The 115343-nt window shown below is 65.5% G+C and carries 100 protein-coding genes and 3 tRNA genes (2 of these 103 cut by a window edge); 53 read left to right on the top strand and 50 right to left on the bottom strand.

Annotation, left to right across the window (positions count from 1 at the left end):
• The 3 genes in view from ACIBW7_RS02125 to ACIBW7_RS02115 are tightly spaced (at most 56 nt apart) and all read left to right on the top strand, a layout consistent with a single transcriptional unit that may run on beyond the window.
• A protein-coding gene (locus tag ACIBW7_RS02125; protein ID WP_397043190.1) for a DUF4407 domain-containing protein crosses the window boundary here: on the top strand, window positions 1–1247 show its 3' portion. Its footprint begins 523 nt before the window's first position; the window shows 1247 of its 1770 coding nt (coding positions 524–1770); its start codon lies beyond the left edge, outside the window; its stop codon occupies window positions 1245–1247.
• 56 nt (window positions 1248–1303) lie between these two features.
• Window positions 1304–1525 carry a hypothetical protein gene (locus ACIBW7_RS02120; protein WP_397043188.1) on the top strand — a complete coding sequence of 74 codons (222 nt, stop codon included), beginning with the start codon at window positions 1304–1306 and terminating at the stop codon, window positions 1523–1525.
• Complete coding sequence (locus ACIBW7_RS02115) at window positions 1507–1701, top strand: hypothetical protein (protein WP_397043186.1); 195 nt, start codon at window positions 1507–1509, stop codon at window positions 1699–1701. Before ACIBW7_RS02120 ends, ACIBW7_RS02115 begins: the two co-directional genes overlap by 19 nt.
• Window positions 1702–2079: 378 nt before the next feature.
• Here the strand turns inward: ACIBW7_RS02115 and ACIBW7_RS02110 are convergent, their stop codons facing one another.
• Entirely contained in the window at window positions 2080–3624 is a 1545-nt protein-coding gene (locus ACIBW7_RS02110) for an MFS transporter (protein WP_397043183.1), read from the bottom strand.
• Window positions 3625–3694: 70 nt separating this feature from the next.
• Here ACIBW7_RS02110 and ACIBW7_RS02105 point away from each other — a divergent pair, with 70 nt between their 5' ends.
• The 5 genes from ACIBW7_RS02105 (at window position 3695) to ACIBW7_RS02085 (ending at window position 8483) form a co-directional block, all read left to right on the top strand.
• Window positions 3695–4240 (top strand): TetR/AcrR family transcriptional regulator, encoded by a 546-nt coding sequence (locus tag ACIBW7_RS02105; RefSeq protein ID WP_397043181.1) that lies wholly within the window; start codon window positions 3695–3697, stop codon window positions 4238–4240.
• A gap of 114 nt (window positions 4241–4354) precedes the next feature.
• Complete coding sequence (locus ACIBW7_RS02100; RefSeq protein WP_397043179.1) at window positions 4355–5176, top strand: hypothetical protein; 822 nt, start codon at window positions 4355–4357, stop codon at window positions 5174–5176.
• The gene (locus tag ACIBW7_RS02095; protein WP_397043177.1) at window positions 5173–6204 is read left to right on the top strand and encodes a DUF4129 domain-containing protein; all 1032 of its coding nucleotides are present in this window, start codon (window positions 5173–5175) and stop codon (window positions 6202–6204) included. The genes ACIBW7_RS02100 and ACIBW7_RS02095 overlap by 4 nt, the downstream gene beginning before the upstream one ends.
• Window positions 6201–7184 carry a MoxR family ATPase gene (locus ACIBW7_RS02090; RefSeq protein ID WP_040685688.1) on the top strand — a complete coding sequence of 328 codons (984 nt, stop codon included), beginning with the start codon at window positions 6201–6203 and terminating at the stop codon, window positions 7182–7184. Before ACIBW7_RS02095 ends, ACIBW7_RS02090 begins: the two co-directional genes overlap by 4 nt.
• Before the next feature lie 3 nt (window positions 7185–7187).
• Complete coding sequence (locus ACIBW7_RS02085; RefSeq protein ID WP_397043175.1) at window positions 7188–8483, top strand: DUF58 domain-containing protein; 1296 nt, start codon at window positions 7188–7190, stop codon at window positions 8481–8483.
• Window positions 8484–8808: 325 nt separating this feature from the next.
• Here the strand turns inward: ACIBW7_RS02085 and ACIBW7_RS02080 are convergent, their stop codons facing one another.
• Window positions 8809–9615, bottom strand: coding sequence for an RDD family protein (locus ACIBW7_RS02080; RefSeq protein ID WP_397043173.1), 807 nt, complete (start codon window positions 9613–9615; stop codon window positions 8809–8811).
• A 41-nt stretch (window positions 9616–9656) separates the two neighbouring features.
• Between ACIBW7_RS02080 and ACIBW7_RS02075 the strand changes: the two genes are divergently transcribed.
• Entirely contained in the window at window positions 9657–10688 is a 1032-nt protein-coding gene (locus ACIBW7_RS02075; RefSeq protein ID WP_397043171.1) for a stage II sporulation protein M, read from the top strand.
• A 694-nt stretch (window positions 10689–11382) separates the two neighbouring features.
• On the opposite strand, the gene ACIBW7_RS02070 is transcribed toward ACIBW7_RS02075, so the two are convergent.
• Window positions 11383–13578: an MMPL family transporter gene (locus ACIBW7_RS02070; protein WP_397043169.1), complete on the bottom strand. Its 2196-nt coding sequence runs from the start codon at window positions 13576–13578 to the stop codon at window positions 11383–11385.
• An 89-nt stretch (window positions 13579–13667) separates the two neighbouring features.
• Between ACIBW7_RS02070 and ACIBW7_RS02065 the strand changes: the two genes are divergently transcribed.
• Window positions 13668–14300: a TetR/AcrR family transcriptional regulator gene (locus ACIBW7_RS02065; RefSeq protein WP_397043167.1), complete on the top strand. Its 633-nt coding sequence runs from the start codon at window positions 13668–13670 to the stop codon at window positions 14298–14300.
• Here the strand turns inward: ACIBW7_RS02065 and ACIBW7_RS02060 are convergent.
• On the bottom strand, window positions 14293–15708 hold the full coding sequence (locus ACIBW7_RS02060; protein WP_397043165.1) for a hypothetical protein: 1416 nt from the start codon (window positions 15706–15708) through the stop codon (window positions 14293–14295). The two genes, ACIBW7_RS02065 and ACIBW7_RS02060, sit on opposite strands and share 8 nt — an antisense overlap.
• Window positions 15709–15750: 42 nt before the next feature.
• Here ACIBW7_RS02060 and ACIBW7_RS02055 point away from each other — a divergent pair, with 42 nt between their 5' ends.
• Window positions 15751–16386 (top strand): class I SAM-dependent methyltransferase, encoded by a 636-nt coding sequence (locus ACIBW7_RS02055; protein WP_397043163.1) that lies wholly within the window; start codon window positions 15751–15753, stop codon window positions 16384–16386.
• On the opposite strand, the gene ACIBW7_RS02050 is transcribed toward ACIBW7_RS02055, so the two are convergent.
• Both ACIBW7_RS02050 and ACIBW7_RS02045 read right to left on the bottom strand, forming a co-directional pair.
• Window positions 16387–17154: an SDR family NAD(P)-dependent oxidoreductase gene (locus ACIBW7_RS02050; RefSeq protein ID WP_397043161.1), complete on the bottom strand. Its 768-nt coding sequence runs from the start codon at window positions 17152–17154 to the stop codon at window positions 16387–16389. It abuts the gene before it with no gap.
• Window positions 17155–17210: 56 nt separating this feature from the next.
• On the bottom strand, window positions 17211–17579 hold the full coding sequence (locus ACIBW7_RS02045) for a MerR family transcriptional regulator (RefSeq protein ID WP_397043159.1): 369 nt from the start codon (window positions 17577–17579) through the stop codon (window positions 17211–17213).
• Window positions 17580–17636: 57 nt separating this feature from the next.
• Between ACIBW7_RS02045 and ACIBW7_RS02040 the strand changes: the two genes are divergently transcribed.
• Window positions 17637–18479 (top strand): polysaccharide deacetylase family protein, encoded by an 843-nt coding sequence (locus tag ACIBW7_RS02040; protein ID WP_397043157.1) that lies wholly within the window; start codon window positions 17637–17639, stop codon window positions 18477–18479.
• Window positions 18480–18520: 41 nt separating this feature from the next.
• Entirely contained in the window at window positions 18521–18997 is a 477-nt protein-coding gene (locus ACIBW7_RS02035; RefSeq protein WP_397043156.1) for a hypothetical protein, read from the top strand.
• A 3-nt stretch (window positions 18998–19000) separates the two neighbouring features.
• Here ACIBW7_RS02035 and ACIBW7_RS02030 read toward each other — a convergent pair whose 3' ends face one another.
• The gene (locus tag ACIBW7_RS02030; RefSeq protein ID WP_397043154.1) at window positions 19001–19903 is read right to left on the bottom strand and encodes a DMT family transporter; all 903 of its coding nucleotides are present in this window, start codon (window positions 19901–19903) and stop codon (window positions 19001–19003) included.
• A gap of 547 nt (window positions 19904–20450) precedes the next feature.
• Between ACIBW7_RS02030 and ACIBW7_RS02025 the strand changes: the two genes are divergently transcribed.
• From ACIBW7_RS02025 to ACIBW7_RS02015, 3 genes are read left to right on the top strand one after another with little or no spacing between them, the layout of a single operon-like run.
• Complete coding sequence (locus tag ACIBW7_RS02025) at window positions 20451–21449, top strand: iron-containing redox enzyme family protein (protein WP_397043152.1); 999 nt, start codon at window positions 20451–20453, stop codon at window positions 21447–21449.
• A gap of 28 nt (window positions 21450–21477) precedes the next feature.
• A complete protein-coding gene (locus tag ACIBW7_RS02020) occupies window positions 21478–22134 on the top strand; it encodes a HemK2/MTQ2 family protein methyltransferase (RefSeq protein ID WP_397043150.1) in 657 nt (218 codons plus the stop codon).
• Window positions 22112–22321: a CDGSH iron-sulfur domain-containing protein gene (locus ACIBW7_RS02015; protein ID WP_327094781.1), complete on the top strand. Its 210-nt coding sequence runs from the start codon at window positions 22112–22114 to the stop codon at window positions 22319–22321. The genes ACIBW7_RS02020 and ACIBW7_RS02015 overlap by 23 nt, the downstream gene beginning before the upstream one ends.
• Window positions 22322–22329: 8 nt before the next feature.
• Here the strand turns inward: ACIBW7_RS02015 and ACIBW7_RS02010 are convergent, their stop codons facing one another.
• Window positions 22330–22842, bottom strand: a complete 513-nt coding sequence (locus ACIBW7_RS02010; protein WP_397043147.1) for a DUF2231 domain-containing protein — start codon at window positions 22840–22842, stop codon at window positions 22330–22332.
• A 233-nt stretch (window positions 22843–23075) separates the two neighbouring features.
• A tRNA-Leu gene (locus ACIBW7_RS02005) sits at window positions 23076–23158 on the bottom strand.
• A 224-nt stretch (window positions 23159–23382) separates the two neighbouring features.
• On the opposite strand from ACIBW7_RS02005, the gene ACIBW7_RS02000 reads away from it, so the two are divergent.
• The 7 genes from ACIBW7_RS02000 (at window position 23383) to pknB (ending at window position 33348) form a co-directional block, all read left to right on the top strand.
• Window positions 23383–24801 (top strand): DUF3662 and FHA domain-containing protein, encoded by a 1419-nt coding sequence (locus ACIBW7_RS02000; RefSeq protein ID WP_397043145.1) that lies wholly within the window; start codon window positions 23383–23385, stop codon window positions 24799–24801.
• A 201-nt stretch (window positions 24802–25002) separates the two neighbouring features.
• Window positions 25003–25470, top strand: coding sequence for an FHA domain-containing protein (locus ACIBW7_RS01995; RefSeq protein WP_014980860.1), 468 nt, complete (start codon window positions 25003–25005; stop codon window positions 25468–25470).
• Window positions 25467–26951, top strand: a complete 1485-nt coding sequence (locus ACIBW7_RS01990) for a protein phosphatase 2C domain-containing protein (protein ID WP_397043143.1) — start codon at window positions 25467–25469, stop codon at window positions 26949–26951. The genes ACIBW7_RS01995 and ACIBW7_RS01990 overlap by 4 nt, the downstream gene beginning before the upstream one ends.
• Window positions 26951–28426, top strand: a complete 1476-nt coding sequence (locus ACIBW7_RS01985) for an FtsW/RodA/SpoVE family cell cycle protein (RefSeq protein ID WP_397043141.1) — start codon at window positions 26951–26953, stop codon at window positions 28424–28426. The genes ACIBW7_RS01990 and ACIBW7_RS01985 overlap by 1 nt, the downstream gene beginning before the upstream one ends.
• Entirely contained in the window at window positions 28423–29889 is a 1467-nt protein-coding gene (locus tag ACIBW7_RS01980) for a peptidoglycan D,D-transpeptidase FtsI family protein (RefSeq protein ID WP_397043139.1), read from the top strand. The genes ACIBW7_RS01985 and ACIBW7_RS01980 overlap by 4 nt, the downstream gene beginning before the upstream one ends.
• Window positions 29890–29926: 37 nt before the next feature.
• Window positions 29927–31447, top strand: coding sequence for a protein kinase (locus tag ACIBW7_RS01975; RefSeq protein ID WP_397043137.1), 1521 nt, complete (start codon window positions 29927–29929; stop codon window positions 31445–31447).
• The gene (pknB, locus tag ACIBW7_RS01970; RefSeq protein WP_397043135.1) at window positions 31444–33348 is read left to right on the top strand and encodes a Stk1 family PASTA domain-containing Ser/Thr kinase; all 1905 of its coding nucleotides are present in this window, start codon (window positions 31444–31446) and stop codon (window positions 33346–33348) included. Before ACIBW7_RS01975 ends, pknB begins: the two co-directional genes overlap by 4 nt.
• A gap of 62 nt (window positions 33349–33410) precedes the next feature.
• Here pknB and ACIBW7_RS01965 read toward each other — a convergent pair whose 3' ends face one another.
• Together ACIBW7_RS01965 and ACIBW7_RS01960 are read right to left on the bottom strand one after the other, a co-directional pair.
• Window positions 33411–34529, bottom strand: a complete 1119-nt coding sequence (locus ACIBW7_RS01965; RefSeq protein ID WP_397043133.1) for a dihydrofolate reductase family protein — start codon at window positions 34527–34529, stop codon at window positions 33411–33413.
• Entirely contained in the window at window positions 34526–35170 is a 645-nt protein-coding gene (locus ACIBW7_RS01960) for an aminodeoxychorismate/anthranilate synthase component II (protein ID WP_397043131.1), read from the bottom strand. The genes ACIBW7_RS01965 and ACIBW7_RS01960 overlap by 4 nt, the downstream gene beginning before the upstream one ends.
• Window positions 35171–35375: 205 nt before the next feature.
• On the opposite strand from ACIBW7_RS01960, the gene crgA reads away from it, so the two are divergent.
• Together crgA and ACIBW7_RS01950 are read left to right on the top strand one after the other, a co-directional pair.
• On the top strand, window positions 35376–35639 hold the full coding sequence (gene crgA / locus ACIBW7_RS01955) for a cell division protein CrgA (protein WP_040697865.1): 264 nt from the start codon (window positions 35376–35378) through the stop codon (window positions 35637–35639).
• A gap of 195 nt (window positions 35640–35834) precedes the next feature.
• Window positions 35835–36236 carry a PH domain-containing protein gene (locus tag ACIBW7_RS01950; RefSeq protein WP_397044143.1) on the top strand — a complete coding sequence of 134 codons (402 nt, stop codon included), beginning with the start codon at window positions 35835–35837 and terminating at the stop codon, window positions 36234–36236.
• 41 nt (window positions 36237–36277) lie between these two features.
• Here the strand turns inward: ACIBW7_RS01950 and ACIBW7_RS01945 are convergent, their stop codons facing one another.
• Entirely contained in the window at window positions 36278–37147 is an 870-nt protein-coding gene (locus ACIBW7_RS01945; protein ID WP_397043129.1) for a rhomboid family intramembrane serine protease, read from the bottom strand.
• A 4-nt stretch (window positions 37148–37151) separates the two neighbouring features.
• Window positions 37152–37679: a peptidylprolyl isomerase gene (locus ACIBW7_RS01940; RefSeq protein ID WP_397043128.1), complete on the bottom strand. Its 528-nt coding sequence runs from the start codon at window positions 37677–37679 to the stop codon at window positions 37152–37154.
• Between the two features lie 105 nt (window positions 37680–37784).
• On the opposite strand from ACIBW7_RS01940, the gene ACIBW7_RS01935 reads away from it, so the two are divergent.
• The gene (locus tag ACIBW7_RS01935; RefSeq protein ID WP_397043126.1) at window positions 37785–37997 is read left to right on the top strand and encodes a hypothetical protein; all 213 of its coding nucleotides are present in this window, start codon (window positions 37785–37787) and stop codon (window positions 37995–37997) included.
• Window positions 37998–38016: 19 nt separating this feature from the next.
• Here ACIBW7_RS01935 and ACIBW7_RS01930 read toward each other — a convergent pair whose 3' ends face one another.
• The 3 genes from ACIBW7_RS01930 to ACIBW7_RS01920 form a co-directional block, all read right to left on the bottom strand.
• On the bottom strand, window positions 38017–38835 hold the full coding sequence (locus ACIBW7_RS01930) for an ABC transporter permease (RefSeq protein ID WP_040697862.1): 819 nt from the start codon (window positions 38833–38835) through the stop codon (window positions 38017–38019).
• Window positions 38836–38864: 29 nt separating this feature from the next.
• Window positions 38865–39872: an ATP-binding cassette domain-containing protein gene (locus ACIBW7_RS01925; protein WP_397043124.1), complete on the bottom strand. Its 1008-nt coding sequence runs from the start codon at window positions 39870–39872 to the stop codon at window positions 38865–38867.
• A 714-nt stretch (window positions 39873–40586) separates the two neighbouring features.
• Window positions 40587–41528 carry an acyl-CoA dehydrogenase family protein gene (locus ACIBW7_RS01920; protein WP_397043122.1) on the bottom strand — a complete coding sequence of 314 codons (942 nt, stop codon included), beginning with the start codon at window positions 41526–41528 and terminating at the stop codon, window positions 40587–40589.
• Between the two features lie 154 nt (window positions 41529–41682).
• Here ACIBW7_RS01920 and ACIBW7_RS01915 point away from each other — a divergent pair, with 154 nt between their 5' ends.
• The 3 genes from ACIBW7_RS01915 (at window position 41683) to ACIBW7_RS01905 (ending at window position 45083) form a co-directional block, all read left to right on the top strand.
• Window positions 41683–42393 carry a YoaK family protein gene (locus tag ACIBW7_RS01915; RefSeq protein ID WP_397043120.1) on the top strand — a complete coding sequence of 237 codons (711 nt, stop codon included), beginning with the start codon at window positions 41683–41685 and terminating at the stop codon, window positions 42391–42393.
• A gap of 40 nt (window positions 42394–42433) precedes the next feature.
• Window positions 42434–43489, top strand: coding sequence for a hypothetical protein (locus ACIBW7_RS01910; RefSeq protein WP_397043118.1), 1056 nt, complete (start codon window positions 42434–42436; stop codon window positions 43487–43489).
• Between the two features lie 280 nt (window positions 43490–43769).
• Window positions 43770–45083, top strand: a complete 1314-nt coding sequence (locus tag ACIBW7_RS01905) for a cytochrome P450 (protein ID WP_397043116.1) — start codon at window positions 43770–43772, stop codon at window positions 45081–45083.
• 707 nt (window positions 45084–45790) lie between these two features.
• On the opposite strand, the gene ACIBW7_RS01900 is transcribed toward ACIBW7_RS01905, so the two are convergent.
• From ACIBW7_RS01900 to dnaA, 10 genes are all read right to left on the bottom strand, one after another.
• A tRNA-Ala gene (locus ACIBW7_RS01900) sits at window positions 45791–45863 on the bottom strand.
• A gap of 24 nt (window positions 45864–45887) precedes the next feature.
• Entirely contained in the window at window positions 45888–45995 is a 108-nt protein-coding gene (locus ACIBW7_RS01895; RefSeq protein WP_397043114.1) for a DLW-39 family protein, read from the bottom strand.
• A gap of 29 nt (window positions 45996–46024) precedes the next feature.
• A tRNA-Ile gene (locus ACIBW7_RS01890) sits at window positions 46025–46098 on the bottom strand.
• 135 nt (window positions 46099–46233) lie between these two features.
• On the bottom strand, window positions 46234–47175 hold the full coding sequence (locus tag ACIBW7_RS01885; RefSeq protein WP_397044140.1) for a DUF3566 domain-containing protein: 942 nt from the start codon (window positions 47173–47175) through the stop codon (window positions 46234–46236).
• A 198-nt stretch (window positions 47176–47373) separates the two neighbouring features.
• A complete protein-coding gene (gyrA, locus tag ACIBW7_RS01880; protein ID WP_397043112.1) occupies window positions 47374–49896 on the bottom strand; it encodes a DNA gyrase subunit A in 2523 nt (840 codons plus the stop codon).
• Between the two features lie 47 nt (window positions 49897–49943).
• Window positions 49944–51983 (bottom strand): DNA topoisomerase (ATP-hydrolyzing) subunit B, encoded by a 2040-nt coding sequence (gene gyrB, locus ACIBW7_RS01875; protein WP_397044138.1) that lies wholly within the window; start codon window positions 51981–51983, stop codon window positions 49944–49946.
• Window positions 51984–52401: 418 nt separating this feature from the next.
• Window positions 52402–52962, bottom strand: coding sequence for a DUF721 family protein (locus ACIBW7_RS01870; RefSeq protein ID WP_397043111.1), 561 nt, complete (start codon window positions 52960–52962; stop codon window positions 52402–52404).
• 265 nt (window positions 52963–53227) lie between these two features.
• Window positions 53228–54415, bottom strand: coding sequence for a DNA replication/repair protein RecF (gene recF / locus ACIBW7_RS01865; protein ID WP_397043109.1), 1188 nt, complete (start codon window positions 54413–54415; stop codon window positions 53228–53230).
• Between the two features lie 136 nt (window positions 54416–54551).
• A complete protein-coding gene (gene dnaN / locus ACIBW7_RS01860) occupies window positions 54552–55727 on the bottom strand; it encodes a DNA polymerase III subunit beta (RefSeq protein WP_397043107.1) in 1176 nt (391 codons plus the stop codon).
• 840 nt (window positions 55728–56567) lie between these two features.
• Window positions 56568–58547 carry a chromosomal replication initiator protein DnaA gene (dnaA, locus tag ACIBW7_RS01855; RefSeq protein ID WP_397043105.1) on the bottom strand — a complete coding sequence of 660 codons (1980 nt, stop codon included), beginning with the start codon at window positions 58545–58547 and terminating at the stop codon, window positions 56568–56570.
• Between the two features lie 607 nt (window positions 58548–59154).
• Between dnaA and rpmH the strand changes: the two genes are divergently transcribed.
• The 9 genes from rpmH (at window position 59155) to ACIBW7_RS01810 (ending at window position 66283) form a co-directional block, all read left to right on the top strand.
• Window positions 59155–59298: a 50S ribosomal protein L34 gene (rpmH, locus tag ACIBW7_RS01850; RefSeq protein ID WP_083898281.1), complete on the top strand. Its 144-nt coding sequence runs from the start codon at window positions 59155–59157 to the stop codon at window positions 59296–59298.
• A gap of 21 nt (window positions 59299–59319) precedes the next feature.
• Window positions 59320–59751 carry a ribonuclease P protein component gene (rnpA, locus tag ACIBW7_RS01845; RefSeq protein WP_397043103.1) on the top strand — a complete coding sequence of 144 codons (432 nt, stop codon included), beginning with the start codon at window positions 59320–59322 and terminating at the stop codon, window positions 59749–59751.
• The gene (gene yidD, locus ACIBW7_RS01840) at window positions 59748–60101 is read left to right on the top strand and encodes a membrane protein insertion efficiency factor YidD (protein ID WP_397043101.1); all 354 of its coding nucleotides are present in this window, start codon (window positions 59748–59750) and stop codon (window positions 60099–60101) included. Before rnpA ends, yidD begins: the two co-directional genes overlap by 4 nt.
• A 4-nt stretch (window positions 60102–60105) precedes the next feature.
• A complete protein-coding gene (gene yidC, locus ACIBW7_RS01835) occupies window positions 60106–61203 on the top strand; it encodes a membrane protein insertase YidC (protein ID WP_397043099.1) in 1098 nt (365 codons plus the stop codon).
• 146 nt (window positions 61204–61349) lie between these two features.
• On the top strand, window positions 61350–61868 hold the full coding sequence (locus ACIBW7_RS01830; RefSeq protein WP_357476048.1) for a protein jag: 519 nt from the start codon (window positions 61350–61352) through the stop codon (window positions 61866–61868).
• A gap of 117 nt (window positions 61869–61985) precedes the next feature.
• A complete protein-coding gene (rsmG, locus tag ACIBW7_RS01825; protein WP_397043097.1) occupies window positions 61986–62714 on the top strand; it encodes a 16S rRNA (guanine(527)-N(7))-methyltransferase RsmG in 729 nt (242 codons plus the stop codon).
• A 616-nt stretch (window positions 62715–63330) separates the two neighbouring features.
• Window positions 63331–64284, top strand: a complete 954-nt coding sequence (locus ACIBW7_RS01820) for a ParA family protein (protein WP_397044135.1) — start codon at window positions 63331–63333, stop codon at window positions 64282–64284.
• Between the two features lie 25 nt (window positions 64285–64309).
• Window positions 64310–65338 carry a ParB/RepB/Spo0J family partition protein gene (locus ACIBW7_RS01815; protein WP_397043095.1) on the top strand — a complete coding sequence of 343 codons (1029 nt, stop codon included), beginning with the start codon at window positions 64310–64312 and terminating at the stop codon, window positions 65336–65338.
• A gap of 213 nt (window positions 65339–65551) precedes the next feature.
• Entirely contained in the window at window positions 65552–66283 is a 732-nt protein-coding gene (locus ACIBW7_RS01810; RefSeq protein ID WP_397043093.1) for a GNAT family N-acetyltransferase, read from the top strand.
• 104 nt (window positions 66284–66387) lie between these two features.
• Here the strand turns inward: ACIBW7_RS01810 and ACIBW7_RS01805 are convergent, their stop codons facing one another.
• The 8 genes from ACIBW7_RS01805 to ACIBW7_RS01770 all read right to left on the bottom strand — a co-directional run bounded on the left by ACIBW7_RS01805 (window position 66388) and on the right by ACIBW7_RS01770 (window position 78953).
• Window positions 66388–67584: an N-acetylmuramoyl-L-alanine amidase gene (locus tag ACIBW7_RS01805; RefSeq protein ID WP_063042437.1), complete on the bottom strand. Its 1197-nt coding sequence runs from the start codon at window positions 67582–67584 to the stop codon at window positions 66388–66390.
• Window positions 67585–67757: 173 nt separating this feature from the next.
• A complete protein-coding gene (gene trxA / locus ACIBW7_RS01800; RefSeq protein ID WP_397043092.1) occupies window positions 67758–68084 on the bottom strand; it encodes a thioredoxin in 327 nt (108 codons plus the stop codon).
• Between the two features lie 33 nt (window positions 68085–68117).
• Window positions 68118–69104 (bottom strand): thioredoxin-disulfide reductase, encoded by a 987-nt coding sequence (gene trxB / locus ACIBW7_RS01795; RefSeq protein ID WP_397043090.1) that lies wholly within the window; start codon window positions 69102–69104, stop codon window positions 68118–68120.
• 108 nt (window positions 69105–69212) lie between these two features.
• On the bottom strand, window positions 69213–70034 hold the full coding sequence (locus ACIBW7_RS01790; RefSeq protein WP_397043088.1) for a hypothetical protein: 822 nt from the start codon (window positions 70032–70034) through the stop codon (window positions 69213–69215).
• A 99-nt stretch (window positions 70035–70133) separates the two neighbouring features.
• On the bottom strand, window positions 70134–70667 hold the full coding sequence (gene sigM, locus ACIBW7_RS01785) for an RNA polymerase sigma factor SigM (protein ID WP_397044133.1): 534 nt from the start codon (window positions 70665–70667) through the stop codon (window positions 70134–70136).
• 474 nt (window positions 70668–71141) lie between these two features.
• Window positions 71142–75449 carry a lipid II flippase MurJ gene (locus tag ACIBW7_RS01780; RefSeq protein ID WP_397043086.1) on the bottom strand — a complete coding sequence of 1436 codons (4308 nt, stop codon included), beginning with the start codon at window positions 75447–75449 and terminating at the stop codon, window positions 71142–71144.
• 286 nt (window positions 75450–75735) lie between these two features.
• A complete protein-coding gene (locus tag ACIBW7_RS01775; protein WP_397043084.1) occupies window positions 75736–78420 on the bottom strand; it encodes a DUF6049 family protein in 2685 nt (894 codons plus the stop codon).
• The gene (locus tag ACIBW7_RS01770) at window positions 78417–78953 is read right to left on the bottom strand and encodes an NUDIX hydrolase (RefSeq protein ID WP_062981726.1); all 537 of its coding nucleotides are present in this window, start codon (window positions 78951–78953) and stop codon (window positions 78417–78419) included. The genes ACIBW7_RS01775 and ACIBW7_RS01770 overlap by 4 nt, the downstream gene beginning before the upstream one ends.
• A 367-nt stretch (window positions 78954–79320) precedes the next feature.
• Between ACIBW7_RS01770 and ACIBW7_RS01765 the strand changes: the two genes are divergently transcribed.
• Window positions 79321–80751 carry a CCA tRNA nucleotidyltransferase gene (locus tag ACIBW7_RS01765; protein ID WP_397043082.1) on the top strand — a complete coding sequence of 477 codons (1431 nt, stop codon included), beginning with the start codon at window positions 79321–79323 and terminating at the stop codon, window positions 80749–80751.
• A gap of 19 nt (window positions 80752–80770) precedes the next feature.
• On the opposite strand, the gene ACIBW7_RS01760 is transcribed toward ACIBW7_RS01765, so the two are convergent.
• The 4 genes from ACIBW7_RS01760 to ACIBW7_RS01745 all read right to left on the bottom strand — a co-directional run bounded on the left by ACIBW7_RS01760 (window position 80771) and on the right by ACIBW7_RS01745 (window position 87980).
• Window positions 80771–81586, bottom strand: a complete 816-nt coding sequence (locus ACIBW7_RS01760) for a hypothetical protein (RefSeq protein WP_397043080.1) — start codon at window positions 81584–81586, stop codon at window positions 80771–80773.
• Window positions 81587–81675: 89 nt separating this feature from the next.
• Entirely contained in the window at window positions 81676–82596 is a 921-nt protein-coding gene (locus ACIBW7_RS01755; RefSeq protein ID WP_397043078.1) for an NAD-dependent epimerase/dehydratase family protein, read from the bottom strand.
• 88 nt (window positions 82597–82684) lie between these two features.
• Window positions 82685–86269: a hydantoinase B/oxoprolinase family protein gene (locus ACIBW7_RS01750; RefSeq protein WP_397043076.1), complete on the bottom strand. Its 3585-nt coding sequence runs from the start codon at window positions 86267–86269 to the stop codon at window positions 82685–82687.
• Between the two features lie 85 nt (window positions 86270–86354).
• Entirely contained in the window at window positions 86355–87980 is a 1626-nt protein-coding gene (locus ACIBW7_RS01745; protein WP_397043074.1) for a DUF4185 domain-containing protein, read from the bottom strand.
• A gap of 77 nt (window positions 87981–88057) precedes the next feature.
• Between ACIBW7_RS01745 and ACIBW7_RS01740 the strand changes: the two genes are divergently transcribed.
• Complete coding sequence (locus tag ACIBW7_RS01740; RefSeq protein ID WP_397043072.1) at window positions 88058–88588, top strand: hypothetical protein; 531 nt, start codon at window positions 88058–88060, stop codon at window positions 88586–88588.
• On the opposite strand, the gene ACIBW7_RS01735 is transcribed toward ACIBW7_RS01740, so the two are convergent.
• Both ACIBW7_RS01735 and ACIBW7_RS01730 read right to left on the bottom strand, forming a co-directional pair.
• Window positions 88578–89930: an MFS transporter gene (locus ACIBW7_RS01735; RefSeq protein WP_397043070.1), complete on the bottom strand. Its 1353-nt coding sequence runs from the start codon at window positions 89928–89930 to the stop codon at window positions 88578–88580. The two genes, ACIBW7_RS01740 and ACIBW7_RS01735, sit on opposite strands and share 11 nt — an antisense overlap.
• Before the next feature lie 179 nt (window positions 89931–90109).
• Window positions 90110–90571 carry an NUDIX domain-containing protein gene (locus tag ACIBW7_RS01730; RefSeq protein ID WP_397043069.1) on the bottom strand — a complete coding sequence of 154 codons (462 nt, stop codon included), beginning with the start codon at window positions 90569–90571 and terminating at the stop codon, window positions 90110–90112.
• A gap of 296 nt (window positions 90572–90867) precedes the next feature.
• Here ACIBW7_RS01730 and ACIBW7_RS01725 point away from each other — a divergent pair, with 296 nt between their 5' ends.
• Both ACIBW7_RS01725 and ACIBW7_RS01720 read left to right on the top strand, forming a co-directional pair.
• On the top strand, window positions 90868–91650 hold the full coding sequence (locus ACIBW7_RS01725; RefSeq protein ID WP_397043067.1) for a pirin family protein: 783 nt from the start codon (window positions 90868–90870) through the stop codon (window positions 91648–91650).
• Window positions 91651–91728: 78 nt separating this feature from the next.
• Complete coding sequence (locus ACIBW7_RS01720; protein WP_397043065.1) at window positions 91729–92208, top strand: DUF4190 domain-containing protein; 480 nt, start codon at window positions 91729–91731, stop codon at window positions 92206–92208.
• Here the strand turns inward: ACIBW7_RS01720 and ACIBW7_RS01715 are convergent.
• Entirely contained in the window at window positions 92186–92737 is a 552-nt protein-coding gene (locus tag ACIBW7_RS01715) for a hypothetical protein (RefSeq protein WP_397043064.1), read from the bottom strand. The two genes, ACIBW7_RS01720 and ACIBW7_RS01715, sit on opposite strands and share 23 nt — an antisense overlap.
• A gap of 132 nt (window positions 92738–92869) precedes the next feature.
• Here ACIBW7_RS01715 and ACIBW7_RS01710 point away from each other — a divergent pair, with 132 nt between their 5' ends.
• The 3 genes from ACIBW7_RS01710 (at window position 92870) to ACIBW7_RS01700 (ending at window position 96207) form a co-directional block, all read left to right on the top strand.
• Window positions 92870–93721 (top strand): Scr1 family TA system antitoxin-like transcriptional regulator, encoded by an 852-nt coding sequence (locus tag ACIBW7_RS01710; protein WP_387287026.1) that lies wholly within the window; start codon window positions 92870–92872, stop codon window positions 93719–93721.
• Window positions 93722–93731: 10 nt separating this feature from the next.
• On the top strand, window positions 93732–94109 hold the full coding sequence (locus tag ACIBW7_RS01705) for a DUF397 domain-containing protein (RefSeq protein ID WP_040697841.1): 378 nt from the start codon (window positions 93732–93734) through the stop codon (window positions 94107–94109).
• A gap of 79 nt (window positions 94110–94188) precedes the next feature.
• Window positions 94189–96207 carry a M13 family metallopeptidase gene (locus ACIBW7_RS01700; RefSeq protein ID WP_397043061.1) on the top strand — a complete coding sequence of 673 codons (2019 nt, stop codon included), beginning with the start codon at window positions 94189–94191 and terminating at the stop codon, window positions 96205–96207.
• 30 nt (window positions 96208–96237) lie between these two features.
• Here ACIBW7_RS01700 and ACIBW7_RS01695 read toward each other — a convergent pair whose 3' ends face one another.
• The 8 genes from ACIBW7_RS01695 to ACIBW7_RS01660 all read right to left on the bottom strand — a co-directional run bounded on the left by ACIBW7_RS01695 (window position 96238) and on the right by ACIBW7_RS01660 (window position 105507).
• Window positions 96238–97317, bottom strand: coding sequence for an ABC transporter ATP-binding protein (locus ACIBW7_RS01695; RefSeq protein ID WP_397043059.1), 1080 nt, complete (start codon window positions 97315–97317; stop codon window positions 96238–96240).
• A 26-nt stretch (window positions 97318–97343) separates the two neighbouring features.
• On the bottom strand, window positions 97344–98672 hold the full coding sequence (locus ACIBW7_RS01690) for an ABC transporter substrate-binding protein (RefSeq protein ID WP_397043057.1): 1329 nt from the start codon (window positions 98670–98672) through the stop codon (window positions 97344–97346).
• 52 nt (window positions 98673–98724) lie between these two features.
• Window positions 98725–99516, bottom strand: a complete 792-nt coding sequence (locus ACIBW7_RS01685) for a carbohydrate ABC transporter permease (RefSeq protein ID WP_397044131.1) — start codon at window positions 99514–99516, stop codon at window positions 98725–98727.
• A 144-nt stretch (window positions 99517–99660) separates the two neighbouring features.
• Window positions 99661–100590 (bottom strand): carbohydrate ABC transporter permease, encoded by a 930-nt coding sequence (locus ACIBW7_RS01680; RefSeq protein WP_397043056.1) that lies wholly within the window; start codon window positions 100588–100590, stop codon window positions 99661–99663.
• A gap of 319 nt (window positions 100591–100909) precedes the next feature.
• The gene (locus tag ACIBW7_RS01675) at window positions 100910–101815 is read right to left on the bottom strand and encodes a L,D-transpeptidase (protein WP_397043054.1); all 906 of its coding nucleotides are present in this window, start codon (window positions 101813–101815) and stop codon (window positions 100910–100912) included.
• A gap of 385 nt (window positions 101816–102200) precedes the next feature.
• A complete protein-coding gene (locus ACIBW7_RS01670; RefSeq protein ID WP_397043053.1) occupies window positions 102201–103559 on the bottom strand; it encodes a cytochrome P450 in 1359 nt (452 codons plus the stop codon).
• An 85-nt stretch (window positions 103560–103644) separates the two neighbouring features.
• Window positions 103645–104919: a serine hydrolase domain-containing protein gene (locus tag ACIBW7_RS01665; protein WP_397043052.1), complete on the bottom strand. Its 1275-nt coding sequence runs from the start codon at window positions 104917–104919 to the stop codon at window positions 103645–103647.
• Window positions 104920–104952: 33 nt separating this feature from the next.
• Window positions 104953–105507 (bottom strand): DUF6764 family protein, encoded by a 555-nt coding sequence (locus tag ACIBW7_RS01660; protein WP_397043050.1) that lies wholly within the window; start codon window positions 105505–105507, stop codon window positions 104953–104955.
• 258 nt (window positions 105508–105765) lie between these two features.
• Here ACIBW7_RS01660 and ACIBW7_RS01655 point away from each other — a divergent pair, with 258 nt between their 5' ends.
• Together ACIBW7_RS01655 and ACIBW7_RS01650 are read left to right on the top strand one after the other, a co-directional pair.
• Window positions 105766–106416 (top strand): hypothetical protein, encoded by a 651-nt coding sequence (locus ACIBW7_RS01655; protein WP_397043048.1) that lies wholly within the window; start codon window positions 105766–105768, stop codon window positions 106414–106416.
• A 39-nt stretch (window positions 106417–106455) separates the two neighbouring features.
• A complete protein-coding gene (locus ACIBW7_RS01650; protein ID WP_397043046.1) occupies window positions 106456–107976 on the top strand; it encodes an MFS transporter in 1521 nt (506 codons plus the stop codon).
• A gap of 43 nt (window positions 107977–108019) precedes the next feature.
• On the opposite strand, the gene ACIBW7_RS01645 is transcribed toward ACIBW7_RS01650, so the two are convergent.
• Window positions 108020–108694 carry a S1 family peptidase gene (locus ACIBW7_RS01645; RefSeq protein ID WP_397043044.1) on the bottom strand — a complete coding sequence of 225 codons (675 nt, stop codon included), beginning with the start codon at window positions 108692–108694 and terminating at the stop codon, window positions 108020–108022.
• Window positions 108695–109284: 590 nt separating this feature from the next.
• Here ACIBW7_RS01645 and ACIBW7_RS01640 point away from each other — a divergent pair.
• The 6 genes in view from ACIBW7_RS01640 to ACIBW7_RS01615 are tightly spaced (at most 6 nt apart) and all read left to right on the top strand, a layout consistent with a single transcriptional unit that may run on beyond the window.
• Window positions 109285–110103, top strand: coding sequence for an MlaE family ABC transporter permease (locus ACIBW7_RS01640; protein WP_397043042.1), 819 nt, complete (start codon window positions 109285–109287; stop codon window positions 110101–110103).
• 4 nt (window positions 110104–110107) lie between these two features.
• Window positions 110108–110971, top strand: coding sequence for an ABC transporter permease (locus ACIBW7_RS01635; protein ID WP_397043040.1), 864 nt, complete (start codon window positions 110108–110110; stop codon window positions 110969–110971).
• A 6-nt stretch (window positions 110972–110977) separates the two neighbouring features.
• On the top strand, window positions 110978–112471 hold the full coding sequence (locus tag ACIBW7_RS01630) for an MCE family protein (RefSeq protein WP_397043038.1): 1494 nt from the start codon (window positions 110978–110980) through the stop codon (window positions 112469–112471).
• Window positions 112468–113511 carry an MCE family protein gene (locus tag ACIBW7_RS01625; protein WP_397043036.1) on the top strand — a complete coding sequence of 348 codons (1044 nt, stop codon included), beginning with the start codon at window positions 112468–112470 and terminating at the stop codon, window positions 113509–113511. Before ACIBW7_RS01630 ends, ACIBW7_RS01625 begins: the two co-directional genes overlap by 4 nt.
• On the top strand, window positions 113511–114506 hold the full coding sequence (locus tag ACIBW7_RS01620) for an MCE family protein (RefSeq protein WP_397044129.1): 996 nt from the start codon (window positions 113511–113513) through the stop codon (window positions 114504–114506). Before ACIBW7_RS01625 ends, ACIBW7_RS01620 begins: the two co-directional genes overlap by 1 nt.
• A 5-nt stretch (window positions 114507–114511) precedes the next feature.
• Window positions 114512–115343 carry the 5' portion of an MlaD family protein gene (locus ACIBW7_RS01615; protein WP_397044127.1) on the top strand. The gene runs 281 nt beyond the window's last position, so 832 of the gene's 1113 nt are visible here — the first part of the coding sequence; it begins with the start codon at window positions 114512–114514; the stop codon falls past the right edge of the window.

Here is a 115343-nt window from a genome sequence, read left to right as displayed (position 1 = left end):
TGATCGCGCGCTGCGAATACAACCCGACGCCGGAATGCCCGCAGACCAGGATCACCGGCGTGCCTGGTCGCGGCCCCGAATCGCAGACCGCCAACGCGATGCTCGACGACGCGCGCAAGCAGTTGGCCGCGGCGCAGGATCGGGTGGGCGGACTGGATCCGCGGATCACCGAGGACCAGAAGGCCCTCGACACCGCCGGTTCCGCCGCCTTCGCCGATGCCGATCGCGGCCTCGGCGCGCGCTGGCTGGCCATGAACGACTACACCACCGGTACGGCGGGCGCATTCCTGCTGCGGGTGCTGACCATTCTCACCTTCGTCCTGCTCGCACTGCTGCCGCTGATCATGCGGTGGTGGCGCGGGGAGACCTCACTCGATCGGCGCCTGGCCTTCCGCACCGTGCAGGACCGCGCCGAACGCAGCGCCGACGCGGCCATCGCGGTGAAACGCGCCGAGGTGCGGGCCGAGGCCGAAAACCTGCGCACCGAACAACAATTGACCGCCGCCCGACTGGCCGTCGAGGCCGATACCGCCATCGATCGGGAGCGTCAGCGCACCCGGATCATCGCCGCCATCGGCGGACTGGAAATCGGCATCACAGACCCGGGGCGCGGTGAACTTCCAGCCGGAACGGCTGGCGACCGAGAGGACAGCTCCGTGTCTCATGAGGTGACCCCCAATCTTCCGGCCACCGTGAATGCGGGCGCGCTCGCACCGACCGGCGGTGCAGGCGCGGTGGCGCCGCATACCGCCTCGGCCGCACCCGCCGCACCCAAGAGCGGCGGCCTGGAACTTCCGCTGATCGGCACCGTGCCGTTCTCCGATACCGCGGCCCGCTTTATCCGACCGCTGGTGCCCGCGTTCGTCGCCAATGCGATCGACACCGCCACCCACCCGCTGCGCACCGCACGCCAGGCATTCGAAGAGGTCGAGGAGATCACCTTCACCCTGCGCCGCACCCGCAAGGTGACCGTCGACTCCCAGGATTCGCACGCCCCAGCCATGACCCAGCCCCCGCACCCCGGCTACCAATTGCCGGCCTCCCCCGAGTCCTGGCACGCGCAACGCGTCGCAGCCACCGTCGTCGACGCGGACTACACCCAGAACCCCCACTACTCCGCCCTCCCCCAGGCCGCCCACCAGGGCTACGGCCTCCCCCAAGCCGACCGCCACGACGAACTCTCGACCCGCACTCGCAACGAACTCCCCGGCCACCGCGGCCCGCGCGAACTGCCACCCGCCAACTGACCAGTCACCGCCTCCGACTGACCTGTCACCGCCACTATCCAGCCGATTCGCGCGGCATGAAGCGCCGGCCACAGTCGCGGTCACGGTGTACGACGGCACCGAATCCGTTCCGCCACCGAAATCGTCGCATCCTGAACGGCTTTTTCGAGATCGTGGTCGAACGGTGCGGCGGCCTGCTCGACAAGTTCGAGGGCAACGCCGCACTCGCCGTGTTCGGCACGCCGGCACCGCTCGACGACGCGGCGGGCACTGCCTTGTCGTGTGCCCGCGCCATCTGAAACCGCCGACCGCCAAGGCCTCCGATTTCACCGCCGCCATCGGCGTTGCCGCGGGCCGCGTCGTCGCGGGCAATGTCGGCGCCCACCAACGCTACGAATTCACCGTCATCGGCGATGCGGTCAACGAGGCCGCCCACTCTGCAGACTCGCCAAAACCGACCCCAACCGCTTGCTGACCTCGTCGTCCACCATCGCCGCCGCCGATCCGTCCGGAGCAATGCACTGGCAGCTCGGCGAATCCGTCACTCTCCGCGGCCGCCTCACACCGACCGGATCGGGACGGCCGCAACCCGAATAGCCGGTCGGCACAACACACCCGTATCCGCACCAATTACCCGGTACTGGGCATATGCCCGGAACCGTACAACTGTTCCGAACCGGACAGATATCCCGGTGACTTGCTGAAGTAGCAGGTCAGCACGGTAACTCCGAGACAGCACGATACGAGCGCGCAGACCGGTTCGCACACGTCAATACAGACCGGTTGGCTTTAATACGACTTCGCCCCCACTCCGGATACGGAGCAGGGGCGAAATCTTCACCGAGATATGCCGTTATGTACGAGCCGTCCGCAGCCGGAAGGCGACCACAGCGGCGATCAGTAGCACCACGGCAGTACCAATGGCGGCCATATGAACGCCCGAGACGAACGCCTCGTGCACCGAGGTCAGAAATCCATCGGCCACCGATTCCGGCAGCTGCCGAGCGAATTCGGTAGCGCCACCGAGGGATTCCGACGCCGAACCGACCTGCGCGCTCGGTACCTGGGACAGGTCGAGCCCACCCCGGAACACCGCCATTGTCACGCTGCCGAGGACCGCGACCCCGAGTGCGATACCGCTCTCGTAGGCGGTCTCCGAAACCGCCGCGGCCGCACCGGCCCGCTCGACCGGAGCCGAACCAACAACCAGATCCGACGAAACCGTCAGTGCCACACCGACACCCGCCCCGATGAACAGGAACCCGAGGATGAACGGCACCGTACTGGCCGCCGCATCCGGGCTCAGCCACAGGAACAGCGTCGCACCCACCGCGGCGAGCACCAGCGCACCACCGAGCACCAGTCCGGGACGCAGCACCCGAACCAACCACGCCGCCGCCAGCGAAGCGAATACGCTCGCCGCGAGGCCGGGCAGCAGGAGCAGTCCGGCCTGCATCGGCGAATGCCCGAGCACCAACTGCAGATACTGCGAACCGGAGAACAGCACACCGGCCAGCGCGAACACCGCGAGCAGATTGGTGAGCACCGCGATGCGGAACCTGGGCAGTGCGAACAGCTTCAGGTCGAGCATCGGATGCGCGAGACCACGCTGCCTGCGCACGAACAGCACACCCGCGATCACGCCGATCGCACCGATTGCCAAGAGGCGCAGGCTCATACCGTGCGCCGCGGACTCCTTTACCGCATACACCACCGGCACCATGGCCAGCATGGACAGCACTGCGCTCGCCAGATCGAAGCGACCGGGCTTCGGGTCGCGGGATTCCGGAACGAGCACCGGGCCAACCGCGAGCAGCACCAGCATGACCGGCAGATTCACCAGGAATACCGAACCCCACCAGTAATGCTCGAGCAGCCAGCCGCCGAGCAGCGGACCGGCCGCCGCACCGCCACCGGCCATCGCGGCCCAGACCGAAATGGCGACGGTGCGCTGTCGCGGATCCAGGAACATCGACCGGATCAGACCCAGCGTCGCGGGCATCAGGGTGGCACCGGCGACACCTTGCAGCACACGTGCGGCGATGAGCATCTCCGGATTGACCGACCAGGCGGCGAGGACCGAGGCGAGACCGAATCCGACGGCGCCGATCAGCAGTAACCTGCGCCGCCCGATCCGGTCACCCAGATTGCCCATTACGGCGAGCAGCCCGGCCAGCACGAACGAGTACACGTCGATGATCCACAGCAGCTGCGGCGTGGTCGGCGCCAGCTCCGCGCTGATCGCAGGCACTGCGAGGTCGAGCACGGTCGCGTCGACGGCGAGCAGCAGCAGGGCCAATGCCAGCACCACCAGACCGGCCCAATCACGCGCCGTGGCACGCGGCACCAACCCGGTGTCCTTCTCGATCTGTGTGGTCATCGCCTTCTCGACTTCCATTGTCCGGTCTTCTTACCGTCCAGACGGTACAGTAAATCGACCTTACCGTCCAGCCGGTATAGTGACCGGAGTGACCGCGAACACCCGCGACCGGATCCTGGACGCGCTCGAGACCCTGCTGCTGGAAAAGGGCATGTCCCAGGTGACCCTGGAGAACGTCGCCGGGACCGCCGGGATCTCCAAGGGCGGCCTGCTGTACCACTTCAAAAGCAAGGACGCCCTGATCGCGGGCCTGGTGCGCCGACTGCGCGAACGTGCCGAACAACAGCTCGGCGCCGCCGTCGCCAAGGGCACATCCGTGGCCGAGTGGTATCTGCAGACCCCGAATCCGAACAATGCCTCGGACGCGCTCGAATTGACGCTCTACCGTTCGATGGTCGCGGCCATGCGCACCATCGACGCCAACTCCGGCCCGGAAACCGACGAGGTGCAGCAAGCGCTGTCGGACATGATGGACAGCTGGTCGGACGGCCTGGACAACGACATCGACGATCCGGTGCGGGCCGACATCATCCGTTTGGTCGGCGACGGTGTCTATCTGCGTGCGCTGCTCGGCCTCCCGCCGGTCGACCCGACGCGCTACCGGAAAGTCGTGGAACGGCTGCTCGCGCGCTGACCGGGCGCACCATCCGTATGTTGCGCCCCGCCTGGCGGGTCGCCGACGGCTAGACTCGGCCGCGTGTTACCAGCCGCCGAGCCGGCCGGTGCCGTCGGGGCGGGGAACGATCCGGTGCCAACCTCCCCTGGAACGACGGTGCCGATCCGCCCACTGAGCTTTCGCGAACTGCTCGACGAGCCGTTCGCGCTGATCCAGGCGAATGTCGTCGTGCTGGCGGGCACGACCGCGATCGGACTCCTGCTCGCCGAACTGCTGGTCGTCGCGATCACCGGCGGTATCTCCTATCTGACCGACGGCTCCGACGCGGGCACCGCGTGGGCGGCGATCCTCTCGACGGCGGCCGCCGCCTGGTTGCTGCGGTTCCTGCTGCGCGGAATGACGGTCGCCCTCGGACTCGCGACGGTGGCCGGATCGCCGATCGGCTGGCGCACGGCGCTGGGCCGGGTGAGTGCGGTCGGCGGTCCGCTGTTGGCCTTCCACGTGCTGTTCACGCTGGTCGGCATCGGCGTGCTGATCATCGGCAGCCTGCTGATCATCACGTATCCGTTCGCGCTGATCTGGCTCGGTTATCTGCGGGCCGGACGGTTTGTCGCGGTGCCGGTGATCTTCGTCGAACGGACCACGCACGCCGGAGCGGTCGCGCGCTCGAAACTGCTCGTCCAGGGAGCGCAGTCGTCGATAGCCGGATTGTGGATCGCCTGCCGTGCCCTGGTCGTCCTTGTTGCCGTGCCGCTGCTCGGCATTCCGTGGTACCTCTCGGATTTCACCGGCACTCATCGTTGGCAGGTCATCGTCTTGTTGTCGACGTCCGCGGTGTTGATCATCGCCTTCGGTGAGGTGGTCGAGTCGGCGACGCGGGTGGTCTCGTATGTGGATCGCCGGTGCCGCCGCGAAGGGCTCGATATCCGGGTCCCCGGGGCGGATAAACGATGACAGAACCCACGCCCCCGCCACCACCACGACTCGGACCCGCGGACGCCCACCGCGACGCCGCCGAAAACGCCGCACTGCACCGGGATTTCGATACCGCGCTACGCGAGCGGTTCCGCGCGGTACTACGCGGCCTGGAACAGCGCGGCATGCTGGAGGTCCGCCGCTCGCGGACCGCGCGGGAAACCGCCGACGACGCGACCACCGCGCTGTCGCTCGAGGCTGCGAGCGAATTACACCCGGCCGCACACAGTTTCGACGAGGTCGTGTACGGCGGCCGCCGCGCTACCGAGGACGAATACCGCCGCCTCGAATACGCCGACCGCTACTCGCGCAGCGCCCCACCGCCCGCACCGGAACCGGTCGAAGCGACGATCACCGAGAAGACCAAGACCCGCAGACAACTTCCGCCGCTACCGGACCTGCTGCGCAACCCGAAATTCTGGGCCGCGCTGCTCGCCGCCATCGCGCTGGTCGTGCTGCTGTATGCGGTGCTGAATTCGTGTGCCGCCCCCGCGCCGCATAAGCCGACACCGCCGGATATTCCGCCGCCCAAACCGCCCGAGCACCATCCGGACGACAACCGCGACGACTCCGGCTTCGGCGCGGGCCAGGACTCCATCTTCGGCAGGCTGCCCGCGCCGGTCGCCTTCGGCGGCCTGCAATTCCTTATCGCCGCGGCGGTGCTGGTGTGGTGGCGGGCGCGCCGTCGCGGGGCGCTGGTCGGCGAACCGCGCCCCGTGGAAGTGGCCGCGAACGAGCTGCTCGGCGGCCAGGCGGCACTCTATCTCCGGTCGAAGGACCACGAGCATGTCGCAGCCCGGCTGCGCGCCGCCACCCTGCGCCGCATCCGCCCGATGCTCGGCGTCGGCACCGATGTCACGCCGGACCGGCTCGTCGCGACAGTCGCCGCGCGTACCAGGGCCGATCCGGCCATGGTCGGCGCCGCGCTGTACGGACCGGTGCCGGATGCGAGCACCCTGCAACTCGTTGCCACACAACTCGAATGGATAGAGGCGGAGGTCGGATGACCAGCACGGACACCAACCACACCCCGACCGCCGAAGAGGCGGGCGCCGCATTCGCCGCGCTGCGTGCCGAGATCGGCAAGGCGGTGATCGGCAACGACACCGCGATCATGTACCTGGTGCTCGCCCTGCTCTGCCGCGGCCATGTACTGCTGGAAGGCGTGCCCGGCGTGGCGAAGACGCTGCTGGTCCGTGCGCTCGCAACGGCCCTGGATCTGGAACACGCCAGGGTCCAGTTCACCCCGGACCTGATGCCGGGCGATGTGACCGGTTCGCAGATCTACGATCCGCACACCACCGAATTCACCTTCCGGCACGGCCCGGTCTTCACCAATCTGCTGCTCGCCGACGAGATCAACCGGACACCACCGAAAACCCAATCGGCGCTGCTGGAATCGATGGAGGAGCGTCAGGTTTCGGTGGACGGCAAGCCGCAGCCGCTGCCGGATCCCTTTGTGGTCGTCGCCACCCAGAACCCGATCGAACAGGAGGGCACCTATCCGCTGCCGGAGGCGCAGCTGGACCGGTTCCTGTTCAAGGTCGATATCCAATTACCCGGCCGCGACGACGAATTCCGCATTCTGCAGCGGCATGCCGGCGGCTTCGATCCGCGCGATCTGACCGCCGCCGGTCTGCGTCCGGTCGCGGGTCCGGCACATATCGCCGCGGCGCGGGCGGCGATCACCCGGGTCACCATCAGCCCGGAGGTGCTCGCCTACACGGTGGATATCTGCCGGGCCACCCGCAACTCCCCGGCAGTCCAGCACGGTGCGTCCACCCGCGGCGCGACCGCGTTGATGGCGGCTTCGCGCGCGTTCGCCTGGCTGAACGGGCGCGGGTTCGTGACGCCGGACGATGTGAAATCGGTTGCGGTAGCGGTACTTCGGCATCGGCTGCATCTGCGGCCCGAGGCGGAGTTGGACGGTGTGACGACCGAGGGCGTCATGTCGTCACTGCTGCTTTCGGTTCCGGTTCCGGTGTAGCTCGTGGTCGTTACCGGTCGGCTCGCCCTGACGGCGGCGGTGCTCGCACTGTTCGTCTGCTTCGTCATGCCGTCGTGGCTCGGTGTCGTCCTCATGACGAGTGTGCTTGCCGCCCTGGTACTTTTCGATCTCGGCACGGTCGCGCGAGCCCGCGACCTCACACTGACCAGGGAATCGTTGACCGTGATCCGGCTCGGGCGCAGCGCCGAGGTGGAACTCGGCGTGGTGAACAACGGAACCAGGACCGTGCGCGGACGGCTGTGGGACGACTGGCCCGGCAGCGCTCGCGCCGAAACCCGCACGCACCGACTGGATCTGCCGCCCAACACCCGCATACGAGTACAAACCGCATTGACACCGACCTACCGCGGCGATCGGGTCGCCGGACCGGTGACGGTGCGGTTGTTCGGCCTGCTCGGTATGGCCGGATGGCAGAGTCGCCACACCGTGCCCGCGCGGGTCCGGGCGCTGCCGGAATTCCGCAGTGAACGGCTGCTGCGCTCGAAAGTCAAACGGCTGCAGCATCTCGAGGGCCGCAATGTCGCGAATATGCGCGGTCAGGGCACCGAATTCGATTCCTTCCGCGAGTATGTCGCCGGTGACGACGTGCGGGCCATCGATTGGCGCGCGACCGCCCGCGCCACCGATGTGCTGGTGCGCACCTGGCGTCCGGAACGCAACCGGCACATGCTGATGGTGCTCGACACCGGCCGCATCAGCGCGGGCCGCGTCGGCACGGGCACCCGGCTGGACGCGAGCATCGAGGCCGCCCTCCTGCTCGGCGGATTGGCCGCGGCCGCAGGCGATTCGGTGGATCTGCTCGCCTACGACCGGCAGGTCCGCACCGAGGTCCGCGGTGTGGGCGGCCGCCGCCTGCAACTCAAACTCATGCACGCCATGGCGGGCGTCACCCCCGCACTTGTCGATACCGACAGCGCGGGCCTGGTCCGCGCTGCCATCCAACGCGCCCGCCGTCGCAGCCTGGTCGTCTGGTTCACCGGTCTGGACGGGGCGGCCGTCGAAGAGAACCTGCTACCGATCCTGCCGACCCTCGCCCAACGCCACCGCGTCCTGATCGTCTCGGTCACCGATCCCGACGTCGCCGCGGCCGCCACCAAACGCGACACCCTCGCCGACCTCTACCCCGCGGCGGCCGCCGAATCCCTGATCGCCGAACGTGCCCTGGTCCAGGAATCCTTGCGCCGCATGGGCATTGATGTGGTCGCGGCCTCCCCGGAGCGCCTCCCCGAAGCCTTGGCCGACGAATACCTGGAGCTGAAGCAGTCCGGCACTATGTGACTCCATGATCGCCCGGCGGCGGGTGCGATGCCGCCTTCGCATCGATGTCGATCCGAGGCGACGGCATCATCCGAATCCGGATCGCGATCTCCCGATCTCGGGCGGATAAGACCTTGGCGAGCAGCACAATCGGCACCAATCCCGGCCACAGGAGGGCAGGCAGAACCAGCACGACGACAAGCCAGGGTGCAGCACCAACCAAAAGAAGCTTTTTCGCTATTCGACCGCCAGCCAGTCGACATCCCCCGGTGCGGCAGTCCTGGGCCGACCCATCTAGCTCGACTCACGGCCGAATGACCGTGTTGCCGAGGGAGATCGACGAAACTCAGCTTGCCCGAGCGACCGGCATCGGCCGGGGGCCCGCCATCACCATCGGGGTGATGATCGGGGCGAGGGTGCGGCGTTGGCGTTCAGCGATGACCGCGCCGAGGATCTGTACGGGCGGATACCCGGCCGGTACCGGGATCTGCAGGCGGTCACAGACGGCGAGGAGCAGGGTGTGACCGAGGTTCGCTTGGGCGGCGGGGCTGAGGGTGTTGATGCGGGACAGGTACTGGCGTACCGCGAGTGCGAGATCCTCGGTGATGCCGGACAGGTCCAACTGTCCGGACCAGGCAACCAGCCACGGCGGTGCGACGGCCAGGAGCGGGAAGGGCACCCGGCGCTGGCTGTGCACGACAACAGTGCCCGCGAGCACATCGCCGACCCGGCGCGCATTCGGCGAGCACATCGAGGTGATCACCCCGACCGCACCGAATGCGCCCAACATCCAGAAGTCGACGATCACACCCGCCAGACCGCGCGTCAGGGCATGGCGGAAATCGATCGGCCCGCCGTCACCGCGCACCACCCGGAGCCCGAGCGCCAGCTTGCCGACGGTTCGGCCGCGCATGAGGGTTTCGCAGACCACCGGATAGCCGACCAGCGTCCCGACGATCGTGGTGATCGCCGCCGCGCTGTACCACGCGGAGTCGGCGCCGAAGTAGAGCAGCGCCACGCTGAGGCCGAGCATCAGCATGCTGCCCAGCATGAGTTGCACCAGCACGTCCAGGAGGAACGCGGTGGCCCTGGTCGGGATCCGGGCGATCGGCAGCTCGAGTGCGACCGCTTCGCCGGTGGTGAATTCAGCCATGTCGATAGCATTCTTGCGACCGGCGGTATGGGAGGCAACCAATGGACGTAGATGCCTACAGCTACGCACAACGGGGGGCATGGGATCGACTGGCCTATCTGTCCGGTCGGCGCAAGCTCAGCGGCGCGGAGGCCGACGAACTCGTCGCGCTGTACCGGCGCACCTCACAGCAGTTGGCGCGGCTGCAATCGCACAGTCCGGATCCGGAACTCATCGCCGGGCTCAGCGCACTGCTGACCAAGGCGCGCGGCCGGGTGCTCGGCACCAAGGGCGATGCGTGGAGCCAGGTCGGCCGGTTCTTCACGCACCGCTTCCCCGCGACGCTGTATCGGGCGTGGCCGTGGTGGGTCGCGGTCGCGGCGGTCTTCATCATCGTCTCCACCGGTCTGGCCGTCTGGATCGCCGGTTCCGGTTCGGCGCGCGATCTGTTCGGCATCTCCGATCACAACGATTGGCTCACCGCACCCGGCGGCGAATTCGAGACCTACTACTCCGAACATCCGCATGACGCGTTCGCCGCGCAGGTGTGGACCAATAACGCCTGGGTGACCGCGATGGTGCTGTTCACCGGGGTGCTGATCCTGCCCGCGGTGTACCTGTTGTTCGGAAACGCGCTCAATACGGCGGTGACCGGCGGGTTGATGGCCGATGCCGGTCGGCTCGATTCGTTCTTCGGATTCATACTCCCGCACGGCACGCTCGAGCTGACCGCGGCCTTCGTGGCCGGCGGGGTGGGCCTGAAGCTGGGCTGGACGCTGATCGATCCTGGACGTTCGAGTCGGCTGGAGGCGGTCGCGCGTCAGGGCCGGGCCACCGCGACGGTCGCGCTCGGTCTGGTCGCGGTGCTGCTGGTCTGCGGGCTGCTGGAGGGTTTCGTGACGCCGAGTTCGCTGCCCGTGCCGGTGAAGGTCGGCATCGGATTCATCGCGGAGGCATTGTTTCTCGGCTACGTCTTCGTGGTTGGTCGCCGGGCCGCACTCGAACAGGACGCACGAGCCGCGGCGGCACTGGGATTCGGTGGCGCTGAAGAGGATTCCGCGAAGCGCTGGCAGACAACGCCGAGCACACAGTGACCGAAATGGGTCCGGGCAATCGGTAGCAACGCTACGTAACGAATGAGATTGGAAGGCCCCCAATTGAGTTCCGCTGGCCGCAGCGAGTCCAGCTCAGCTGCGGCCAGCGTTACCGTCAACTCTACACAATCGTTATCCCGGCGCAACCCTCCTCGCCGAGGTCAGGCGTATAAAGCAGCGTCCCAGCAAACCCATGTGGGCGCATCGTTTTGCAGTCGTCCAGCAAACTTTCGGCGGTCATTCGACAGCCGAAACCAGACCTCGGAACCGACCTTCGGCATGCGATCCCAGATCACGATCCAGAAACCACGGGGCGCCGACTAACATTCTTCGTACGATTAGCTGCATTGTTAACATAGAGTCCTCAATGGTTACCAAATGCCACTCGGACCTGCGCATTCACCGTACGACAATTGGTGTTGCCGATAGTTGGATGGGGTAAAAGAAACTTCAGGTTGGTTTACTGCGTTATAAACGTGATCTACACCTAGCCGTAACCCATCGAGATGGACTTACATTCGGTCAAGATCATGATTAACCAGTTGCGCAAACGCGGTCACCGGAGTAGCGAATCGGACCGCGGTCAGCACCGCGGCCGCAACCATAACCGACTCTGTGATCTCTGCCACCTTCCTCGCTCGACCTAGCCGGATCGGGCGAAAACGACAGTGCGACAGCCGAACGCGGCCCCGCACTACGCATGCGGGACCGCGTGACGTACGTCTCGAGCTTCGGCCAGACCGAGCCGCCCGTACGCCGATCGCAACGGCTTCGGCGCGTACCAAGCCGCCCGACCGAGCAGTCGCATCACGACCGGCACCAGCACGCCACGCACCAGCGTCGCGTCGATCAGAATCGCCAACCCCGCGCCGAGTCCGAAGAACTGGATGAACCGGACGTCGCTGCTGGTGAAGGCCAGGAAGCTGATCGAAATCAGCGCCGCCGCGGTGGTCACCAAGCGGCCGGTGCGGGCCAGTCCCTCGATGACGGCTTCCTTCGTGGACGCACCGCGATCGTGCAGTTCCTTGATGCGGCTGATCACGAAGACCTCGTAGTCCATCGACAGTCCGAAGGTGATGCAGAACAGCAGCAGCAACATCGAGACATCCAGCGGCGCAGGGGTGAATCCGATCAGTCCGGACAGGTGCCCCTGCTGGAAGACGAACACCATCAGCCCGAGCGTGGCGGCCAGACTCAGCACATTCGACAGCAGTGCGCGCAGCGGCTGCACGATGCTACCGGTGAACAGGAACAGCAGCACGAAGGTCGTCACGACGATCCACCCGATGGCGATCGGCAGTTTCGCGCCGATCGATGCGAGGCTGTCGCGTAGTTCGGCCACCTGCCCGCCGACCAGTGCATTGGCACCGGCCGGACCGGGTACGTCACGTACGCGATCGACCAGATCACGGGCGGCGGACGAATTGCGGTCCAGATCGGTGAGTACGGTCAGGCGCTGCGCGTCCGGTCGGGCGAACCGGGCATCGGCGAGTGAACTCGCGATCAGCTCCCCGTGGACGAAGGTGCCCGCACTCGAATCGACCTGGGTGACGTGCTCGACCCGGGACAGGATGCGCGCGTAGTCCGCGAGCGGCGCTGCGGCAACACCGGTTTCGGTGATCACCGACAGCGCGTTGACATCGCCGCCGCCGAAATCGTCCCGCATCGCGTCACCGACCTGACGCACCTCGGTACTCGTCGGCAGCACCCGATCGTCGGGGGTACCGAACTGGACGTGCAACAGCGGCGCGGCGGCGAGCAGCAGCACAGCCACCACCGGCACACCCGCAAGCAGCGGCCGACGCATCGCGAATCCGGCCACTCCGGCCCAGAACGGCGTTGCGTCACCGCGAATCCCGCGGACACCGGGCACCCGCCACGCATCGGTCCGCCCGCCGAGCACCGCGAGCAGCGCGGGCAATACGACCACCGCGGCAATGGCGGAGATGGCGACGACGCCGATGCCGCCGTAGGCGAAGGACCGCAGGAAGTACTGCGGGAAGATCACCAGCGCGGACAGGGCCGCCACGACGGTGGCCGCACTGAAGGCGATGGTGCGTCCGGCCGTCGATACGGCAGCGATCACCGCATCGTCGGGTGCGGCTCCGGCCTCGCGGCGTTCACGGAAGCGACTGACCATCAGCAGCCCGTAATCCACCGCGAGCCCGAGCCCGAGTCCGGTGGTCAGATTCACCGCGTAGATCGACACATCGGTGACGGACCCGAGGATCGAGAGTTCGGCAAAGGTGCCGAGGATGGCGATGCCGCCGACCACCAGGGTGAGCAGCGCGGCGACCACATTGCCGAAGGCAAGCACTAGCAGCGCCAGAATCAGCGGCACCGCAACGGCTTCCGCGAGGCCGAGGTCCTTGCCGATCTGCTTGGTGATCGAGTGGAAGATCGCGGTGCTGCCACCGACCTCGATCTGCGCGACCGGACCGTCTGCGCGGTAGGTCTCGACGATCGAGGCGGCGGACTTCTCCTTATCGGTGGCGTCCTTATCGACATTGCCCGCCAGGACGACGGCCGCGGTCTCGTCCGCTGAGCGCATGGCCGATGATCCGGTATCCCAATACGAGACGACATTGGTCAGGCGCTGGTCGGCCGCGAGCCGCCGAGCCAGATCGCGGCCGATGGTGGCGACCGCGGTGCCGTCGACCGTCCCCTGTTTCGCCTCGATCAGGAAGACGTAGTCGGTATCGGCGCCGAACTTATCGGCCAATTGGGTCAGCGCGGCACTGGATTGGGCATTGGGATCCTGCTGGCCGCCGGGCTGCATCTTGCTGAAGGCCGTAGCGCCGACCACACCGCCCGCGATGAGGGCGAGCACGCCGACGACCAGGATCCAGCGGGCGCGGTGGACAACGAATCTGCCGAGTGTTCCGAACATATCGGGTCTCCGATCGGGCATGTTGTCATGCGTAAACTTTATGGGTGTTAACTTGCCACGCCATGTGTGCGGGTGTCAACATCGATGCGATGACAGATTCGGAATCCGCAGCGAAGCGCGCCACCCGCGACAGCCCGTATCACCACGGCGACCTGCGCAATGCCCTGGTGCGCGCCGCCGCCGAACTCGCCGAAACCGGCGGGCCGGAGGCGGTGACCGTGCGCGCGGCCGCCCGGCATGTCGGCGTCACTCCGACCGCGGCCTATCGGCACTTCACCAATCACGAGGAGTTGCTGAACGCGGCACAGGAACAGGCTCAGCACACCCTGTTCGGCGCGATGGCCGAGACGATGGCGAGCTCGGCGCCGCAAGCGGATGCGATCACTCGACTGGGCGCGGTGGGTCGGGGCTACATCACCTTCGCGCTGCGCGAACCCGGCCTGTTCCGCACCGCGTTCTGCGGCGACCGAATGCCGTCGCCCGCCTTCGATCTGCTGGCGGGCCTTCTGGACGAACTCGTCGACGTCGGCTTCCTCGACCCGGCGGACCGACCGGACGCCGAATACGCCGCCTGGTCAACGGTGCACGGTATGGCCTCGCTGATCATCGACGGCGTACTCGACGACCTCGACGACGCGGCCAGGGATAGCGCGATTCACCGGGCCCTCACGGTGGTCGAACGGGGTTTGGCCACCGGGCCGAATGCTCCCGACTTCAGCTGACGCGCAGGATTCCGGTGATCGTGCCCTGCAGAATCTTGCGGTCGTGCGTGATCAGCGGTGAGGTCTGCAGCGGGTCGTCGACGATGGTTCCGGCCAGCGGCCTATGCGAAATCACCGCGCCGGTATCGGGATTCACGACAGTGAACGCGTAACCGTCGAGCGGGGTGGTGATGTCGAGTCCGACGCGCGTCACGGTGTAGATGGCGCCGTCGGCGGTGGACAGATGCGGAACGGCCGCGCTGCGAACGGTGTTCTCCCACACCGTATGGCAGCCGGTGTCGTCGACATCGACCCTGGTCATCCCGCCGACGAACGGTGCGGAGGCCGGAACGGCCTGGCCTGCGCCCTCGGGGACCGCGGGGTACGGGTAGCCGTAGGTGCTGGCGACGAACAGGGACCGGCCGATGCCGATCGGCGAGTTCTCGCTGCCCGCACCGCCACGGGTGAGCACCGGTTGCGAGCACACCAACTGTCCAGTACCGGAACGGAAGACCAGCGCGTTGACCTGTCCGTCGGCATTGTCGACGATGGTCAGATATTCCGCGCCGGAGCTCGGCCCGAAGTAGGTCGGAGTGGAGCCGGTGCCCCAGCTGAGTTGGCCGGGCTTGCGCGCCGATCCGCGGTCGTAGGCCGCGCGCCACAGCACCTCCGGTCGCCCGGCGGCGTCGGCGCGCAACTCGTACAGCGCGTGCGTGGTGGCCACCGCGACCCGACCGCTCGGTGCCGAGGAAATGCTATTGGCCACCGACTCACCCGCGGGCAGCGCAACGGTGGCCGCCGCACCGGCACGCGTCACCAGACCGACGAGGCTCTTGCCGGTGGCGAACCAGACATTGCCGGACCAGTCCGGCACCAGCCCGGTCACGTTGTCGCCCACCGGAATTACGGAGCCGAGATCGGTGGACGAATCGATCGCCAGCCGCCATTTGCCCGCCGCGTCACGCGAGTGGCCGACGCGGAGCAGAGTGCGGTTGCCGTCCACGATGACCAGGCGGTCGGCATTGTCGAGATAGGCATAGACACCGCCGAGCAGACTTCCCTTCGCGATCTCCAGCGAAGCCAGCGCAGTGCCCACCGGACCGATGAAGGACGCATCGAGCAGATGGATCGTCGGAGTCTGGCCGATCACGGGTGTGCACAGCGCGACGACCAGATTGTCCGACCCTTGCAGCAGCGTTGGACATGCCGAAGCCAATGGATACCCGGCCACCGAAATCCCGCCGGTGCCAGGCCCGGCCAGCGGCGTCGCATCCGACGATCCGGCATCACCGTGCATGGTCGCGGTGCCGAGCGGCCCGAGGTAGGGATTCGGCGGTGCCAGCGGACCCCACGATCCCGCCGCCTCGGCAGTACCGATCGGCGCGAGCGCCAGGACGGCGGCGGCAAGGAGTACCAGCGGTGATCGCATCGGGTCAGCTTTCGGTTATCGGACAGTGGCTAGCATGACGGCATGAGTATCCGGACCCGCGTGCTGTCCACGATTGCCGGTCAACTCGGCAATCCGCACGGAACGCTCGGCAAGGGCTTCGCCTTCATGCTCAATCGCGGTAATAAGCGCGCCATCGCGGGCGCGGTCGATGCGGCCGGGATCGTGGCGAACGCAACGGTCGCAGATATCGGATTCGGCGGTGGCGCAGGGCTTTCGATACTGCTCGAGCGGGTCGGCACGAACGGGACAGTGCACGGTTTCGAGATCTCGCCGGACATGTTGACCAGGGCGAAGTCGAAGTTCGCCGAGGAAATCGGTACGGGCCGAATGCAACTCGCGCCGGGCTCGATGACCGATCTGCCGCTGGCCGATGACGCACTCGATGCCGCCATCACCGTCAACACCGTCTACTTCGTGCCGGATCTGGCGGCCGCGTTTGCCGAACTCGTGCGCGTCGTGCGTCCCGGCGGCAGCCTCGTCGTCGGTATCGGCGATCCGGACGCGATGGCGAAAATGCCGTTCACCGCATACGGTTTCACGCTGCGGCCGGTGGCCGAGGTGATCGCCGCACTGGAAGGCGCCGGCTGCACCGTCGACCATGAGCAACTGGCCAATCCGCCGATTCCGCATCACCTGCTCGTCGCCCGACCCGCCTGACTACATCAGTGCGCCGCCGTCGACGCGGATCTCCGTGCCGGTCATATAGCGGCCGTCATCGGAGGCGACCATGGCGACCACGCCGGCGATATCCTCCGGACTGCCGAGCGCGCCGCCGTTGAGCCAGCCGGTCAGGCGCGAGAACAGCTTCGGATCGAAGCCCTCCGGCTGATCGAGGATGGACTTGGTGGTGATCCCACTGGTGATGCCCGCGGGCACGATGTTCACCGCGCGCAGCCCCTGCTTGGCGTATTCCAGCGCGATCGCGTGCGTGAAGGCATTGACACCGCCCTTCGACGCCGCATACGACGCCAGATAGGGCGCGGCGCTGAAGGCCGCGGTCGAGGACAGGTTCACCACGACGCCGTGGCCGGACTCCAACAGCGCGGGCAGCGCACTCTGGGTCATCAGGAAGGTCCCGGTGAGGTTGACCCCGATCACCTGGTTCCACACCTCGAGCGGCATTTCCTCGGTGCGCGCGGGCCGCAGAATGCCCGCCGCGTTCACCAGCACATCCAGGCCGCCGAGGAACTCGACCGCCTCGCCCGTCGCGGCGCGCACCGACTCGATATCGGCGATATTCACCTGCACGGTGCGCACCCGCTCGGCCGCATCACCCGCCTTCGCCGCGGTGTTCTCCAGACCCGCCGCATCGATATCGGCGGCGACCAACGTCGCCCCCTCATCGAGCAGCCGCAGGGCGATCCCCTGTCCGATACCCGATCCTGCTCCGGTGACCAACACGCGGCGGCCGTCAAATCTACGCATGCCAAAAATTAGAACAGGTTCTCATAGGGAGTCAACAGGTTCTGACGGAACCGGGGTCAGGAGGCGGCGTTCGTGCGGACCGCCTCGAGGTATTCGGCGATGGCGTCGCGGTTGCGGGACAGACAGCGGATCCGGTCGGACATACGCTCGCGCTCGCGTTCCAGGGTGGCCAGCATTTCCGGGGTCGCGTCCGGGAAGTAGATGGTGCGCGGCTTGTCCAGGCAGGGCAGGATCTGTTTGATGATGCGGGTCGGCAAGCCCGAGTCGAGCAGGCCACGGATCTGCAGGACCCGGTCGACGAAGCGGTCGTCGTAACTGCGATAGCCATTGGCGCAGCGGTCGGCGACGATGAGGCCCTGCTCCTCGTAGTAGCGCAGCAGCCGCCGCGAGGTGCCGGTGCGCTCCGAAAGTTCTCCGATCCGCATTGGATTCCACCTCTGGTTTGACCTTCACATGTATGTGATGGTTCAAGCATAGGCCGCATGCACAACACACTCTTCGACTACAGCCCGATCGTCGACCGCGCACCGATTCGGTGGCCCGACGATGCCCGCGTCGCGTTCTACGTCGGGCTCAATATCGAGCACTACCAGGTGGACCGACCCTCGACCAGCATCTTCCCCGGCACCGCCGCCCTCACCCCGGATCCGCTGAACTACGGCTGGCGTGATTACGGTCCCCGGGTCGGCATCTGGCGGGTGATGCAGGCGCTGGACAAGTACGGTATCCGCGCCAGCGCCCTGCTCAACTCCGATGTCGCACACCATAATCCGCAGATCATCGCGGCCGGGCGGGAGCGGAACTGGACCTGGTTGGCGCACGGCAAGAACAACTCGATCTTCCAGGCCGATATGTCGATCGACGACGAGCGCGCCTACCTCACCGATATCGTCGAAACCATCGAGCGCGCGACCGGCCGCCGCCCGCGCGGCTGGATGGGACCTGCACTCACCGAGACCTTCCACACCCCGGAACTGCTCGCCGAACTCGGCCTCGACTACGTCCTGGACTGGACCAATGACGATCAGCCGTATCGGCTCAATGTGCCCGGGGTGCTGAGCGTTCCGTACTCGGTCGAACTCAACGACAACAGCCTGTTCCTCGGAACCGGTTTGCGCGGCGCGGATTTCGTGCAGATCGTCAAGGACCAGTTGGACCGGCTCCATGCGGAGTCCGGTCGTGTCATGGCTCTTGCATTGCACCCCTTTGTCATCGGCCAGGCCTTCCGCATCAAATATCTGGAGCAGGCCTTGGATTATGTGGCGAACCATCCAGGCGTATGGCTCGCCACCAGCGACGAGATCGCCGATGCCGCGGCTGTGTGAAAGCTATTGCGAGCAGCGCCGCCGAGGACCATCATTCAGCTATGAGTAAGGTAACCCTAACTACAGAGCTGCCGATCGGCGCAGAAGTGGCATGCGCACTGGCACGGACACCAGAGTTGTTCGCCTACGTTGTGGCACCGATCCTTTCGGTGCCACAACTGCAGATCCCGGACCACATCGAACCGGACGCCGAGGGTTCCGCCCGTCTCTGGTGGTTCGGCATCATCCCCTCCTGGCGCCATCACCTGCGTCTGGTGCGACTCGATGCCCGCGAGATCTACACCAACGAATGGGGCGGCCCCGTCCGCACCTGGAACCACCGCCTCACCTTCGAGCCGATCACCGAATCCAGCTGCCGCTACACCGACGAAATCGAAATCGAGTCCGGCCTGCGCGGCGCCCCGGCCCGCATCTTCGTCCACCTGATGTTCCGCCACCGCCACCGCCGCTGGCAGCAACTCGCCACCGTCCTCGCCAACAGCGCCGTCGAGCTCCGCGCGCCGACCGGCGACCACTGAGCGCTACAACCTGTCGCTGGACTGCAGGCTGGTGTGGACGAGCGCGGCGATCAGCAAGGCCGCGCCCACCAGACCGGCTGGCGTCAGCCGTTCACCGAGGATTGCGGCGGCCAGGATCGCGCTGGTCAGCGGTTCGAGGAGGGCGAGCACGGCGGCTGTGCCCGCACCGACTTCGGAGAGACCGCGCAGGTACAGCGTGTACGCCACTGCGGTGGATATCAGCCCGAACACGATTACCAGGACAACGGTGTGTGGCGTCGGGTGGAAGGTGAGGCCGGATATCGCCGCGAGCGGCATCAGCAGCACGGCACCGCCGGTGACGGCGAAACCTGTTGTGGTGATCGCGTCGAGGCCGGGCACCGGACGGGCGCTGATCAGGGTGAGGGTCGCGAAGGCGCAGGCGGATACCAATGCCATTGCGGCACCGGCGAGTATCCCGCCGGATGCCCCGTCATCGGCGGGCGCGCCGACCAAGAGGATCACCCCGAACACCGCGACTCCGATCGTCGCCGCGCGCCGACGATCAAGGATCCGCCTGCCGGTCAGATGTTCCAGCAGCGAGACGACCACCGGTGACATTCCGAGGGTGACCAGCGTCGCCAGGCTCACCGACGAGGCCGCGACCGCACCGAAGTAGCTCGCCTGAATGATCGCGACAAGGACCGCGACCACACCGATCCTGCGCCAGGCCGAGGTATTCCGCGGCAACGTCCGCCGTGTGAGGATCAGCAGAGCGATCAGCAGCAGGCCGCCGACGGCGAGCCGACAGGCGGCGACGGATACCGGCGAAAGACCGGTCGCACGAAGCAGCAGGATGCCGAGTAGACCGCCGGTGCCCGCGGAAAGTCCGGCGCCGACAAGGCAGACCAATCCGAATCGGCTGGCCGTGGATATAGCAGTGGACATTCGCGCTCCTGCGACAGGAATGGATTGGGGGTCGCGGAAGCGAGGTGCACAACCGAACTCACCTGCCAGATAGGACGCGCGGTCCTACACCTCGCTCAGGAGGCCGGCGGCGGGACAATCAGGAAAAATCGGTGCACCCGACCGATACTAAAGACCGCCCGAACAAGCTGTCATTCGATTTTCCGCCGCATTCACAGCGGGCTTCGAGTCATCGCCGGTTCCGCAACCGCGACCGAGTGGCGGGCGAGAATCGGACCGATGACGGCGGGTTGGTCAGTTGCGCATGGGCGTCGACTTCATGCTCGATCAGCTCGCCGGTCACATGGGGCGGCCACATCTCGACCACGAACAACCGTGGCGTCCGGCCATACCGTCCATGCGCCTACTCGGAAAAAGTCCACGGCTGAAAGATCCCCGGCAAACCTTCGGCATTTTCCTACACGGGATCGGCTATTGCCGCGGGTAACGGCGTGGCGGTTCGCCGAGCACTGTCGTCACCCCGGCTATTGCTGGATATCGCATCAGGTCACGGGGAGTATGAGGAGGTATGACGGTCACCACGGATATCCGATCTCGCCCCCTGCCACGCCCACGCGGCGCCCTGTCCGAGGCGGTGGTAGGGCTGTTGCGCGGAATACCTGGCAAACCGGTGCCGAAGACCCGATCACTCGACCCGTACAGCGAGGATCTGCAGCTTGCTCTGCACACCTGCTATGAGCTGCACTATCACGGATTCGCGGCGGTGGACCCGGAATGGGAATGGGATCCCGGATTGCTGACCCTGCGAGCTGCCATGGAGACCGCATTCCTGGACGCAATGCGCGCGGAAGTATCCGGAGGCGATGATCTCGAATCGGAACTCGATGAACTCCTGGTGACACCGATCGAATCCACCGGTCCGTCCCGGTTCCTTCGAGACGAGGGCCAATGGTGGCATATGCGCGAGTATTTCGTGCACAGGTCGATCTATCACCATAAAGAGGCCGACCCCTACGCCTGGGTGATCCCGCGCCTGCGCGGACAGGCCAAAGCTGCTTTCGTCGCGGTGGAATTCGACGAATTCGGTGGCGGTCGCGGTGACCGCATCCACGCGCGACTTTTTGCCGAGCTGATGGCGGGCGCGGGTCTCGACGCCGAATATCTGCATTACCTCGATGCCGTCCCGGAACCGATGCTTTCCCTGGTGAACATGATGTCGCTGTTCGGCTTGCACCGGTCGCTGCGCGGTGCGCTGGTCGGACATTTCGCGACTGTCGAGATCAGCTCGTCACCGGCGTCGGCACGCCTGGTCGACGCCCTGCGGCGACTCGACGCAGACCCGGCCTGCGTGCGGTTCTACCAGGAACACGTGGAAGCCGACGCGGTACACGAACAGTTGATGCGCACCGATGTAATCGGTGATCTGATCGCACATGAGCCTGCGCTGACGGAGTCCATGGTCCTCGGCATTCAGGCCACAAATCTGCTGGAGGACCGCTTCGCCGACCACATATTCGACGCCTGGCGTGCCAGAAACAGCTCACTGCTGCCCGATGCCGATGTTTAGGGCGATCCGAACGGATAACTCGGAGAACATGATGTTGGTCCGCGCTCCCGGCGTCTACCGACCCCAGCACGACACGCGGCTGCTCATGCAGGCACTGTCGCAGGTGAGCATCCCGCGCGGCGGTCGCGTACTGGACATCTGCACCGGCACCGGGGCGCTCGCCGTCGCCGCTGCCCACCATGGTGCCCGCACCGTCACCGCGGTCGACGTTTCCCGCCGCGCGGTGGCCACCGCCTGGTTGAACTGTCGGCTTCGCGGCCTGACCGTGCGAGCCCTACACGGCGACTTCGAGGCGATACTCGGAACCGATCGCTTCGATCTCGTCCTCGCCAACCCGCCCTACGTTCCCGCGCCTCGAAGCGCACCCGACCGCGGCGAAGCCAGGGCCTGGAACGCGGGAGAAAAGGGCCGGGCCATCTTGGATCGCCTGTGCGCGATGATGCCGCGCCTACTCGAATCCGGCGGCGTCGCGCTGACCGTGCATTCTTGCCTGTGCCATCCCGATACGACCGTTGCCCAGCTCCGGGAAGGCGGACTCGAGGCCGCCATCGTGGCGCGCTCGTCGGTGCCCTTCGGTCCCATCATGCGCGAGTTGACCCCGTGGCTGATCTCGACCGGGCTGATCGAGCCCGGCCAGAACCGAGAAGATCTGGTGGTGATCCGTGCCGACAAACCCCGACCGTGAACCCCGGCGGATCCGGCTCACGACCGATGGCCCGGCCCTCATCGAAGGGCCGGTCGAACTGGTGACCCCGGACGGGCGAACGATCCACTCCGACCGAGTCGTCGTCGCGCTGTGTCTGTGCCGCCGTTCGTCGAACTACCCGTTGTGCGATACGAGCCATCGCAAGCACCGACGACGCGAACCCTGAGACACGATTCAGTGTCGGTACCCGGAGGCCTGAGTGCTCTCGTCGGCCACCCGGACGCCGTAGTGGTAGGCGAGCTTGCCGCCGAGATAACCCGAGACGCCCAGCACGGCGAGGGCGACGATCGACAACACCAGCCGGCCGATCGGGACGGCGCCATCCGGTCCGCTCCCGGACTGCCGCCACCAGAAGTCGATCGCGAAGGCGACCGTCACGATCAGATTCAGGCTCATGTGGACAAGGCCGGTGCGAAACGCCGAGGTGCCGGTCGGAATCGCGAGCAGATCCAGCAGACCGACCACGGCCGCGACCAGCGCGCCGAGCACACCGACCGCGATGAGCCATGCCGAGCCACGGGCGAGGGACTGCGGGTCGCCCGCAATGTGCGAAGCGATATCGAATACCACGCTTGCCACCCATGCCCCGATCGGCACCGTTACCAGGATCGGGTGGAACGGATGTCCGTACGGACCGGCCAGCATCGCGCTGACCGGGCGCTTGGCCTGTTGCATGTCACCGGTCACGACAACCTCCTAGCGCCGCTCGGCCGAGTGGGACCACTCGGCCACACCGATCGCATACCCACTCGGTTTCGACCAACACGCCGACACGGAGGTACGGTTCGGCGTCCGGCGCACCACACCGACCCGATCCACCAAAACCGCTGACACACAAGGGAAACGCACACAAACCCCGCAGAAAACAAAAGCCGCAGACCGGGGAAGAATCCTCTGATCTGCGGCTTTCCGCGTATCTGTGGGCGAAGGGGGACTTGAACCCCCACGTCCCGAAGGACACTGGCACCTGAAGCCAGCGCGTCTGCCATTCCGCCACTCGCCCGAGCGACTGGGAGACAGTATCACGCGGGTCGGCGAGACACGAAATCGCCTGTTGACGGCACTCGAGTGCCGTCCGGACAGGCGCGGGAACCCGGGCTGGCTTCCGGGAGTTACAGGTGTGGACGATCGTGGATATCATGCAATGAACGTGGTCGATACGCGACACGCCATATCCGCGTGTCGTTGTTATGAATCAAGACAGACGCGCACCGAAGGGAGGCCGAGATGGGCATCGTTTCTCGATTCGAGCGTCGCCTGCAAGGCGCCGTCGGTGACGTGTTCGCCAGAGCCTTCGGGGGCAGTGTCGTTCCCCAGGAGGTGGAAGCGGCACTCAAGCAGGAAGCCGCCGACAATATCCAGGATCTGGGTGGCGGACATCTGTTGGCGCCCAACAGTTATGTGATCACCATCAACACCTCTGATCACCAACAACTCGACGCCGACCACGACCTCACCACCCGCGCGTTCGCCAAACACCTTCAGGACTACATCCGCGAGCAAGGCTGGCAGACCTACGGCGAAGTACACGTGGCATTCGAGGCATCACCTACGCTGCACACCGGACAGTTCAGGACGAGCGGTCGGGTCGATCCCGACATCGGCCGCCGAGCCACCCAGGCTCGCAGCCCCGAACCCACGCCACAACGACCTGCACACCCGCAACCAGGAGCTGGCCCCATGACGCAGAACTCAGGCTACGACCCAAGCCGTGAGCCCGCGGAGTCCGATCCACGCAACCGCGGGTACGCACCGCCGCCTGCGGGGCGGCCCGGGCCGCCGAACGGTGCGTACCGCGACGACTACGGCCGGGGCGGCGCGCCCTACGGCGGTGGCTCCGACTACCAGGCGCCGGACGCGCAGCAGGGTTACGGCGACTATCAGAACGGCTACGACTACCAGCAGGGTGGCCAGGGCTACGGACAGCAGGCCTACCAGGAGCCCGGTTACGGACAGCAGGGCTACGGCGAGCGCGGCGGCTACGGCCAGCAGCAGGGTGGCTACGCCGACCAGGACTACGGCCAGCAGGGCTACCAGGAGCCCGGTTACGGGCAGCAGGGCTACGGCGAACAGAGCTACGGACAGCAGGGCTACGGACAGTCCGGCTACGGCGAACAGGGCTACGCCGAACAGGGCGGTTACGGTCAGCAGCCGGGCTACGGCCAGCAGGGCTACGCGCAGTCCGGCTACGGCGAACAGGGGTACGCGGAACCGGGTTACGGTGAACAGGGCTACGCCGCGCCCGAGGAGCAGGGCGGCTACGGCCAGGCCTACTCGCAACAGCCCGGCTACGGCGCCCAGGGCGGCGGCTACCAGGCCCCCGCACCCGCGTATGGCGGTGGCGCACAAGCCGGTTCGGGCTACTCCGCGACGCTGCAGCTCGACGACGGCAGCGGCCGCACCTACCAGCTCCGCGAGGGCAGCAACATCATCGGCCGCGGTCAGGATGCGCACTTCCGGCTGCCGGATACCGGAGTCTCCCGCAGGCACATCGAAGTTCGCTGGGACGGGCAGACCGCGATGCTCTCGGATCTGGGTTCGACCAACGGCACGCTCGTCAACGGCTCCCCGGTTCAGGACTGGCAGCTGGCCGACGGAGACGTTATCCGCGCCGGGCACTCCGAGATCCTGATCCGTATCGTCTGATCCCGTAAGCTCGCGGTGCAGGTCACGACATGGCGTACAGGGATTCTGCGGCCGTATCGTGATCGAACTCGACCCACGGCCCTATGATGCTGCCTACACACGCGCGTCGCCAGGACCGGGGCTCGCGAAACCAGCAGGCCGGTGGGGGCGAACTCGCACCTACGGCACCGACGTACACGGTCGAACAGGAGGTGGAGCGCCGTGCAGGGACTGATCCTGCAATTGACCCGTGCGGGGTTCCTGCTGCTGTTGTGGTTATTCGTGTGGGCGGTATTGCGCACCCTGCGCAGCGACATCTACGCGGCATCCGGCATCCGGATCCAGCCCAGGGCCGCACGCGGTTCCGCGGTGCTGCCGTCTTTCAGCCGAGGCCAGAAGGGCGCCAAATTTCTTGTGGTGACTCAAGGTTCACTTGCCGGCACCCGCATCTCGCTCGGCACCCAACCGGTGCTGATCGGACGTGCGGACGACTCAACGCTGGTACTCACCGATGATTACGCCTCGACCAGACATGCGCGGCTCTCACCGCGCGGTGACGACTGGTACGTCGAAGACCTCGGGTCGACGAACGGCACCTACCTCGACCGCGCGAAAGTCACCACCGCAGTCCGAGTTCCACTCGGAACCCCCGTCCGTGTCGGCAAAACAGTGATCGAGCTGCGATCGTGACACTTGTTCTCCGCTACGCAGCGCGCAGCGACCGCGGTCTTGTCCGAGGCAACAACGAGGACTCCGTCTATGCGGGCGCACGGCTGCTCGCACTAGCCGACGGTATGGGCGGCCACGCCGCAGGCGAGGTGGCATCGCAGTTGATGATCGCCGCGCTAGCCCATCTCGACGACGACGAGCCCGGCGATGATCTGCTCGGCAAGCTCAATACCGCCGTCCACGAGGGCAATGGCGCCATTGCCGATCACGTCGAGGAAGAGCCCGAACTCGACGGCATGGGCACCACGCTCACCGCAATCCTGTTCGCGGGCAAGAAACTCGGTCTGGTCCACATCGGCGACTCGCGCGCATATCTGCTGCGCGGCGGCGAGCTGGCCCAGATCACCCGCGACGACACCTTCGTCCAGTCGCTGGTCGACGAGGGCCGGATCACGCCCGAGCAGGCGCATACCCACCCGCAGCGCTCGCTGATCATGCGCGCCCTCACCGGCAACGAGATCGAGCCGACGCTGATCATGCGCGAGGCCCGTGCCGGCGATCGCTATCTGCTGTGCTCCGACGGACTCTCCGATGTGGTCAGCGATGAGACGATCGCCAACACCATGCGCGAGGGCAGCACCGACGAATGTGCCGATCGTCTCATCGAACTCGCCTTGCGCAGCGGCGGCCCGGACAACGTCACCGTGGTCGTCGCCGATGTCATCGATCTGGACTACGGGCAGAGCCATCCGATCGTCGCGGGCGCGGCCTCGGGTCAGGACGAGGACACCCCGCCGCCGAATACCGCCGCGGGCCGGGCCGCCGCGATGCGGCCCCCGCGGGCCGAACCACGCCGAGCCGCCGCCACACCGGAGACGCCGCCGCAGAGCAAGTCGCACAAGTTGCGCTGGATCCTGCTCGCGGTCGCCTTGGTGCTGGCCGCGGCTGTCGGATTGCTGGTCGGCTACAACATGATTCGCAGCAACTACTATGTCGGGGCGGATAACGACCAGGTCGTCATCATGCGCGGGCTGCCGGGTTCGGTGCTGGGTTATTCGATCCACGAGGTCGAGACGATCGGCTGTGTCGACCCGACCGGCGCCCTCACCCTGAAGCAGCCGGACGAGACGCTGCCGCCGAAGTGCAAGGCGCTCAAAGTGTCCGATCTCAAGCAGACCGGACACGACCAGGTGGACAAGGGACTGCCGCCGGGTTCGCTGGACGAGGCGCGCAAGCAGATGCAGATGCTGGCGCGCAACGAGCTGCTGCCCGTCTGCGCGACCAAGGAGTCGGTGCCGCAGCCCGGCGTCGTGCCGCCGAGCGAGCCGCCCACGCAGCCCGGGGTCCCCGCGCCGACGACGGTCGCGCCGACCACCGAGAACCGGCCGCCTGCGCCCGAACCGCAGCCGAGTGAGACCAAGAGCCCGGACGCCAAGACCCCGACGGCGACGACGTCGCCGAACCCCCAGACGGCGGGGGAGCCTTGCCGGGTGACGGACTGATGTCCGCTCCGGCACCGCCGTCCGCTGGGGCCTTTCCCAGTCCACCCGGCGGATTCGCGCCAGCGCCGCCACCGTCGACCAAGCGCAATGCCGAACTCGTATTGCTCGCCGGTGCGACGGGCATCGTCACCATTTCGCTTTTTCTGGTCGAGGCGAGTCAGGAACAATCGGTCACCTGGGATATCGCCAAGTACGGTCTCGCCTATCTGGCCCTTTTCGCGATAGCGCATCTCGCGGTGCGACGCTTCGCACCGTTCGCCGATCCACTGCTGTTACCGATCGCCGCGCTACTCAACGGACTCGGTTTGGTGCTGATCCATCGGCTCGATCTCGCCGATGCGCAGACCGCCGCTTACAACTCGTGGCCGATCCCCTCCCCCGACGCCAATCAACAGATCCTGTGGACGGGTCTGGGGATGATCATCTTCATCGCGATCCTTGTCGTGCTGAGCGATTACCGCACGCTGGCCAAATACAGCTACACCCTAGGCCTGATAGGCCTTGTCGCACTGGCGATTCCGGCACTGCTGCCCGGGGCGTATTCGGAGACCAACGGCTCCAAGATCTGGATCAGGCTGCCCGGGTTGAGCGTGCAGCCGGGTGAATTCGCGAAGATCCTGCTGATCATCTTCTTCGCCTCGGTGCTGGTCGCCAAGCGCGATCTGTTCACCGCGGCCGGTCGGCATTTCCTCGGCATGGAGTTCCCGCGCGCCCGCGACCTCGGACCGATTCTGGTGGTCTGGATCGTCTGCATCGGCGTACTGGTCTTCGAAAAGGACCTCGGCACCTCGCTGTTGATCTTCAGCACGGTGCTGGTGATGCTCTACATCGCGACCGAGCGGGTCGGCTGGCTCGTCATCGGCGGCGCGCTGCTGACCGTCGGATTCTTCTTCGCCTACCAGGCCTTCAGCCATGTCCGGGTGCGTACCCAGACCTGGCTGCACCCGTTCGCGGACTACAACAACACCGGCTATCAGATCTCGCAGTCGCTGTTCGGTCTGGCCACCGGCGGATTGGCGGGCACCGGTCTCGGCAGCGGACGGCCCTCGCAGGTGCCCTTCGCCAAGACCGACTTCATCATCACCACCATCGGCGAGGAACTCGGCCTGTTCGGGCTGGCCGCAGTGCTGCTGCTGTTCCTGGTGTTCGTGGTCCGGGGTCTGCGGACCGCGCTCGCCGTGCGCGACAGCTTCGGCAAGCTGCTCGCCGCCGGGTTGTCGTTCACCATCGCGATCCAGCTGTTCGTGGTGGTCGGCGGTGTCACCAAACTGATTCCGCTGACCGGTCTCACCACCCCGTTCATGTCCTACGGCGGTTCGTCGCTGCTTGCCAACTACGCGCTGCTGGCATTGCTGATCAAGGTCTCCGACGCGGCACGTGCCCCGGCGCCGGTGCGCAAGAAGGATCCGGTGGCCCCGATCGCGGATGCGACCACCGAGCTTCTGCGCAAACCGGAAGCGAGGCCGCAGGAATGAACACGCCGCTACGACGGGTCGCGGTCGCGGTGATGCTCATGATCGTCGCCCTGCTGCTCAACGCCACCTATGTGCAGGTGATCAAGGCCGACGACTACCGCACCGATCCACGCAACTCACGCGTGCTGCTCGACGAATACGCCCGCCAGCGTGGACAGATCTCCGCGGGCGGCACTGTGCTGGCCAGTTCGGTCGCCACCGACGACCGCTACAAGTACCTGCGCACCTACCCCACCGATCCGGAGGCATACGCACCGGCCACGGGCTTCTACTCGATGCAGTACGGCAGCACGGGGCTCGAGCGCGCCGAGGATACGGTGCTCAACGGTTCGGACAATTCGCTGTTCGGACGCCGCCTGATCGATATGATCTCCGGTCGTGATCCGCGCGGCGGCAATGTGCTCACCACGCTGGATCCGATGATGCAGCAGGTCGCCTACGAACAGCTGACCGCGAAGGGCTACACCGGTTCCGTAGTGGCGATCGAGCCGAGTACGGGCAAGATTCTCACCATGGTGTCCACCCCCAGCTACGACCCGAACCTGTTGTCCGGGCACGACGGCGCCCAGGGCACCAAGTCTTGGGAAGAGCTGAGTGCGGACCAGCGCCAACCCATGTTGAATCGTGCTGTGTCGCAGACCTATCCGCCGGGCTCCACCTTCAAGGTGGTCGTCACCGCCGCCGCGTTGGCCAACGGCACCGCAACCCCGGACGACCAGTTCACCGCCGCGCCGACCATCACATTGCCGGGGACCACCACGACGCTGGAGAACTACAACGGCACCACCTGCGGCAGCGGCCCCACCGCGACGCTCACCGAGGCGTTCCGCAGATCCTGCAATACCGCCTTCGTCGAACTCGGCCTCAAGGTCGGCTCCTCCAACCTCAAGGACGAGGCCGCCGCATTCGGCATCGGCCAGCACCGCGGCATCCCGATTCCGGTGGCGGAGAGCACCGTCGGCACGATTCCGGACAATGCCGCACTGGCCCAGAGCAGCATCGGCCAGCGCGATGTCGCGCTCACCCCACTGGACAACGCGGTCATCGCCGCGACCGTCGCCAACGGCGGCGTTCGCATGGAGCCGTACCTGGTCGATCAACTGCAGGGACCCGATCTGAGCGAGCTCTCGAAAAATAAACCGGTCTCGGTCGGCCAAGCTGTCAGCGCCCAGGTAGCGTCGACGCTGACCAACCTGATGATCGCGTCGGAGGACAACACCGTCGGACACGGCCAGACCCGGTATCAAATCGCCTCTAAGACCGGAACCGCCGAACACGGAAGCAATCCGCGCAATACGCCACCACACGCCTGGTACATCGCCTTCGCGCCCGCGCAGAACCCCAAGATCGCCATCGCGGTGATCGTGGAGAACGGCGGCGACCGGGCGTTGGCAGCCACAGGTGGCTCGGTAGCCGCGCCGATTGCCCGCGCGGTGTTGGACGCCGGTTTGCGAGGGCGCTGAGAGATATGAACGTGCGAGTGGATGTACGGGGGCCGGGATGCTGAACAACGGTGCGATGATCGCCGACCGATATCGGCTGCAACGCCTCATCGCCACGGGCGGTATGGGGCAGGTCTGGGAGGCGCTCGACACCCGACTGGACCGCCGGGTCGCGGTGAAGGTGCTCAAGTCGGAGTTCTCGGCCGACCCGACCTTTCGGCACCGGTTCCGCAGTGAGGCCAAGACGACGGCCCAGCTGAATCACCCGGGTATCGCCGGAATCTACGACTACGGCGAGACCATGGATCCCAGCGGCGGGGAAACCGCCTATCTGGTCATGGAATTGGTGCAGGGCGAACCGCTCAATACGGTGCTGAACCGGCTCGGGCGGCTTTCGGTGGCGCAGGGTCTGGACATGCTGGAGCAGACCGGCCGCGCACTCGAGGTCGCGCACGCTGCCGGCGTCGTGCACCGTGACGTGAAGCCGGGCAATATCCTCGTCACGCCGACCGGTCAGGTGAAGATCACCGACTTCGGCATCGCCAAGGCCGTCGACGCCTCCCCGGTCACCAAGACCGGCATGGTGATGGGTACCGCGCAGTACATCGCGCCCGAGCAGGCGGTCGGCGAGGATGCGACCGCGGCAAGTGATGTGTACGCACTCGGTGTGGTCGGCTACGAGGCACTGGCCGGGCAGCGACCGTTCAGTGGCGACGGCGCGATCACCGTCGCGATGAAACATGTGCGCGAGGCCCCGCCGCCGATGCCGTCCGATCTGCCGCCCAATGTGCGCGAGCTGATCGAGATCACCATGGGCAAGGATCCGGCTCTGCGGTACGCCAGCGGCGGCGAATTCGCCGACGCCGTCGCCGCCGTGCGTGCCGGACGGCGCCCACCACCGCCGATCACCACCGCAGGACCGACGGCGACCGGTGCGACCCGGGTGCTGCCGCCCGGCCCGACCGTGATTCTGCCGTCGCATGACCACGATGGCCCGACGGTCCGGTACAACACCCCGGCCACCCCCATGGGGGTCGGGGGCGCTGCTTCGACCAGACAAACCCCCGCAGGCGCGCCCAGGACCGTGATGAGTTCCGGCGCCGCCCGCGCCAACCCCGGGCCCGGCCCGGAGACCTCGAAGTTCACCACCGGCCAGAAGGTCGGCGCGGCCGTGGCCGTCGGCGCGGTGCTGCTCGTCGGACTCGTTTTGTGGCTGCTGTTCGGCGGCGATACCAATCCGGATACCGTGCGCCCGGTCACCACCACCACGAAGGTCGCGCCGCCGCCGGTCACCACGCCGCCGCCGACGACAACCGAGGAGCCGACGACCGTCGTCACCACGACCAGAGCGGCCCCGCCACCGCCACCGACCGCAGAACCGACGACGACAACGCAACCACCGACCACAACGCCGAGTACCACAGCGCCGAGTACGACGAAGCCGTCGAAGACGACGAGTCCGTCCACCACCACAAGAGGCTCGTGGTTCCCTACGCTCGATTTACCATTTCCGGATAGTCCCGGTGCCCGAGGACCCTCGGCCACTCCAGGCGCTGCTACTCCGCAAGGACAACCATGACGACCCCGAAGAATCTCTCCTCCCGCTACGAGCTGGGTGAGATCATCGGGTTCGGCGGCATGTCCGAAGTCCACAAGGCGCGCGATCTACGGCTCAGCCGGGACGTCGCGATCAAGGTGTTGCGTGCCGACCTGGCCCGCGACCCGACGTTCTACCTGCGCTTCAAGCGCGAGGCGCAGAACGCCGCCGCACTGAACCATCCGGCCATCGTCGCGGTGTACGACACCGGCGAGGCGGAGGTGGACGGCGGCCCGCTGCCGTACATCGTGATGGAGTACGTCGACGGTGACACGCTGCGTGACATCGTGCGCGGTAGTGGTCCGATACCGCCGCGCCGGGCCATGGAGGTCGTCGCCGACGTCTGCGCCGCACTGGATTTCAGCCATAAGGCCGGAATCGTGCACCGCGACATGAAGCCGGCGAACATCATGATCAACCGGGCCGGTGCGGTGAAGGTGATGGACTTCGGCATCGCGCGGGCGATCGCCGACAGCTCCAACCCGATGACCCAGACTGCGGCCGTTATCGGTACCGCGCAATATCTTTCGCCTGAGCAGGCGCGCGGTGAGACCGTCGACGCCCGCTCGGATGTCTATTCCGTCGGCTGTGTGCTGTTCGAAATCCTCACCGGCGAGCCGCCTTTCACCGGTGACTCGCCGATCGCCGTTGCCTACCAGCACGTCCGGGAGGATCCACGGCTGCCATCGCATGTCCACAACGGAGTACCGCGCGAGCTGGATTCCGTCGTACTCAAGGCGATGAGCAAGAATCCGGCCAACCGATACCAGTCTGCCGCCGAGATGCGTGCCGATCTGATCCGGGTGCTCGGCGGCCAGAAGCCGAGCGCGCCGATGGTGATGACCGACGAGGACCGCACCACCATCCTCGGCTCGAACGAACCGGCGCCGCGCAGCTTCCGCACCGTCGAACGCAATGACGACACCGCCGAGCAGGAACCCGCCGAACCGGCGAGTCCGCGCCGCAATCTCTATATCGCGCTCGGCGCCGCAGCGGCGGTCATCGTCGCGTTCGCCCTGTTCTGGGTATTGATCGGACCGGGCGCGCGCCCGGATCAGGTCGCCATACCTGACCTTTCGAACAAATCCGCGCAACAGGCCCAGGACTCGCTGCAGAAGCTCGGCTTCACGGTGGCCATCCAGCAGAAGCCGGATAACAAGGTCGCCACCGGCAATGTCATCTCCACCCAGCCGCTCGGCGGCTCTCGGGTCGACAAGGGCAGCACGATCACCGTGCAGGTCTCCTCCGGACCGGCGCAGGTGCAGATTCCTCGGCTCGACGGCATGACCCAGGAGCAGGCGGAGCAGCAGCTGAACGCCAGTGGCTTGCGGATGGATCCGAACGTGCAGCGCAAGCCGTCGAGTGCGCAAGAGACGGACAAGGTGATCGGCACCGATCCCTCGGCGGGCTCGCGCGTCGATGTCGACCGGGCCATCGTTGTGATCCTCGGCTCCGGACCGGAGCAGATCCGGGTGCCGAATGTGGTCGGTCAGGACATCAGCGTCGCGCAGCCGAATCTGGTGGACAGTGCCGGTTTCAAGATCAGCATTCAGGAAGTGCCGTCTTCGAAGCCCAAGGGCGAGGTGATCTCGACCAACCCGGCAGGCGGCGCCAGCGCGGACAAAGGGTCGACGGTCACCGTGCAGGTCTCCAGCGGTGACGTCGTCATGCCGAGCCTGGTCGGCCTGACCACGGCGCAGGCGGTGGACAAGCTGCGGCAGGCAGGTTGGACCGGCACATCGGCACAGATCAGCCAGACCACCCAGGGCACCTTCGATACCAACAGCGTCGGCCGGATCGTCAGCCAGCAGCCCGCGGCAGGATCGGCGATCGGGAAGAACGGAACGGTATCGATAACCACCTACGTCCTCGGTCCGCCGTGATGCCGCCCAGGTCAACGGCCATGATCGACGGAGGGGCGGGCTACCGCAGGCCCTGATTCCGATCAGGAAAGATCCAGGTGGCGATTCATCGACATCGCCTCTTGGGCCAGCTCTGGCAATTCGACCACCTCCACGCCGTGCTGCCGCAATTGCTCCACCCCGACGCAATTGGTCACGAAGGTCGTCGGTTCCCGCCAGGCGATGACGACGCGCGGAATCCCGGCCCGCAGAATCCGGTCGGTGCACGGCAGCCGGGTCGCGGTGGCGCGCTGGGAACACGGTTCCAGGGTGCTGTAGATCGTCGCCCGCGCCAGCCGAGGATCGTCCGCATCGAGCTTGTCGAGCGCGGACTCCTCGGCATGGACCTTTTCATCGGTCTCACGCGAGTAACCGGTCGAGATCTCGAGGCCGTCTGCCACGATGACCGCGCCGACGGAGAATGCGGTCGGGCTGGGCGGGCACAGCCGCGCCAGTTCGATTGCCCGGCGCATGAATTGGATATCGGTCTGTTCCTCGGACTTGCGCGGCAGGTAGCGCAGCAATGCGATATCGCCGATCCGAGTGACATCGGCCAGGTGCATTCGGCGGGCCGGGTAGCTCGCGGGGCCGAGAAAGCGCGGCGCCGCGGCATGTCCGACGACGATCGGCGCGACCGCCATCTGTAATTCGTCGGCCAGGTCCGCCGCGAGAAACTGCGTGTGGATGCGGGTACCGCCCTCGACCATGAGCCGGGCGATGCCGCGGCGGCCGAGATCGTCGAGCAATGCTCCGAGGTCGATATCGGCACCGAGCGGGACCACCTGCGCCAAACCCGCCAACCGATCGCCGAGCTTCGCCGCACCGGCGTGTGTGGTGTAGACGAGTTTGTCACCGCCGTGGTGCCAGAACCGCAGCTCGGGATCCAGATCACCGCGTGCGCTCACGGCGATCTTCAATGGGTACTCCGGTTTTCCGGCCGCGATACGCGCGGCCCGCCGGTCCGCACTGTCGACCAGCAACCGCGGATTGTCGCGTCGCAGAGTCTGCGCACCGATCAGGATCGCGTCGGACTCGGCACGCACCTGGTCCACCCGATCGAAATCCGCGGCATTGGACAGCTTCAGTCGCTCCGGACTCGCATCGTCGATATATCCGTCGACACTGACCGCGACGGACAGCAGGACATAGGGCCGATGCGTCACTGGGTCACCAGTGCCGCGACCTCCGCCTCCAGCATCTCCACCAGCACCTCGGACGGACGCTCGCCGCATACCTCCAGCCAGTTCGCCAACATCCGGTGCCCGCCCTGGGTCAGCACCGATTCGGGATGGAACTGCACGCCGTGAATCGGCAGCGTCCGGTGCCGCATGGCCATCACGATCCCGGACTCGGTGCGCCCGATCACCTCGATATCCTCGGGCAGGGTGTCTTCGAGGACGGTGAGCGAGTGGTATCGGGTCGCGGTGAACGGGTCGGGCAGACCGGCCAGCACGCCCGCGTCGAGATGGAAGACCGAGCTGGTCTTGCCGTGCAGCAGCTCCGGCGCGCGAGTCACGGTGCCGCCGAACGCCTCTCCGATGGCCTGATGGCCCAGACACACCCCGAGCAGCGGAATGCTGTGCCGGGTGCACGCATGCACCAGATCAATGCTCGCGCCCGCTCGATCCGGAGTGCCAGGTCCGGGGCTGATCAGAATGCCGTCGTATTCGGTGACGACCGAGTCCAGATCGACCAGCTTCGGGTCGTCATTGCGCCAGACCACGGCCTCGGCACCCAACTGGCCGAGGTACTGCACCAGGTTGAACACAAAGCTGTCGTAGTTGTCGACGACCAGTACACGCATGCTGACGAGATTACGTGGCGACCCGGCGGACCGTCGCCCGCATTACCAGTTGGGATAGCCTAGAGGCAGACCGGAGGGGACCTGAGCCCTCACCCGGACCGTCTCGGCCCCCGCCGGGTCGGGTTCTGTGGTGCGCGAGCTCGGCCATAATTCAACCGAATCCCGCCCGCCGGTACCCGACCTGAACGCCGAACACGAGGACGACATGCCGAAGTCGAAGGTCCGTAAGAAGACCGACTACACGATCAATCCCGCCAGCCGCACGCCGGTGAAGGTGAAGGCGGGGCCGTCCCCGGTCTGGTACGTCGTGATCATGCTCGGCTTCATGCTGGCCGGGCTGGTCTGGCTGCTGGTCTACTACCTGGCCAACGACCGCATCACCTGGATGGCGGATCTCGGGGCGTGGAACTTCCTGATCGGCTTCGGTCTGATGGTCGTCGGCCTGATCATGACCATGCGGTGGCGGTGACCTGGCGCGATAGCCGGCCCTGTCGAGCGACCTGCAAGCAGTCGCTGACGGCAAGGATTACAGACGTGTCATTCATGCACACCTGTGGATAACCATGTGGACAACTCGAGGAACGATTGGGGAAAGTGACACGTGGATCCCGAATCCGATTCGCCTGATCCGCTTCCCGAACCACGCACCACCTGGACCACGCCGATGGCCGCTCTCGTTGCGGTCACCATCGGCGGTGTGGTGCTGGCCGGTGCCGCCATCCTCGCCGAGGATGGCCCGAGTCGGCTGCTGATCGGATTGGCGGCGATCGGCCTGCTGGCCTTGGCCGGACTCGGATTCCGACAGCGCCCGCGCCTGAGCATCACCGCCGATCCACCGCCGCGACTGGTGGTCCGCACGCTCACCGGACCGACCGAATACACCCGCGATCAGATAATGCGAGCCCGTGTCGTCGGCTATCGCCGCCTCGGCCGCAAGAATCCCATGCTCGAAATCGATGTCGAGCACCACGGCGACGAACGGCTGCTGATCTTCGGCCGCTGGGATCTCGGCACCAGCCCGGACGAGGTCTTCGAAACCCTTGTCGCACACGGACTGGCGCAGTAGCCGCGCGCCGAATGCGCGCGGCGACGTTTCACGTGAAGCATCTACCGCAGTGATATCGCCGCGGCGACGATGACGGCGAGTGCCGCCACGGCGACGGCGGCAACCGCGGCCCAGCCGATCAGCCGTGCGTTCTCTTGGGTTTTCGCGCGCAACCATTCGGGCAGGAAAAGAATGCCGAGTGCGGCGAGGGTGCCCGCGGCGAGGCCACCGAGGTGTCCGGCCAATGAGATACCGGGCAGCGAGAAGCTGATGAAGACATTGATGCCGATGAGGATCAACATCTGATTCGGATTCTGCCGCACCCGGATCAGGATCACGGTGATCGCGCCGAACAGCCCGTAGACCGCACACGATGCGCCCGCGGTGAGGCTGTCCCTGGCGAAAACCATCACGGCGGCCGCACCACCGAGCAGTGACACCAGGTAGACCATCAGATAGCGCACCCGCCCGAGCACCGGCTCGATACTGCGGCCGACCACATACAGCGCGAACATATTGAGCAGCAGGTGGATCGGACCGTAGTGCAGGAAGCCGGAGCCGATCAGTCGCACGTACTGACCATGTGCGACCGCGGGCGGATAGAGCACCCAATCGATGTACAGCGCGGAATGCCCGGTGTTCTCCACCAGACTCTTCGATTGGCCCGCGGTGACCCCGAAGACGATCGTGTTCAGCGCGATGAGCGCATAGGTGACATACGGAATCGGGGTCCGCGCGGTCTGCGCACCGGCGACGGTTCGCACCGGCCGGACCTCACTCTGCCCCTGACGGACACAGTCGACACAGTGCTGTCCGACCGCCGCGGGTCGCAGACATTCCGGACAGGCCGGCCGCCCGCACCGAGTGCAGGCCAGGCCCGTAGGACGATTGGGGTGGCGGACACACGTCGGTGCGGGCGGTTGAGCGTTCATCGGATTATTCGATAGTGATCTTGGCGATGGTGACGGCTTCCTTGGGACGGTCGTTGCGATCGGTCGGCGTGGTCGCGATGGCGTCGACGACCTTGCGCGAATCGGGGTCGACGACCTCCCCGAAGATGGTGTGCTTGCGGTTCAGATGCGGCTGCGAACCGACGGTGATGAAGAACTGCGAACCATTGGTGCCCGGTCCCGCATTCGCCATCGCCAGCAGGTAGCCGCGATCGAAGCGCAGCTCCGGGTGGAATTCGTCGCCGAATTCGTAGCCGGGTCCACCGCGTCCGGTGCCAGTCGGGTCACCACCTTGAATCATGAACCCGTCGATCACCCGGTGGAAGCTCACGCCGTCGTAGAACGGGCCGGAGGTGCCGCCGCTGGCGTTCTCCGTCTTGTACGGTGCCGATCCGTCGGCCAGGCCGATGAAGTTCCGCACCGTCTTCGGGGCGTGGTTACCGAAGAGCGAGATCTTGATATCGCCGTGGTTGGTGTGCAACGTGGCCACGGCGGTCTGATTCGGTGAGGTCACGCCGCCCATCGTGCCACGATCCTCGCAATCTTCGCTGCACCGGGCCGGGTGCGGCTGTGATCTGGGACTACTGCGCGATGCGCAGGTATGTGCCACAGTTGTCGAATGACCTTGGGGCGCCTACTCACCTCCGCACGTTTTCGTAACCGTCTGATCGCCGCGGTCGTCGTCGCGCTGGCCGGTGGCGTGGCCTGGTTGGTCCGCAGCAAGCGTCCACAACCGCCGAAACCGGCGCCGGCGCCGCCGCGAATCGGCTACTCCCGCAACGGTTCCGCGCCGACCCCCTTGGCAGGCGCCGGCGCGGACAACGGTCGCTGACGCCCCGCTCCGATGCCGGTCAGCGGCTGACGGTGCGCTTGTACTGCCGCAGCGCGAGCGGGATGAACACCAGCAGGATGATCACCACCCACGCCAGCGTGGTCGCCACCGGATGCTGCATGGACCACGCGTCCGATTTCGGCGCCATCGGACTGGTATTGCCGAACAGATCGCGGGTCGCCTGGGTGACCGCCGAGACCGGATTCCATTCGGCGAATACCCGCAGCGCCGTCGGCAGATTCTCGAGCGGCACAAAGGTATTGGCCAGGAATGTCAGCGGGAAGATCACCATGAAGCTGGCATTGTTGAACACCTCGGGCGCGCGGACCAGCAGGCCGACCACGGCCATGATCCAGGAGATCGCGTACGCGAACAGCAGCAACAGCACATAGGCCAGCACCGCGTCGAGCAGTGATCCGCGAATCCGCCAGCCGACGACATAACCGGTCAGCGACATCACCACCAGACTGACCACATTGATCACCACATCGCTGATGGTGCGCCCGACCAGCACAGCCGACGGCGCCATCGGCAGCGAGCGGAACCGGTCGATAATGCCCTTCTGCATATCCTCGGCCAGGCCCAATCCGGTGAACGTCGCGCCGAACACCACCGACTGCGCGAAGATGCCCGCGATCAGGAACTCCCGGTAGCCGCCCGACATGCCGGGCACCTCGATCGCCGAGCCGAAGATATATGCGAACAGCAGCACGAACATGATCGGCGACAGCGTCGAGAAGATCAGCACGTCGGGTACGCGCTTGATCTTGATGACATTGCGCTTGGCAATGGTGACGCTGTCGGTGCAGACGATGGTCAGACGTTCGCCGAGCGGCATGCGGATTCTGGTATCCACGGTCGCCGCGGTCATCGCTTGCGTCCTTCCGTTGCTTCGAGCCGATCCGCGGGCTTGTCGCCATTGCCGTTGATCAACTCCTCGGCCTCGTGACCGGTGAGCGTGAGGAAGACATCGTCCAGCGACGGACGACGCAGCCCGACATCGTGAATCTGCACATTGTGGGTGCTCAGCCTGCCGATGGCATCGACGAGCGCCTGCGATCCGTCACTGACCGGAACGGTGATCCGGCGCAGTCCGGGTTCGAGATGGATCTCCCCGTCCGCCAAGCCCTTCAGCGCCTCCTGGGCGGTCGCGAGATTGTCGGCGTGGTCGACGGTGAGTTCGATGCGGTCGCCGCCGACCAGGGTCTTGAGTTCATCCGCGGTGCCGCGGGCGATCACTTTGCCGTGGTCGATCACCGCGATGGCATCGGCCAGCCGGTCGGCCTCCTCCATGTACTGCGTGGTGAGCAAGAGGGTGGTGCCACCGGCGACCAGTTCCTCGATGACATCCCAGAGGTCGAGGCGCGCACGCGGATCGAGTCCGGTGGTCGGCTCGTCCAGGAACAGCACCGGTGGATTGGCCACCAGCGCGCCGGCCAGGTCGAGCCGTCGGCGCATGCCGCCCGAATAGCCCTTGACCGGTCGATCGGCGGCATCGCTCAGGCGGAAGCGCTCCAGCAATTCCCGCGCGCGCTCCTTACTGCGCTGCACGCCCATGTGATAGAGCCGACCGACCATCTCCAGATTTTCGAATCCGGTGAGATATTCGTCGACGGCGGCGTATTGCCCGGACGCGCCGATTCGTGAGCGCAGAGCCTGTGGATTGCGGAGCACGTCGATACCCGCGACGGTCGCGCGGCCGGCATCCGGAATGAGCAGGGTGGTGAGCACCCGGACCGTGGTGGTCTTGCCCGCACCGTTCGGTCCGAGCAATGCGGTGACGGTGCCCTCGGGCACCGCCAGGTCGAGTCCATCGAGGGCGACCAACTGGCCGTATCGTTTGACCAGACCCTCGGCGACGATTGCGTCGGGCATGATTCTCCTGAGGTTCGCTCGCTCCGAGCGAGGTGACCATTACCCGAGTCAGTATTGCCCTGTGCACCGACAATTTCCGGTGATTTTTCGTCGACCTGGGCTTTACCAGCGATCGATGGTCGCGAATTGCCACCGAACACAAAACGGTCGCATCCCGTCCCGGGCGGTGCTCGGGGGTGCCGGATCGGGATGCGACCGGTTTCGATCCTGCCGCCCGATCCCCGTCCGATCGCGCGTAGCGCACTACCCGATTCGGGCCCGGCCGGTACTCGGGTTCCGCGGGCCCGACATGCCCGTGCCCGAACGACACGCGACAAATCCGACCGAATCTGCCGTCCGGTCGATGAACCCCAGCAGCGATTCCGGACGCACAGCAACCGGTCGGCATGGTTTTCACATTCACCCGGACCGCTCGGTGAGCTCATGCTCCGGCCGTAAATCCCTGCGCGACAACATTTTTGACAACAGTCACCGAATCGGCGAGCCGGCCGACAACCGACCGGTCCGGCTACCTGGGCGGCGTCCGCGCCCGTCGCAGGTGAGCCGTCCCGAAAAATCTTGGAAAGTGGCGATCCCCACGCACACACAATCCCGGAACATCGCGTAGGATCATTCACGTCGGCCCCTCCCCCCCGGGCCGACCTTACGCGGGCCTCGGCTAACTCCCCCCCTTCGCCGAGGCCCGCTCCCCATTTCCGGGCAGGTCAGCCCCACTCAGCTATCTGTCGGCACCGCCGGATTCTCCGCCATGCCCACCGATAGCCAGGCCGCCGTCAACCGTTGCGCCCGTACCTTTCCGGCGGTCGCCAGCAACCGACGATCCCGCTCCCACCGCTCGCGAACGACCGGATCGGCCCGTGCCCACAGCGGCTCCAGTTCCGTAAGTACCTGTTCGAAATACGCGTACGCGCCACCCAGTGCGATATGCCCGCCCGGTGAGGTCGGCCGATCCAGATCGAGACCACGCACGAACGCCACCGCGGCGAGTAATCGCTGCAGCGTCGCCTGCGACCAACCGGACTCGCGCCCGACCCGCACCAGCCAGCCGAGGGTAGCCGCGAGCACATGGACGTCCTCGATGGTGCGGAACGGTTTGAGGTAATCCGAGTACCCGTCGCCGGCCAGCGGCTCGGCCACGGCATCGGTGAATGTCACCGAGGCGTGTGGGATTTCGGGTGCGAAAGGCACCGCGGGCAGATTCGTCACATCGACGCCGGGCTGTGCCGCATCGACGAGCACCGCGCGCAGCCGGTTGCGGCCGTCGGCCGCCGTGCCCGCGCTGGCGATCACCAACATCCGCCGCGCGAGTTCGCCCAATGTGGTGAAGGTCTTGGTGCCGTTCACCCGCCAGCCGCCGTCGGTCTCGGTCACCTCGGTCGCGATCGCGGACGGATGCGCGCCGCCTGCCTCGGTCGCGGAAACCGCGACCAGCTCATCGGCCGGGAGTCCGGGCAGCAACGCACGCAGCGCCTGCTGATATCCGGACAGGAATGCGAAACCCAGTCGGTCCGCACCGAATCCACCGGCGATCGCGATATCGAGCGTGGTGTCGAACCGCTCGGCGGCGTCCCGATGCCGCGCCCACGCGTCGGTGATCGACTCGAGCGGTGTCGGATCGAGCGCCTCGGTCAGCAGATAGTCGAACACAGAGTCCACTCGTGCACGCTAACCGAGAATCGTCGCCCGGCTCGCACCCAGGAAGACGGCGACTACCCAGCAATCCTTATCCGGAACGCGGCGATGCGACAGCAGAATCTCAGGATCACCAGGTATCACTGACTCGTCATCCCCCTTGTGAGGAGCCTGACCAGTGACGAAGCCAGATCTCGCGCGCCGAAGGGCGCTGTACGACGCCGAGGCACGACTGTCGTGGGTGCTCGCCGCACTGGCCGGTCTCATCGGAGCCGCGGCCTTCACGCATACCGAGGGCTACTTCGTCACGTTCATGACCGGCAATACCGAGCGCGCCGTTCTCGGCTACTTCCACGACGAACCCGATATCGCCGTCGCCGCGGCCCTGCTCATGCTCTCGTTCCTCGCCGGTGTCGTGGTGGCCTCCTGGTGTCGCACGCACTACTGGTCCGGTCATCCGCACGGCCCGACCCTGCTCACCACGCTCAGCCTCGCCGTGGCATCCCTGCTGGACGGCATCTTCTACTGGGCGACGAGCGCGACCAATATCGACCTCATCCCGATCCTGTTCGTCGCCTTCGGTGTGGGCGCGCTCAACACCTCGTTCGTCAAAAACGGCGAGGTCTCGATACCCCTCAGCTACGTCACCGGCACCCTCGTCAAAATGGGCCAGGGCATCGAACGCCATATCAGCGGCGGCGATTACGCCGACTGGCTCGGCTACCTCCTGCTCTATGCCGCCTTCTGCGCGGGCGCGCTGCTCGGCGGATTGCTGAGCCTGATCGTCGCGGGTTGGGCCATGCTCATCACCGCCACCGTGGTGTGCCTGATCACTACCTGCTTCACCTACCTGCACCTGGACCGCCACGGCCCGCCCACGACGAGCTGACCCACGTGCGCGCCGTCGAGGCGACGGATACGGTTGTCCGGTGGGGAGTTTCGAGGATCCAACGCCGGATCACCTTGCGGCACTTGCACAACACAGCACCTGGTCCGAAATCCGACCGCTATTGCGGCCGATTCTGCGTCCGACGACCTACAAACAGGCCGCACTCGACAACCTGCTGCACCGCTGGCCCGAGGCCGCCGAGATCGACACCCGGTTCGTCAGCCGCCCGGCCTTCCCGTTCGTCGACGAATTGGTCGCGATCGACCTGCCGAACACGCGAACGGTCATCACCTACTCGACCATGGCGCGCTGGCCGGTTTCGGCCGACGAGGTCTTCGCTGCGGCCCGCGAAAATCTGGAAGCCATTGCGCAGCCCCATGATCCGCGCGGCAATGCCATCCTCACCCGCACCGATCGCGACGGCAGCGCATACCTCACCTCCTGGCCGCTCGCCCAGGGTTGGTTGGCGAGCTTCAGTCAGCGCTACGCCGGCCGCCGCCCCGTCGTCTTCATGCCCGACATCGACACACTGATCGTGGTTCCCGATATCCCACACCTGCTCGGCCGCATCTACCGCCAGGTCGAGCAACAGTATGTGGATGCACGCCAACGCCTCTCGCCCCAGGGCTACACCCTCGACCAGGACGAGACCGTCGTCCCCTTCGATCGCGCAGGCCGACACCAACAACACCAGGCTGCCGTCCGCGCCGGATACCGTCTTGCCATGTGGGAGTATGCCGTCCAAGCCCACTGGCTCAACCAGGCGCTCGAACGCGACCTCGAATTCACCCGCTACGACCTGAAGATGGCCATCGTCGGCGACATAAAGCCGGCAGGCACCGACACCCATCCCTACACCTACACCGTCTGGGGCCAAGGCGTCGACTACCTGCTCCCCGCCGCCGACTACATCATGTTCGCCGGTACCGACGCCGATAACAACGCCGTTCCCGTCTGCACCGTTCCGTTCACCGCAGCCCTCGAAATAACCGGCCTCACACCGATTCCCGGCATGTCGCCCATCCGCTTCGAAGCCCGCTTCTGGCCCGATGAAACGATGCTCAGCCAGTTGAAGCGGGCCTCGGTCGCCCTGTGAATCAGGCCGGGACTCGGTCCGCATATCCGGCCGACCACGGCGAACCTGTGCAAAGATGGCACATCGCTCGAACCGCACGACCTTGCACGATGCAGGCCTAGTCGATTACGCGCAGAGCTTCACGCGCCGGCCGTCCGCCCACTTGGCGCGACGCCCGGCCCTATGGACGCAGCGACCACCGCATTTCGCGTCACTCAAAGCTGTTGACGAGCAAGAGATTTCGCTATGTCCAAGGGACGAAGGCCGAAACCGTTCGAACCCGGAGAGGATGTATCAATCAGTGAAACCCGCGGATGAGATCCTCGAGCTGACCGATGAGTTCTACCAACATCCGCACGAGGTCTACGAGGCTCTGCGTAAGCGCGGTCCGATCCATCGCGTGCGCTTGGACGGGGTGCTCGGCTGGATGATCGTCGATCACGATGTGGCGAAGCAGGCCTTCGTCGAGCCGACCATCAGCAAGAAGATCGGATCGCCGCGGGGCCAGGCCGTCATGGCCGAGCACGGCGCCGACGGTCAGTACAACGGCGCCATCAACGACAACATGCTTTTCGCCGACCCGCCGCAGCACACCCGCCTGCGCAGGCTCGTCGCGAGGGCGTTCGCGAGCCGCGCCATCCGGGATCTCGGACCGCGAATCGAGCAGATCGCCGACACCCTGCTGGATGATCTGACCACCCGCGAATCCGCCGATCTGATCGACAGCTATGCCTTCCCGGTACCGATCTCGGTGATCTGCGAATTGCTCGGTGTCCCGGACGCGGACAAGGACGAATTCCGAGCCTGGACGGCCGTCCTCGTCGACGACTCGGCCGACATCGAGAAGCGCACCAGCGCCGGCCTGAGCTTCTTCACCTACCTGACGGACCTGATCGCCGAGCGCAGCGAACACCCCCTCGACGACCTGCTATCGGAGCTCATCGTCGCGAAAGACGACGATGACCGACTCGACCAGCAAGAACTCATCTCCATGCTGTTCCTGCTGCTGACCGCCGGCCACGAGACCTCTGTCAACCTGATCGGCAACGCACTGCTCGAGCTGCTGATCGACCCCCGAGCGGCCGACCGCCTGCGCGCGGACCCGAGCAAGATCCCCGACTTCATCCAGGAAACCCTCCGCTACCAGGGCCCCGTCCACTTCGGCACGGCTCGCTACACCACCGCCCCGATCACCTTGGGAAACCAAGACATCGAAGCGGACGAATTCATCATCATCTCCATCGCCGCAGCCAACCGCGACCCGAACCGATTCACCGATCCGAGCCGATTCGACCCCAACAGCAGCGACGCCCGGAATATCGCATTCGGCCACGGCATCCACTACTGCATCGGCGCCGCCCTGGCCCGCATGGAAGCAACCATCGCCCTCACCCGCTTACTGGCCCGCATCCCAGCAATGTCACTCGACGTACCGGCCATCGACCTGAGGTGGCGCAAGAGCCTGCTCATCCGAGGCCTGACCACCCTCCCCGTCCACCTCTCGACCGCCACCGAGATCGATACCGAAGCCGCAAAGATTCCCGACACAGCGGATCCAATCGCCCCCTGGATCGAACCCGACAACCTGGGTGAGCCACAGTTTTCAACGGTCTAGCCAGGCCCCAGTCGGCCCTTGGTGGCACCCCTGAAGTGGCCACCCCACGCAACCACAACCGACGGGCTGGGGCCGGGCAGGCGAGCCGGATGTGACCATCGATGACAATGCCGCCTCGAACAGTGCGGGCCAGTGAGAACATCGTGGAGGCTAAATTTCGTCGAAGTGGAGGACCTCTTGAACCGTGCCATGCTCAGTGTGTTTGCCGCCGGGGCGATTTCGCTGACGATCGGTCTGCCGTCGGCAATAGCGGCAGCGTCTCCGGACGGGCTTGTGCCGGAATCCACACCGACAACCCACACCGAGGTGACAGCTCCTTTCGATCCCATTTGTCCCCTCTGTTTCCTGCGCGAACTGCTTGAAAGCGGCTCCAGCCACCCGTAACGATCTTGTCCGCGGTCGTCAGTGACACACTCCGGACGTCCACCGGTTACGGCATCTGGAAGGCGAGCGAGGTGCAGAGGCTGGGGGCAGTACTGGGCAAGCGAGCCAAGTGAGAGAACCCGGAGTTGGGCACGCCCATCTGGACAGGCGAACCAGAAGTGGGGATCCAGAGGACTCGGCGCGGCATCCGGGCAAGCGCGCCAGGTATGGGGTCCGGGGGGCGACGCCCTTCCGGTCAGGGGCTTAGGGGGCTTCGTCCCCAAAAAAAACACGCAAAACGAGACAAGGCTCACGCTCTGCGTGAGCGTGAGCCTGGCACCGAGTGGAGCCTAGGGGAATCGAACCCCTAACCCCTGCCTTGCAAAGGCAGTGCTCTGCCAATTGAGCTAAGGCCCCGAATCCCTACCGTCCGAAGACAGTTCAGCGGGTGGTGACTTCGTGCCACAGGTCCGCATCGTCACGCTTGCGCAGCCTGGTGATTCCGATGAGAACTGCGACCACGACACCGACCGTGAGAAGAATTTTCATGATTCCCACCCTACTGTGATGTTCGGGAGTGGGCCTAGGAGGACTTGAACCTCCGACCTCTTCGTTATCAGCGAAGCGCTCTAACCGCCTGAGCTATAGGCCCTTACTCTCGTTCGGATTACCCGCCGGAGCTGCTAACCGAACCGAGGCACGAGATTACCTTACCCGCCCGCCGATGACCAAAACGGCCGGTCACCGCCCTGCGCGAGGACAGTGACCGGCCGCGTGGACACCGTTTCTAGTCGGGGTCGGCCAGGGTCACCTGGATGCCGCCGACGAGGTCACAGCACTGGTTGTAGATGAAGACGCCGACGGTCGCCAATGCGGTGAAAAGCACCACATTGATCAGCCCGATGACACCCGCGTAGCCGAATACCGAACCGGCATCGACCAATCCGACCGAGCCGCTGTCGGAAGAGACCATATCGGTGAAGGTGCTGTTGAGCCGCTCCCACACACCCATGCCCTCGAGCACGATGTAGAGCAGACCGACCGCGAGCATCCACACGAAGAACATGGCCACGCTGATCACCAGCGAGATCTTCAGGGTCGACCACGGGTCGATCCGGCGGATCTGCACCGTGGCCCGCAATGGCTCACCGGAGGCGACGGCCGCCGCGACGGCGACCGGCACCGCGGGCGAGACCGGTACAGACTGCGGGCCCGGGGTGTCGACGGGCAGCGGGTGCCGGATGTCGGACAGGTCCGGCATGTCCTTGATCAATTCCGGGCGGGCGATGCTGCGGGTCGGTCCATCGATGCCGACGGACTTAACCATCGCCGCTTCCTTGCGTGCCGCCTTGGCCGCGAGATCCGCGGTGGTGCGGGCATTACCGCCACCGAGACCGCCGCCGCCACCGAGGCCACCGCCGCCACCAGCACCGCTGAGCCCACCGCCGCCGCCGAGCCCACCGCCGGTGGAATTCGGGCGACCGGTCACCGGTGACTGTCCGGGCCGATACAGGTTCGACTGCGGCTCCCGCTGCGGCAGCTGCGACCAGCCCTCCTGGAAGGGCGACTGGCCGCCGCCGTTCGATGCCGAGCGGTCGCCTGCTTCCGGCGCGGCCGACTCGCCGGATTTACCCGGCCGAGCCGCCCGCTGATCGAATGCCTCGTGCCCGTCCGCACCCGAGCTCGGCTCCGGCGCTTTGAACGCGACTTCGCCTTGCTGGCTGTGCATTTCGTGCGGCTGAGCCCCTCCCTGCGGGCCACTCGGCTGGCCGTTCTCGGCCGATGCGACCGGCCGTGGGATCGGCCGCGGCGGAATCGGTGACGGTGCGATCCGTTCGGTTACACCGTTCGTCTGGTGCCGCTCGTCGTTCGGCTGATTCGTGGTCAATGGGAATCCTTAGATCCGTTCGTTGCCGCCGCTGTGGGGTTATTGCTCAGAGGAACCGGTGTCGCCGTCTCCGCCGACGATCGAATCAGGATCGGGTTCGTCGGCATTGCGCGCGATAGCAAGCAACGTATCGCCATCGGCGAGGTTCATCAATCGCACGCCCTTGGTCTGTCGTCCAGCCTTACGAACCTGCTTCGCCGCCGTCCGGATAACACCACCGCCGGACGTGATCGCATACAACTCATCCTCGTCGTCGACGATGAGCGCACCGACCAGGGTGCCACGCTTGGTGTCGTATTGGATAGTCAATACGCCTTTACCGCCACGCCCCTGCGGGGTGTACTCCTCGATCGCGGTCCGCTTGGCATAACCGCCGGAGGTCGCGACGAGCAGATAGGTCTCGGCGCGAACCACATTGAGCGACAACAGTTCATCGTCGGCATTGAACCGCATGCCCTGCACACCGGAGGTGGCGCGGCCCATCGGACGCAGTGCCTCATCGGTGGCGGAGAAGCGGATCGACTGGCCACGTGCCGAAACCAGCAGCAGATCGTCATCGGCCGAGCACAGCACGGCGCCGACCAATTCGTCGTCGTCGCGCAGGTTCACCGCGACGATGCCGCCGCTGCGGTTGGAGTCGAAGTCGGACAGCTTCGACTTCTTGACCAGGCCGTTCTTGGTGGCGAGCACCAGATAGGGCGCATCTTCGTAGCCCTTGATCTGGATGATCTGGGCGATCTTCTCATCCGGCTGGAAGGCCAGCAGATTCGCGACATGTTGACCGCGCGCGGTCCGGCTGGCCTCGGGCAGTTCATAGGCCTTGGCCCGGTACACCCGGCCCTTATTGGTGAAGAACAGCAGCCAGTCGTGCGTGGAGCTGATGAAGAAGTGCTTGACGATGTCGTCCTGCTTGAGGCCGGCGCCCTGGACGCCCTTGCCGCCCCGCTTCTGGCTGCGGTAGAGGTCGGTCTTGGTGCGCTTGGCGTAGCCGGTCTCGGTGACGGTGACGACCACATCTTCGCGGGCGATGAGATCCTCATCGGCCATATCGCCGTCATTGGCGACGATCTTGGTGCGCCGCTCGTCGCCGTACTTCTCGACGATTTCGACCAGCTCGTCGCGCACGATCGCGCGCTGGCGCTCCGGCTTTTCGAGAATGTCCTTGAGGTCGGCGATTTCGGCCTCGATCTTGGCCAATTCGTCGACGATCTTCTGCCGCTCCAGGGCGGACAGCCTGCGCAACTGCATGTCGAGAATGGCGGTGGCCTGGATCTCGTCGATATCCAGCAACTGCATCAGGCCGGTGCGCGCGGTATCGGTATTGGCCGAACGCCGGATCAGCGCGATGACCTCGTCCAGCGCGTCCAGCGCCTTGACCAGACCGCGCAGGATGTGGGCGCGTTCCTCGGCCTTGCGCAGCAAGTACCTGGTACGCCGGACGATGACTTCCAACTGATGCTCGACGTAGAGCCGGATCATCTGATCCAGGCGCAGCGTGCGCGGCACGCCGTCGACGATCGAGAGCATATTGGCGCCGAAGCTGGTCTGCAGCTGGGTGTGCTTGTAGAGGTTGTTCAGCACCACCTTGGCAACGGCGTCGCGCTTGATGGTGACCACGATCCGCATACCCGCGCGGTCCGAGGACTCGTCGTGGATGTCGGAGATGCCGGCGATCTTGCCGTCCTTCACCTGCTCCGCGATGGAGTTGATGAAGTTGTCGGTGTTGACCTGGTACGGCAGTTCGGTGATGACGATCGTGGTGCGGCCGCGGTTGTCTTCTTCGATCTCGACAACACCGCGCATCCGGATCGAACCGCGACCGGTGGTGTAGGCATCCTGGATGCCCTGACCACCGACGATGAGGCCGTAGGTCGGGAAGTCCGGACCCTTGACCCGCTCCATACAGGCGGCCAGCGTCGCCTCTTCATCGGCGTCGTAGTTCTCCAGCGCCCAGTAGATCGCCTCGGCCAACTCGTTGAGGTTGTGCGGCGGAATATTGGTCGCCATACCGACCGCGATGCCATTGCTGCCGTTCATCAACAGGTTGGGCACGCGGCTGGGAAGAACGGTCGGCTCCTGTGAGCGACCGTCGTAGTTCGGCGTGAAATCGACCGTCTCGTGGTCGATTTCGCGCAGCAGCTCCATGGCCAGCGGGGTCAGGCGGCATTCGGTGTACCGCATGGCGGCCGCGCCGTCATTGCCGCGGGAGCCGAAGTTGCCCTGACCGTCGACCAGCGGATAGCGCAATGACCACGGCTGGGCCATGCGGACCAGGGTGTCGTAGATCGACGCGTCACCGTGCGGGTGGTAGTTACCCATGGTCTCGGCGACCGGGCGGGCGGACTTCACATAGCCGCGATCGGGCCGGTAGCCGTTGTCGTACATCGCGTAGAGCACGCGGCGATGCACCGGCTTGAGGCCGTCGCGGACGTCGGGCAGAGCGCGGCCCACGATGACGCTCATCGCGTAATCGATATAGCTGCTCTGCATTTCGTTCTGGATATCGACCGGCTCGATCCGGTCACCCGCTCCGCCGTTGGGTGGCAGCGTGGTTTCAGTCATCTAAAAGTCTCCTTTGGCACCGGACGTGGAATTTCGCGTCACGCCGGTTACACGTCGAGGAAGCGAACGTCCTTGGCATTGCGGGTGATAAAGCTGCGACGTGCCTCGACGTCCTCACCCATCAGGATGGAGAACAGCTCGTCGGCCGCGGCGGCATCGTCCAGGGTGACCTGACGCAGTACCCGCACCGAGGGATCCATGGTGGTCTCCCAGAGTTCCTTGGCGTTCATTTCGCCGAGACCCTTGTAGCGCTGGACACCGTCGTCCTTGTTGATCTTCTTGCCCGCGGCCAGACCCGCCTCGAGCAGGCCGTCGCGCTCGCGATCGGAGTAGGCGAACTCCGGATCGGACCGCTGCCACTTGAGCTTGTAGAGCGGCGGCTGCGCGAGGTACACGTGCCCGTGCTCGACCAGCGGCCGCATGAAGCGGAACAGCAGTGTCAGCAGCAGGGTCGAGATGTGCTGGCCGTCCACGTCGGCGTCGGCCATCAGCACGATCTTGTGATAGCGCAGCTTGGCGATATCGAATTCGTCGTGGATGCCGGTGCCGAAGGCGGTGATGATCGACTGGACCTCGTTGTTCTTGAGGACGCGGTCGATGCGGGCCTTCTCGACATTGATGATCTTGCCGCGCAGCGGCAGGATCGCCTGGTACATCGAGTCGCGGCCGGATTTGGCCGAGCCACCGGCGGAGTCGCCCTCCACGATGTAGATCTCGGACTTGCTCGGATCCTTGGAACGGCAGTCAGCCAGCTTACCGGGCAGCCCGCCGAGGTCGGTGGCGCTCTTACGACGCACCAGTTCGCGCGCCTTACGCGCGGCGACGCGGGCCTGTGCGGAGGAAACCGCCTTGTTCACAATGGTCTTCGCATCGGCCGGATTGGCCTCGAACCAGTGCGAGAGGTGCTCGTTGCAGGTGCGCTGCACGAACGACTTCACCTCGGTGTTACCGAGCTTGGTCTTGGTCTGGCCCTCGAACTGCGGCTCGCCGACCTTCACGCTGACGATCGCGGCCAAGCCCTCGCGGATGTCGTCACCGGTGAGGTTGCCGTCCTTGTCCTTGAGCAGCTTCTTGTCTTTGGCGTACTTGTTGACCACCGTGGTGAGCGCCGCGCGGAAGCCCTCCTCGTGGGTGCCGCCCTCGTGCGTGTTGATGGTATTCGCGAAGGTGTGCACCGACTCGGAGTAACCCGAGTTCCACTGCATGGCGACCTCGAGCTCGTGGCCGGTGCCCTTGCCGGTGAAGCTCACCACCGAGTTGTGGATGGGCTGCTTGGTCCGGTTGATGTGCTTGACGAAGTCTTCGAGCCCACCGGGGTAGTGGTAGGTGCGGGTCTTCACCTTGTGGGCGGGCGCGGGCGCTTCCTCGTCGGCATGCTTCGGCGCCTCGGCGGTCTCGCTGACCACTTCGTCGGTGACGTCGGTATCGCTCACCCGCTCATCGGTGAGGACGATGGTGAGGCCCTTGTTCAGGAACGCCATCTCCTGCAGCCGACGGGCCACCGTCTCGAAGTTGTAGGTCGTGGTCTCGAAGATTTCCGGGTCCGCCCAGAAGCGGATGGTCGTGCCGGTCCGCTTGGTCGGCTCACCCTGCACGAGCTTGCCGGGCTTGGCGTCCTTGTAGGTCTGGCTCCAGTGGTAACCGTCATGGTCGATCTCGGCTTCGAGCCGGTGCGACAGCGCGTTGACCACGGAAATGCCGACGCCGTGCAGACCACCGGACACCGCGTAGGAATCGGAGTCGAACTTGCCACCCGCGTGCAGCTGGGTCATGACCACCTCGACGGTGGGAATGCCCTGGGCGTGCATGCCGGTCGGGATGCCACGGCCGTCGTCGACGACCTCGACGCCCCCGTCGGCGAGCAGCGTGACCTCGACCTTCGTGGCGTAGCCCGCCATCGCCTCGTCGACAGAGTTGTCGACGACTTCCCAGATCAGGTGGTGCAGGCCGCGCTCGCCGGTGGAGCCGATGTACATGCCCGGACGTTTGCGGACCGCCTCCAGGCCTTCCAGAACCGTGATGGAGGAGGCACCGTAGTCCTGCTTGCCCGATGTCGCGTTGGTCGAGCCCGATGCGTTGGAGTCCATGGCAGCCACTGGTCGGTAGCTCTCCTTACTTGCTGATCCTTGGCGCAGCGGTCGGACAGCACGCGTTGGCCCCGGTCTGATTCTGGTCGTGAAGTACGGGGTCCGCGCGCGGGCTGTACGGAACGCGCCGAAGGTTCGCCGCTAGTTACCCCACCATCCTACTGGTAGACCCAAGCCACAATGCACCTACGACACCCCTGACGGCTCCGTGGATGCGAGAAATCGGTCGAGCATGGGTCGGTTCCGCCTTCAACCCCTTTGAGTCCATCAGATTCGGCCTGAGAGTTGCCTGTGTGGCGGAGTCGCAATCGCGGCCTCGTGAGCAGGTGGCCGGCCCATAGTTCAGCCTATGTGGGCGGACTCGCGCATGACGGCCGCGGCGTTCCACGTGAAACTGAGCGATCGGTCGGACTGCCGCTTATCCGTAGGTGTCCCGTGGACCTCGGCCTTTTATGTGCCGCTCCCCCTTGCGCCAGCTCGGCGCGGCCGGACCGGTGATCTTCAACGAGGTGACCACGCCCTGTCCCACCGCCGCATTGATCTTCGCCAGGATCTGGCCCTGCAGCATGCGCAGCTGGGTGGCCCACGCCGTGGATTCTGCGGCAATGCTCAGCACGCCGTCCTTCAATGTCATCGGGGTCGCGTGCGAGGCGATGTCCTCACCGACCACACCGGCCCAGCGGCCGAAGACCATGCCCTCGGCGACCTTGGCCGACCAGCCCCGATTCTTCGCGATGGCGCCGGTCAGGCTCGAAAGCAGTTGCGGGTCACGGTCATCGGGCCGCGCGCCGGACCAGCCGGTGCGGCGGCGGGCTCCGGTGCGCAGCCGACGCGGCGATGCCCGGCCCTGCCCCACCGATTTACCGCTCGCCTTGGCGGCAGCCCGCGCCTCCTCCAGCGCACGCCGCGCCAGATCTATACCGCGCAGCTCCGGTTCCGGCTCGGACGCGGAAGCATTCGACGCTGCCGAATCGCTCACGACTGCGCCTCGCTGACGCTCGGCTTCGTCGTGCGCGATTGCGCGCTGTGTTGATGGTTCACTCGCTGACGCTCGCTCACGACTGCGCCTCGCTGACGCTCGGCTTCGTCGTGCGCGATTGCGCGCTGTGTTGATGGTTCACTCGCTGACGCTCGCTCACGAGGTCTGCCTCTCTCCCCGCCGCCGTTCGCGCGCTGGTTGCCGACGCGTCGTACTGCAATCGGCGCTGATCTTACCGACGCGACAGGGATCCGACGGAGCCCGATCAACCGGTGGCGGCGTCGGATTCCCGGTCGGTGATTCGGGAGATGCGGCCGTCCGCACCGCCGTTCGTTTCAACCCGCAGCGGAACCGCGGAAAGTTCCACGGGCACATCCTCGGGGACCGCGGCGGTGATCAGCACCTGTTCGGCACCGGCCGCGACCTCGGCGAGTGCCGTGCGTCGGCGGCGATCGAGTTCGGCGAATACGTCATCGAGCAGTAGGACCGGTTCGGCACCGGTGGCGCGCAGCAGTTCGAAGGCCGCGAGCCGCAGCGCCAGCGCGAACGACCATGACTCACCGTGGCTGGCAAAGCCTTTCGCGGGAGCAGTGCCGAGCATCAGATCCAGATCGTCGCGGTGTGGGCCGACCAGGCAGACCCCCCGCTCCAATTCCTTCGGCCGCGCCGCCGCCAGTTCGCGCAGCATATTCGCCTCCAGCACCTCGACGTCGTCGGGCTGTGGTGTGCGCGCCGGATCCAGGAACTCCGGCGGCAGGCTCGCGCTGCGGTAGCCGATTGCGGCGGGGCGTGATTCGGGCGCGATCGACGAGTACGCCTGTGCGAGATAGGGATACAGATCGTGTACCAGGCGCAGTCGCTGTGCGAGCAGCACCGAGGCGTGCGTCGCCAAATGCCCGTCCCATACGTCCAGGGTGCTGAGTTCCGCCTTCGAGCGGGCTTGGCGCCCAGCGGATTTCAACAGTGCCGAGCGCTGTCGCAGCACCCGGTCGTAGTCGGCGCGCACGGCGGCCAGCCGCGGCAACCTGGCTGTGCACAACTCGTCGAGGAAGCGCCGCCGTTCACCCGGATCGCCGCGGACCAGGGCGAGGTCCTCCGGTGCGAAGAGCACGGTCTGCAGAATGCCGAGGATTTCTCGCGGCCTGCGCACCGGAGATCGGTTGATCTGCGCGCGATTGGCAGCGCCCTGGTTCAATTCGAGATCGATGCGCAGTTCGCGACCCGTGTTCACGACGGTCGCGCCGATCCTGGCGCGTTCGGTGCCGATACGGATCAGCGGTGCGTCGGCGGCGACCCGATGTGAGCCCAAGGTGGCGAGGTAGCCGACCGCCTCGAGCAGGTTTGTTTTGCCGTTGCCATTGGCCCCCAGGAAAACCGTTCGGCCTGGGGATAATTCCAGCTCGGCGTGCTCCCAGGAGCGGAAATCGCGCAGTGACAGCGTTCGGATGAACACCCGCCTACTCCGCTCCGGCCGTCGTCATCGCCGTTTTCTGCCGCTGCCGACGACAAATCGGGCGTAAACCACAACATCTTGTGGTCCATCCACTGTCTGTGGACGAACTGTGGATAAATCCCATCGCCGCCGATGCTCAGCCCGGCAACCGAACCGGCATCAACAGGTAGATGTACGGGCTCTCGAGTGCGATGAACGCACCCGACTCCGTCACCTTGGGTTCCTCGTCGCTCGCGGGCAGCAGCACCGCGGGACGGCTCGGCGTGGTGAAGCCGAAGGTAACCCGATCGGCGTGCAGCGCGGAGAGTCCGTCGATGAGGTAGCCGGGATTGAACGCGATTGTCAGTGACTCACCGTGGAATTCGGCCTCCAGCCACTCCTCGGCGCGACCCGCGTCATCGCCGCCGGCCGAGAGCAGCAGTCCCTCGTCGGTGAACTCCAGCCGCACCTGTGCACCGCGCTCGGCGACCAGCGCAACGCGCTTGATGGCGTCGGTCAGTGTGGCGACCGGGAGGGTGGCGATCGAGGTGTGCTCCTTGGGGAGCAATTGGCGGAACTTGGGGAATTCCGCATCGAGCAGCCGGGTAGTGGTCCGGCGGCCCGCATTCACGATGCCGAGCAGACCGTCCGCGCCACTACCGGTGCCGAGCGAAAGCTGTACGGGAGCATCGGAGGGACCCAGCGTCTTCGCGGCCTCCGACAGTGTCCGGGCCGGAATCAGCACCGAGGTCTCGATATCGGTGCGCGCGGGCTGCCATTCGATGTGCCGGACCGCCAACCGGAATCGGTCGGTGGCCGCGAGCACGACCTGCGGTCCCTCGATCTCGACCCGGATACCGGTGAGCATCGGCAGCGTGTCGTCACGTCCCGCGGCGACCGCGACCTGGCCGACCGCCTCGGCGAAGACATCGACGCTCAGCTCGCCGGTCTGCTGCGGCACCTCGGGCAGCTGGGGATAGTCCTCGACCGGCATGGTCGGCAGCGAGAACTTCGCACTGCCACAGGTGATGAGCACGCGGGTGCCGTCGATAGCGACATCGACGGGCTTATTGGACAGCGCCTTGGTGATATCCGCGAGCAGTCGGCCGGAGACGAGCACCTCGCCGGGTCCGGCGACCTCGGCCGCGACGCGCATCTGCGCGGAGACCTCGTAGTCGAAGCCGGAGACGGTCAGTCCGTCCTCGCCCGCCACGAGTAGTACGCCGCCGAGTACCGGGACGGGAGGCCGCGACGGGAGGCTGCGTGCCACCCATGCAACGGACTCGGCGAAATCCTCTCGGGCGACCCGAAATTTCATACTCGCCAGCTCCATCGCCCGATCTGTCCTCTCCCGGTTCCGTGATCCCTGTCGGCTTCGTCAGCGTTGATTCTCGAAAAGGGGGTGCTGTGCCTGCCGCCTTGCAGTCTGGCATAGGCGACCGACATTGAACCGTACTCGTCCGGACCAGCTGAACCTAGCCCGACCCTCCGGTTGTTCTGTGTAGCGAACACGATCCGTGCTGCGAAATATCGAGCAAGGAGAACAGGTGCGGGTGAATCGCGCGGATGTGTCGCGCCTCCTCTCCTTGCTTGTCTCGGCGAGTGGCTCGGGTGCCGATGCTTACTGATCGACTTTCCACACATCCTGTTTTGAAGAGAGATCTTCAAGGAGAAGAACTGAAGTAGTAGTAGGCACTGTGGAATCTGTGGACTGCCGCCGAATCCGCAGGTCCGGGGGCGTGGTGCGGTGGGGATGACCGTTGGGTGACTCGAGGATGAACAGATGGGGGTTGTGGACGTTGCGAGTTTGTCCCCCATCCATCCTCGAGTGCTCCTCGAGTTGTTCCACCTGATTCACCAGGTTGTTCACACATGTGCACCAAATCGTGGACAGCTCGAGGAATCCTCGAGGACTCCACACGGAATCCTCGAGGATTCCCCAAGCCACTGACCGAGCCCGTCGCTGGTCAGGGCCTGTGTGTGGATACAGCTGTGGACTCTGTTGATTCCACCCCTGTTAGCAACGGATCCACGATCATCCGCACAGCCTGTGGACGAACCGGTGCACAACTCGGAGTTTCCTCGAGGACTCCACAAGAATTCCTCGAGGAGTCCACAGGGCATAAAAAGGCACCGCCCCAGGTCAGGGGCGGTGCCGAGGTGTTAGTGCCGGTCAGCGCGAACGCTGTTTAATTCGGGCTGTTAGTTCTTGTACTTGGTCGTACACGCGGCGCCGCTCGGTCATCTCCTTGCGCACTTTTTTCTCCGCGTACATGACCGTGGTGTGGTCGCGACCGAAGGCCTGGCCGATCTTGGGTAGCGATAGATCCGTGAGTTCCCGGCATAGATACATGGCGATCTGCCGGGCCTGGGCCAGCGGCCGGGCCTTACCCGGCCCGGTCAGCTCCTCGAGCGTGGTGTTGAAGTATTCGGCGGTGACGGCCATGATCGTCGCCGCGTTGATTTCCAGCGTCGCGGTATCCGGCATGAGATCGCGCAGTACGACCTCGGCCAACGGCAGGTCCAGCGGTTGGCCGTTCAGTGAGGCGAAGGCCGTCACCCGGATCAGCGCACCCTCCAGCTCGCGGATATTGCGCTCGACCCGACTCGCGATCAGCTCCAATACATCGTGCGGCACGTCGAGCCGGTCCATCCGCGCCTTCTTGCGCAGAATCGCGATGCGTGTCTCCAACTCCGGCGGCTGCACATCGGTGATCAGGCCCCATTCGAACCGGGTCCGCAGCCGCTCCTCCAACGTGGCCAGCTGCTTGGGCGGCCGGTCGGAGGACACCACGATCTGCTTATTGGCGTTGTGCAGGGTGTTGAAGGTGTGGAAGAACTCCTCCTGGATACCTTCCTTGCCCTCGATGAACTGGATGTCGTCGACCAGCAGAATGTCGGTCTCGCGGTAGCGGCGCTTGAATGCCACCTTCCGGTCGTCCCGCAGACTGTTGATGAAGTCGTTGGTGAATTCCTCGGTCGATACGTACTTCACCCGCATGCCGGGGAACAGCCGCTGGGCATAGTGTCCGGCCGCGTGCAGCAGATGGGTCTTGCCGAGACCTGAGGCGCCCCAGACGAACAGCGGGTTGTATGCGCGCGCGGGCGCCTCTGCGATCGCGACCGCCGCGGCGTGCGCGAAGCGATTGGACGCGCCGATGACGAAGGTCTCGAAGGTGTACTTGGCATTCAGGCTCGCCGAGGAATTCGACGGCGCCGGATTCTCCTGCGACTTGGTGAAGTAGGTCGGCCACGAATTGCGGACATTGACGACGGGTTCGTCGTCATGCGAGTTGTCCGAGATCGGCTCGCGGACCGATTCGTGCGCGGCGGCGATGGCCGGATCGCTGCCCGGCCGGGATTCCCGTGCGGATGCCGTCTCCCGCATCGGCGCGCGGCCCTGTGCCCGCACCGGTTCCGGTGTCGGCTCCGGATTGAACAGTGACTCCTGTCCGGGTGGCACCGAATCGCGTCGCGGCGGGAGTCCGGATTCGCGGCGGGGCGCGGTCGGCTCCTGCCGTTCGCCATTGGTATGGCCCGGATAGTCGCCGCGGCTCGGATATTCGTCGGTCGGATACTCCCCCGCCACTTCGTATCCGGGCACCGGCAGGTACTCCGGTGCGCCCGCGTATTCGGGCGCGGGCTCGTAGTCCGGTGCCGCCGAGTAATCCGGTCCGGCCGCGTATTCGGGCGTCACCGGGTAATCGTTGGGCTGTGCATAACGCGGCGGGGCGTAGTCGTTGCGTCCGGGATAGTCCGGGGCGGGATAGCCCGCCGGACCGCGACCGCTGTCGCGGCCGCGCTCGGGTCGGCTCGTCATGCGCGCGTGACGCGGATTATTGCCGGGGCGTTCGGTCGGCTGCGTCGCCGGCGCCGCGATCCGGACGCCGAGACCCTCGACCTGCGGACCGAGACGACGGCCGAGTGAGCGCAGAATGGGTTCGCGCAGATCGCGTTCGATGGCCTCTTGGGCCAACGACGATGGCACCGAGAGCAAGGCGAATCCCTGGGCCACGGTCAGCGGCTTGACCAGTTTGAGCCAGGCCTGCTGTGCCCGGGATACCGGCGGGATGGCACCATCGGCCGAGCCGGTGGTGAGTTCGGCGACCACCTCCGGCCACACGGTGGCCAACACGTTCTGCTCGTCGTCCATGCAGTTTCCTCCCCGGAAGTAGGCGATAGGAGCAGACGGTCGGAGCCTGCGGAGTATCGGCCGTGACTGAGTCGATGTTGTGATTCCGCGTACGTCCGTAACCGGTTCGGACGCTGCCCGGGTCCCCCATCCGGGCGGCGGCGTGGCACCGTCGGCCCTACGAATATGCCACTCCAGGGGTCTTTCCACACAATTATCCACAGATGTGGAGAACCCTGGGGAAATGTGAAACAAGGTTGCGCTCCGCCGCTATACGGCCTGGACCTGCGGTTCTGCAGCAATCTTCTGGCTACGTACCTTAGCCGGTGCGCCTACCGACGGCTAGGGGTGTGGACGAACTCACGGTTATACCCAGGATGCGTGACTCCGGTGCAGGCCGCGGGGTCGAGTGGGCCGAGTTTGACCCGCACTTTGCCGATCAGTACCCTCGTACAGTCACCCCTTGGTGCGGTGGCGGTCCTGTGCTGACCGTGTCGGGTCGTATCGACCTCGTGCGCCAGGACCGACGCGCATCGATGATGACCACCTCGCGATTCATCGCGCAAAGACGTATCACTGACAAGCTTTGGGCGCCGAACGGCGCCCACCTACTCGAGGAGTGTTGACCGTGGCCAAGGGCAAGCGGACGTTCCAGCCGAACAACCGTCGTCGGGCGCGGGTCCACGGCTTCCGTCTCCGGATGCGTACCCGCGCTGGTCGCGCCATCGTTTCCGCGCGTCGCGGCAAGGGCCGCAAGTCCCTCACTGCTTGATCCTCGCTCTCGGACGCTCGGGTGTTGCCTGAGCCGTATCGGTTGCATCATCGTGCCGACTTCTCCCGGACGGTGCGCCGCGGCCAGCGAATCGGGAGGCGAGATCTGGTCGTACACGCGCTCGTGCACGGGTATGACGGAACTGTGGGCGCGAGTGGACGACGAAGCGATGCGGCTGAGGCCGGATCGTTGGTCCGCGTGGGCGGTCCGCGGTTCGGATTGATTGTCAGCAAGGCGGTGGGCAACGCGGTGATTCGACACCGCGTCGCCCGCCGCCTGCGTCATATGTGCGGCCAGGTGATCGCCGAACTGCCCGCCGATGCCGACATCGTGATCCGCGCATTGCCCGGCGCCGCGACCGCCGACGCGACGGAGTTGCTCCGCCAGCTGCGTGGCGCGCTGCGAAAGCTCGATATCGTCCGCCCATCGGCTACCGTGGCCGGTGTGGGATGAGTGCGCGCTCCACTGTTGCTCGGCTACCCGCGAACACGGTGATCTTCCTGATCGAGCTCTACCGGACGTATGTCTCCCCCATGCGCCTGCCGGTGTGCCGTTTCACCCCGACCTGTAGCGAATATGCGGTGACCGCGTTACGCACCCGTGGCCTGTTCGTCGGCCTCGGATTGACGGTCGTGCGATTGGCGAAATGCGCACCCTGGCACCCTGGTGGGTGGGATCCCGTTCCGGAGCGAAAAACACGCGAACGGAACGAGTCAGCCGCCGACCCGCAGGCGTCGGCGCCACACGCTTGTAAAGGATCACCGCGTGCGGTGATCGGCGATACGAACGACGGGAGTGCATAGAGCCGTGCTCGACTTCATTTATTATCCGGTGTCCTGGATCCTCTGGTTCTGGCATCGGGTCTTCGGGTTCGCGTTCGGCGCGGACAACGGACTCACCTGGGCACTGGCCGTGGTGTTCCTGGTATTCACGTTGCGCCTGGTGCTCTACAAGCCGTTCGTCAAGCAGGTGCGCACCACCAAGCAGATGCAGGAATTGCAGCCCCAGATCAAGGAGCTGCAGAAGAAGTACAAGAACGATCGTCAGAAGATGGCGACCGAGATGCAGAAGTTGCAGAAGGATCATGGCTTCAACCCATTGATGGGCTGCCTGCCGATCCTGGCGCAGGTGCCGGTCTTCCTCGGTCTGTTCCATGTGTTGCGCTCGTTCAACCGCACCGGCACCGGCATCGGCCAGCTCGGCATGTCGGCCTACGACAATGCGCACACGCCGAACTACGTCTTCAGCGCCGCCGACGTCCAGTCCTTCCTGAGCGCCCGCATTTTCGGCGCCCCCATCTCCGCCTTCATCACCAGCCCGCCGAGCCAGCTCCAGGCCTTCGCCGATTACGGCGGCGTGCCGACCAAGCTGAGCATCGCGCTGGTCTCCATCCCGCTGATGGTGATCGCCGGTCTGGCGACACATTTCAACGCGCGCGCCTCGGTTGCCCGGCAGAGCCCGGAGGCCGCGGCCAACCCGCAGTCGGCCATGATGAACAAGCTCGCGCTGTGGGTGTTCCCGCTCGGCGTGCTGGTCGGTGGCCCCTTCCTGCCGATCGCCATCCTGCTCTACTGGGTGTCCAATAACATCTGGACCTACGGACAGCAGCACCTCGTCTTCGGCCGCATGGCGAAGGAAGAGGAAGTCAAGAAGCAGCAGAAGCTGGAGCAGCGCGCACAGAACGCGCCGAAGCCTGGTGCTAAGCCGGTCAATGTGAAGAAGAAACAGTCGCCTTCCGACGCGACGCCCGTCGATGCGGATGCCGATGCCGCCGTGGACGCGGTTGACGCCCCGCCGTCGACGAACGGTACCGCGAAGTCCCCGACCAAGGCGGGACAGCGGCGCTCGGGCGGGCAGAAGCGACCGGGCAACCGCGGGCGGCCCAACCAGAAGCGACGGCGCTGACACATCGCGCGCCTGCGGGATCTCTGAGCAACCCTGTTCGCGTTCTCCGATCGGCGCCGGTCGCCGGTCGCGCGCGATGAGCAGATGAAGGAAATCAAATGACTGTTGAAACCGACGGAGGGGACGCCACTGTGGCGACGACGACGATGGTGAACGGCGAAGCCGAAGCGGGGGCCGAATCCACCGAGGCGGCGAACGATGCCGAGGAAGCTCTCATCGAAGAGGGCGAAATCGCGGGCGACTACCTCGAGCAGTTGCTCGATGTGCTCGACTTCGACGGCGATATCGATCTCGATGTCGAGGGTGACCGCGCCATCGTGAGCATCGACGGCGGCCGTGATCTCTCGAAGCTGGTCGGCCGCAATGGCGAGGTGCTCGATGCACTGCAGGAGCTGACCCGCCTGGCCGTGCAGCAGGCAACCGGAGTGCGCAGTCGGCTCATGCTCGATGTAGCCGGCTGGCGCGCCAAGCGTCGCTCGGAGTTGAGTGCACTCGGCACCGCCGCCGCGCAGCGGGTGCTGGAATCCGGTAAGCCGGAGCCGCTGGCGCCGATGACTCCGTTCGAGCGGAAGATCGTGCACGACGCCGTCGCGGCTGTCGACGGTGTCAGCAGCGAGAGCGAGGGCGTGGAGCCCAATCGGCACGTTGTTGTGGTGCCTGCCTGAATCGCGCGCTGTGATTGGATTAGGGCCTCCGGTCTTCGGACCGGAGGCCCTCTTCATGTCTTGGATGCGTCCCCTGCCCCGGCCCTATCGCCGCACGATCGACTCGAGTTCGGAAGGATGTTTCACGTGGAACGAGATCTCGGTGGCATCACCGCGTTGCCGAATGAGCTGGAGCCCCCGGCCGCTGCTGCGGTGGTTTTCGGAGACCGGCTGGATCTCGCGCGTCGGTACTGTGCCGCCCTCGCCGCCGCCGGTGTCGAGCGCGGACTGATCGGTCCCCGCGAGGTGCCGCGGCTATGGGACCGACACATTCTCAACTGTGCGGTGGTCGGTGAGTTGATGGCGGAGGGCACCACCGTGGTCGATATCGGCAGCGGCGCCGGACTACCCGGAATCCCATTGGCGATCGCGCGCCCGGATCTCCGGATCACTTTGGTCGAGCCGCTGTTGCGTCGCACCATCTTTCTGAGTGAATTCATCGAGGCGGCCGGACTCGATGTGACCGTGGTGCGCGGTCGGGCCGAGCAGTCGGGCGTGATGAAGGAAGCGGGTGGCGCGGATGTGGTGACCTCTCGCGCTGTCGCCCCCCTGGCGAAGCTGGCGCAGTGGTCTCTCCCCCTATTGCGCGATCGCGGACGGATGCTCGCACTGAAGGGAGTCAGCGCGGCCGAGGAACTCGAGCGCGACAGTGAGGCTTTGGCGAAGGCGGGCGCGGGAAATGCGACCGTTCTGGAATGCGGCGCCGGACTCGTGTCCACCCCCACTCTGGTGATCAGCGCCGAGCGGCTGCCGCGTGCTGAGCGCCCCTCGCGTCGGGCCGGCAGGTCGGCGCGGAAATCGAAGTAGCAGTTCTCGATTCGCGACAATGTTTCATGTGAAACAAGCCGCCTAGGCGTTCGCAGCGCAGCAGACTTCGACCGAAACTTCACGTGACGTTTTGAATCCGGTGTCACCGGATGGGGAAATCGATGACCCCCATTGCGTGAGGCTCATTGGCCGCGAGAGGGCCTGGCGTGAGATGCCCGCGGCGCGGAGGCGTATCCGATGTTTCATGTGAAACAGAACTTCGGTGTCGGTCCGAGACTTCATGTTTCATGTGAAACGGCGAATCAGGTGCGTCAATCTTGTTCGCGGCGATGTGATTCGGTGCAGATTCGCGTGTCCTTTGCGTGATGCCGCGATTCAGCTTTCTAATCGCGCTGAGTGCTGGCAAGCTAGTGAGCGTCGGGCGTGAGCGTTGGTGCCACGGACGGATGTGGGTTTGTCGCAGCGACGAGAGCTCCGCTCGGTCGATCGGGCGCCGCGGTCCCGATTGAGCATCAAGTTCGATCCGACACAGCTAGTGATGACACGGCGTCGAATTCGGTCGGGCGCACGTGATCTGAGGTTCTCGCGTTAGGAGCTGTCTATGTCGAGCGGTCCGGCGAATGTTTCACGGGAAACAACGTCGCGCGTGCCGGGGATGCTGGACTCCAGCACCTTGGATGCGGAGGCATTCGGAAGCACACCGTTCGGGCACATCTCCCCCAGTGAGACCCCGATAGCGGCCGAAGCCCAACGTGCAAGCCAGATATTGCATCCAGGAAAGGTGACAGTGCCGAAACCGCACGAGCAACGGATCATCACCATCGCCAATCAGAAGGGTGGCGTCGGTAAGACGACAACCGCCGTGAATCTCGCGGCCGCCCTGGCGCACACCGGGATGACGGTTCTCGTGATCGACCTCGATCCCCAGGGCAATGCCAGCACCGCCCTGGGCATCGAACATCACTCGGGTGTCCCGTCGAGCTACGAACTCCTCATCGGCGAGGTGTCGGTGAAGGATGCGATTCAGCAGAGTCCGCACAGCGAGCGCCTGCTGTGCATTCCGGCGACCATCGATCTGGCCGGTGCCGAGATCGAATTGGTTTCCATGGTGGCGAGGGAGGGGCGGCTCAAGGCCGCCATCCAGGAAGCCAATATCGCCGGGTACGACATCGATTACGTGATGATCGATTGCCCGCCGTCGCTCGGCCTGCTCACTGTCAACGCGCTCGTCGCGGCCAAGGAGGTGCTGATCCCGATCCAGTGCGAGTACTACGCGCTGGAGGGTGTCGGGCAGTTGCTCCGCAATATCGGTCTGGTGCAGGCACATCTGAATCCCGAACTACATGTGTCGACGGTGATCCTCACGATGTACGACGGCCGGACCAAGTTGGCCGACCAGGTCGCCGAGGAGGTGCGCGGGCACTTCGGCGATGTGGTGCTGAAGTCGGTCATCCCCCGCAGCGTGAAGGTCTCCGAGGCGCCGGGCTACGGCATGACAGTGCTCGATTATGATCCAGGCTCCCGGGGTGCGATGAGTTATCTGGACGCCGGTCGCGAGATGGCCTCCCGGTCGGTGATTCGGCCGGGTGCGGCAGAGCGCGCGCAATGACGAACGAGGAAAGGGTCGGTAACCGATGACTCAGGCGAAGAAGGGCGGGCTAGGCCGCGGACTTGCCGCGTTGATTCCGACGGGGCCGGCGGCCACACCGGGACTCGGTGCCGCACCCGGACTCGGTAGCGCCGCAGCCAATGTCGTCATCGGCATCGATCCGATCGGACCGCAACCGGCTTCCGCCTTCCTGCACCGGGTCCCCGACCCCAGCGATGAACAGCTGTCGGATGGCGGTGCGTCCTATCGTGAGATTCCGCCGGAGCAGATAGAACCGAATCCCAAGCAGCCGCGCCACGTCTTCGAGGAAGAGGCGCTCGCCGAGCTCGTGCATTCCATCAAGGAATTCGGCCTGATGCAGCCCATCGTGGTGCGTCGGCTGGAGCCGGGGGTGGACAAGTATCAGATCGTCATGGGTGAGCGTCGTTGGCGCGCTTGCCAAGAGGCGGGGCTCGCGGCGATTCCGGCCATTGTCCGCGAGACCGCGGACGACGCGATGCTGCGGGATGCCCTCTTGGAGAACATCCATCGGGTACAGCTGAACCCGCTCGAAGAGGCGGCGGCCTATCAGCAGCTGCTCGAGGAATTCGATGTCACCCATGAGGAATTGGCCACCCGAATCGGTCGATCCCGACCAGTGGTGACGAATATGATTCGTCTGTTGAAACTGCCGATCCCGGTGCAGCGCCGGGTCGCGGCCGGCGTACTGTCCGCCGGACACGCTCGGGCGCTGCTCGGTCTCGAGGCAGGCGCCGACGCCCAAGAGGTACTCGCCGCTCGCATCGTTGCCGAGGGATTGTCGGTCCGGGCCACCGAGGAAGCCGTCACCCTGGCGAACCGGGATCCGGATACGGCCGCTCCCCCTGCCTCCCGGCGCAAGCCGATTCATATGCCGGGTCTGCAGGATGTGGCCGAGCGGCTGTCGGAATCCTTCGACACTCGCGTCACCGTGAGCCTCGGCAAGCGGAAGGGCAAGATCGTCGTCGAATTCGGTTCGGTCGAAGATCTCGAACGCATCGTAGGCATGATGGAGCAGCAGCAGCTCGGCAAGTGAGAAGTGGCAAAAATAGCCGTGTGTTTCCGATAGGCACGTGTTCGGCGTCGAAACGTCACTGTGACGGCGCAGAAAGTCGGCCTACGGAGGGGCTCCTTATCAACAGCACAGCGACGTGGAATGAGGCGGGTTCGCTTTGATCGCATATTCTTGCTGGCGAGTGAATGCAGCGTGAGTGTGGATGAATCGGATAGCTGGAGGCTGAGCAGAGCGGTGTCGACCAGCGTCACAGCACTAACCCTCGGCGGACTCGACAGACTACCCGCCCATGCGCGGCGTTGCGTGTTCTGGGAGATCGATCCGGCGGTGGCCGCGACCTCCCGTGAGTTCAGTGATCCGGTCTTCGAGAAGGAGGCCTGGCTGTCCACGGTCATGCTGGAGTGGGGTTCGTGCGGTCAGGTCGCGAATGTGGACGGCAACATAGCGGGGTGTGCGCTGTATTCGCCACCGAGCACCGTACCGCGTGCCGGCCTGTTCCCCACATCGCCGGTTAGCCCGGATGCGGTCCTGCTGACCACGCTGCGGGCCGAATTCCCGTATCAGGATGCCGACATAGCCCACCGCCTCATAACAGCCGTGGTGGCCGATTTGGTGCGTCGTGGCGTACGTGCATTGGAGGCCTTCGGGATTCGCACCGATCCCCCGGCGACCGCGATGTCGGATCGTTCGCTCGGCTCGATGCGGCTGATGGAGCGAATCGGTTCACCGGTCCGGGACGCGGCCTCGGCCGGTAAGGCGACCGGATGTTCGCCGGAGACCTGCATGATCGAGGCGGATTTCCTGGAGGACGTCGGTTTCGAAGTGGTGGCACCGCACCACCGCTTCCCCCGGCTGCGCTTGGAACTCGACTCCGATCACGGCTGGAAGGAAGATGTGGAGCGCGCGCTCGATCAGCTGCTCGCCGCCGCCTCCTTGACAGTCCCCTTCCGTGTCGGAGCACCCTGAGACTCCGCATACAGCAACAGTGCGCCCCTGCCGACGATCGGCAGGGGCGCACTCGTATCGGAAGTATTTGTTGTTCGTAATCTAGTGAGCCAGAAGGTAATTCACTACATCCGGTCGGCTGCGGCCAATTCCTCCGCCAGCAGTTCGGCGAAAGTGTATGTGCCCGTTGGCTGATCGTCCTGGCCGAGCAGATACAGCCGCTTCACCGAGATGAGGATGGCCTCGGCGATCACATCGCGCATGCGCGGGTTGGTGAGTACCGACGCATCGTATTCGTTTGTGAGATAGCCGATATCGACCTGTACCGTCGGCATCTTGGTGAGCCGCAATAGATCCCAGGTGCGCGCGTGAGTTCGGCAGTCTTGCAACGAGGTTCGCGCGACCACTTCACGCTGGATGAAGCCGGCGAGCACCTGGCCGATCATCGATACCGAACCGTGCGAATTGCCGAAGTGGAAGCCCGCGACGCCGTTGGCGGACGGGCTCGGATTGGTCGCGCAGCGCAGCGAGATCATCAGATCGGCGTCGAAGGCATTGGAGGTATCCGCGCGCTCGGCGTCGGTCGGATTGGCGCCCCACGGCCGCGACAGGAAGGTTTCCATGCCGGTGGCGGCCATCCGGCCCTCCAGCCTGCTGGCCAGATCCCAGAGGATCTCCGACTCGTAGACATCGCCGTATTCGGTCGGCACCGCGAAGCCCTTGTCCGGGCCGCCTAGACCCGGATCGATGACGATCCGCTTTCCGGTCAACTGCGGCCCGGCCCGGTGCACGACCTCTTCCTCGGCGATCCGATGCGGATTGCCGCCGGTGACGCGCGCGCCGAGCAGTTCCAGCGAGCGCAGCGTGTCCGGACCGCAGATGCCGTCCGCCGCCAAGCCGATCTCCCGCTGGAATGCGGTGAGCGCCTCATGGGTGTGCGGACCGAAGTAGCCATCGACGCGGTGCACATAGAAACCGAGATCCTGTAGCCGGCGCTGCAGGGTTGCCACATCGTCGCCGTAGAGCGGTGCGGAGAGCTGGTAGATCAACGTGCGGGCACCGAGGCGATAGGAGGCTTCCTTGAGCGCACGGTAGGTAGCCGGTCCGACGACCCCGTCGACCAGCAGTCCGCGGTGCTGTTGGAAGGCGCGAACCGCCGAGTCGAGCTGGCGATCGAAGGAAGCGTCGGTGTCCATCCAGTACTCTCGCGCATCAGCGTGATCTGTTGCGGCGGAGTGCGTATGCAGAAACCCGAGACTTGCCAGGGTGCTCCGAACCTCGGCGACGGCTGGACCGGTATCGCCGTGACGAAGTCGGTGCATGCGTGAGAGCCCTTTCCTTCCGTCAACCCGGGTACCCACTCGTGCGATGGCTCACACCCTCGCACGACCGGAGGTCGGTCGATTGTCTCAGACCCGGACCGGAATACGACAATTCCCGGCGTCCAGGCATCCTACGGCGCGTCGTCGATTGACGGCGTTCTTTGACGAATACGTCAGATGATGCCGTCGAGTTCACGCAGCAGGGCGGCTTTGCCCTTCGCTCCGACGATTTGCTTGACCGGTTTGCCACCGGAGAACAGCATCATAGTTGGCAGCGAGAGGATCTGATAATCGCGGGCGACGCCCGGATTGGCATCCACATCCAGCTTGGCCACGGTCAGCTTATCCCCGTGCGTGCCCGCGATCTCCTCCAGCACCGGGGCGACCATCTTGCACGGACCGCACCAGTCGGCCCAGAAGTCGACGAGCACCGGCTTCTCACTGAGCAGCACATCGTCGGCGAAGGACGCGTCGGTCACGGTGACCGTGTTTTCGGACATGGGTATCTCCTTGTAGTGCAAAAAGTGATGAGATCAGTTGGCGGGCACGGCAACCGAGTTGCCGGCGTGATCCAGGGTGTTCGAGGTGATGTCACCCTGTTCGGCCAGCCAGCGCTCGGCGTCGATCGCGGCCCGGCAGCCGGTGCCCGCGGCCGTGATGGCCTGGCGGTAGGTGTGGTCGACCAGATCGCCCGCGGCGAAGACACCGGGCACCTTGGTAGCGGTCGACGGATGCAGCACCTGCACGTAGCCCTCGTCGTCCAGCTCCACCTGATCCTTGACCAGCTCGCTGCGCGGATCGTGCCCGATCGCCACGAACAAACCGGTCGCGGCCAGCTCGGAGGTCTCGCCGGTGCGGGTATCGCGCAGTGTCAGGCTGGTCACGCTGGTATCGCCGTTGACCGCGGCGACCTCGGCGTTGAGCACGAACTTGATCTTCTCGTTGGCCTTGGCCCGCTCCAGCATGATGCGCGAGGCGCGGAACTCTTCGCGGCGGTGCACGATGGTCACGGTGCTGGCGAACTTCGTGAGGAAGGTCGCCTCCTCCATCGCGGAGTCGCCACCGCCGACCACGACTATGTCCTGGCCCTTGAAGAAAAAGCCGTCGCAGGTGGCGCAGGCGCTGACACCGCGGCCGAGCAACTTCTGCTCACCGGGGACGTTCAGATAGCGCGCGGCCGAGCCCATGGCGAGGATTACGGCGTAGGCCTGGTAGGTCTCATCGCCGACGGTGACCGTCTTGATCGGGCCGTTCAGATCGATGGCGTCCACATCCTCGGTCCGGATATCGGCGCCGAACCGCTTGGCCTGTTCGCGCATCTCCTCCATCAGATCCGGGCCCATGATGCCGGCGCGGAAACCGGGGAAATTTTCGACCTCGGTGGTGGTCATCAGTGCGCCGCCGAACTGGGTACCCTCGAACAGCAGGGGCTGGAGTTCGGCGCGGGCTGCGTAGACGGCGGCGGTATAGCCGGCGGGTCCGGAGCCGACGATGATCAAGTCGCGAACTGCGTTGCTCATGTGACCCTTCCGAGGGAGATTCGTTAGACGTGTCGGTCAACAACAGGGTAAACGGTGTTGTTCCCGACGTGATGTGGGACAACCGCACGACGTGACGTCGCCCACTCGTCAACCGATGTCGGTGAGTGCCAACTGTTGCGGATCGTCGGCGCCGCAACCGATTCCGACGACCAGTGCGGTGATCTTGTGCGGACGCGGCCCTGTGAGCAGGATCAGCACGGCGTCCCTGCCCTGGAAGGTGGTGTCGGTCGAACCGAGGACGGTGCGGTCCAGGCCGTTGGCATGTACGCAGCGGTTCAGAGCCGCCGGGGTGCCGAGTGTGCCGGTGACGTCGTTGCGACCGAGGGCGCTCAATGCGACGGTGGCGTCGAGTTCGTCACCGAGTTGGACATTGCTGCTGCTGGTGGTCGGTTGGGCGCTCGGGGCAACCTCGTGCCCGCGCAGTGCGTCGACCGCGACCGCCACGCAGGCCACGACCGCGATCACGGCGGCCGCGGCGGCGAGCCAGCGGAGTCTGCGTGTGCCGCGTCGCGTCAGCGGGATGGCAGCCTCGTGCCCGGAATGCTTTGCGTCATCGGTGGATTCGGGCCACACCGCAACCGACGATTCCGGCGGTGTGGTGGCCGAGGGCAGCCGATGGACGGTTCCGACCTGCTCGGTGGGCTCCTCCGTCCCATCGAGGCCTTCGACGAACTCCTCCAGCCGGGCCGCGATATCGGCGGGCATGGTGTGGATGACATGCTCGTCCCGGCCGAGTGCGCGCAATTCAGCGCTGACATCGTCGAGCGAGTTCAGGAACCGCAGGGCGTCCGGATCATTGCGGACCATCGGCCACAGCTGCTCGCTCAGCTCCGGCGCCACATTGTCGGCGTGTAGATCGGCGAGCAGTTCGGGTGAGAACGGAGGCTGCGGATCGGATCGGGTCGCCATCGCACCTCCGGATTCTCGAGTAGATGCCCGCCCGCATGTCGCGGGCGGCGCTGCCTGTACATCGTCTGGTTGTCCGTCACTATTAATGACGCATCTCGACTACTTCCGGTTCCCCGGATCACGCAGAAATTCCAAACGTTCTTGGAGCCGCTGTCGGCCGCGCGCACATCGGCTCTTGATGGTGCCCTCCGGAACGCCGAGCAGTGCCGCTGTTTCCGCGACACTACGCCCCTCCAGTTCCACCGCGACAAGCGCCGCCCGCTGCTCCTCAGGCAGTGTGAACAGCGCACGGTCGATGACAAGTGACATTTCCATTTCGGCGATATCGTCGCGGGTGTCCTTGGGTTCCGGCATGGTCTCCGGCGACAGCGATACCGCGCGGCGGGTCTTGTTGCGCCGGATCCGGTCCAGGCAGGCGTTCACCACGATGGCGTGCAGCCAGCTGCGCACCTCGGCCTCGGCGCGGAAGGTGGCGGCGGTGCGGTGTGCCGAGAGCAGGGCATCCTGCAGCGAATCAGCCGCGTCCTCGCGGGTATAGGAGGTGCGCAGGGCGGTCTGCCAGAGGTGGTCGTTATGGCGGCGCAGAAGCTCGGCGAAGGCATGCCGCTGACCGCGCACATGGGCTTGCAGCAGTTCGACATCGGTGAGCTCGGCGGGGACGAACGAACGCTCGCGGAACGCAACAGGCCGCGACTTCCCCCCGTGGGAATCCTCGTTCAGTTCGGACGGCAAAACCAACCCCTTGGACAGCTCTCACGGCGATGACGGACACGAGCGACCACCATCGAAATTTCGCAGCATCCAGGATCGAACAACCAGAACCCGGGGAGCTCCCCCTGAGTGAGAGCGCGGCTAGATCATATCGTCAGTAAAGAATTGGCAGCAACCAGACCAGTTGGAGCACAGAGGGATCCGAAACTGCGGGAAGGTGCCAACTGATTTCGCGAGTACATGGGTAACTCGCTGGGAACGCCCAAGACCGAGCCAGGCAGGCGACGCTGGACCTGAACGCAGCTGTCGCGGCACTTACTTGTATGGCCTGAAGATTCGGGGAGGCGGATGAGCACGGGGCGGACACGTGCGGCGAGAGGCAGAGCTGAGCGGCGCTTACGGCGCGGCGTCGAAACGCAGGTCGGCGATCGAGGTCTGGAACTGGCCACCGGAATTGCCGAGTCCGGTGATCCATACGAGCACGTAGCGGGCCGCCTGATCACCGCGGACCGGGATTTCGGTGATGCCGTTCTCTAGTCGCGCCGAGCCGATCAGCTGGGTCTGGTCCAGCGTGGGCGAGGCCGTCGGGGAGGTGCGGATCTCGACCGAGGTGCCCGCACTCGGCGATTCGATCGAGACGCTCGTCAGTTTGGCCGGACTCGGCAGGGTGGCCAGCAGCCCGACGCCCTTCTTGAGCGCCGGGAACTGCTGGAAGTACTGATCGGTGCGCCATACGGTGCCCGGATCGTGATCGAGCACCGCACCGGTACCGCTGACATTGTCCGGTGTGCCCTCCGGCGAGAACACCGACACACTCGTCACCGGAACCGGCACCCCGCCCGCGGCCGTCCCCGTCGTACCACCGAAGGTGGGCGCGGGCGCGGGTGAGCTGTTCGTGGTGAGGCCGATATTGCGCTGCTCGTTGAGCGGTGCGTCCGAGGCGCTCGGCGCGAAAACGCTGACCATCCACCAGATGATGATGCCGACCACGAGCGCGGCCAGAATGCCGAGCCCGACCATGATCCACATCATCCGCTGCGAGCGTTCCCGTTCCGCCGCAAGCAATTCCGGATCGGCGAGCGATTCCTCGGCACCGCTCGACGGACGCTGACCGAGGCGGAGCACCGGGATGAAATCGGTCTTCTGATCGACCACCGACGCCTGTTCGAGCACATGCTGCACGGTCGCAGCGGTGCGCACGCCCTTATTCGATTCCAGCGAACGGACCGCGACCGCCGAGATCTCGAACGGCACCTCGGGCCGGATCTGCCGCGGCTCGACGGGGGTGCCGTCGGAACCGAAATCGGCCAGCCGCAAACCGCCCACTGTCGCTGCCGTGCCGGTCATGCCACCGGCACGGATCGGCCAGCGAGCGGTGATCAGCGCGTAGAGCATGGCGCCGAGGCCGCGCACATCGGATTGCGCGTCGGAATCGGACAGCGTGCCCGGGAACGCGAGCACCGCATCACCGGTGGCACTGATCCGGACCCGGTCCGGATGGTCGATGGACAGCGAACCGCCGCCGCGATGGGCCAGTTCGGCGGCCGAGGCCAAAGCCCGGATGGCACGCGCGGCACCGATCGGCGACGGTACCGTCTCGGCCATTTCGCGCAGCGAGCGTCCCGGCGTCCATTCGGCCACCACGATGCCGCCGGAGCTGCCACGCACTACATCGAGTACGCGAGCCAGGCCCGGCGAGTTGATCCGGCCCAAGCGCAGCGTGCGCGACAGGATGGCCTGCGGACCGTCGTGACCGGAGTTGTCGGTCGCCTTCTGATCGGCGTCGACGAAGGTGAGCGCGACCTCGCGGTCGAGCTTGATATCGAGCGCCTGCCAGAACTTGAGTCCGCGGGATCCACCGTGACTCGCGAGCAGCCGGTAGCGGCCGCCCGCTACGGAAGCGCCCGGAATCAGCTTGGGGCCGCGCGGCGTTCTTCGACCCGCGTCGTCCATCGGCGGTAGCTGCGGCGGGATCGGGATCATCCCGGTGTCGTACATCGGATCGCGCTGCGGGGCCTCCCGCGGTTGCTCACCGGATCCGGACGCCGAATCGTGCTCCGGCGGACCGCTATCGGCATCCTGATTCGCGTATGCGGGATCGGAGGCCTCCGGAACATCTGTGGAGAGCCCGCCTGCCTTGGTCGCAGCAGATTCGGCGGCTGGGACGCCGCCCAGCGCCGCGTCGTCGCTCACCCTCGTTCCTCCTTCGCCCTGATATGTCGAAGTTCCGGCGAACTCGCCACTTGTGCTTCTCTGCCGAACAGGGTACGGGAACTCACCCATACCGGTGCTGTCAACGGTATGAGCTCGGATCACGGGTAGCACCATGGTTTGGGCATCCATGTACGGGTCGAAACCAGGGTATGCCACATACGGCTCGGGCCGCCGGAATACCTGTGTCGCGTACTCGTCCTCGACCGGCCCCTCGAGATCGAGATCGGGGGCGGGCGGGGTGAAGCCGAGGCGCCGAGAGACGGCGACGGTGATCGCGACGATCTCCGGGATACCGGCCAGGCGCATCAGCCCGAAGGCGACCGCGAACATCACGATTGCCGATACGATCACCCGGATCAGCGAGCCGGGTCCGCCGGAGAGGCGGTCGAGTCCGAGCACCTTGTCGACGATGAGCATGACCGCGCCACCCGCGATCGAAGACAGCAGGACGCGGGTAACCGTGCGTCCGACGTTGACCATGCGCAGATCGCCGAGGCTCTGGTGCAGCAGATAGCCGCCGATGACGGCACCGGCCAGGAAGCCGAGTCCGGTAGCGACACCGAGGATTTTCACGACCTGACCGCTGTCGCTCGCCAGCGCAGGCGCCAGTGCCGAGAACAGGATCTTGATCGTCGTGATGGCGAGGATGATCCAGGTCGGCGTCCATGCCTGCTCCCTCGCGTAGAAAACGCGCAGATGGATGAGCACCAGGGAGTACGGAATCAGCGTGAAGGCCGACCAGCTCACCGCCTCGCCCAGGCGCGCGGCGTCGCCGGTGAACCGCGCATAGCCGAACAGCGCCTCGCCGACCTGCGGTCCGGCCAGCGTGAGGAAGGTGACTACCGGAACGAGGGCGATCATCGTCAAACGGGTCGCGACGGACAGATCGTCCACGACGGCGGGGGTGTCATCGGCGGCCGCGTTGCGGCTCAGCCGCGGCATGATCGCGGTGAGCAGCGTGACACCGAGCACGCCGTAGGGCAGCTGGAGCAGCAGCCAGGCATTGGTATAGATCGCCGGGCCTGCCTCATCGGCCGTTGACGCGATGTGGTTCGAGACGATCAGACCGATCTGGCTGATCACCACGTACAGGATGATGGCCGAACCCATCTTGCCGAACTGCTTGAGTCGCGCGTCGACACCCCACAGCGGCCGCAGATCGATCTGGTTGCGCTTGATCGCGGGCAGCAGGCTCAGCGCCTGGGTGGCCACACCGAGGGTGATGCCGCCGCCGAGGACCAGCAGTTTCGGATCGCTCATCCGGACCGGATCCAGGGTGATCTCGCCCGGCGTCAGGGCGTAGAGACCGAGCACGACCAGCACGACGAGGTTGTTCAACACCGGCGCCCAGGCCCCGGGTTTGAAGTTCTGGCGGGTATTCAGGATCGCCGTGAGCAGCGCCGACATGCCATAGAACAAGATGGCGGGCACCAATAGATAGGTCAGCGCCGTGGTCAGTTCGGTATTGACCTTGCCGTCCGAGGAGACGAAGACCCGGGTCGCCAGCAACGGCGTCGCCGCCGCGGCGAAGAGCGTGGCCGCGGCGAGCACGGCGAAGGCGGCGGTGACCAGCCTGCGGACGAATGCGACGCCCCCGTCGTCGTCCTCCTGTTCGGCACGCACCAGCGTCGGCACCACCATCGCGGTCAAGACCGCGCCGAGGACGAGCTCGGTGATCATATTCGGGATCAGGTTGGCCGAGGTGTAGGCACTCGCGACGGCCGGGCCGAGCGCTGTCAGCAGCAACAGCTGTTTGCCGAAGCCGGTGACGCGGCTGATCAGGGTGGCGATCGCGATCGATCCGGAGTCGCGCAGCAGACGCGAGCTCGCGTTCTGTTTGGTTTCGGTGGCGACCGGCCCCGATGCGGGTGCGGCGGGCCATTCCTGGGTCCGTGGCCTGGCCGCTTCCCGGGGAGCGGGACGTTGCGGCTGTTCCACCGGTTGCCGCCGTTCGACCGGTTGCCGCCGTTCGACCGGTTGCTGGCGATCGACCGGTCGCTGTTGTTCGACCGGCGGCTGCCGCGTCGCCGGGGGCTGTGGTGGTGGTGTCTGATAGCTCGGTCGCGGCGCCTGGTAGTTCGGCGGCGGCGCGAAACGCTGGGGCGGGACCCGAGGCGGCGCGCCCGGCGGTCCCGGTACCGGTTGACCGGGCGGCATCTGCTGACCGGGCGGCATCGGACGGGGCCGGGCCGGGCCGGGCTGCTGTGGCGGCACCGGGTATTGGCGCTGACCCGGATGCGACGGCTGACCCGGATGCGGCCGCGGTTCGGGATATTGCTGCGGTTCCGGATATTGCGGAGGACGGGGTACCGGCCGCTGCTGTGGCCGGGGTTGCCTGGGCAATGCGCCGGAGGGCGGTGCCATCGGTCCGGTCGACGGCTGCGAGACGCGGGGTGTCGGGCGCGGCGGCGGCACCGGTCGCTGCGGCTGACCCGGACGACTCACCTGCGGTACGCGCGGCGAATCGCCGAAACGTTCATCGGGAGTCATCCCCGCGTCCTCCGGTTCTGCCGGCGGCTGCGCCAGTTGCCGTTCCCAGGGTGCCGAAGGCGCCCGGCGGGCCTGGGGTCCGTCGGGCCGATCAACAGGTGGTTGCCGATGAGCGGATAGATCATCGTCGCTCATCGTGCCTCCTGCGCCATGCCATCCCCCGCCGCCGGGCCGATGACGCCCAGGGTGTTACGCGATTGTCCTCCACGATGCCATGAGTGGTGCGGGGGTCGGTACCGATCAGAGGTTTCGATGACAGCCGAGCACGAGCGAGGTGTCCTCGTCCTCATCCCGCCTCCTGCTGCTCCTGCTGCTGTAATACGCGCCTGCGCGCCCGTCGGTACCTGTTCACCCGGCGTCGGGTGCCCGGATCGAAACCCTCGTCGGCCGGATCCGGCTGTCCGCGGAACCGACGCAACAACCGGCGCCCGGCCAACAGGAACAGCAGTATTCCGGCACACGCCGTAATTATTGCCAAGGTCTGACCGTAAGCGTTCGAACGCACCGAGACCGAGGTGGGATTGCCGAGTGGGACGCCGTCGGACGTGGTAAGAGAGATCGGAATGACCAGGTTACGGCTATCGGTGACCTCGGTCGGGATCTGGAACGACCGGCTTCCGGTGGGCGGCAGCGTCTCCTCGCCGGGATCGGTGATCTTCGTCTCCGTCGGTGCCTCGATCCGGAACCGGACCCGGATGGCGACCGGCAGATCATTGCGTGCGACCAATAGCAATGGGCTCTGTTCGGAGGCCAAGGTGTACACCCCACCGGGCGGCAGCACGGTGACCGAACCGTAGAGCCGGTCCAGTGTGCGTGTCGTCTGGTCGAGTCGGCGCTGGGCATAGGTGTCCGGCTGTGCGGAATCGCCGGAGCGCCGGTCCGAGAGGGTCAGTACGCGCAGCAGATCGTCGCGCAGCGGGGTCAGATATTGGTTCGGCGTCGGCTCGGTCTCGGGCACCTCGACCAGCGAACGCATGAGATCGGTGATCCGGCGGCCCTGGTCGCGGAGCGGGAGTACGAAGCGGTCCGGAACCGCGTCATGGGCGGCCTGCGGCAGATAGTCGGGTTCGTGGGGCTGCGCGTCGGGCGATTCGGCGACCAGCTCGGCGAGCGTGCGCGGGGTCGCGAGGTTGTTGTGCAGCAGCAGCTCGACCTGCTTCAGGATCGCGGTGGCCTCTTCCCGGTTCGCGCTCCACTGTTGCGGCGGCACCAGCAGCAGTGAGCGCGGGCGGCTCGGGTCCGGGTTCAGCGCGGACCAGGTGATGGCGCCGAGCGCGTCCTGCAGGCGGGCCATCCGGGAGTCGTTGGTGACGTCGTAACGGACGCGTGCGGGGGTGAACGACGGGGTGGGCGGGTTGGAGCCGACGGCGGCGAGGGCGGTCGCGGACCAGATATCGAAGGTCGCCGCGTGCAATGCCGGATCGGCGGGCGGGATCTGGGTGCCGGAGGGTGCCGCACCGGTGGTCGGGGCGGGCGTGCTCGGGGCGGATGTGCTCGGTGTCGCGCTGGTCTGTGGTTCCGGTGTCGGCTCCGGTGTGACGGACACCGGGGCGATCTCGGCGAGCCGGACCACATCCGGCGTGCTCGTCTCCGGCAGCGGCTGACTCGAGGTCGTCTGGTTGGTGGTGCTCTGATTGCCGGTGCCGCCGCGTCCGGTGGTGATCGGCTGCGAATCCGTCGAGGTACCGGCGGTGCCGAGCGGGACGGCGGCCGTATCGGCCAGTACGGCAGTCCCGAAACCGTGGCCGCGCAACAACATTCCCGCGCTCTCATCGATACTGCCGGAATCCGGCACGCTGACCCCGCGCACCGATTTGGTGGCCAGGATCGAATCGACGATATCGGCGGGGTCGTTCAACGCTCGCGTGGACAGTTCGGGATCGTCGACCGCGGCCAGTGCTGTTATATCGACCTGCGCGAACGGCAGCGCGACCGTACAGGTCGATGTGGCGACCGCGCGCAGCCGGTCCAGCCAGGTCTGGGCCTGATCGGCGCCGGTGCCCGCCCTGGTCGCACCGTCCGGATCGGACGGACTGGCCAGTACGCGATAACCCTTGGTCATCACCTGCGCGGTGATCAGCAGATCGGGATCGACGGCGATGCAGACCGCCGAGTTCAGCGTGTGATCGCGACTGGCCGGGTTGGTGCCCAGCACCGATTCCAAGGCGCCGAGCAATTGGTCCAGCCGCCCGCCCTTGCCCAGCGCTGCGGCCAGTTCGTCATCGGTGAGCTCGGCCTTCCCATTGAGCGGGCCGGTGACACCGGCGACCAGCCGAGGGCGGTCGGCCAGCGGCCACAGCAGTGTCGTCGCCACCGGGGTATCGGGCGCGGCGGGCACCGGCGAGCTGATATCGACCGCGGGCGGCACGCCGAGCACCGGCAGCAGGAACCGCGCGTCGTCGAGGCGGGCCTGGGTGCCGTAGGCCGGTTCCCCGTTGACATTCAGCAGCAGTGGATAAACGCCGGGTTTGGTGATATCGAGCGCGGCCGTACCGCCGCTGGAGCGCAACGCGATGCTGATCGTGAACTGTTTGCGCTGGCCGGGACTCAAGCGATCGGCAACATCTTCGAACGGACCGGTCACGTCGTAGTTGACCTGGTCCAAGCGCAGAGTCGAGCGCAGCGCGCTCGGTGCCGACACCGCGGCGGCGCGTTGGATGCGGACACTGATGTCCTCCACCGCCCGATCGCCGATATTGGTGACGGTGCCGGCGACCGTCAGTGTCGGATCGCTGGTGGTGGTCACCGCGGACGGATTCACCGAATCCAGGGTCAGCTTCAGGAATTTCGGCGACGACGAACTATTCGGCGTCGTCGGCTGGGCGGCGGCGGGCTGGGCGAGCAATACCGGAACTGCCGTCGCCGAGCCGAGAAAGGTCAGGACCGCCGCGATGATCCGGAACAGGCCCTCCCGTCGCCCGACCACCACCCCCCACGGAATCGCTGCGCGATGCCGGAAAGTCTGGGTCATCTCTTGCCGGTCTCCATCCGGTCGATCATCCGGTTCGCCACTTCGGCGAGGCGCCGCTCATCGGCATAGGCGAGCCGAGAATCCAATTCGCTCAACGGAACCCACGCCACCTGCGTGACCTCGACGTCGGCATCGGAAAGCTCACCACCGATGGAGCGCAGCAGATAATGATGCACGGTCTTGTGTACCCGGCGACCCTCGGTGACGAACCAGTAATCGATGCTGCCGAGTTCGGCGACCACTATCCCATTGATTCCGGTCTCCTCGGCGACCTCCCGGATCGCGGTCTGCTCGGGCGTCTCCCCCTCTTCGATATGTCCCTTGGGTAGCGACCACAGCAGTCTGCCACGCCGATCGGTCCGCCCGATCAGCGCCGCACTGCGTTTATCGCTCGGGCCGTCCAACCCGTCGACGACGAGTCCACCCGCCGAGGTTTCCCGTACCGTGCGCATGCGCGGTTTCGCCGCGTTGGCGGCCGAACCGCGGCGCCGGGGCTGGCGGCGTCGACTGTTCGCGCGATCGGCCGGAGACACCACGCAATCCTACTGTGTTGGATTTGCAGCGCCTGCGGCGCTGCGTGTTCGCGGCCCCCTTCTGTCTCGCGTCCGAGCGGCCGAGACTCGCGCCTGCGGCGCATGCGCTTCGGCCGCTCGGACGCGAGACGGGCCGCGAACGTCGCTCGTAAGACTCGCTCCGTGGTGGTCGGGTGGGTGCCGAGGTTGCGACCTGAGTGTTCGTGTCCGAGGGGGTGCTGGATGGCCGGCGCTCGGTACCTCCAGCTCGCCTCATGCGCTAGGCCTTATATATCTGTGGTGGCTGCGCGGGTTGCGCTGGAATATCGGTTGTGCGGGCTCGGTAAGCTGCTACTTCGTGGTTTCGCCCAAGTCCGAGGATGCAGCATTGGATCGACGTACCCGATTGCTGGCCGCGGCCGCGGTCACGCTGGGACGGTTGTCCGATGTGTTGACGCCGCTGGGCGAGTTGTTCACCGCGCGGGGGTATGAGTTGTACCTGGTCGGGGGCAGTGTGCGCGATGCGGTGCTCGGGCGGTTGGGGACGGATCTGGATTTCACCACCGATGCCAGGCCCGAGCAGGTACAGGAGTTGTTGCGCGGGTGGGCCGATCATCTGTGGGATACCGGGGGGTTGGCATTCGGCACGGTTAGTGCGTCGAAGGCCGATCAGCAATTGGAGATCACCACCTTCCGCAGCGATACCTATGACCGGGTGTCGCGCAATCCCGAGGTCACCTTCGGTGATTCGCTCGAGGGCGACTTGGTGCGACGCGATTTCACGGTCAATGCGATGGCGGTGAAGATCGGGGCCGACGGGTCGCTGGAATTCGTCGATCCGCTCGGCGGGATGGACGCGCTGCTTGCCGGAGTGCTGGATACGCCTGCGGCGCCGGAGGATTCATTCAACGACGATCCGCTGCGCATGCTGCGGGCGGCGCGTTTCGTCGCGCAACTCGGCTTCGAACTGGAGCCACGGGTGCGGGTCGCGATCGTCGCGATGGCCGGTGAGATCGAGCGGATCACCGCGGAGCGGGTGCGCAACGAACTGGATAAGCTCATCGCCTCCGCGCATCCGATCGACGGCATCAACGTCATGTGTGAGACGGGCCTGGCCCAGCTGGTGCTGCCCGAGGTGCCCGCGATGAAGCTGGAGATCGATGAGCACCACCAGCACAAAGATGTCTACTGGCATTCGCTGACTGTGTTGCAGCAGGCAATCGATCTGGAAGAGGGCGATCCAGATCTGGTGCTGCGCTGGGCCGCGCTGCTGCACGACATCGGCAAGCCCGATACCAAGCGCAATGAAGCAGGCGGCGGCGTCAGCTTCCATCACCATGAGGTGGTCGGCGCGAAGATGGTGCGCAAGCGGATGCGCGCGCTCAAGTACCCCAAGCAGTTCACCGAGGACGTGGCGCGACTGGTGTTTCTGCACTTGCGTTTTCACGGCTACGGCAAGGGACAGTGGACCGATTCGGCGGTGCGCCGCTACGTCACCGACGCCGATGACCTGCTACCTCGGCTGCACAAACTGGTCCGCGCCGACTGCACCACTCGGAATAAGCGTCGCGCCGCCGCGCTGCGCGCCACCTATGACGAGTTGGAGACGCGGATCGCCAAACTGCAGGAGCAGGAGGATCTGGATCGGGTGCGTCCGGACCTGGACGGTAACGCGATCATGGAACTGCTCGGCATTTCCGCGGGTCCGGAGGTCGGCAAGGCCTGGCGATACCTGAAGGAGTTGCGCCTGGATCGCGGACCGCTCAGCAGGGACGAGGCCGAGGCCGCGCTGCTGGAATGGTGGAAAGCCCAGGTCTGAGGGGGAATTCGCGGGTCGATCAGAAGATGATCAGCGTGGTGCCCGCCACGATGGCCGAGCGGATCTGTGCCAGATCGAACGATCCGGTGATCCCCGGCAGCTCCACCCGGAACCGGACCAGATCGCCGTCGCGGGTGGCGTGCACGATGCGTGCGTCGTTCGGTAGCCGATCCAGCAGGATCGCAGGCGCGGTGACCAGCTTGCGGGGGATCCGGATGCCCAACCAGTTCGCCCGGTGGATATCGACGGTCAGCAGGTTGTCGCGCACCTGCGCCTCCACCAGCGCGCTGATCCGGCGTTTTCGATGCTTCGCCCGGATCAATCCGCTCACGTCGACGTCGAGTTTCCAATCGCGCTGGTGGGTATCGAGCCAGCCGACGAGCGCCTCGGTGGTGACGGTTCCGTTCAGGTCCAGCTGCTGCACCCGCGCCTTCGTGGGCACACCGGGCACCAGCCGGACGCCGTGCGCGATCACGGTGACCTGTTCGATCGGGTGATCGTCCCAGCGCAGCCGGGACAGCACAGTCTTGGTCTGGAAATGCGCACCGCGCCTGCGCACCTTCAGCACCTGCAGGGTCGCGTGCAGATCGTGGCCGAGCAGGGTGGCGCTGACCTCCTGGCCGCCGAACCGGCTGAGAATGCCCTCGCTGAGCACGGTCATCAGCACATCCGGCATGAGCGCGGTCACCGTGCCCGCGCCGAAGTCGGCCAATGGATCCACCCAGGCGGTGGTGTAGGCGAGCCATTGCTCGAGCAATGATTGATCGAAGAGGCGTTTACCCATGTCGACGGCCCGCATCGGTGACCATGACGTCGGATCGAAGTACGTGGCCATGATTGCTCCGAGCGTACTTGGCGTCGGTGCACCCGACCACGTTCGCGGCTGTGACGAAGTGGGCAATTGTGCGCATTCAGATGAGGCGTCTATACCTGCTGGTCGGCGGCCAAGGCGCGCAGGCCGTCCGCGCAGGATGGGTAGCGGGGCTGCCAACCTAGTTCCGCCTTCGCCTTGGCGTTGGACACTCGCATATCGGCCTGTGTCATGCGGTAGGCATACGACATGGGCCGCATCATCCAGGCGGGTAGCGTGAACGGCTTTGGTGTGCCGAAGGTTTCGGCGACAAGCCGGACGTGTCCACTGAAGCTGAGCGGGGCGTCATCCACGATGTTGTATGCGGCACCGGGCTTTCCGCCTTCGACGGCCAGGGCCACCGCCGCACCCGCATCGGCAAGATTGATCCACGGCAGCACACGTCCGTGATCGTTCACCACGGGCAGCTGTCGTTTGCGCAGCATCCCGACAATGGCCTCGGTGCCGCCCGCGCCGTAGAACAGGCCGTAACGCAATGAGATGCCTTCGATCCCATCGGCATTCAGCACCAGCTCTTCCTTGACCCGCATGCCTTCGAGGTGCGGTTCCACCGCCTTGTCGCCGGTCGGCGCGAAGGCGTCGTCCTCGGTGAGTACGTGACCGTCGAAATCGCCGTAGCCGTAACCGAAGACCATGGATTCGGCGATGACCCGCCGGGCACCGACGGCGTGCGCGGCCTCCAGCAGGTTGGCGGTGCCGGTGATCCGCAGCGCATTGGTCGCGTACATATCCTTGTGCCGCATGGGCGCCTTGCGCAGTGCCGTCGCCGCGTGCACCACGGTGTCGACGGTGCGGCCCTCGACCGCGCGCAGCAGCTGGTCGCGATTCATCAGATCAGCCCGGACATCGGCCCCGGCGCCGCGGGACAGCGAAATCACGGTGTAGCCGGACTGCCGGAGAGCGGTGGTGATGTGGCCGCCCAGCACACCGCTCGCCCCGGCCAGCAATACGTTCTTGGTGTCGTTCATAGCCATCGGACAGCTGACCTCCTTCCGACGTGACACAGTCGAATGTGAGCTACCTCACTCTCGTGAGCTTGCCGGGGCGCCGCCTCGAACGTGATCAGTTCCCGTATCCGCCGCCGCCGGGCGTCTCGATGACCAGCACATCCCCGGGTTCGAGATGCGCCGAATCCGCCCCGCTCAGGTCCTGCACCGTGCCATCGGCACGTTCGATCCGGTTTCGGCCGAGGGCGCCGGGCCCGCCGCCCGCCATGCCGTACGGCGGCACCCGGCGGTGACTCGACAGCGTCGACACCGTCACCGCTTCGGTGAACCGCAGCCGACGCACCGCACCGTCACCACCGCGCCATCGACCGGTGCCCCCGCTCCCCGCGCGTACCGAGAACTCCTCGAGCAGTACCGGCAGCCGCCACTCCAGCACCTCCGGATCGGTGAGCCGGGAGTTGGTCATATGGGTCTGGACCACCGGTGCGCCGTCGAAGCCGTCGCCCGCACCGGATCCGGATCCGATCGTCTCGTAGTACTGGCTGCGTTCATTGCCGAAGGTGATGTTGTTCATCGTGCCCGACCCCTCGGCCTGTACCCCGAGCGCCGCGTACAGCGCGCCGGTAATCGCCTGGGAGGTCTCGACATTGCCCGCGACGACCGCGGCGGGCGGTTCGGGCGCGAGCATCGAACCGGGCGGGACGATGATCTGCAACGGTCGCAGGCAGCCGTCGTTGAGCGGGATATCGTCGGCGACCAGCGTGCGGAAGACATACAGGACCGCCGCGTTCGCAACGGCATAGGGCGCGTTGAAGTTACCGTCGAGCTGTGCCGAGGTGCCGCTGAAATCGATGGTGGCACTGCGGTTTTCCCGATCCACCGTGACCCGGACGCGAATGGTCGCACCCAGATCGGTCTGATAGGCGTACTCGCCGTCGTCGAGCGCATCGATGACGCGCCGCACCGATTCCTCCGCATTGTCCTGCACATGCCGCATATACGCCTCGACGACATCGAGCCCGAAATGCTCGATCATCTTCCGGACTTCCTCGACGCCCTTGGCATTGGCGGCGATCTGGGCGCGCAGATCGGCGAGATTGGTGGCCGGATTGCGGGACGGGTACGGCGCTTCGGTGAGCAAGCGCAGCGTCTCGTCCTCGCGGAACCGGCCGTCCTCGACGAGCAGCCAGTTGTCGAAGATGACGCCCTCTTCCTCGATGCGACGGCTGTTCGCCGGCATCGAACCGGGTGCGATACCGCCGATTTCGGCGTGATGGCCGCGCGCGGCGACATAGAAGAGGATCTCGGCGCCCGCGGTGTCGAATACCGGCGTGATCACCGTGACATCGGGCAGATGGGTGCCGCCGTGGTAGGGATCGTTGACGGCATAGGTGTCGCCGGGGCGCATTCCCCCGGCCTGCCTGCGCCGGATGACCTCCTTGACGCTGGTGCCCATCGATCCGAGATGGACCGGAATATGCGGTGCGTTGGCGACGAGGTTGCCGTCGGGATCGAAGAGCGCGCAGGAGAAGTCCAGGCGCTCTTTGATATTGACCGACTGCGCGGTCGACTCCAGCCGCGCGCCCATCTGCTCGGCGATGGACATGAACAGATTGTTGAAGACCTCCAGCAGCACCGGATCCGCTTCGGTGCCCGCCTCTGGTCCGGCCGCCGCCGCGACCCGTTCCATGATCAGATGCCCGAGGTCGTTCACCACGGCCTGCCAGCCGTCGTCGACGACCGTGGTGGAGTTGGCCTCGGTAATGATCGCGGGCCCGCGTATTGCTTTCTTCGGCACCAATTCCGCACGCCGATAAAGGAATACCGCACGCCGAGCGCCACCGGTGTGCAGTTGTACCGACTCCGGCTCGCTGGTGGCTAGGCGCGGACCGGCCAGGTCGGCGAGATCGGGTGGTTCGGTGAGCCCGGTCGCCTCGACCGAAAGCGCCTCGATCACGATCGGGCGATCCAGTACGAAGGAGTAGGTGCCGCGATGGCGTTCGACGAAATCCGTTGCCATCTGCGCCGGCTCGGTGAGCTCGACGGTGAGCGTGGTGTCGGTGCCGTCGTAGCGCAGCTGGGCGCGCCGCACGATACGCACCCGGTGCACGGGCACGTCCTCACCGAGAAGTTCGGCGCGAGCGATGGCCTCCAGATCGTCGGCGATCTCACCGACACGGTCCATCGACTCCTCGTGCAGCGGCAACTCCACCGAACGTTCGCGCATGGCGGTGGTATCGGCGAGACCGATACCGAGGGCCGAGAGCACACCGGCCATGGGCGGCACCACAACGGTGCGAATGCCGAGGGAATCGGCCACCTTGCAGGCGAGTTGGCCGCCCGCGCCGCCGAAGGTGGTCAGCGCGTACCGGGTCACATCGTGGCCCTTCTGCACCGAGATCCGCTTGATGGCGGCGGCGATATTGGCGACCGCGATTTCGAGATAGCCCTCGGCGACTTGTTCCGGTGTGCGATCGTCACCGGTGCTCGACGCGATTTCGGCGGCCAGTTCCGCGAATCGGCTGCGCACCAGCGCATCATCGAGCGGTTCGTTGCCATCCGGCCCGAAAACCCTTGGAAAATACTCGGATTGGATGCGGCCGAGCATCACATTGGCATCGGTGACCGTCAGCGGTCCGCCGCCGCGGTAACAGGCCGGCCCGGGTGCCGCGCCCGCGGAATCGGGTCCGACGCGGTAGCGGCTGCCGTCGAAATGCAGGATCGAACCGCCACCCGCCGCGACAGTATGGATATCGAGCATCGGCGCCCGCAACCTGACACCGGCGATCTGCGTAATGAACACCCGCTCGTACTCGCCCGCGAAATGCGATACATCCGTGGAGGTTCCACCCATATCGAAGCCGATGACGCGGTCGAATCCGGCGAGTTCGGACATTCGCACCATGCCGACGATGCCGCCCGCCGGACCGGACAGAATTGCGTCCTTACCGCGGAACTGTCCGGCCTCGGTGAGTCCGCCATTGGACTGCATGAACATCAGCCGCACACCGGTGAGCTGGTCGGCGACCTGTTGGACGTAGCGGCGCAGCACCGGTGAGAGATAGGCGTCCACCACCGTGGTGTCCCCGCGCGGCACCAGCTTCATCAGCGGGCTCACCTCGCTGGACAGCGAGATCTGTGGAAATCCGATCTCGCGGGCAACCCGGCCGATCGCCTTTTCGTGTTCGGGATACAGATGCGAATGCATGCAGACGACGGCGACGGCGCGAATACCGCTGTCGTACAACGGCTTCAGTTCGGCCGCCAGTGCGTCGAGATCCGGTGGGGTCAGCACCGTCCCATCCGCCGTGACGCGCTCGTCCACCTCGATCACGTGCTCGTGCAACAACTCCGGCAGCACGATCTCGCGCGCGAAGATCTGCGGCCGATTCTGGTAGGCGATGCGCAGTGCGTCGCGGAAGCCGCGGGTGATGACCAGCACAGTCCGTTCGCCCTTGCGCTCGAGCAGTGCGTTGGTCGCGACCGTTGTGCCCATCCGGACGGCATCGATATCGGCGGGGGCGCCCGCGTCGGCGAGGATTTCGCGAATGCCTGCCACCGCGGAGTCTGCATAGCGCGCCGGATTCTCCGAGAGCAGCTTGTGCGTGACGAGTTTGCCGTCGGGTCGACGGGCCACCACATCGGTAAATGTGCCGCCCCGATCGATCCAGAACTGCCAGCCCGGTGTCTCGCGCGTCACCGGAGCCGCCCGTGCGAAGTACGTATGCGCTGGTCGATCACATGCGCACCATACCGAATCACCGTCGGCGCGGATCCGAGCGCGATCAGTGCGGCGGATCGAGCTTCGCGTGCATGAGATACACGTTGTAGCTATCCCACGCCGAGATGGTGAAGTACAGATCCTCGCTAGTCGACCACGGATGGATGAAGCCGCCGTAGGCCTTCGGATAGTCGTCGGTGGAGACCAGCTGGACACCATCGGTCCAGGCGCCCTGCGGGCTCGCCGCGGTGCGCATCACGATCGCACCGCGCGCCGAATCCAGATAGACCATCTGCCACTGTTCAGCGTCCTTGTCGAAGCGCACCGACAGCTCGCTTGCCATACCGAGAACCAAAGGCGTGGCCTGGTTTTCGGCCGCGGGGGCCCAGGTGCCGCCGACCCAGTACTGGTATGCCGATTTGTTCAGCACCTCGGTCTTCGGCACCCTGGCCAGGCCGATCATGCCGACCCGCCCGTTGGGTGTGCCGAACATATAGACGTAATCGCCCTGCGACACCATGGCGGTCACCTGGAACCGGCCGAGCCCGAAGAAGTTGTCCCACCTGGCGTGCTGATCCTTGACCCAGGTGCGGCCGTTGTCGTCGGAGTACGCGAGTCCGCCGTAATTGGTCGACCACAGGCCGGGGATCCGGCTCCAGTGGTTCACCGACATGTAGCTCATGAACTGGCGCTGCCCGATCGCGAACCCGGAGGTCGGGATGGTGGTCGTCTCCCAGTTCTTGATCTTGCGGCTGGACAGCAGTTCGGTGGCGTGACAGCGGCTGTCCTGCACCATGGTGTCGATGCCGAGTCCGTCGGTGAGATCGTGGTCGGTGCTGTAGCCGAGCACATTGCTGCGCCAGTCGGGCCCGCCCACGCCGCCACTGGTCCAGCCGTCGCCGAAGGTGTCGCCGAAGGCCACCGCGACCTCGCCCGGTTTGGTCTCCCACATGATGCCGAGGTCGGTGCCGTCGACCTGCCAGCGCATATCGGTGCGGTTAGCTGAACCGTGCCCGGTCACCTGACCGACCAGATCCACCGATTCCACCAGCGGCGGGGCGATGGCGGCGGTCAGCGGTCCGGGTTCGGCCGGGTGCACGATCGGCGGTGGTGCGGGTTGCGGTTCGATTCCGTCGGGGCCGGGCACCGGGATCGGAATGGGTTCGATCTCCGGACGGAACTCTATGCGCGGCAGGCGGATCGAGCCGGAACCCGAACTCGAGCCGGAACCCGAGCCGGAACCCGAACTCGAGCCTGAACTCGAACCGGGTCCGGAACCGGAGCTGGACCCGGTGTCGGGCGCGCCTTCCGGTTCCGGATCGGTGGCGGGATCCGACGGTTTCGGTGTGTCCCGAATATCCGGGCACGGGTTGCGGCACGGGTCGGTGGGCAGCGGTTCCGGATCGATCCGGGTGTTGTCCGGCGGCGGATCAGGGACCGGAACCGGCGTGATCTCGGGAACCGGTACCGGGATATCGATCTGCGGGGGCAAAGGGGGCAGTGGTGGAGGAGGCGGTGCGTTCGGGTCCGGCGCCCGGTTCAACGGGTCGAATCCGATCTCACCACAGCTGTTCACCGGCGGCGGGGCCCACGGATGCTGCGCGGCCTGCGCGACGGGTGTCGGTACGTTCAGCGCTCCGGCCAGCAGCACGCCGAGGATTGCGGGAGCACAGATCGGCCGAAATCCCATCCGTTGTTGACTCCCTGTCGATTCGGGTCGATGGGAGATCAACTTACCCGACCGAATCGCGTGAAGGGTGGAACCGGATGGGGCGCAGTCGCGTCCAACCAGATATGAACGAGATCGAGTACGTGTTCGGAACCGGCGACGGCACGGTGCACGTCTGGACCAGCAAGGCGGATCTGGATCTGTCCGGGGCGGGCGTTGGCGATGCGGTGGCACTCGACTTCGACGGCGACGGCCTGGTCGACGACGTGCTGTGGGATTCGCACGGCACCGGCATTGCCGATGTGGCCGGGCTGGATCTCGACGACGACGGCGTACTCGACCATTTCTTCACCGATCCGACCGGCAACGGCACCTGGAATCACCAGATCACCGGCAGCCCGGCCGATGCGGACAGCGAACACCTGGCCTGGATCGAGCGCACCGAGCCCGAGCCGGAGCATCTCGCCGACGACCAATTCGGCGCGGCCTTGTCGAATCACGATGAGCCGATGCAGGATTCGCGCTGGTTCGATCCGCAGGCTCCGATCGAACATGTCGCCGCGCTTCGGGATCACCGGACCTGGTCGGGCGATGAATCCGCTTATCCGATAATGCCGTTCAGCGAGTAACCGGCACCCGCCGACTGTTGGCGGCAATGGCCACTATTCCGGCGCAATAGATTCCGGCGCCGACCAGCACCACGCCGATCGAGCGCCCATCCGCCGGTATCACCGATGCGGTGAGCGCGATCGCGAGCACGAACGCAATATTGAATACGGTGTCCTGCAGTGCGAACACCTGACCGCGCCTGGTGTCATCGATATCGATCTGCATGGTCGCGTCGCCGGTCAGCTTGATGATCTGCCCCGCGAGCCCGAACAGGAATGCCGCGACCAGCAGCAATTGATGCGCCCGATGCGCCGCGGTCGCCGCCGTCGCGATCGCGGTCGGGGTGACCAGCGCCAACTGCACCACGGTCGCGGTCGACAACCCGAGGACCACCGTGCGCGAGCGGCCGAGCCGCGGAATCAACACCGGTGCGACGACCGCCGCCACCAGCATCCCGGCGGCGGTACAGCCGATGGCGAGCCCGAACCGGGTCAGTCCGGTATTCGCGCCGCCGCCGTCGACGGGCGCCTGCCGCAGCACCAGCACCATGATCAGCGTATTGGTGCCGAATACGATTCGATGCGTGCCGATGCCGATCATCGCGGTGGTGACCTGAACCGCTCCCCAGACTGCGGCAGCACCGTGGCGTAGACCGGTCGCGATCGCCCGCACCGCACTGTCGCGCGTCGCGGTGCCCGGCTCCGGACCGAGCACCCCAGCCCCGAAGCCCGTCGCGAATACCGCACCGCAGACCGACCACGCCGCACTGATCGCCACCGCGACCGCCGACGCGAAATCACCCGCGCCGATCAACCCGATGATCGCGACCGCCGCCGCGGCGCCGACACCGGCACACCCGGACGCCACCGTGGCCAGCACCGAATTCGCGGGCACCAGCCAGTGTTGATCGAGCACTCGGGGCAACGCAGCCGACACGCCCGAGAGCACGAACCTGCTGATTCCGACCACGGCGAGCGCGAGCAACAACAACGGTGTGTCACTGGTGCCCGCCAATAGCCCGACACTCACCGCTGCGATCAGCACCGCCCGCAGCACATTGGCGACCAGCAGCACGGCCCGCCGATCCCAGCGGTCCAGCAGCGCACCGGCATACGGTCCGATCAGCGAGTACGGCAGCAGCAATACCGCGAACGCGGCCGCGATGGCGAGCGGATCGGTCTCCCGTTCCGGGTTGAACAGAATGGCACCGGACAGCGCCGCCTGGAACATGCCGTCACCGAACTGACCGGTAAAGCGGACCAGCGCCAAACGCAACACGCCCGGACTCTCGCGCAGCGCCGTCTGTAGCGAAACCGGCCGCGCGTCCGCGGGAGTGTTGCCGTCGGGGCGACCAGTAGACACGCCCAGAGGCTACTGTGTTCGACTTGCCGCGCCTGCGGCGCGGCGTGTTCGCGGCCCCCGGGTGTCTCGCGGCCGAGCCGTCGAGACTCGCGACTTCGTCGCATGCGCTTCGACGACTCGGCCGCGAACGTCGCTCGTAAGACTTGCTCCGTGGTGGTCAGCAGTGTGGCCCGTACGGATCAAACGCAGTTGACCAGGGTGGAGATTGTTTCGCGCATATCCGGTGCCATCGGGAGATCGGCGAGCGCGGCGGCATCGATCCAGGCGAAGGCGTCGTGTTCGCCCGGGGCCAGCGCGACATCGCCGGGCTCCACCTCGACGATGAAGCTGTACTTGCGCACTCTGGGCTTGGTCCTGGTGGCGTAGTCGAAGTCGCCGAGGTACTCGGTGATGGCGCGCACCCGCAGCCCGGTCTCCTCGAACAGTTCCCGGACCACGCATTCGGCCAGGGTCTCCCCGGATTCGACTCCGCCACCGGGCAGTTCGTACATGCCGCCGTGGTAATCGTCGGGTACGCGGCGCACTACCAGGAGTTTGCGATCGCGGAATACCGCGACACCGACGACGAAATCGCTGATCCCGTCGCGCTCTGCCGCATCGCGGAGTTGCTGCTCGATGCGTGCGAGCACCTCGGTTCGCATCCGTTCGTCACCTCCGATTCCGTTGTGGCACATGATGTTACGAAACCGCCCCGCACGCGTACAGACCTCCGTCAGGTGCTGGCGGGCCGTGCCGACCGCCGACTCGACTAACCGGTCGGTACTGCTCGCCTGCCGTTCACCCGCAGCCGCGAGTGACTACCTTGCACGTCACTCACGAAGATCAGCTCGCGTAAAATGCCGAGTGCAGGACAATTTACTAGGAATTCGGAGTACCACGTCGTAAGTGCTCCTACCCTGAAAGGTGATCGGTGCACGGTCCCGAGAGGAGGACCACGATGTCCACACTCACGACACCACACATCGATGTCCATCGCGGCGGCGATCGCATGAAAACGCGCGTGTCCTGGCTGGATTCGAAGCACTCGTTCTCCTTCGGGGAGCACTACGATCCCGACAACACCCATCACGGGCTGCTGCTCGTCAATAACGAAGATATCGTTTCCCCTGGTCAGGGCTTCGAAACCCACCCACACCGGGATATGGAGATCGTGACCTGGGTGCTCGGCGGCTCGCTGGTGCACCAGGATTCGCTCGGGCACAGCGGCGTCATCTATCCCGGTCTGGCACAGCGGATGAGCGCGGGCACCGGAATTCTGCATTCGGAAAAGAACGACTCCTGGCGTCTGGACCACGGCACCGAACACGACCTGCCGGTCCATTTCGTGCAGATGTGGGTGGTGCCGGACGAACCGGGCTCGGAGCCCGGATACCAGCAGCTCGAGATCGACGACGAATTGGCCCGCGGCGGCCTGGTGACCGTGGCCTCCGGCCTGCCGCGCTATCGCGATCGGACCGCGATCGCCATCGGCAGCAGCCATTCGGCGATGCATGTGGCGCGGTTGGCGGACAGCGGGGAAACCGAGCAGGCGATCGACCTGCCGGACGCGCCGTATCTGCATCTGTTCGTCGCAAGGGGCGAGGTGGAGATGGAGGGCGTCGGTCCGTTGTACGCGGGTGACGCTGTCCGCATGACCAGATCCGGTGGGCAACTGGTGACCGCCCACGGGCCGGCGGAGATCCTGGTCTGGGAGATGCACGCGCGGCTCGGCTCGGAATAACCCCCTCGGCATCAACATCCCGGGGAGTGCGATCAGAAGGCCACTGCAGCGCAAGCGCACCGGCTGAGAGGAAGTCCCATGGCGCAATATCCGCCGCCCGGTCAATATCCGCCACCGGGTCAGTACCCGCCGCCACCGGGCCAGGGGCAGCCGAACTACTGGCAGGAATCCCCCAAGCGCAAGGGCATGGCGATCACCGCACTGGTGCTCGGCATCCTCGGCTTGCTGAGTTGCTGGACGCTGATCGGCGGCTATCTGTTCGGCTTCTTCGCGCTGATCTTCGGCATCATCGCGCTGGTCAAGATTCGTTCCGGCAGTGCGGGCGGCACCGGCATGGCCGTCACCGGATTGATCCTGGGTGTGCTCGCGCTGGTCGCCGCCGTGGTACTCAGCATCGTCGGCTGGAGCTTCTTCGTCGACTCCGGCGGCAAGGACTATCTGGACTGTATGCAGAAGGCCGGCGACGATCAGACCAAACAAAACGAGTGCCGGGACAAGTGGCAGCACAGTATCGAGCAGAGCTTCAGCGTGACGCTCACTCCGCGCCCGACCCCTTGACAACACCCTTGATGCCCTTGACGACCGACCGGCCGCCGCTGTTCGCGCACGTCCGGGTGGCGGCGATGACATCGCCGAGTTCAGGGCGGTAGTCGCCCTCGGGCGGTGCGATCCAGATCCGGTAGCCGCTGAGTTCATCGGTCGGTGAGGGCAGCACGATCCGGCTGCCCGGCAGCGCCACCGAGGCGCAGAGTCGGAACAACTCCGGGAACAGCGTCATATCCAGGTACGAGTTATCGGTCGGACCGGTCAGGAAGGACCAACGGCTGGAGCGCGGATGCGCGATGATCGGTCCGGTCCGCCCGTAGTTGGCCAGGAGGTAGGCGTGCACCCGCTTGCCGAGTACGGCGGGCATGACGACCGCGCCGACCGCGCCGACTTCCAACAGAATTCGCCCGAGGCCCGGATCGACCACTCCGTAGAGACCGTTGTCCTTGCGATAGCGGCGACATCGCGCCAAGGCGTCCTGGGTCGCCGCGAAATCCTGGGCTGCCAGGTAGCTACCCGATTCCATTCGCGACGTACCCATGACGAACCTCGCCTCGACTCTGAGTGGATCGACGTAAAAACCGAAGTTGCCGCTGAAATCGACATTAGACCCGCACAAGTTCCTTGACAATAGTCACACGCCGAGTAAATTTCCGGCGTACCATCTCGGGCCATGGCGCCCGTTTCCCCGACCGTTGCCCGCTGGGAGCTGGTGCTGCGCCTGCGCGAATTGCGCGAACAGCGCGGCTTCGATTCGGCCACCTTCGCCAAGCGGGTCGGCTTCACCCCGGCCAACTGGTCGCATGTCGAGAAGGGGCGACGGGTGCTCACCACGAACACCATCGGCCCGGTGCTCGAACTGCTCGAGGTGGATGCCGAGGAACGCGGGGAGTTGCTGACGCTGCTCGAGGCGAGTAAGCAGCGCGGGTGGTGGGCCAAATCGTCGGCCTTGATCGGGCCGGAACTGCAGCGGCTGTACGGCATGGAGTTCGGCGCGCAGAGCATTCGCAGCTATGACAGTTTGGTTTTCCCGGGTCTGCTGCAGTCCGAGGACTACGCGCGGGCGCTCATCAGTGCCGATGTGATGATCCGGCCGGTTCAAGTCGAGCAACTGGTAGCCATTCGGATGCGGCGGCAGGAGCGGTTGCGCGGCAAGGGCCGGGTGGAACTGACCGCGGTCATCGGCGAGGGCACCCTGCTACAGCAGACCGGTGGGCCGGAGGTGCTGCGTGGACAGTTGGAGTATCTGGCGAAGACGATCGAGCAGCTCGACAATATCGAGGTGCGCGTCATCCCGTTCGCGGCGCGGGCGGGAGCGGTGCTCGGCGGGTCCAGTTTCCACCTGATCGACTTCGCCGGTGAACAGCTGCCGACCTTCGCGTGGGCCGAGAGCGCGGTCTTCGGTGGCGCGGTCGACGATCCGGAACAGGTGCGCGATTTGAGCTTCGCTTACGTTCGCGCACTGGAACAATCGTTGAATCGTGCAGCATCATTGGCCCTGATCAGCAGGTATGCACGAGTGTAAAATCCTGCCCATGGCCACCACCGCTACCCTCCGGTCGGTTTTCACTGACTGGTTCACGTCGAGTCGATCGAACAACGGCAATCAATGCGTCGAAGTCCGGTTCGATGGTGACGCGGTGCTCATCCGTGACAGCAAATACCGCCGCAACCCGGCCAACCGCCCCGCTGAAGAGCCCATCATCACCGTCACCGCGAGCCTCTGGACCTCGTTCATCAACCTTCTCAACAGCGGCCGATCGCATAACGAGCTGATCGCACAAACTTGCGCCGACGGCAGCGCCACCCTGCGCCACGGCGATATCACCCTCTCCTACACCCCCGAAGAGTGGGATGCGTTCATCGCCGGCGCGCGCGACGGCGAATTCGATCGCATCATCCTGCCCGCCTGACCGCCTACCCCGGCCGTGACGCGGCCGGGGCCAACCTCGGCGACGGCGGCCTTCGCCCTATCTCTGCATACTGGAGATCGTGACTTCCGATCTGAGCAGTCCCTCCGGTATCGATCTCTCCCACCTCGACCACGCCGTGCGCGTTCAGGACGATCTGTTCGCCCATGTCAACGGTGGGTGGCTGGATACCTATGAGATACCGGCGGATCGCGCGGTCGACGGCGCCTTCCGGACGCTGTACGACCAGGCGGAGCTGGATGTGCAGACGATCATCCGGCAGGCCGCGGACTCGGCGGCGCCGCACGGCAGTGATGCGCGCAAGATCGGCGATCTGTACTCGAGCTTCATGGATACCGATACGGTGGCCTCGCTCGGGCTGGCGCCCATCGCGGGGGAACTCACCGAGATCCACGAGGTCGCCGATCGTGGTGCCTTCGCCGCGCTTCTGGGTCGCCTGCAGCGCACCGGAGTCAGTGGCGCGCTCGGCTTCTATGTCGATACCGACGACAAGAACTCCAACCGGTATCTGGTGCACGCCACCCAGTCCGGGATCGGGCTGCCCGACGAGTCGTACTACCGGCAGGACGAATTCGCAGAGATCCGGGACCGATATGTCGAGCACATCGGCCGGATGTTCGCACTGGCCGCGGCCGAACCGCAGATCGCCGCGCTGCTGCCCGCCGACCTGGCGACGGTCGGACAGCGGATCTTCGAATTGGAGCGCAAGCTCGCGGCCGGGCACTGGGACGTGGTGCGCCGTCGCGACGCCGAGTTGAGCTACAACCTCACCACCTACGACGCGCTGGTCGCCGAGCATCCGGAATTCGATTGGCACGCCTGGACTGCCGCGCTCGCCGAGGGGATCTCGAAATCGGGTCCCGAACTGTTCGCCGAAGTGGTTGTGCGCCAGCCGGATTACGTGCGCACCTTCGCGCAGACCTGGGCAGCCGAACCGCTCGCCGACTGGCAGGCGTGGGCGATCTGGCGGCTGTTGCGTTCGCGGGCGGCCTATCTCACCGATCCGATCGTCGAGGAGAACTTCGACTTCTACGGCCGCACCCTCACCGGCGCGCAGGAGAACCGGGAACGCTGGAAGCGCGGTGTTTCGCTGGTGCAGGATCTGCTCGGTGAGGCGGTCGGCAAACTGTATGTCGGCGAACACTTTCCGCCGGAGGCCAAGGCGCGGATGGTCGAGCTGGTCGCCAACCTGCAGGAGGCCTACCGCCGCAATATCGCCGAGCTGGACTGGATGGGGCCGGATACCAGGGCGGCCGCGCTGGCCAAACTGGAGAAATTCACCCCGAAAATCGGCTATCCGGACAAGTGGCGCGACTACTCCGCCATCGTCATCGTGCCGTCCGACCTGGTCGGCAACTACCGACGCGGCTATGCCGCCGAACACGATCGCGATCTGAACAAGCTCGGCGGTCCGGTCGATCGCGGCGAATGGTTCATGACCCCGCAGACGGTGAACGCCTACTACAACCCGGGCCTGAACGAAATCGTCTTCCCCGCGGCCATTCTGCGGCCGCCGTTCTTCGATATGCACGCCGACGACGCCGCCAACTACGGCGGCATCGGTGCCGTGATCGGCCACGAGATCGGCCACGGTTTCGACGATCAGGGCGCCAAGTACGACGGCGACGGCAATATGGTCGACTGGTGGACCGATGCCGATCGCACCGAATTCGGTAAGCGCACAAAGGCTTTGATCGATCAGTACAACGTGCTCTCACCCAAGGCGCTAGCCGACGACCACACCGTCAACGGCGAATTCACCATCGGCGAGAACATCGGTGATCTGGGCGGACTGTCCATTGCCCTGGCCGCCTACCGGATTTCGCTCGAAGGCGAGGAGCCGCCGGTGATCGACGGTCTGAGCGGTCTGCAGCGCGTCTTCTACGGTTGGGCGCAGGTTTGGCGGACCAAGGCCCGCAATGAGGAGGCCATCCGCCGCCTGGCCACCGATCCGCACTCGCCGCCGGAGTTCCGTTGCAATGCGGTGGTTCGCAATATCGACAGCTTCCACGAGGCTTTCGATGTGAAGCCGGGCGACGAGCTGTATCTGGAACCCGCGCAGCGCGTCAAGATCTGGTGAGCATCCGGCGGGGCCGAGGACGCCGGGCGCTCAGCGCAGGCGCTCCTCGGTTTCGCCGTCGAAGAAGAAGATCTCGTCGAGTTTCGGGCGCAGGCGCAGGCGATCACGGAGTGCCACTTGGAAGCGGCGGTCCACCCGGGCCACCACCTTGCCGGAGCGGCTGTTCCATTCATCGGTGATGCCGTGGCTGTAGATGAAGGATTCGGCGCCGAGTTCCTCGAGCAGTTCGGCGGCCACGGCGAGGCTGTTATCGCTTTCGGCGGTGGTTTCCCAGGATTCCGGACGGATGCCGACAATGACCCGCTGACCGGTTGCGGTTCGGGGCAAGGGAATTCGCAGATCGCCGAATACCGCGGCACCGTCGCGAACCGGGGCGTCGAGCAGATTCATGCCGGGTGAGCCGATGAACCCCGCGACGAAGGTATTCACCGGATCGTCGTAGAGCTCACGGGGTTTGGCGATCTGCTGGAGTTTCCCTTCGCGCAGCACCGCGACCCGATCGCCCATGGTCATGGCCTCGACCTGGTCGTGGGTGACGTAGACGGTGGTGGTGCCGAGGCGCTTCTGCAGTGCGGCGATCTGGGAGCGGGTGCTCACCCGCAGTTTCGCATCCAGGTTGGACAGCGGTTCGTCCATGCAGAAGACCTGGGGTCGGCGCACGATGGCGCGGCCCATCGCGACGCGCTGGCGTTGTCCACCGGAAAGTTTCGCCGGCTTGCGGTCGAGCAGATGCTCGAGTTCGAGCATCTTCGCCGCCTCCTGCACCCGAACTGCGGTGTCCGCCTTGTTCATTCCGGCATTGCGCAGTGCGAACCCCATATTCTGCGCGACCGTCATATTCGGATAGAGCGCGTAGCTCTGGAATACCATCGCCACATCACGGGCGCGCGGCGGTAGTCCGGTGACGTCCTTACCGCCGATCAGGATGCGACCCGCCGCAACGGATTCCAATCCGGCCAGCATCCGCAGACTGGTCGATTTGCCGCAACCCGAAGGGCCGACGAGGACGATGAATTCCCCGTCGGCGATATCGAGTTCCAGGTTGTCGACGGCGGGCGCCGGCGCACCGGGATACAGATGCGTCACCCCGTCGAAGTGCACTGTTGCCACGGCGTCGATCTCCCTCTTCGTCGGTACTACTTGGGCAGCTTCGGCGTGATCTGCCGGTCGATAATGGTCTGCAGCTGGCTGGCGACATTCGCGAAAGCCGTTGCCGGATCGGCATTCTGCAGACCGATCTGCTCCAGCCCGGTGCCGATGATCTGGTCACCGCCCGGCACGAAGACCCGCGCGTAATCCTGCGATTTGGTCACCGCGAGCTGCTCGATGGCGACCTTCGCATTCGGATTCTTCGCCAGGAAGTCGACCTCGCTCGGATCGGTCACCGCGGACTTTCGCACCGGCATGTAACCGGTGCCCTGCGAGAAGTACGCGGTATTCGCGGCATTGGTGATGAACTCGATGAACTTCAGCGCGTTCACCTTCCGCTGATCCGAGATCCGCGACGGTATCGCCAGCCCGGCACCGCCGGTGGTGACGCCGGGGCCGTTGGGATGCGGCAGGAATGCGGTGCCGAATTGCAGTTTGCCCTCGGCATTCTTCTGGATGCCCCGCAGATCGCCGGTAGAGGCGATGGTGGAGGCGATGACGCCGGTGCCGAAGTCGACGGCGATCTGCGGTTTGATGCCCGCGTACTTCTTGGTATGGATCATATCGCGCAGGAATTGGCCCGCCGCAATGGTTTTGGGATCGGTGAACTTCAGCGTCCACTGGTCGGAGTAGGCGCCGCCGAAGGTCCAGTTCGGGCCCTGGAAGGTCCAGGCCAGGTAGTTCTTGGCGTCCCCCCAGCCGTGCGCGAGCTTGCCGTCGCCGACCACCGACTGGATCTTCGGGCCCCACTCGTCGAATTCCGGCCAGCTCTGCGGGCCACGGTCGGGCAGACCGGCCTTCGCCCAGACGTCCTTGTTGTAGTAGAACAGCGGCGTCGAGCGCGCGTACGGCAGCGCGTAATGCTTACCGTTGAAGAGATAGTCGGCCGCCAGCGAATCGACGTAGTCGTCGAGCTTGACCCCGGCGTCGGCGAAGTGTGAATCGAGCGGTTCGATGGTGCCGTTGAGCGCGTAGTTGAACCACCAGACATCCGACAGCACAACGACATCGGGCAGCTCGCCGCCGGATAGCGCCGCATTGAACTTCTGCGACACCTCCTCGTAGTTCTTACCCGCGTCGACCAGATTGACCTTCAGATCCGGATACTTCGCCTGGAACCGGTTGATCAGCTCGGCTTCGAGTTCCTTCGAGGTGCCAGGGTGATTCGACCAGAAGGTGATGGTGTTGGCGTCACCGGACTGCTTGCCGCCACCGCCGCTGCCCGCACATGCGGTCAGTGCGGTACCCGCCGCAATCGCACCGGCCAGGCCGATGAATCCGCGCCGCGACAGCGCCGGGAATTGTGGTTTGGACACTGGTTTCTCCTATCAGGGTTTGCATCGCGTAGCGATTCCTCGATGGGTGGGCTCAACCCTTGACCGCACCGGACGTGAGGCCCTTGATCATGTGGCGCTGTAGCAGCAGGAAGACGATGAGGATCGGCAGCATGGTCAGCAGCGTCCCCGCCATCACCGGTCCCCAGTTGGTGACGCTCGGATTCTCGGTGTTCTGCAGCAGAGTCAGGCCGACCGGCAGTGTGGCGACCCTGGTGTCGTCGGCCATCAGGAACGGCCAGAGGTATTCGTTCCACTCGTTGACCAGCGTGACCACCGCAAAGGCCACCATTGTCGGTCCGGACATCGGCAGCACCACCCGGGTGAGCAGGCGCCACCAGTTGGCACCGTCCATCCGGGCCGCCTCGATGACCTCCGAGGGCAGTGAGAGGAAGTGATTGCGCATCAGGAAGGTGCCGAAGGCCACCCCGCAGAGCGGAATGATGATGCCCTGGAAGGTATTTCGCCAACCCAGCTGGGCGATCAGCGCGTAGTTGGAGATCACCGTGATCTGGTTGGGCACCATCAGCGCCGCGATGATCACCAGGAACACCAGGGTCTTGCCCGGAAACCGCAGAAAAACCAGGCCGTACGCGCTGAACACTCCCAGCACGAATTTCACCAGCGCGATGATCCCGGTGATGATCAGCGAATTGCGCAGGAAGGTCCAGAACGGCAGCGTCGTGGTGGCGTCCTCGTAGTTCGCCGGATGCCAACTGTGCGGCCAGTACACCGCGGGCTGGGTGTAGATATCCGGACGTGCCTTGAACGAGGTGATGAAGATCCAGAACAGCGGAACACCGACGATGATCAGCACGCACGCCATCGCGGCGTATCCGAGCACCGTCACCGCCCGCTGTCTGCGGCGATACGAAAGAGTCTCCACGCTGTTTCCATGGCGGCCTGCATGGGTCGCTACCTGGTTACGCACGCTGCCTCCTCCGCGCCCGTCGCTCCGGCTGTGCGCGTTTCACTGCTCGCCCCGATCCATGATGCGTACCTGGACCAGCGTGACGACCAGCAGCACGAGGAACATGATGGTGGCGACCGTCGCGCCGTAGCCGGCCCGGAAGTTGCGAAAGGACTCTTCGTAGACCTGGTAGACCATGGTCGTGGTGCCGGTGCCGAGCGGCCCGCCGCGCGTCATCACATTGATGATGTCGAAGACCTGCAGCGAGTTCAGCAGCACCGTGATGGACAGGAAGAAAGTGGTCGGGCGCAGTTGTGGCAGTAGCACTTTGGTGAACGTGGTCCAACGGCCGGCACCGTCCATCTCGGCTGCCTCCATCAGATCGGCGCGGGTGCCCTGCAGCGCGGCCAGGTAGATGACGAAGGTGTAGCCGAGGTTCTTCCAGATATAGGTGACCGTCACCATGAACAGCGCCCAGTGCGGGTCCTGGTAGAAGTCCGGCACCTTGTCGACGCCGATGCGGTGCAGCACATCCTGGATCAGCCCGAAGCTGGGATCGAAGATGAACTGGAAGGCAACGCCGATGGCCGCGCCGGAGATGACGAACGGCGCGAAGATGGCCGAACGAACCACATTGCGGCCGAACAGCTTACGGTCCAGCAGCAGGGCCAGCGCCAGGCCGAGCAGCATGCTGCCGACCACTGCGGCCAGGGTGAATACCACCGTATTGGTGACGATCTGCCAGGAGTCGTCGCGGCCCCACCACTCCCGGTAGTTCGCGAACCCGATGTAGGTCACGAAGTTGTCGGAGATATTGAAGTCGGTGAGCGAGAGCCGGATATTGTCGGCCAGCGGGCGGTAGACGAACAGCGTCAGCAGCACCAGATTCGGCCCGAGCAACACCAGGAACAGCGCATAGTCCTGCCACGGCCGGTTGCGCAGGCCACGCCCGCGCGGTTGCGGCAGTACTCGTTCCGGCCTGGTTCGCACGGCCGAAGTTTTATGGCGCACAGCAAACGATCGGTTAATGCCGAGCGCCGATACGCTGAACTTCTCGCGCGCGCCCCGAAACTTATGCCGGTCGTCGGGTGCGAGGCCATCTTCGTCGCGGGCCGGCGGCCGTGCAGGTGGCTGGATGCTGGGCGTACCCATGTTCTCCCGCAATCAGTTGTAGCGTTGCGCCACTCGGGAGATTAACTGGCAACTGGTCCGTCGTCCGGGAATTCCCGAACACCATCAGTTGAACAAAACGAACTCGGCCCAGGCGATTGCGCCTGGGCCGAGCTGAGCTTGGAGGTCGGGTTGTCAGCTATTCGTTCCAGTCGCCGTAGCCGTCGCGGGAGTTGAGGGTGCCGCCCTGGGTGTTCTGGACGATGACCGGGTCGCCCTTCTTGGCGTTCTCGAAGAACCACTTGGCGTTCTCGGTGCTGACGTTCAGGCAGCCGTGGCTGGCGTTCGAAACACCTTGCTGCGCAACCGACCACGGGGCCGCGTGCACGAAGATGCCGCTGTTGGAGATCCGGGTGGCGTACTCGACCTCGACCTTGTAGCCCTCGGGATCGGTGGTCGGCACGCCGTAGGTGGACGAATCCATGGTCATCTTGCGCAGTTGCTCGCCGACGAAGTAGGTGCCGTTCGGGGTCTCGTGCTTGGTCTTACCCATCGAGGTCGGCATCGTCATGATCTCCTCGCCGTTGCGAGTGATCGTGATGGTGTGGGTCTCGTCGTCGGCGGTGGTGATGAAAGCGTCACCGATCCGGTATGCGGTGCGGGTGCCGCCTGCCTCCACGGTCACATCGGTATTGGCCGGCCAGAACTCGTTCGGCCGCCAGCGCACCTGCTTGTCGCTGAACCAGTAGAAGTGACCCGGCGCCGGATTCGAGGAGGTGATCTTGATGGCCTGCTCGGCGGTGCCGTGATCGGTCACCGGTTCCTTGAAGTTGATGATGATCGGCTGCGCGACGCCGACGACCTCGCCGTCCCCGGGGCTGATACTCGGCGGCGCGAAGTTCGCCGTGGCACCCGGATCGGTGGCGGTCGAGTTAGCGGAGCCGGTGCCGACACCCGGCAATGCCGGGTCGGCCTGAGCCGGCGCGACGGCGGTGATGCCGACCGCGGCGATCGCCGCCGACAATAGGATGCCCTGCCGGAGTCGGCGGGCTAGCGCTCCCCGACGAGGAGCAGTCGACGTCCCGGTGTGCAAAGCGGCATGCATAGGTTTCTCGTCCAATCCATCTCTCGCCTACGCCGGTGGCGCGGTGAGATCTCTCATCGGTGTGGAGCTCGCAGGGCGGTTTCACGAAGACTCTTCGTGGATTCCGTGCGAACGCCCACGGAAAAACGGCGCGGGGCACACGAAGCACCCCACGGGTATATGACGCACCCGACCCTGGGGTCCTTCCTACCGTCCGGGGCCATCCGCGGCCAGTGGCGTTTCGGATTGATTCGTGCCGACCGCATGATGTGGCGAGCAACACATATGCCGTTGGGAGTCACGATCTTTCGTGAAAGTGGCCGGTCAGGTCCGTGGGACTCGATGGCTCAGGAGGGCCGTCAAGTCGGCCGAGCCTCAGATGAGCCAAACTCCTTCGTGAGATAAATCACGAAATGACATCGAATGGGATCGACCGATGCGGCCCTGTCGCGATGTTGTGCGGCACCGACAGCGGCGCCCGCCCGCGCATATATCGCGGCGGCAAGCGCAGCCGCAGTCGGCCGAGGATGGTCGCGAGCACGATCCGCAGTTCGTAGTCGGCCAGCGATGCCCCGACACACCGCCGATTTCCACCGCCGAAGGGCGCGAACTCGTACGGCCGGTACTTGCGCTCGATGAACCGTTCCGGCCGGAAGAGCTGCGGATCCGTCCACACGGCGGGATCGGAATGCAGCAGCGGCAGCGCGATGCCCATGGTGTCGCCCGCCGCGAGCTCGACACCACGCAGCGCGAACGGCGCGGTGTTGTTTCGAGCGACCTGCGAGCAGTCGCCAGCGGCCAGCCTGCGCAGGACTATGGGCACCGTGGGATGCAGCCGCAGTGTCTCCTGGCACACCGCGTCCAGGAACGGCAGCCCGGCAAGCTCGAGCGGGGAGGCGTCGAGACCGGCCGTGTGCAGTTCGGCGCGCAGGCGCTGCAACGCCTCGGGTTCTCGATGCAGATGGAACAGCGCCCACACCAGACTGGTCGCGGTGGTCTCGTGTCCGGCGACGAGCAGGGTGCGCAGTTGGTCGCACAGATCGTCATCGGTGATCGAGGTGCCGTCGTCATAGCTCGTCGCGAGCAGTAGACCGAGAATGTCGGCGCCGACCGAGCCGACGGCCCGACGCTGCGCGATATCGGTCAGGATCAGCTCGTCGAGCCGCTCGCGCGCGGCGACGAACCGATCCCACGGCGCCCGGCCGAACAGCCCGTGGCGCAGGGCGGGCACCAGCATCAGCGGTCCGGAGTAGGCGGTGAGGAATTCCGCGACCGCGGCGGTGTATTCGGAGCGGCGCACGTGGCTGTCCACCCCGAATACCGCATCCAGAATCACCCGCAAAGTGATCGCCCTGGCTGCCGCCCGCGAGTCGATGCGTGTGCCCGGTGTCCAGGCGGGGCGGGATTCGCCTGTGCTGCCGGATATTTCGGCGATGGTGGACTCGCGGATGAGCTCGCCGTAGGCGCGGATCCGCGCGCCGTGGAACGCGGGAGCGAGCAATGTCCGATCGCGCCGATGTCGTTCGCCCGCGGCCAGGATCAGCGACGCGGAGCCGACCAGCGGTTCGATCGGATTCGGACGCGGCGGTTCGAGCAGATCGATCGGCGCGCGGAAGAATTCGCGGGCGCCCTCGGCCGTGCCGGTGAACAACACCGCGTCGAAACCGGGAAACCGCACGTAGAACGGATCGCCCTCGCGTTCGCGTCGCCAACGGAAGTACCGCTCGAAATCGATGCTCGCCGCCAACGCGTGCGCAATCACCATTCTCGGTGCACGCGGCCTCGAAGGCGCGGCGTCCAGCGCCGTTTCCTCTGATGCGTCCGCCTGCTCCATATCTATAGCTACGAACTCACGCGGGTCCCGGTTCGACCGCCCCTTTCGGGCGCACCCTGCGCACCGTATTGCCGGCGAGGGCGGCCAAGCGCGCGAGCCGGGCGTCCCCGAGGGCGGTCACCGCATTGCCGAGCCGGTTGGTGACGAAGGCGATCGACATGCCCAGTTCGGGATCGGCATAGGCGCCCGAACCGCCGAGTCCATAGTGGCCGAAGGCTTTTCGCGGCTGCTGCTTGGACATGACCACCGGACGGTGATAGCCGAGGGTGAATTTCAGCGGCACCCCGAGCACATAGTCACGGCTGTCGGCCCGCTGCGTCTCGTTGATGATCGCGATCGTCTCCGGTTTCAGGAACTGCACTGCGTCGATGGCGTGACCACCGCGTTCGGGATCCAACGCCTCGACCCGCCCTTCATTCGCAAGGGCCCCGTACATTCTGGCCAGCGCGCGCGCCGAGAAGACACCGTTCCAGCCCGGCATCACCGCATCGTGCACGCGCGGATCGCGGACGAGTTCGTCGAAGCTCTCCGGCATCCCCGCCTCGGCGAGTCCGCGCACCGGCCGCACCCAGGACAGCACCGATGACGCAGTATTCCAACGGATTCCGGGGGGATTCAGATGCGGAAAGATCTTGGCGATCCGGTAGCGCTCGGATTCCGGTACCCGGAACCAGAATTCGTCATAGCCGAGTGGTTCCGCGATCTCGCGCCGCACCACATCGGTGAACGGATCACCGGTGACGCGCTGCACGATCTCGGCCACCAGCCAGCCGAAGGTGATCGCGTGATAGCCCGATGTACGGATGCGGCGCGGGTCGGCGGGACTCTCGGCCAGCGCCGTCACCACGGCGTCGTAGTCGAGGATGCCCTCCCGGCCGGGGACCAGGCCGCGCACTCGGTGCAGTCCGGCGCGGTGCGAGAGCACATCGCGCACCGTTATGTCGTCCTTGCCGTGTGCGCCGAACTCCGGCCAGTAAGTGGCGACCGGGGCTTCGTATTCGATCTGCCCGCGCTCTGCCAGCCGGTGCACCACGGTCGCGGCGACGCCCTTGCCGGTGGAGAAGGTGAGCGCGACATTCTCGCCGTTCCAACGTCGATCCTTGGCCGCCCAGCCCGCCCAGATATCGACGACGGGTCGACCGTCGAGATAGATCGCGAGCGCACCGCCGCCACGCGTCGGCTGGGCGAACATGCCGAAGAAGTGATCCGCGAGGCGGACGAATCTCGGATCGACGAGCATCTCCAGTGGCGCGGCTGGCCATCGGTCCGGTGTGGGGAAGGCTGAAACCATGGGTCACACCTCCTGGTGGCTGGGGCCGAATTCTCAGCCTAACTCGGATCGTGGCGTTTGCCAGCGACCGAAAGGCGTGGTCAGACAGGTCGCGCCGGTTGCCGAATTCCACGCGAAGGCTGCCGTGCCCAGGCACACCACCGCGCTCTCGGCGGTCGCGACCTGTGCGCGCGAGCCGTCGAAGGCGATCGATATCGCGAACAGCGGGGTGGGCGGGCTCGGGTGGTCGGTCTCGGAATCCGTTGCCGGAGCGACGATCGAGGCCAGCGCGACGGCATCGGCGCCGTAGCCGAGCGCGATCGGAATTCCGCCGACTCCGTCGCTGGCGCCCACACCGCCTGCCGCGCCGATGCCGAAGGCGGCGGCCCCCAGGCCGGCACGGGCGTAGCCGACTCCGTCGTATCCGGCCGCCCGCGCCCGGCCGAGGGATTCGGTCGCGGCCCGGCATGCGGTGCTTCCGTCGATCACGGTGACATCCGTCCCGCCGTCGGAAGCACAATGCACATCGGTTGCTGAGGCCACTGCGGGGAGGATCAGCGCGGCGCCGAACGCGGCGGTGGTGCAGGTGATCGCGCTGATCAGCTTCACGGACGAACTCCTCTCACACCGGAAACCCCACCATACCCAGATCGGTTGCTGTGACACCGGTTCCGCTGGTACACCGCGGTGCCACAGTGATCGAACCAACATTTGGGCCGGCACTGTGCTTCTCCGATGCGGTTGCTGTCGACTCGACGCATCTGCGCTCGGTGGTGTATGCATGGCGTGGTATTTCATGCATTGCTAGATCACTTCGGATTCCGACGGGGGTATGAGTTCGGAGCGTTACAGCCGGGAGGACTGTAAGTGTCTCGTCAACCGATCTCGGGTCGCCTCGCGACGGCGGCCATCGCCGCGGTCGCCGTCGTCGCCGCGCTCTCGCTAGCGGGCTGCGGCAATAAAATCAGCGGCAATGCCCAGCCCGCCATAAACGGGACCATCGATGCGGTCTCGTCCACCAACACGCCGAAAACCTCAGGGGCCAGGCCCACCACCAGCGCCCGCCCGTCCTCCGGTAAGCCGACGGCGACCACCTCCGCGACCAAGGGCGGCAGCACCGATTTCCAGGCCAATGTCGGTGACTGCGTGACGCTCGGCGGCACCACCGATAACGCCACCATCGCCAAGGCCTCCTGTGGCAGCCGGGCCTCGAACTACAAAGTCATCGGCAAGGCGGCGACCAGTTCACAGTGCGTCGCCGACCGCGACTCCGCCTACTTCGAAACCCTGAACGGCGTGCAGCAGGGCGCGATCTGCCTGGATATCGACTGGGTCGTCGGTGGCTGCATGGATATCAGCGGCGAGGATCCCAAGCGCATCGACTGCACCGAACGCGTCAGCCAGGGCGTGAAGGTGACCAATATCCAGCAGGGCGCCGACGATGCCAGCGTCTGCGGGAGCAGCAGCGGCTTCGAGTACCCGACGCGGCGCTTCGTGGTCTGCGTCCAAAATCTCTGACACCCACGAAAACCGGCCGGTAGCGGCTAGGTTTGGTCGGTGAGTTCTGAGTTACCCCGGCTGGGTTCGGCCACCGGCCGCTGGATCCTGCTGGCCACCATCCTCGGTTCGTCGGTGGCCTCGCTGGATGCCACCGTCGTCAATATCGCGCTGCCGCGCATCGGCGAATCCCTCGACACCGATGTCGCGGGCCTGCAGTGGACGCTCAACGGCTACACGCTGACTCTGGCCTCGTTCATCCTGCTCGGTGGCTCGCTCGGCGATCATTTCGGCCGCCGCAAGGTGTTCGTCTGGGGCGTAATCGGTTTCGCGCTGGCCTCGGTCCTCTGCGGTGCCGCGGTGAATATCGAGATGCTCGTCGTCGCCCGGATCCTGCAAGGTGTGGCGGGAGCGATGCTCACCCCAGGCAGTCTCGCGCTGATCTCCTCATCCATTGATCAACGCGATCAGGGTGCGGCGATCGGCCTGTGGTCCGGCTTCGGCGGCGTCGCGGGCGCGCTCGGGCCGTTCCTCGGCGGCTGGCTGATCGAGTTGGCCGGCTGGCAGTCCATCTTCTTCATCAATGTGCCGCTCGCGGTGGTCGTCGTACTCGTCACGCTGCGGCATGTGCCGGAGAGCCACGACCCGAATGCCTCGGCGCGACTGGATATTCCGGGTGCGGTGGTGGTCGCGGTGGCCCTCGGCGCGCTGACCTTCGGTCTGATCGATGCGATGCCGCTACTGGTGGTCGTCGGTCTGCTGCTGCTCACCGTCTTCGTGGTGATCGAAATGCGCAGCGACCATCCGCTGGTGCCCCCCTCGCTGTTCGCTGGGACATTTTCGCCGGGCGCGGGGCCCTCCGTGGGTACGCAGGCTGCCTCCTCCGGGCCCGTCGCTTCCGGCGGGCGGGTCTTCACCGCCGCGAATCTGGTCACCCTCGCGGTCTACGCCGCGCTCGGCGGTGTCTTCTTCCTCCTGGTCATGCAGCTGCAACTGGTGGCGAAGTACACGCCGCTGATGTCGGGGGTGGCCACGGTTCCGGTCACCTTGATCATGCTGGTGCTTTCCGCGCCCGCGGGTCGTTGGGCGCAGGTGCACGGTGCGCGCATTCCGATGACGGTCGGTCCGCTGCTCGCCGCGCTCGGCCTGGTATTGCTGCTGCGCATCGGACCCGATACCACCTATCTGACCGATGTACTTCCCGGCGTGCTGGTCTTCGGTCTCGGCCTGTCGGTATTGGTCGCTCCACTCACCGGCGCGGTACTCGGCGCGGTGCCCGCCAGTGAGGCCGGCATCGCCTCGGGGGTGAACAATGCCGTGGCCCGTACCGCTCAGCTGCTGGCCGTCGCCGCGCTGCCCGGCCTCGCCGGCATCTCCGGATCGCTCGGCGATCCAGTGGAATTCGACCGCGGCTTCGGCGTCGCGATGTGGATCTGCGTCGGCCTGCTGGTGGCCGGTGCGCTGATCGCGGCAGTACTACTGCGCGCGCCACGCCGCGCGGCGACGCTGGACAATGTCGACTGCATGCTGCAGTGCGGGGTGGCGGGTCCGGCGCTGGCGCCGCTCCACAAAACAGAATGAGCGGGTCATTCGACCCGCTCATTCGGTATTCGACTGATCCTCGCTAGATCGGGTTGAAGCCCGCCCCGACGCTGCCACGGGCATTGATATCGCCCATGATCGAGCTCATATTGGTGCCGACCTCGGGTCCGAAGCAGGCGATGGCGAGATACGCGTTCACCATCCCGACCAGTGTGGTGCCGACGACGACCGGCGCACCGGAATCGCCCTCCACCACACACATCTGCGACCAGGTCTCCATATTCGTGCCGAACAGGTCACCGTAGGCGATGCCGCAGGTACTGCCGGTGGTGCGGCCTTCCTTGCAGACGATCATCGGGAACTGGGCCGGGCCGCCGATCCCGGTGATGGTGACATTGCCGATCCGGTTCACCGGGGTGATCCGGCTCGGATCGAACTGGATGATGGCGTAGTCGAGGTCGTGATTCGAGTAGACGAACCGGCCGATCACGCCTGCGCCGCGGTCGGTTTCGGCGTACACCTGAGCGCCCGGGTCGCCGCAGTGTCCCGCGGTCAGGCCGACCAGCCGGCCTCCGCCGTCGTAACCGACCGTCGTGACAGTGCATTCGAACTGATTATCGATAATGATTCCCGACCCACCGCCGATGACGGGTGGCCCCGGCGCGGCGTCCGCGGTCCCGGCCCCCGTCGCGACCAGTGCCGCACCAAGAGCTACGGCGAAGGCAGCGTTGGCCACCTTGGCGAGTTTGCTGAACATGTCCCTCCAGACGTCGGAAGTCCGCACGATATCAATCTGTCGCACCCATCGTGTCAGTATTCGGCTCCGGGCGCGTCCTGTATCCCTGGCGATCGCTTGCGGGTCGCTCGAAACGGTCGGCCTCCTGGTGTCGAACGCGTCGCACTTTTCGACATTTCAGATGCAGCGTCTCATTTTCTAGCGATAGCGAAAGTCTATTACTGAAATCATCACAAAGTGACTGATTGTGTTTCAGTTGTATGTTGATCGGTACCGTAGCGGCCATTCGAATCGTACGCAGATTTTATATGAATATTATCCGCGCAAATAGTGGAACAGGCCATATGCGAGCCTGATCGGAGCCGGTGGAACTGCAACTTGTTCTAGAAGTATCACCGTTAACTTTGGGACCGATCCCAAGCGCAGGGCCACTGCTCATAGCGTTTTCCCTACAGTGACTCCAATCTATGACTGCAATCACACGGTGATGGTGTGTTCCGCACTACTCCGTAGTAAGGTGCGTCAAGCAAACAAGTCGTCGGGGTTTGGTTACCGGCGTCGAGAGGGGTTAGCCAGTGCAGTCGACCAAGAGTCCACCAGCGCAGTCACGGATGAGTGACGCGGTCGATTGGACGAAGGCCTACTGGGAAGACCATCCGAAGCGCTCCTTGGAGACCTTCGGCAGGCAGATCACGATGGGGTTCGCGGCGGTCGCGGAGTTGTTCATCGCGATATTCCGACGCCGCTTTCCTTATCGTGAGTTCATCCGCCAGTGCGCGTTCATGGCCAGTGTCGCCGCGGCACCGACGCTGCTGGTCGCCATCCCGATCGGCGTGATCGTTTCCATCCAGGTCGGCGCGGTCGCGAGCCAGGTCGGTGCGACCTCGTTCATCGGCGCGGCGAACGGTCTCGGCATCATCCAGCAGGGTGCGCCGCTGGTCACCTCGCTGATGATCGCGGGCGCGGTCGGTTCGGCGATCACCGCCGATCTCGGTTCACGCACCATCCGCGAAGAGATCGATGCGATGCGGGTGATGGGGGTGGATCCGCTGCGTCGGCTGGTCGCGCCCCGGCTCGGTGCGGCCATGCTGGTCAGCGTATTGCTCTGTGGCTTCGTCGTATTCGTAGGATTTTTGACTGGCTACATTTTCAATATTTTCGCGCAGAACGGCACCCCGGGTTCCTATATCGGCACCTTCTCTTCGTTCGCCGTCACCATCGATCTGCTTGTCGCACTGGTGAAATCGTTGATCTTCGGGTTGCTCGCTGCGATCATCGCCTGTGATACCGGGCTCAATACGCGGGGCGGTCCGGGCGGAGTCGCCAACTCGGTGAACTCCGCGGTGGTCAGTTCCGCCATCATGTTGTTCGGCGTGAACTTGATCATCACCCAGATCTACAACGTTCTCCTCCCCCCACAGGTGGTCTGAGCAGGTGTCAACAACCTATATACCGCCGCTGCTGCGGCCACTTCGGCAAATAAAGAAGTCCGCGCAGGTCCCGGTGGATATGGTGGCGCGCCTGGGACACCAGGTGTTCTTCTTCCTGCGGTCGGTGGGCTCGATCCCGTTGGCGCTGCGGCACTATCCGAAGGAAGTCTGGCGGCTGCTTTCGGATGTCACCTGGGGCAACGGCAGCCTGGTCGTCGGTGGCGGCACCATCGGCGTCATCCTGATCCTCAGCGCTTTCGGCGGGATGACGGTCGGCATCCAGGGCTATACCTCGCTGAATCTGCTCGGCCTGAGCCCGATCACCGGCGCCATCTCCGCATTCGCGACCACCAGGGAGTTGGGACCGCTGCTCGCGGCGCTCGCCTTCGCCGCCCAGGCCGGCTGTCGATTCACCGCGCAACTCGGCGCGATGCGGATCTCCGAGGAGATCGACGCACTCGAGTCGATCGCGATCCGGCCGCTGCCGTATCTGGTGAGCACCAGGATGTTCGCGGCGATGATCGCCATCGTCCCGCTCTACTGCCTCGGCCTGGCCATGGCCTACATTTCCTGCTCGCTCACAGTGCAGCTGATCGGCAACACCTCCAGCGGTACCTACGCGCACTACTTCTATCAGTTCCTGATACCAGGAGACGTGCTCTACTCGCTGCTCAAGGCGATGGTGTTCGTCGCGATCACCACGTTCATCCAGTGCTACTACGGCTTTTTCGCCTCGGGCGGTCCGGAGGGCGTGGGTGTCGCGGCCGGTCGGGCCATCAAGATGTGCATCATCATCGTGGTTTTCGCGGACCTGTTCATGACATTGGCGATCTGGGGCGTCAATCCCGGCATCCGGATCTCGGGGTAGGACGAGATGATCATCGATCCCAGTGGGCGTGGCCCCACCATGCGACAACTGTTGGTCGCCGGCGTATGCGGACTCGTCGTCTTCGCGCTGATCCTCGGCTTCCTGATGGCAAGATACCAAGGCTATTTCGTGCCCAAGGTGCACGTGGTCGCCAATCTGACCACCACCGGTGACGGGCTGCCCAGCGAGGCCGACGTGAAGTTCCGCGGCGTGCTGGTCGGCGCGGTCGAGGATGTCGAGGTCGCCGCCAAGGGCGAGCTGCAGAAGGTGCAGATCGACCTGAAGCCGGAGTTCGCCGGCGATATCCCGTCGAACGTGACCGCCCGCGTGGTGCCGAGCAACCTGTTCGCCGTCACTTCGGTGGAATTGGTCTTCAACGGTCCGGCGGATCAGTACCTGCACGAGGGTTCGACCATCGAGGAGGACCGCAGCCAGGGCACCATCGCGCTGCAGGACACCCTCACCACCGTCCGGACCATCCTCACCAAGATCGATCCGGTGCAATTCGGCCGGGTCCTCGGCACGCTCTCCCAGGCGCTGGACGGCAGCGGCCGGATGCCGGGCTCCACCATCGAGCGGCTGGACAAGTGGCTCACCTCGGTGGACGAGTCCATCCCGAATCTCGGTGTGCTGCTCGATGATTTCTCGGCCTCGGCCCGCGCACTCAACGAGTCCGCCCCCGAATTGCTCGATGTGCTCGGCAGTTCGGTGAAGACCGCCCAGACCATCGCCGATCACCGGTCCCAGCTGGTCGCCCTGATCAGCGGTACGGCGGGCACGGTGGATTCGGTCAACTCGCTGTTCGCTCGCAACGGCGATGTCGGCAAGCAGGTGACCGCGGGTACCAGCGATATGTTCGGCGCGCTCGCCGCGGATGCGAATTCGATCCCGGACACTATTGCCTCGCTGAACAATTCGTTGCGCAAGCTCGGTCAGACCTTCCACTGGGGTCCGCAGCGGCAGATGGTCTGGAACGCGGGTGTCACGCTCACCCCGTACCGGCCCTACGAACAGGCCGACTGCCCGCACTACGGCAATCTGGCCGGACCGAGCTGTGCCACCGCACCGGCGGTCTCCGATCCCGGCTACCTACCGGACTCGATGAAGCCGCGTTCGCTGGAAACCGCGCAGGGTTTGGCGAAACTGCCACTGCCCGCGGGCTTCCCGGAGATCCCGGGTCTCACCTCGCCGGGTGATCCGCTCGCGGCGGCCTCGGCCGAGCCGAAGCCGGCCAGCCCGTTCGCGGGTACGCCACTGGAGGGGTTGTTCCCGAACCTGGCGCCGCCCGCGCCGAATGCGCAGCCCTCCGCCGACCAGCCCGCGGCTCCGGCCGTGCCCGTCCAACCGGCGAGTGCACCAGTGACCGCCGACCCGATTTCGTACGAAGGAGATGCCGCGATCGTGGCCCTGCTCGGTCGTCGGCCGACAGCGGCCGAATATCTGCTGCTCAGTTCGGCAATGCGCGGGGGTACTTTGCAGGTACGAGGTGCCGCCGAATGAGCGTTCGTAAACCACTGATCGGCTTCGGCCTCTTCGCGATCGTCTCGATCCTGGTCACCGTCGTCGTCTGGAATACGCTGGCGCGGGTCGTGGAAGGTGACACCAACACCTACACCGCGACCTTCAGCGATGTGCTCGGCCTGCGCGAGGGCGATGACGTCCGGATGGCGGGCGTGCGGGTCGGCAAGGTCGAGAAGATCGAACTCACCCGCGATTCCAAGACCAAGAAGTCCGTCGCCAACGTGACGTTCATCGTGCAGCGCAACCAGACGGTGTACGACGACACCAAGGCGCTGGTCCGCTACCAGAACCTGATCGGGCAGCGTTATGTCGCACTGGCTCCGGGCAAGGCGGCGAGTCCGGCGGCGTTGAAGAACAAGGCCACCATTCCGCTCGAGCGCACCGAACCGTCCTTCGATGTGTCCGGACTGCTCAACGGATTCCAGCCGCTGTTCCAGGTGTTGCAGCCCGAGCAGGTGAACCGGCTCTCGGAGACCTTCATCCAGGCATTGCAGGGTGACGGTGTTTCGTTGAGCGCGTTCATCACCCAGGCTGCCACCCTGGCCACGGATTTCCAGCGCCGAGACGCGATTCTCAGCGATGTGATCACCAACCTCAGCGGCGTCATGTCCGGGTTGGCCAAGCGAGGTGATGAATTGGAGACCCTGGTTACCCAGACCCGGGCACTGATCGGCGGCCTGTACGACCAGGGGCAGTCGCTGCAAGCATCCACCGTGCAGATCGCGGATGCGACCAGCGGTCTGGTGGACATGCTCGGCAAGATCCAGCCGAAGCTGGCCAGCGCACAGGATTCGACAAGCGCGGCGCTCACGCTGCTGATCGCGAATGGCGCCAAACTGGACCAGGCCGCGATCGACCTGCCCGCAGTGCTGGCCGATATCGGCAAGTTCACCCAGGACGGCGCCTATGCCAACGCCTACATCTGCAAGCTCGATATTTCGCTCTACGGCATCCTGCTCCCCCGCGGCCTGCTCCCAATGATCGGCGGTAACGGACAGTCGGCGGTGTGCCGCCCATGATGACCAAGATCAAGGACAGGTTCAACAACAACCGCTACTTCTGGCTCGGCGTGATCGGCGGCGTCCTCATCATCGCGCTGCTGATCGGGTCGAGTGCGTACAAGCTGATCGGCGTCGGTGAGAAGACGGTCAAGGCCGAATTCGCGCAGACCGCCGGGGTCAAGGTCGGTGACAAGGTCAATGTCGCCGGCGTGCCGAGTGGCCATGTCGCCGGTGCGAAGCTGGAGAACGGGCACATCCTGCTCACCCTCAGCGTGAACGACGATGTGAAGCTCGGACCGGATGCCAGGGCATCGATCAAGATGGCGACGCTGCTCGGTGCGCGCTACGTCGATCTCGATCCGGGTGACGGGTCGGGGTTGAAGGGCAGCCGAATTCCGTTGTCCAACACCTCGGTTCCGTACAACCTGGCCGATGTGGTCGAGTACGGCACCCCGAAGTTCGAGGCGCTCGACACCAAGCAGCTGGCCGCCTCGCTCGATCTGATCAACAAGCAGATGGGCGATTCGCCCGCGCTGACGGCGCAGGCGCTCGACAGCGTCGGCGCGCTGGCGAAGGTGATGGATTCGCGCAAACAGGAAGTCGACAGCCTGCTCAAGGATCTCGACCGGGTCACCCGGATCCTCGGCGACAACCGCAACAGCGTGCTGCTGGTGATCACTCAGGGCGAGGCCATCGCCAACCGGGTGATGGAGCGTCAGGGTCTGCTGCGCCAGCTGCTCGACAATGTGTCGACGCTGAGCCGCCAGCTGCAGGAGATCGGCGCCGCCAACAACAACCAGCTCGGCCCGACTATCGCGCAGTTGAACACCATGGCCGAAGGCCTGCAGAAGAATAAGGACAACCTCGACCGGCTGCTGCAGATCATGCCGGTGTCGGTACGCACCTTCAACAACGCGTTCGGCAATGGTCCCTACGGTGAGGTCGGCCTGCCGTGGGGCTTCCCGGACAACTGGTTGTGCTTCGCCCATGTGATCGAGGGGTGCCAGGGATGAAACTGATGCGAATCAACCTGCGGCGCCCGAATATCGGGCGCATCGCCAAACCACTGATGGTCAGTGCGGCGGCCCTGGCAATCGGCAGCTGCTCGCTGGTGCCGAGTTCGGTGAACAGCGCACTCGGCAATACCATGACGATCACCGCGGACTTCGAGAACATCGCGGGCGTCTTCGAGGGCAATCCGGTCACGGTGCTCGGTCTGCAGGTCGGCAAGATCGACAAGATCATTCCCAAGGGCACGCTGGTCGAAGTGCATATGACGATCGACAAGGACGTCAAGATTCCGAAAGACGCGATGGCCGCGATCGTTTCGCCGTCCATCGTCACCGACCGGCACGTCGAACTGACTCCGGTCTACACCCAGGGCGAGACCATGTCCGACGGTGCGCATCTGCCGAAGGCGAAGACCAAGACACCGGTCGAGCTGGATACGATGCTCAAGACCATCGATCAATTCGCCGCCGCGCTCGAGCCGAAACCGGGTACCGAGGGAATCGGTCCGCTATCGGGTCGGGTGCTCTATCCGATGTTGAACGGCAACGGCGAGAAGATGCGTGACACCCTCAACGCGCTCTCCAGCGCGTTGAAGGTCGGCGTCGACAATAAGGACGCGGTCTCCAGCATCATCGTCAAGTTGAACGAGCTGACCACGATGTTGGCCGAAAACGACCAGTCCGTGCGCGATTTCAGCAATCGGATGACGCAGATGACCGGACTGCTCAGCGATCAGGCCCCCGGTCTGGAGGCCACGCTGCAACAGCTCAACGACTTCCTGGCCAATACGAGTTCGGTCTTCGTGCAGTACCAGGATCAGCTGGGCAGTTCGCTGGAGG

It is taken from the genome of Nocardia sp. NPDC049526, from assembly GCF_044465765.1.
Lineage (GTDB): Bacteria > Actinomycetota > Actinomycetes > Mycobacteriales > Mycobacteriaceae > Nocardia.
Note: the sequence above shows the minus strand (reverse complement) of the source record. Positions and strands in the feature narration are given on the sequence as shown.

Coding starts and splice junctions, on each gene's coding strand:
- ACIBW7_RS02120 (WP_397043188.1), top strand. CDS start 1,304: ATGAAGCGCCGGCCACAGTCGCGGTCACGGTGTACGACGGCACCGAAT.
- ACIBW7_RS02110 (WP_397043183.1), bottom strand. CDS start 3,624: ATGGAAGTCGAGAAGGCGATGACCACACAGATCGAGAAGGACACCGGG.
- ACIBW7_RS02095 (WP_397043177.1), top strand. CDS start 5,173: ATGACAGAACCCACGCCCCCGCCACCACCACGACTCGGACCCGCGGAC.
- ACIBW7_RS02090 (WP_040685688.1), top strand. CDS start 6,201: ATGACCAGCACGGACACCAACCACACCCCGACCGCCGAAGAGGCGGGC.
- ACIBW7_RS02080 (WP_397043173.1), bottom strand. CDS start 9,615: ATGGCTGAATTCACCACCGGCGAAGCGGTCGCACTCGAGCTGCCGATC.
- ACIBW7_RS02075 (WP_397043171.1), top strand. CDS start 9,657: ATGGACGTAGATGCCTACAGCTACGCACAACGGGGGGCATGGGATCGA.
- ACIBW7_RS02070 (WP_397043169.1), bottom strand. CDS start 13,578: ATGTTCGGAACACTCGGCAGATTCGTTGTCCACCGCGCCCGCTGGATC.
- ACIBW7_RS02065 (WP_397043167.1), top strand. CDS start 13,668: ATGACAGATTCGGAATCCGCAGCGAAGCGCGCCACCCGCGACAGCCCG.
- ACIBW7_RS02060 (WP_397043165.1), bottom strand. CDS start 15,708: ATGCGATCACCGCTGGTACTCCTTGCCGCCGCCGTCCTGGCGCTCGCG.
- ACIBW7_RS02055 (WP_397043163.1), top strand. CDS start 15,751: ATGAGTATCCGGACCCGCGTGCTGTCCACGATTGCCGGTCAACTCGGC.
- ACIBW7_RS02050 (WP_397043161.1), bottom strand. CDS start 17,154: ATGCGTAGATTTGACGGCCGCCGCGTGTTGGTCACCGGAGCAGGATCG.
- ACIBW7_RS02045 (WP_397043159.1), bottom strand. CDS start 17,579: ATGCGGATCGGAGAACTTTCGGAGCGCACCGGCACCTCGCGGCGGCTG.
- ACIBW7_RS02040 (WP_397043157.1), top strand. CDS start 17,637: ATGCACAACACACTCTTCGACTACAGCCCGATCGTCGACCGCGCACCG.
- ACIBW7_RS02035 (WP_397043156.1), top strand. CDS start 18,521: ATGAGTAAGGTAACCCTAACTACAGAGCTGCCGATCGGCGCAGAAGTG.
- ACIBW7_RS02030 (WP_397043154.1), bottom strand. CDS start 19,903: ATGTCCACTGCTATATCCACGGCCAGCCGATTCGGATTGGTCTGCCTT.
- ACIBW7_RS02025 (WP_397043152.1), top strand. CDS start 20,451: ATGACGGTCACCACGGATATCCGATCTCGCCCCCTGCCACGCCCACGC.
- ACIBW7_RS02020 (WP_397043150.1), top strand. CDS start 21,478: ATGATGTTGGTCCGCGCTCCCGGCGTCTACCGACCCCAGCACGACACG.
- ACIBW7_RS02000 (WP_397043145.1), top strand. CDS start 23,383: ATGGGCATCGTTTCTCGATTCGAGCGTCGCCTGCAAGGCGCCGTCGGT.
- ACIBW7_RS01985 (WP_397043141.1), top strand. CDS start 26,951: ATGTCCGCTCCGGCACCGCCGTCCGCTGGGGCCTTTCCCAGTCCACCC.
- ACIBW7_RS01980 (WP_397043139.1), top strand. CDS start 28,423: ATGAACACGCCGCTACGACGGGTCGCGGTCGCGGTGATGCTCATGATC.
- ACIBW7_RS01975 (WP_397043137.1), top strand. CDS start 29,927: ATGCTGAACAACGGTGCGATGATCGCCGACCGATATCGGCTGCAACGC.
- pknB (WP_397043135.1), top strand. CDS start 31,444: ATGACGACCCCGAAGAATCTCTCCTCCCGCTACGAGCTGGGTGAGATC.
- ACIBW7_RS01960 (WP_397043131.1), bottom strand. CDS start 35,170: ATGCGTGTACTGGTCGTCGACAACTACGACAGCTTTGTGTTCAACCTG.
- crgA (WP_040697865.1), top strand. CDS start 35,376: ATGCCGAAGTCGAAGGTCCGTAAGAAGACCGACTACACGATCAATCCC.
- ACIBW7_RS01950 (WP_397044143.1), top strand. CDS start 35,835: ATGGCCGCTCTCGTTGCGGTCACCATCGGCGGTGTGGTGCTGGCCGGT.
- ACIBW7_RS01945 (WP_397043129.1), bottom strand. CDS start 37,147: ATGAACGCTCAACCGCCCGCACCGACGTGTGTCCGCCACCCCAATCGT.
- ACIBW7_RS01935 (WP_397043126.1), top strand. CDS start 37,785: ATGACCTTGGGGCGCCTACTCACCTCCGCACGTTTTCGTAACCGTCTG.
- ACIBW7_RS01930 (WP_040697862.1), bottom strand. CDS start 38,835: ATGCCGCTCGGCGAACGTCTGACCATCGTCTGCACCGACAGCGTCACC.
- ACIBW7_RS01925 (WP_397043124.1), bottom strand. CDS start 39,872: ATGCCCGACGCAATCGTCGCCGAGGGTCTGGTCAAACGATACGGCCAG.
- ACIBW7_RS01895 (WP_397043114.1), bottom strand. CDS start 45,995: ATGAAAATTCTTCTCACGGTCGGTGTCGTGGTCGCAGTTCTCATCGGA.
- ACIBW7_RS01885 (WP_397044140.1), bottom strand. CDS start 47,175: ATGCACAGCCAGCAAGGCGAAGTCGCGTTCAAAGCGCCGGAGCCGAGC.
- gyrA (WP_397043112.1), bottom strand. CDS start 49,896: ATGACTGAAACCACGCTGCCACCCAACGGCGGAGCGGGTGACCGGATC.
- gyrB (WP_397044138.1), bottom strand. CDS start 51,983: ATGGACTCCAACGCATCGGGCTCGACCAACGCGACATCGGGCAAGCAG.
- dnaN (WP_397043107.1), bottom strand. CDS start 55,727: ATGGAGCTGGCGAGTATGAAATTTCGGGTCGCCCGAGAGGATTTCGCC.
- dnaA (WP_397043105.1), bottom strand. CDS start 58,547: ATGGACGACGAGCAGAACGTGTTGGCCACCGTGTGGCCGGAGGTGGTC.
- yidD (WP_397043101.1), top strand. CDS start 59,748: ATGAGTGCGCGCTCCACTGTTGCTCGGCTACCCGCGAACACGGTGATC.
- ACIBW7_RS01830 (WP_357476048.1), top strand. CDS start 61,350: ATGGTGAACGGCGAAGCCGAAGCGGGGGCCGAATCCACCGAGGCGGCG.
- rsmG (WP_397043097.1), top strand. CDS start 61,986: ATGTTTCACGTGGAACGAGATCTCGGTGGCATCACCGCGTTGCCGAAT.
- ACIBW7_RS01820 (WP_397044135.1), top strand. CDS start 63,331: ATGCTGGACTCCAGCACCTTGGATGCGGAGGCATTCGGAAGCACACCG.
- ACIBW7_RS01815 (WP_397043095.1), top strand. CDS start 64,310: ATGACTCAGGCGAAGAAGGGCGGGCTAGGCCGCGGACTTGCCGCGTTG.
- ACIBW7_RS01805 (WP_063042437.1), bottom strand. CDS start 67,584: ATGCACCGACTTCGTCACGGCGATACCGGTCCAGCCGTCGCCGAGGTT.
- trxA (WP_397043092.1), bottom strand. CDS start 68,084: ATGTCCGAAAACACGGTCACCGTGACCGACGCGTCCTTCGCCGACGAT.
- trxB (WP_397043090.1), bottom strand. CDS start 69,104: ATGAGCAACGCAGTTCGCGACTTGATCATCGTCGGCTCCGGACCCGCC.
- ACIBW7_RS01790 (WP_397043088.1), bottom strand. CDS start 70,034: ATGGCGACCCGATCCGATCCGCAGCCTCCGTTCTCACCCGAACTGCTC.
- ACIBW7_RS01780 (WP_397043086.1), bottom strand. CDS start 75,449: ATGACTCCCGATGAACGTTTCGGCGATTCGCCGCGCGTACCGCAGGTG.
- ACIBW7_RS01775 (WP_397043084.1), bottom strand. CDS start 78,420: ATGACCCAGACTTTCCGGCATCGCGCAGCGATTCCGTGGGGGGTGGTG.
- ACIBW7_RS01760 (WP_397043080.1), bottom strand. CDS start 81,586: ATGGCCACGTACTTCGATCCGACGTCATGGTCACCGATGCGGGCCGTC.
- ACIBW7_RS01755 (WP_397043078.1), bottom strand. CDS start 82,596: ATGGCTATGAACGACACCAAGAACGTATTGCTGGCCGGGGCGAGCGGT.
- ACIBW7_RS01745 (WP_397043074.1), bottom strand. CDS start 87,980: ATGGGATTTCGGCCGATCTGTGCTCCCGCAATCCTCGGCGTGCTGCTG.
- ACIBW7_RS01740 (WP_397043072.1), top strand. CDS start 88,058: ATGGGGCGCAGTCGCGTCCAACCAGATATGAACGAGATCGAGTACGTG.
- ACIBW7_RS01730 (WP_397043069.1), bottom strand. CDS start 90,571: ATGCGAACCGAGGTGCTCGCACGCATCGAGCAGCAACTCCGCGATGCG.
- ACIBW7_RS01725 (WP_397043067.1), top strand. CDS start 90,868: ATGTCCACACTCACGACACCACACATCGATGTCCATCGCGGCGGCGAT.
- ACIBW7_RS01720 (WP_397043065.1), top strand. CDS start 91,729: ATGGCGCAATATCCGCCGCCCGGTCAATATCCGCCACCGGGTCAGTAC.
- ACIBW7_RS01715 (WP_397043064.1), bottom strand. CDS start 92,737: ATGGGTACGTCGCGAATGGAATCGGGTAGCTACCTGGCAGCCCAGGAT.
- ACIBW7_RS01710 (WP_387287026.1), top strand. CDS start 92,870: ATGGCGCCCGTTTCCCCGACCGTTGCCCGCTGGGAGCTGGTGCTGCGC.
- ACIBW7_RS01705 (WP_040697841.1), top strand. CDS start 93,732: ATGGCCACCACCGCTACCCTCCGGTCGGTTTTCACTGACTGGTTCACG.
- ACIBW7_RS01685 (WP_397044131.1), bottom strand. CDS start 99,516: ATGGCGTGCGTGCTGATCATCGTCGGTGTTCCGCTGTTCTGGATCTTC.
- ACIBW7_RS01675 (WP_397043054.1), bottom strand. CDS start 101,815: ATGCATGCCGCTTTGCACACCGGGACGTCGACTGCTCCTCGTCGGGGA.
- ACIBW7_RS01670 (WP_397043053.1), bottom strand. CDS start 103,559: ATGGTGATTGCGCACGCGTTGGCGGCGAGCATCGATTTCGAGCGGTAC.
- ACIBW7_RS01665 (WP_397043052.1), bottom strand. CDS start 104,919: ATGGTTTCAGCCTTCCCCACACCGGACCGATGGCCAGCCGCGCCACTG.
- ACIBW7_RS01645 (WP_397043044.1), bottom strand. CDS start 108,694: ATGTTCAGCAAACTCGCCAAGGTGGCCAACGCTGCCTTCGCCGTAGCT.
- ACIBW7_RS01640 (WP_397043042.1), top strand. CDS start 109,285: ATGAGTGACGCGGTCGATTGGACGAAGGCCTACTGGGAAGACCATCCG.
- ACIBW7_RS01630 (WP_397043038.1), top strand. CDS start 110,978: ATGATCATCGATCCCAGTGGGCGTGGCCCCACCATGCGACAACTGTTG.
- ACIBW7_RS01625 (WP_397043036.1), top strand. CDS start 112,468: ATGAGCGTTCGTAAACCACTGATCGGCTTCGGCCTCTTCGCGATCGTC.
- ACIBW7_RS01620 (WP_397044129.1), top strand. CDS start 113,511: ATGACCAAGATCAAGGACAGGTTCAACAACAACCGCTACTTCTGGCTC.